We start from the raw sequence: 111,684 nt of genomic DNA on the forward strand, positions 1-111,684 counted from the left end.
CGCGCCCGACTGGAGGCCGCTGGACATCGAGAGCTTCGACTTGGATGTGAGACGAACCGGTTTCGAGCGGCTGGAGTTGGAAGAGGGGGAGGGCGACCTGCGGGTCTACCGGCTCCTCAACGTGATCCAGAGCTAGTTACCCGATGGCGGGGAGGTGGACCCGCAGGCGTTCGGCGGCCTGGGCCAGCTCTTCGGGGGGAACCGAGGCTCGGGCATTGGCAAAGCTCAAATCGCCGATGTCGAACATCGGGATCACGTGCAGATGGGTGTGGGGCACCTCGTGGCCGGCGATGACGAGGCCTACTCGGGGCGCTCCGAACGCGGCCACCTGGGCGGTGCCCACCTCCTGCGCCACCACCATGAGGTGGGCGGCCAGTTCCGGGGGCACGTCTAGCCAGTGGTCGATCTCGGCCCGGGGGATGACTAGGGCGTGGCCGGTTTGGGTGGGGTTGATGGACAAGATGGCTATGCATTCGTCGTCTTCCCATACAAAATGTCCAGGGATGTCGCGGTTGATGATCATGGTGAAGACGCTGGGCATTTGCCAATAGTATGACCTGGCTATGTCCGGGCGGCAGGTACTGACCGTTCCCAACTTGGTGTCGGTGCTGCGGTTGGGGTGTGTGCCGGTTTTTTGTGTGTTGCTCTTGGGGATGGGGAATCGGGCGGGGGCCGCCATCTTGCTCGGGGTGCTGGGGGCCACCGACTGGGTGGACGGCTACATCGCCCGGCGTTTCGACCAGGAGTCCGAGCTGGGCAAGATCTTGGACCCCACCGCCGACCGGCTGATGTTTCTGGCCGCGGTGGTGGCAATGATGGTGGACGGCTCTCTCCATGCGGCATTCGGGGTGACCATGCTGGCCAGAGAGGCGGTGGTATCGCTGGCCACTGTGGTGCTGGGGGCTATGGGGGCCCGCCGGATCGACGTGACCTGGACCGGCAAGACGGCCACATTCGGCCTCATGTTCGCCCTCCCGCTCCTGTTGCTGGGAGATTCGAGCCTGGCTGGGGGAGCAGCCATGAGCGGCGTCGGATGGGGCTTGGGCATTCCGTCGCTGGCGCTCAGCTATTACGCGGCGCTGGAGTACATCCCCCGAGCTCGTCGGGCCCTGGCCGACGGCCGGTCTGACCGAGCCGGAGCCTCAAGCTGTGGTTGAGAGTTTTCGCGATTCCCGGTACGGTGTCGCCAATGAATGTACCGGTTGAACTGCGCTACTCCGAAGACCACGAATGGACCAGGCTCGAGGGCAGTCGGGTTTGCTTGGGCATCACCGACTACGCCCAAGACGCTCTCGGCGATGTCGTCTACATCGAACTACCCTCGGTGGGAGCCGAAGTGGCCTGCGGCGAATCGTTCAGTGAGGTCGAGTCGACCAAGTCGGTGTCAGAGATCTACGCGCCGGTGTCGGGCACTGTTGTCGAGGTGAACGCCGACCTGATCGACCACCCTGAGCGGTTGAACGAGGACCCCTACGGCGAAGGGTGGATCTGCGTGATCGAGGCATCCGACCTCTCCGAGATGGACAGCCTCCTGGACGCGGCGGCCTACACCGAACTGACGGAGAGCGTGAATTGACTTCCTCCTCTTCTGCTGGCGGTGCCGAGGCCTCTTGCCCGAAGTGCGGGTACCACTGCGGGCCGGAGGCGAACTTCTGCGCGGCTTGCGGGCAACGCCTCACCGCACCCGATGACGGCGATGCGGTCCACATCGCCGATGACCCCACCACGGAGATGGCGCTTGAAGCCGATCTGATCCGCCAGCCGGCGGTACTGGTAGTGACCCAGGGGGCAGCCGCGGGCAGCCGCTTCGAGCTGTCCGTAACCCGGGTCACCTTGGGCCGCCACCCCGACTCCGACATCTTCCTCGACGACATCACGGTGTCGCGGAACCACGCGGAGATCTTTCGAGAGGGCCTAGTGCCGCGGGTCAAGGACATGGGCTCTTTGAACGGCACCTACCTCAACAGCCGCCGTGTGGAGGAAGCCGGGCTGAAAGACGGCGACGAGCTCCAAATCGGACGCTTCAAGCTGGTATTCCACGATCGGACCGGTTGGTGAGAGGCCAGCACCGGTCGATCGGACAGGTCTTGGACCTGCTGAAAGGCGACTTCGCCGACATCAGCATCTCCAAGATCCGCTTTCTGGAGAGCCAGGGCTTGATCGATCCCGAGCGGAACCAATCCGGCTACCGGAAGTTCACCGAAGCTGACGTCAACCGCCTGCGGTGGATCTTGGAGCAGCAGCGGGATCACTTCCTGCCTCTCAAGGTGATCAAAGACCGCATCGACCAGCAGGACTTCGACGGGACCGAGGGAAGCAGGGAATCCAACAGCGACGGGGACGGCGCCCGAGGTTCACAGCGGCCCAACCCGCTGGAGTCGGGGGCGGTCTCGGTGTCGCTGAACCTCGACGAGCTGGCGTCGGCTAGCGGGCTGAGCCAATCCGAGATCATGGAGCTTCAGAAATTCGGCCTCATCGAGCCCCTCAACGACGGCGCGCTGCGGCACTATGGCAGCGAAGCGTTGATCGTGGCCAAAGTGGCAGCCGGTTTCTTGGCCCATGGGGTGGAGCCTCGCCACCTGCGGGCTTACAAGTCGGCCGCCGAGCGAGAGGCCGGACTGATGGAGCAGAGGATTATGCCCATGGTGATGCAGCGCACCGCCCAAGCTCGCAAGCAATCCCAGGACACGCTGGCGGAGCTGATCAACCTGGGCTCGGAGTTGCGGCTCTCGCTGCTCCGGTGCGCCTTGGCCAACCACACCGGGTAGTGGACCGCGCCGGCCCCGAGCTGTTCGCGAGCCGGGGAGCCATCGAGAAGGCAGTTGGGCGGGTCGCGGCCCAGATCTCCCAGCAGTGCTCGGACGGGGCGGTGCTGGTATCGGTGTTGAAGGGGAGCCTGCCGTTTCTCGCCGACCTGGTAAGGGCGGTGGACATCGCCGTGGAGGTGGACTTCATGGCCATGTCGCGGTTTGCCCCCGATTCGGGGCGAGTTCGACTGGTGAAGGATCTGGACTGCGACGTGACCGGTCGCGAAGTGGTGCTTGTGGAAGACATTGTGGACACCGGGCTCAGCCTGGGCTACCTGATTGGGGAGCTGGGCCGCCGATCGGCAGCCTCGGTGGCGGTCGCCGCGCTGCTCAACCGCAGTGCTCGGCGCATCCTGCCGGTTGAGCCCGACTTCGTGGGGTTCGAGGCCCCCGATGAGTTCTTCTTGGGCTACGGGCTGGACTGGGCAGGCCGCTATCGCAACCTCGACAGGCTGGTTGTCGGCGATCCCGATCTTTTGGCCGACGATCCCGATACGTACGTCTCGTTCCTCTACTAACGTGGCAGCGATGAAGGAGATGGAGCTGGTGGGGGTGCGGATCGAACTGCCGTCCAACGCCCCGATCGTGCTGCTGCGGGAGACCGACGGCGCGGGTCGGCTGCTGCCCATCTTCATCGGAGGGTCAGAAGCCCAGGCCATCGCCTTGGCCATGGAGGAAGTGGAGACACCCCGTCCGATGACCCACGACCTGTTCAAGGACGTGCTCGATCAACTCGGCGTGCGGCTTGAGCGCATCGTGGTGACCGAGCTGCGGGATCGGACCTTCTATGCCGAGCTGGAGCTGGCGGGGGGCAACGGAAACGGGGCCCGTCGCATCTCCAGCCGCCCGTCCGATGCCGTGGCCTTGGCCGTGCGGACCGGAGCACCCATCTTCGCCGCCGAATCGGTGCTGGACGCCGCCGGACACACCGTTGAACCCGAGGAAAGCGAAGGCGACGAGCCGCCTCCCGAAGAGGTTCTGGACCAGTTCAGAGAGTTCCTAGACCAGGTGACTCCCGAGGATTTCAACGGCTGACGCCCCCTCGGTGTCCTTGACAATCCACAGGGAGACGTTTACCCTGTGGAAATTCATTGGCGTAGTTTCCCCGGTGTAATAAGCCCAAATTGGAGCGCGCCCCGGAACCGGAGAGTGAGATGAACGATCAGGGACAGATAGCGGGTGACTTCAGCTCGCCTCAGACCATAGAGATCATCGGCATCACCTACCGCCAGCTGGACTACTGGACTCGCACCGAGCTGGTGCGCTCGACCGCTCAGGCGGCCGTGGGAAGCGGCAGCCGCCGCCGGTATTCCTACAAAGACTTGCTGGAGTTGAAGCTGATCAAGCGGCTGTTGGACGAGGGCATCGCCCTTCAGCGGGTACGCGAGGTGTTCGACTACCTGCGCGACGAGCTGGGCGAGGATGTGGCCAGCGCCGATTTGGTGATCAACGGCAACCAGTCTCTGCTGGTCCGCACCGACGAGCAGATCCTGGACGCGCTGCGCCAGGGCCAGGGGGCGCTCTACCTCCGGATGGAGGGGCTGGTCGAAGAAGTGGACGCCGCAGTGCGGGAGCTGCCCGTCGAAGAGGACACGCCCGGGGAGGCGTCCTCGCCTCGAGCGCGAACCAGCGCAGCTCAGACCGGTTCTTAGGAGCGACTGAAGGGACTCGAGGCAACGTGTTCGCCCACGATTCGGAGCGGCAGTTCGCCGAACTGCTCGACTTCTACGGCATCGAGTGGCACTACGAGCCCGAGACTTTTGTGCTCTCCCAAAACGATTGCGGCGAGGTGACCGAGGCGTTTACCCCCGACTTCTATCTTCCCCAGTTCGACCGCTATGTGGAGGTCACTACGGCGCGCCAGAAGTACATTTCCCGCAAGAACGGCAAAGTCCGCCGGCTGCGGGAGCTCTACCCCGAGATTGACGTGGTCGTGTTATGCCAGCGGGACTATCGAAACCTGCTGAGCAAGTACGGCTTCGACGATGCCTCCGGGATTGGTGGCGACCTGACTCACGCGGGCGCGGCGGCCGGTTCGGGCTGACCGCCGATAGCCTTCTCGGGGAGATCGATTTCGCGAGTCGGGAGGTCGGTGTGCGTTCTTCTCCTCTGGAAGGCAGGAGTCGGGAGCTGGGGGCCAAGATGGTTCCCTTCGGGGGCTGGGAGATGCCGCTGTCCTACCCGTCGGGCACCCTGGCCGAGCACCGGGCGTGTCGGACCGACGCGGTGGTCTTCGATGTGAGCCATCTGGGCACCCTCCGGGTCACCGGACCCGATGCCTATGACCGGCTTCAGCAGGCGTTTACCAACGATCTGGCCCGAATAGGCCCCGGCCGCACCCAGTACACCCACTTGCTGGACGACGACGGCTCGGTGCTGGACGACATCATCGTGTGGTGGCCCCACGAGGACAGCTTTGATGTGATGCCCAATGCGTCCAATACCGACCGGGTGCGCGACGCCTTGGGCAGCTCTAGCGCTGGCCCGGGGTTCCAGGCAGTGGATGTGACCGGCAGCCGGGCGGTGCTGGCGGTGCAGGGTCCCGAGGCCCGAAGCCGGCTGGCCGCGGTGTCGCTCGACGCGTCGGAGGTGGCCCGCAATCGCGTCGCATCGGTTGAGTGGGAGGGGATCCCGCTGACGGTGGCCGGCACCGGCTACACCGGTGAGGACGGCGTTGAGATCGCGGTGCCGGCCGAGGCCGCCGAGCGGCTGTGGGACGCGGTGACCGCGGCGGGGATCCTCCCTGCCGGTTTGGGCGCTCGAGACACCTTGCGTTTGGAGGCCGGATTGCCGCTGCACGGCCATGAGCTGGGCCCGGGCATTACCCCGCTGCAAGCCGGGCTGGGCTGGGTGGTGCGATGGGACAAGCTGTCGTTTCGTGGTCGGGAGGCGCTGGCCGTCGAGCGGGAGCAGGGCATCCACCGGCGACTTCGGGGACTGCTGGTAGAGGGTCGTCGTCCGCCCCGAGAGGGTCAAGCTGTGCTGCGAGACGGCGAGATTGTGGGGGAGGTGACCTCGGGCAATTTCTCACCCATGCTGGAAAAGGGCATCGCGCTGGCGTTCGTGCCCCCCGATGTGAGCATCGGCAATGAGCTGGCCGTGGACATGCGGGGCACGCCCACGCCGGCCACCGTGGTAAAGCTGCCGTTCGCCTAGGCGCCGATGGCCTCGAGCACTCGGCTTTGGGGGATGCCGCCACGCCACGAGATCTGGTTTGTGCCGTTGCTGTCCAACAGCATTCCGGCAGGCTGGCCGGAGATTCCCAGTTGTCTCCACGACTCGAATGTCGGATCCCAGAGCATGGTGAAGGTGATTCCGGTGGCCTGCACGAAGCCCTCAGCCAACCCGAGGCTGTCTTGGGTTCCGACTCCGATCACTGTGAGCTTGTCGGCGTTATTTCGAGCGAACTGCTCGACGCTGGGGGCTTCCCGGCGGCAGGTGGGTCAATGGGGAGCCCAGAACCACAGAACAAGGGGCCGGTCGGCTTGAGCGAAGCTGGCCAGGTTCACCGTGGCTCCGGTGGCCACGTTCACCACATCGACCGAGGGCAGATCCGAAGCCGGTGCCGGTGCTTCATTGACCGGAGCCTGCTCGGCGGCGGGGGCCTGGATAGGGGGTGTTGTCGCCGGTGTGGAGGTGGTAGGAGCGCCGCTGTCGCCGCAAGCAGCCGCGCCAAGAGCCAACACAACCGCGAGAGCGGCGAGCTTGAACCGATGTCTATTGGTAGCAACCATGTCAGAGGTCCTCAATGGCGTTCAGGACTCGGTCTCGGGGTATGTCGCCTCTCCACTGATCCAGAATCTGCCCGTAGCGATTTAGAAGAATTCCCGCAGGCTGGCCGGTGATGCCCAACTGATTCCAGGATTGGAAGGTCCGGTCCCAAAGCATGGTGAAGGTGGTTCCGGTGGCCTGCACGAATCTCTCGGCAAAGTCGAGGTCGTCTTGGGTGCCCACCCCGACCACGGTGAGCTTGTCGGCGTTTTGTCGAGCGAACTGCTCGACGCCGGGGGCTTCCCGGCGGCAGGTGGGTCAATGGGGAGCCCAGAACCACAGCACGATGGGCCTATCCGACGGGGCGAAGCTGGCTAGATTCACGGTGGCGCCGGTGTCGACGTTCACCAACTCCACCGATGGCAGGTCTGAATCGGGCAGTGGCGTGGGTTCAGGCGTAGGTGGTGGCGTAGGCAGAGGAGTGGGTGCCGGAGTGGGTTCAGGCGTCGGCGCGGGAGTGGGCTGTGGGGTTGAGGCGGGAGTGGGCTGTGGCGCCTGGGTGGGCTGTGGGGTTGAGGCGGGAGTGGGCTGTGGCGCCTGGGTGGGCTGCGGGGTTGAGGCCGGCGTGGGCTGTGGCGCCTGGGTGGGCTGCGGGGTTGAGGCCGGCGTGGGCTGTGGCGCCTGGGTGGGGGCTGGATCGGAGGCAGCGGCAGCCTCGGTTGATTCGGTGGCAGGTGTTTCGTCGGGCTCGGGTAGTCCCGGTGAAGAACCCATGTTGTCTGATTCGGAAGTCGGCTCAGCCGAAGCAGCCACCTCGGTGGAGTCGGGCTCAGATGAAGGCTGGTCGGGGGTTTGGGTGCTGGTGGGCGCGGCGGCGGGGTCCGATTCGGCGGGCGGGTCTTCGAGAACCGAAGTCTCCGAGCCTCCGCAGGCCGCGGCGACCAGAGTGAAGGCCAGGGCCAGGGCCAAGGCGGCACACACCCTCGATTGTCTCCGGGAACGGGATGCCCGAATGCTCACCCCCTGATGCTATAGCTGGGCCTTTGACAAGGCATCAGCGACAGCAATCAGAGGTTCAGAAAATCGCTACCCGATGGGCCGGTAGGGGGCGGTCTGCTGGACGCAGGTGGGAATGTCGGGGTCGCCGGGGCATGGGAAGTTGAACACCAACTCGGTCACCACATCGGGAGCGCCGAACTTGTCGGGGCCGAAGGTGGCGGGAAGCTGGTGCTGGATGTCCACCGGGCCCAGGTTTTGGAAGGCGTGGTAGATGTCCTCTCGGGTGGGGTTGGGCCCGGCGTCGTAGAGGGCCCGGGCCACCATGCGCATCTCGGAACACACCGTGTTGGTCATGCCGTAGGCGCTGTCGTAGCTCCCGTATACGTCTCGGATGTGCTGGGCGCCAATGGCGCTGTTGGCCGCATAAGTCTCGTTGCACATGATGTTGAGCGGTGCGTTGAAGCTGAGCACCGGGTCATCGGAGCGGAAGTTACCGGTGGGGGCATCGTCGATGATGATGGTGCCGTTGTACATCTCTGCGGCGGCGTCTCCGCCGAACTGGGCCACCTTGCCCGACACCAGGTCGCCGGCCTGGCTGTTGAAGTCGGAGTTGTAGAACTGCACCTCGCCGGGGACGAATCCCTGGTTGATCATCTCGTTGATGAACTGGGGCAGGCTGAGCACGTTGAGCCCGGGGAAGACAACGTCGACGCCCTCTTCGAGCATCCGCTCCACCGCGATGTCGTTGCCCTCACGGCAGGTGGTCTGTCCGCCGCAGCCGATCTGCTCGGCCACCGCGATGTCGTAGCCTGCGGCCTCAATCACATCGATGATCCCGGCTTGTACGGTCTCGGGTTGTCCAGGAGTGTCGGGCCAGATCACCGCGATGGTCTTGCCGTCCAGAGCGCCGGTGTCGATGATCGCCTGGGTCATGTTGACCACCGAGTGCTCGGCCACTGGGCTCAGCGAGTACAGCAGGCCATTGGCCTGATCGTGGAATTCGGCAGGGTTGCCCTGGGTGGTGATGAACAGGGTGTCGTGGTCGGCGGTGATGCACAAGATGGCGGTGCCCTGGAAGCCGGTGGAGTTGGTCACGATCACCGCGTTGTGGTCCTCGGTTGCTTCAATACAGGCCTGGTTGCGCAAGGTGTCGATGTCCTCGCCGCCGCCGCCCAATGCGGAAACCTCCACGAGGCGGAGGTCGATCTGGCGGCCCCAGATTCCGTTGCAGTCCTCGTTGATCACATTGGCGAACGTTTGGAACATGTCGACGGTGTCCCCGATTGGAACGGCAAAACCGATGCCCTCCAGCTCCTCCAGCTTGGTGCGCAGGTGGACGATGGTGATGGAGTCCTCGGTGATGCCCGCATCGGTGGCCTGGGGCGGTGAGTCGGGATCAGGCGTAGCCGTGCAGTACACATCCAACGGCTGGAACGGGTGCGACCGGTCGAAGGTCCTGTGGAAGTCGATGAACAAATCGCCCCGGGGCTCGTCGAAGCCGATGTCCACCGGCTCGGCGGGGGCCGGTTCGGATGCCTCGTCTCCATCGCTGGAGTCGGATGGCTCATCGGGGGCCGGCTCGTCAGGAGCATCGGTGGCCGGCTCGTCCCCATCGCCGGTGTTGTCGGGGGCATCGGGCTCGTCAGGGGCTGGGGGGGGGGCGGTCTGCTCCGAGGGAGCGGGCTGGGCACCTCCGTCGTCATCGTCGTTGCCGCCACCGCAGGCTGCGGCCACGAGCACGAGCACTAGGAGTGCTCCCCAGAACTTCAGCATCCTTTGAGACACGGTTACCCCTCTCCGTAGCTTGGCGACGAACAGTAGTCGATGAAATCGTCTTCTGTGAACAGCCGATGTCGTGCGCGACGTAGAACTGATGGCCTAGTGTTTTGCCCCGATGGGGGATCAGTGGACGACCCGGTAGAGCCAGAGGTCGAAGAGTCGCAGTTGGACGACCCCGCCAACCTGGCATCGGCGGTCTTCGAGGAGGAGTCCAAGCGCCTAGCCGAACAAGCGGCCAAGTCGGAGGTGGTGGTGCTGCCCGACGACCTGCTGCCCGGTGTAGGCGAAGCGCCCATGAGCCTGCGCCAGGGAATCCGGGCCGGCGGGGCGAGCATGTTGGTGGTGCTCTTTTTCCTCAACGTGATCGACGAATTCGATCGGGTGGCAATAGCGGTGCTCCTACCCGACCTTCAGGACGCCTTCGGAGTTTCCGACACAGTTATCTTGGGCATCTCTTCATTCGGCGGTGTGGCCTTGGTGCTGGGGGCGGTGCCGCTGGCCTGGTTAGCCGACCGGGTGAAGCGCACCCTGATCGTGCCCGTGGCCACCGCAGGTTGGGCGGTGAGCGTATTCCTCACCGGATTGGTGAGGAACCCATTTCAGTATTTCTGGACCCGGGTTCTCACCGGGGCGGGCCAGGCCAACCGGTTGCCGGTCCACTCATCGCTACTCACCGACACCTATCCCATTCCGGCTCGGGCTCGGATCTTCGCCTTCGAGGGCATGGGCCGGCCCATCGGCCTGCTCATCGGCCCGGTGCTGGCCGGGACCATCGCCTCCACCGCCGGTGGAGCTGACGGATGGCGATGGGCGTTCTACATATTCGCCATCCCGCCGATCATCCTCGCGCTGGTTTCGCTGATCTTGAAGGAGCCCCCCCGGGCGGGCAACGAGCAGCAGGCCATCTTGGGCGAGCAGTACGAGATGCCGCCAATAGGGTCCGACCTGCCGGTGTCGATGTCCACGGCTTTCGCCCGACTCAAGAAGGTTAAGACGTTCTATTTCCTGGCGGTGGGCGTCGGCACTCTCGGATTCGCGCTGGTAACGCTGCCCAGCCAGCTCAACCTAATGCTGAAAGACGAGTACGGCTATGAGGCTTTCCAGCGGGGCTGGGTGACGTCGCTGGTGTGGTTGGCCAGCCTGGTGGCCATTCCGATTTCGGGCTTCAAGTTCGACGGGATGTTCCGGGAGGACCCGTCCAAGATGGTGCGGACTGCGGGCACGCTCATCATCATGTCGGGTGTATTGGTGTTCATCGCCATGCGATTCCACCAGCCCGCCATCATGATCTTCGGCATCAGTCTGGCCAACGCGTGCACGTCGGCCTCTTTCGTGGCCGCGGCGCCAACCATCGGCGCGGTTGCTCCCTACCGGATGCGAGCCCAAGCCTTCGCTTTGTTGCCGGTGTTCATCTTCTTGATGGGCGGGTTCATGGGCAGCATCATCGCCGGGTCTATCAGCGATGCCCACGGCGAGCGCTTGGCCATCAGCATCGTCGCTCCCCCAGCGTCGATTATCGGCGGCCTTCTGGTGGCCTACGGCTCCCGCTACATCAAGCGAGACATCTCCCTGGCGGTGAGCGAGCTGTTAGAGGAGCAGGAGGAGATGCGCCGCATGTCGGAGCATCCCGACGACATTCCGGTGCTCCAAGTGCGGGGGCTCGATTACAGCTACGGGCCGGTGCAGGTGCTGTTTGACTGCGGGCTGGAAGTGCGACGGGGCGAGACTCTGGCCCTGTTGGGCACCAACGGAGCGGGTAAGTCCACCCTGTTGCGGGCGGTCAGCGGACTGGGGGTGCCCGACCGGGGGGCAATTCGGCTGAACGGGCGCACCATCACCTACGCCGATGCCGAGCTGCGCTTCAAGCAGGGGATCGTGCAGGTGCGGGGCGGTGCCGGGGTGTTCCCCGGCCTCACGGTGGAGGAGAACCTCCTGGCCACCATGCTGTCTACCAAAGCGGAAAAGGACGAGGTTTTCCGGCGAGTCGAGCGGGTGTACGGCGTGTTCGGCGCGCTGCGGGAGAAGCGCAACCAGGCGGCCAGCGATCTGTCGGGAGGACAGCAGCAGATGCTGGCCTTCGGAATGGGTTTGATGCACGAACCCGAGGTGTTGCTCATCGACGAGCTGTCGCTGGGACTGGCCCCGGTGGTCGTGCAGGAGCTGTTGGAGGTGGTGGAACAGCTTAAGGAGACCGGGCTGACCATGATCATCGTGGAGCAGTCGCTGAACGTGGCCCTGAGTGTGGCCGAGCGGGCGGTGTTCATGGAGAAGGGGCGGGTTCGCTTCGAGGGCCCAGCCCAGGAGCTGGCCGAGCGGGACGACCTGGTGCGGGCCGTGTTCCTGGGAGCCGAGGGCGGTTGAGCGTGAATTGGGCTGACGCCGTGTTGAGCTGCCATAAGGCGGGCGAGCAGTGATCGACATCGGCTGGGAGATCTCCCAGCAGGACTTGTTCATAGGCAGCGTTCAGGGGCTCATCTTGGCCGCTTTGGCGGCGGGCTTCGTGCTCATCTACCGCTCGACTGGGGTGCTGAACTTCGCCCACGCTGAGATCGGCAGCTTCGGCGTGGCGCTGATGGCCATGCTCACGTCCCGCTACGACGTGCCCTATTGGGTGGCGTTCTTCTTGTCGATCGGAGCCGCAGCCTTTTTCGCTATGGTCACCGAGTTGGTGGTGGTGCGGCGGCTGTTCAACTCGCCGCGGCTGGTGCTGTTCATCGCCACCTTGGGGGTGGCCCAGTTGGCCATATTCGCCTCCATCGAGCTGCCCGACGTGTCTCGGCCAGGCCCGTTCCCCCTGCCTCCGAAGCTCACCGCCCCAGACTTCAGGTGGGTTATCACCGATGATCTCATGATCCGCGGGAGGGAGTTGTTGGTAGTGATTGTGGTGCCGCTGGTGATCATTGCCTTGGCCCTGTTCCTGGGTCGCACCCGCTATGGGCTGGCCATCCGGGCCTCGGCGGAGAACTCCGACACCGGACGGCTGTTCGGCATCAGCGTGCGGAGGGTGTCCACCATGGTGTGGACCATCGGCGGGGCGCTTGCTGGAGTGACCTTGATCCTGTTGGCGCCCTTCCGGTTAAACGCAGCCGACGCGGGAACCGCCAGCCTCGGCCCGGGCCTGCTCCTGCGCGTTCTGCTGGTGGCGCTGATCGCCCGAATGCGCTCACTATGGGTCACGCTTATCGCCGGCATCGGCCTGGGCATTTTCGAACGGCTGTTCCGTGGGAACGTAGATGGGGACATCCGAAATGCGGTGGACGTGATCTTCTTCATCGCTATCTTGGTGATCACGGTGCTGTTCGCCCGCCGGGGCAGCGAGGACGAGGGGGAGTGGTCGCTGTCGCCCAAGGTCAAGGCCGTCCCCGAGCGGCTCCGCAACCTGTGGTACATCCGCAACCTGACCAAGTTCGGCTTCGGGGCCTTGTTTGGCGGCCTGGTGCTGCTTGGACTGTTCCTCACCAAGAACTCCAGCCTCTACACCTGGACCCGGATCCTGGGCTTCGCGTTGATTGCTTTGTCGGTGTCGATGCTGACCGGTTGGGCCGGCCAGCTCTCTTTGGGCCAGTTCGCGTTTGCCGGCGTGGGCGGTCTCACCGTGGTGGCGCTGACCGAGAACGGCGACATCCCCATTCCGTTCGACTGGTGGGACTGGTCGTTCGACCTGCCATGGGGAGTGGCCATGGTGATCGCAGTGGCCGCGGGCATGGTCACTGCCTTCATAATCGGCGTGCCCGCGCTGCGGGTGAAGGGATTGATGCTGGCGGTGACCACGCTGGCATTCGCCATTGCCGCTATGTCGTGGATCTTCGTGCAGGACGTGTTCACCCAGGGGGCCACGAACTCGCCCAAGGTCATTCCGCCGATGTGGGGTCCGTTCGATTTCACCGCTTCCCGCAAGTCTTACTTCTTCCTAGTGTTGGTGTTGCTTGCTTTGGCGGTGTGGATGGTGGCTCACCTGCGAAAGACCGGGATCGGGCGGATGATGATCGCGGTGCGCGACAACGAGGATATGGCGGCGGCGTCCACCGTGTCGGCCAGCCGCATAAAGCTCATCTCGTTCACGCTGGCTGGGGGGCTGGCTGCGCTCGGAGGCGGTTTGATCATCACCGGCGAGCCCACCATCAATCCACAGGTGCTGTTCAACGCCAACGAGTCGATCAACGTCATCGCCATCGCCATCATCGGCGGTTTGGGGTCGATAGCCGGGCCCTTGTTGGGCGTGCTGTGGGTTAAGGGCATCCCCGCCATCTTCGGAGCCAGCGACGAGGTGCGGCTGCTCACCTCGGGTGTGGGGCTTCTGCTATTGCTGATGTACTTCCCCGGCGGGATCATGCAGCTCCTCTACAAGCTGCGCGATTTCTTGCTGGGGCTAGCCGATGAGCGAATGGCGGCCCGGGATATTTCCGTGCCGGTGCCGGCGATGGACAAGCCTGTGCCCATCACCAGCGAGCGCACGGTGATTATGGAGGAGGGGCATCCGTGGCTAGCGGTGCGAGATGTGCATGTGCATTTCGGCGGGAAGGTGGCGGTGGACGACGTTTCCATCGAGGTCTATCAGGGAGAGCTGGTGGGATTGATCGGCTCCAATGGGGCAGGCAAGTCGACCCTCATGAACGCCATCAGCGGCTTCGTACCGTTCCGAGGCGAAGTGGAAGTGCTGGGGCGAGATATCGCCCATCTGCCCTCGTATCGGCGGCACCGCGGCGGCCTGGGTCGGGGATTCCAGCACGCCAAGCTGTATCCCGACCTCACGGTGCGAGAGGCGCTGATGGTTTCGATGGAGGCCCGGGATCGCTCGCTGCTAGTTCCGTCGCTGCTGGGAGTGCCGCCGTCGCCGGGAATGGAGCGGCGCAAGCGGGCCGATGTGGACGGCCTCATGGACTTTGTGGGCCTGGGCCGCTACGCCGACCACTTCATCTCCAACCTGTCCACCGGCACCCGGCGCATCGTGGAGCTGGCCAGCCTGCTGGCGGTGGACGCCAAAGTGCTTCTGCTGGACGAGCCCACCGGCGGGGTGGCCCAGCGGGAGAGCGAGGCGTTCGGGCCGCTCATCCGGCGCATCCAGGCGGAGTTGGGGGCGGCGGTGGTGGTTATCGAGCACGACATGCCGTTGGTCATGAGCATTAGCGACCGGGTCTACTGCTTGGAGGCTGGCTCGGTGATCTCTGAGGGGTCGCCGGAGGAGGTGCGGAACGATCCTTTGGTGATTGCTTCTTATCTGGGGACTGATGTGCGGGCTATCGAGCGTTCGGGAGAGCGTTCTTCGTAGGTTTGCTTCTTACCATCCACCGGCGAGGCTGCGGGTCCTGGGTTTACCTTCCTCCGGCGTGGTGGCGGGGCCTGTCCCGGCCCAGCCCGCCGTCCTCGCAGGGCTGCGGGCGGCGGGCGCCCTGAGCCGGGCCACCCACCACCACGCCTGGGTTGGGCGCTCGCCCTGGTTTGTAGCCCCGGTCTTATTTTTGTGTGGGGGGGGGTTTTACTTTTTTCGTCTTAGGGCGGGGGTTGAGATTGCGGGGGGGATGTAGAAGGCGTCGTCGGGGTTTAGGTCGGTTCCGGGGGGGACTAGGGCGTCGATGCGGTCTAGGACCTCGTTGATGAGGCGCAGGTCGGGGTTTTCTAGGGCGGCGTCTAGTTGTTGGGGGGTGCGGGGGCCGATGATGGTGGAGGTCACCGCGGGGTGGGCCAGGGTAAAGGCGTAGGCCAGGGTGGCCATGGAGCAGCCGATTTCGGCGGCTAGGGCGTCAAGTTCCTCTACGAGGTCGAGCTTGTGGGCTACCACGGGGTTTTCTCGGTCCCAGCGTTTGGCGCTGACCAGGTTGCGGGTTGCTCTGGAGTTCTCCGGCCAGTCGGCGTCTTTGCGGTATTTGCCGGTGAGCCAGCCGCCGTTGAGCGGGCTCCACACGATCACGCCCATGTCGTAAGCCAGACAGGTGGGAAGCACCGACCGCTCGATCTCCCGAGTGAAGATGGAGTACGGGGGCTGCTCGCAGCGGACTCGCTCCAGGCTGCGGCGCTCGGCGGCCCACTGGCCCTCTACGATGAGCTCCGCTGGGAAGGTGGAGGTGCCGATCATGCGGATCTTGCCAGCTCTCACCAAGTCGGTGAGCGCGGCCAGGGTGTCGCCGAAGTCGGTGCGGGGGTCGGGGCGGTGCATCTGGTAGAGGTCGATGTAGTCGGTGTCTAGGCGGCGCAGGCTGTTTTCCACAGCCTGGGTTACCCAGCGGCGGGAGCCGCCCTGCATGTTGATGTCTTCGCCCATCGGGCCGTAGAACTTGGTGGCCAACACCACGTTGTCGCGCCGACCCTTGATGGCCCGCCCGACGATCTCCTCGGAGACACCCATGCTGTAGCGGTCGGCGGTGTCGATGAAGTTGATCCCGGCATCGAGCGCCTTGTGGGTCATGGCCGCGCACTCGGCCTCGTCGTTGTTGCCCGCGGGGCCATACATCATTGCGCCAAGGCACAGGGTGCTCACCTGGACTCCGGATCCTCCCAGGGTGCGGTATTCCATTGCTCGTCCTTTCCGTTGGTCGGTCTGGGCGGCGCTACTGGCCGGCGGCTTGGGCGATCACCGCGGCCAAAGCCTCGGGCTGGGCCAGCATGGGGGAGTGGCTGCCCTCCATCACCACGGATTTGGCGACCAGCCCCGCACATGTCTGCTGGAACTCGGCGGCCAGCGTGCGATCATCGGCGCAAACAATGTAGGTGGACTCCACATCCCGCCATGCCGCCCGGGCGAAGGGGTAAGGCGCTTGGCCCAAAGGCTGGGGGCGGAGTTGCGACTCGGCCCAAGCGATGTCCTCGGGAGAGCAGTCGTGGTAGAAGAGGTCGCCCGCAGCGCCGGGCTTCACCGAGCTGTAGCCGTCCTCGCCGTGCTCGAGGGCGGGAAAGAAGTTCTCAGCGATCACTGCTTCGGCCACGTCTGGCGGCTCCGCCTCGCCGCTCTCATCGCCGGGCAAAATGGCGGCCAGATACACCAGATGGTCGACCGTTTCCGGGTCGAGCCCGGAGATGGACAGGCCGCCGAGCGAATGGCCCACAGCCACCACCGTCCCTTGGTCGCCCAGATGCTCCCGCATCCCGTTGACGTCGGCCTGGAATGCGGCGATGTCCTCCGCTGTGGTCGGTCGGCAGAGATCGGAAGCGTGGACAGCGATGTCCATATCCTGCAAGCACCCCTGCACCCGCTCCCAACACCATGGTCCGTGAAACGCCCCGTGGGCCAAAACAACTCCTGCGGTCATGGGGCCGCACTCTAGTGGTCCGTCTGCAGATTGGTCAGGGCGTCCTGCTAGGCATCGACGCCCCTCGCGGCGTTGCGCCTCCTTGCCGTACGCTCCGGGTATGGCTGCGTCAGTGCGCCTTGCGAGGAACGCCGCTTCCGTCGCAATCCGCTCCTGCCAATTCACAGACGGACCACTAGCGGCCGCTAAGTTGCCGCCATGGTGTCGGCAGAATCGCTGGAGGAGCGGCTGGAGCGGCTCGAGTCGATTGAGGAGATCAGGGGGCTGGCCGCTCGCTACTGCCTGGCGCTGGACATGCGGGCGACAGATGCCTGGGTGGGCCTGTTTCCCGCGGATGTGCAGGTGGGACGGGGGCGCAGCGGGCGGGCGGAGCTGGCTGAGTGGTTTCGCGAGACGATGGGGGACAAGTTCACCGGCACCGCCCATGTGACCGGCAACCACATCATCGAGTTCGACGGGCCCGATCGGGCCCGCGGGGTGGTGTACTCCCGCAACGAGCATGAGACCGGCGATGAGTGGGTGATCATGACCATGATGTACTGGGATGACTACGAGCGGACGGACGGCCGCTGGTACTTCCGGCGGCGGCTGCCTCTGTACTGGTACGCCACCGACCTGAACGCACCGCCACTGGGGGACAACAAGATGCGCTGGCCCGACGAGGAGCCCTACGAGGGGGCATGGCACGAGTTCTGGCCCACCTATCGGGCGTTCTGGGAGTCTCGGCTGGACGAGCTGGCCGATGTGGCCGAGCCTGCCCCGGTCGGTGAGTTCTTGACCTGGCTGCGAGGTGGGGGCGAGGCATTGCCCAGCGTGCGAGTGCGCTGACATGCGGGCCGCCTATCACGAGTCCCAGGGGGGGCTGGATGTGCTACGGGTGGGGGAGCTGCCCGACCCTGAGCCTGGCCCTGGAGATGTGCTGATCCGGGTGAAGGCCACGTCGATGGATCGGGTAGATGTGTACTGGCGAGAGGGGTCGCACGGCATGAAGCTGCGCTGGCCCCAGCATGTGGGTGGGCGGGATATCGCCGGAGTTGTGGAGGCAGTGGGCTCCCAGGTTACGACGGTGGCAGTGGGCGACCGGGTGGTGGCATCGGGGGAGCGGACCCACGCAACGTTGGCGCTGGCGCCCGCGGAATTGACGTTCGCCCTGCCGGAAGGGATCAGCTTTGAGGCAGGGGGGGCCACTCCCACGGCAGGCCGCTCAGCCCATCAAGCCCTCATCGAGAAGGCCCAAATCCAGTCGGGCGAGTCTGTGCTGGTGATGGCTGCCGGGTCGGGGGTGGGAAGCTTCGGGATCCAGATCGCCCGGGCCATGGGCTGTCGGGTGATCGCCACCGCGGGCACTGCTGAGAAACGGGCCCAGGCGGTAGCGTTGGGCGCGGAGCCGGCCATCGACCACTACACCGACGACATCGTCGCAGCCGTTCGGGAGGCCACCGATGGGAGAGGGGTCGACGTGGTGCTAGACCATGTGGGAACCCCGGTGTTCGCAGCCGCGGTGAGATCGCTGGCCCCCGAGGGTCGATTTGTGACCTGTGGAGTCACCGCCGGGCACATGGGCGAGTTGCACTTGGGCCAGTTGTTCGTGAAGGGCATCACGCTCATGGGCGTCGGGCGCCCCGACAATCAGCGGATCGCGGCCACCATGCGGGGGATGCTGGCCATGATCGACCAGGGCCAGGTCACCCCGGTGATCGCCGCCGTGTTACCGCTTGGGGAGATAGCTGAGGCCCACCGGCTGATGGAGAGCTCCTCGTTTTTCGGCAAAATCGTGCTCACTCCGTAAGCCAAAGAAAGAGGAATATGCGCTCATTCGAGTTTCCCATCGAGGCTGGTCATATCCAGGAGTTCAAGCGGGCGGTGGGCGACCATGACGCCTCGTTTGACCCCGACGCGGTGGCCCCGCCCACTTTCATGGTGGCCGCCGACCGTTATGACCCCGACTACGACCGCCGGCTGCGATCTGACAGCCCATGGCCGCCGGTGGCGCCGGAGTCGGGTTCGGGGTTCCACGCCGGAATGGTGTTCGAGTATCACCGGCATCCGAAGGCCGGTGAGGTGCTGACCGCCACGGTGGCCGATGGGGAGGAGTGGTTCAAACAGGGCCGTCGAGGCGGCCAGTTGCGGTTCCGGGAGATTGTGACCACCTTCACCGATGCCGACGGTCAGCCGTGTGTGACCGCCCGTTGGATCAACGTGCGAGCCGCCAACGAGGTGCGGGAATGACCCCCGAGGTCGGTGCTCGTCATCGCCAGGTGGTGGCTGATGGGCTGACCCGCACCCAGCTCGTGGCCTACGCCGGGGCCTCGGGCGACTTTCACCCCTTCCACCACGATGAGACTTATGCCACCACTCACGGCTTTGACCGGATTTTCGCCCACGGCATGCTGACCATGGGCATCACCGGCCAAGCCCTGGTGACGGTGTTCGGAGACGAGGGACTGGACCGCTACGGGGCCGACTTCTTGAAACCGGTGTGGCCCGGCGACACCCTGACCACTGAGGTGACGGTGACCGCGGTCAACTCCGACGGTTCGGTAGACGTGGACATCGCCACCACCGACCAGCACGGCACCCTGGTGCTGCGAGGCAACGCGGCTGGAAGGCTCGCCGCGGGCTAAGCCAGCAATTCTCGGAGCCGCCCTACCGGGTCACCGGAGGTGACCAGGGCCTCGCCTATCAGGGCGGCGTCGTACCCGGCGTCTCGCACCGCGGCCATGGTGGTTCCTCCGGGAACGGCTATGCCAGACTCGGCCACCTTCACCACATGGTCGGGGAACAGCGGTGCCATGCGCTCAGCCCGCTGGTAGTCCATGGTGAACGCTGCGCTCTTGGGCTTCTCCCGTTGGTTGACCCCGATGACATCGGCACCGGCCTCGAGGGCGGCTTCAAGCTCGCTCTCAGACTTGACCTCGGTGAGGACATCCATTCCCAGCGATAAGGCCAGCGCGTGCAGCTCGGCCAGTTGCGCGGTGGCGAGGTCGGCAACGATCAGCAGCAGCGCATCGGCCCCCATCTGGTGGGATTCGTGTACATCGTCGACGCTGACGATGAAGTCTTTGCGGAGCACGGGCAGCGCGGACGCCTTCGACGCGGCAGCCAGATCTTCACCGCTGCCGCCGAACATTTCCTGGTTGGTGAGCACCGACAAGCAGGCCGCCCCGCCGTTGCGATAGGCCACTGCCAGTTCGGCTGGGTCGAGGGAAGCGTTCAGATCGCCGCGAGACGGAGAACGGCGCTTGATCTCGGCGATGATCGCCACCTCATCGCCAGCCAGCAGGGCTTGCTTGAATCGCCCGGCTCGGCTGGCCCGTTTATCGGGTCCCATGCGTCGGCATCATAAGGGGGTGTCCGGCTCCGGGAGAAGGCAGATAGCGCGGCCTAGGTCACCGCGGGCATGACTTCGGCGGCAAACAGTTCGAGAGTCTCCGGGGCGGCGAAGTCGCTGAACTGAAGGACGAACTGCTCGGCACCCATCTCCCGGTCGGCCTGAAGGCCCTCGGCCACCTCGTCGGGAGTTCCAGCCACGAGGGCCCAGTCACCGAACCGGCGCTGGGCGGTGGCCACCACCTCGTCCCGGGCCGCTGACGACCGGGCCAATCCGATGGCTCGCTGGACCGATAAACGGGCGTTGCCGGACAGCGGAAGCAGCTCCTCCAATTCGGCCATGCCGTAGACCGGGCAGTTCCACCAGTCGGCGAAGTCCCGCACCAGCGGCATGGTGAGTTTGCGGCCGGCACCTCCGATCACGATCGGGATATGGCCGTTCACCGGAGTGGGCTGCTGCTGGGCGTTCTCCATCTGAAAGAACCGGCCCTGGTGGTTCACCGGCTCGCCGGTGAGCAGCGCTTGCACCGCCTCCAGAGTCTCCCGCAGGCGGGCAGCCCGCACCGCCGGAGGCTCGTCGCCGAGGCCGAACCGCTCCATCTCATCGGGCACCGAGCCCCAGCCGATGCCCAAGTCGAAACGGCCGCCACTGAAGTGATCCAGGCTCACGATCATCTTGGCCAGCAGCGCCGGATGGCGGAACTGCCCGCATAGCACCATGTGCCCGATCCGCACCCGCTCCGTCCACGCCGCCACCGCGGCGGCGGTCACAAAGGCGTCGTACATGGGCGAGGCGGGCAACAAAGGCGGGTTCAGGTGGTCCATTAGGTCGATCTTGTGAAACCCGCATGCCTCAGCCGCCCTCACCCGCTCTTCGATAGTGGCCATGTCCATCCGCATCTGAGGGAGGAACAGGCTGAACTGCGGAGGGTCGGCGAGAGTGCTCATATCAGTTTCCCTTTCCCAAACCGCGACGCTCCATGTCGTCGGTATCCACCTTCCAGTTCCGCATGAGCTCTTCTTCCAGGGCCTTGGCCTCGGCGAAGCTCATGCCGTCGGCGGCGTCGTAGATTCGCATGGTGGCCGATGTGGCCGGGGTGGAAGCGGCGACGATCTGACCAGCCAGCGCTCGGGCTTGACTCAACAGCTCGTCGTGAGGCACCACATGGTTGACCAGGCCGATGCGCAGGGCCTCTTCGGCTTCTACGAAGCGGGCGGTGGCGGTCATCTCTTTGGCCATGCGCTTGCCCACCGCCCGGGGGAGTAGGGCAGTCATGCCCCAAGCTGGGATAACACCGATTTTGGCGTGGGTGTCGGCAAAACGCGCCCGCTCGGACGCCACGATGAAGTCGCAGCTCAATGCGATCTCCAAGCCTCCTGTAACGCAGGTCCCATTCACTGCACAGATCAATGGCTTGGACGTATCCCGGCACGCCCGGGCGGGATCCTTGGCCTGCCGCTTGTCGTCGCCCGGTTCCGGCGGCCCGTCGGCGGCCACTTCCCGCAGGTCGACGCCGCCGGTGAACACCGGGTCGGCCCCGGTCAAGATGATGGCGTCCACCTCTTGGTTGGCATCGCAGGCCCTCAGCGCGGTGTGGATGTCGTTGCGCATCTGCCTAGACATGGCGTTGCGGGCCTCGGGCCGGTTCAGGGTGATGGTGGCGATGCGTTCGTTGACCTCAACCAGCAGGCGCTGGTCTTGGGGGGTGACGGGTCTGTCGGTGCGGTCGGCCATTTTCGACTGTCAGTCGCCGCAATCAATCACATCGACGGCTCGTTGGCGCAGCCAGTGGTCGGCCAGCACCAACAGCACCTGGGCTTCCACCATGGGCACCGCCCGAGGAAGCACGCAGGGATCATGACGGCCGCGGGCGGCCAGGGTGACGGGATTGTTATCGCGGTCGACGGTGTCTTGGGGCGATGCGATGGTGGCGGTGGGCTTGAACCCCACCCGGATCACGATGTCCTCGCCGTTGCTGATGCCGCCTTGCACTCCACCGGAGCGATTGGAAGTTGTTCGGGGCCGTCCGTCGGTACCGGGAGCGAACGGGTCGTTGTGCTCCCGACCGGTCATGGTCACCCCCGCGAAACCCGAACCGATCTCGAAACCCTTGGCCGCGGGCAACGACAAGGCGGCTTTGGCCAAATCGGCCTCCAGCTTGTCGAACACCGGCTCGCCCAGGCCGGGGGGCACCCTTCGGGCCACGCATTCGACTGTCCCGCCCAGCGAGTTGCCGTCGCGGCGGGCCGCTTCGATGGCCTCGGTCATCGCCTCTGCGTGTTCGGGCGACGGGCATCGGGTGGCGTCGGCCTCCACGTCGGCCAAGGTGACCGCGGCGAGATCGACATCGGCACGGATGGCGCCCACCTGGCGTACCCAGGCCAGCACCTCGATGTTGGCCGCGGTCCGCAAGAGCTGGCGGGCGATGGCCCCGGCGGCTACCCGGCCGATGGTCTCCCGGGCGCTGGCCCGTCCCCCTCCTTGCCAGTTGCGGATGCCGTACTTGGCCTCGGTGGTGTAGTCGGCGTGGGAGGGGCGGTAGACGTCTTTGAAGTCCTCATAGGCGCTGGGTCGGGCATCGGTGTTGCCCACCAGCATGGCAATGGGCGATCCCAGCGTGTGGCCTTCGAACACCCCCGAGAGGATGGCCACCCGGTCGGCCTCGTCCCTCAGGGTGGTGAGCCGGCTCTGACCGGGTCGCCGACGGTCCAAATCGTGCTGGATCATCTCCTCAGTCAGCGGAAGCCGGGGCGGGCATCCGTCCACCACGGCGCCGATGCCGCCGCCATGGGATTCCCCAAACGTCGTAACCCGGAACAACCGCCCCGTCGAACTGCTCATTGCGGCACGATGGCAGGCAGGTCGATCGACGCAATCGGAGCCTCATCGGCGTCGGGATCGCTCACCAAGATCACCTCAGGAGAATCACCGCTCTCCGCAGCAGCTTCCGCAATCAACAGGCTCAGCTCTTCGAGTGTGTCAGCTCCCGCGTAGTAGGAAAAGTCGCACATTTTGCCTTCCGCACACCACGCGGGACCCCTGTCTGGGTTCTCGTAGACCTTTATCCTGGACACATTCGCCTTTCCGCCTTCGCTCAGATTCTATGTCAGCATTGGATGATGGACTTGGGTATTGCGGGGAAGGTGGCGCTGGTTACCGGGAGCTACCGGGGGACGGGAAGCGGGATTGCTCGGGTGCTCGCCGCTGAGGGGGCGGAAGTGGTGGTCCACGGGTTTGAGGAAGGGCAGGCCGACTGGCTGGCTGACGAGTTGGGACCGTCGGCTCGGGCGGTGTGGGGGGACATCTGCACCGACGATGGGGCTGAGGCGGTTGCTGAGCAGAGTGGCCCGGTGGGCATCCTGGTCAACAACTACGGAGTGGCGGTGGGCGGCACCTGGGGTGACGACGACGCCGAAGTGTGGTTCGACGCCTACAACCGCAATGTGCTCAGCGCGGTGCGGATGACCCGACTCATGGTTCCGGCAATGCGGGACCAAGGCTGGGGTCGGGTCGTGTTGGTGTCCACCGTGGGGGCGACTCGGCCCGGCGACCGCATCCCGGGCTACTACGCGGCGAAGGGCGCTCTGCCAGCCATGACGGTGAGCTTGGCTCGAGAGCTGGCCAGCACCGGGATAACAGTGAATTGCGTGAGTCCGGGGGCCATCGCCACCCCCGAATTGGTTGAGATGTGGACCCGCCAGGCTGAACAGGACGGCCGCTCAACCAACTGGGCCGACATCGAGCGCCATGTGACCACGGAGATCATGCCCACCCTGACCGGGCGCATCGCCACCGTGTCTGATGTGGGGGAGTTGGTGGCGTTTGTGTGCAGTGACCGAGCCCGCCAAATCCATGGTGCCCACCTTCGGATTGACGGGGGCGCGGCCGACGTCGTGACGTGAAGCAGCGCCCACGGCATCGGCATAACTAGGCTGCCCGGCGATGCCGACCTTGTATGACGTGGTCCGGGAATTCAGCCACATCTGGCCCGACAAGCTGGCCGTGCTCACCGAGCAGGACGGCCACCGCACATTCGGAGAGCTGGCCGCTCACGGAGGAGCTCTGGCCCATCAGTACCAAACTCGCTTTGGTTTGGGCCTAGGAGATCGGGCCTGTATCTGGATGCAGAACCGGCCCGAATACATCGAGTGCCAGCTGGGAATGCAGGCCATCGGTTTGGCCGGAGTGCCCATCAACCCGGAGTGGACCGACCCCGAGCTGGAGTTCGTGCTCAACCACTCCCGATGCCGCGTGGTGTTCGCGGAGGCCGAGCGGGCCGAGCGGGCGGTGGCCTTGACCGCGGGTATGGACGCAGTGGAGGCCGTAGTGAGCGTGGACGAGCCGGTGGACGGTGCCCTGCTGCTGGCTGACCTGATCGGTGAGGCGCCGGAGGGCGCGGGTCTGGACCTGCCCCCAGTGGACGGGTTCGTAGAGGGCAACGTGCTCTACACCTCGGGTACCACTACCGGGCGGCCCAAGGCGGTGCCCATGAGCCCCGAGCTGTTCGCCGGCGGAGCGGTGCCTTACGAGGAGATGTTCGGCCTGAGCCACACCGACCGCTCGCTGGTGGTGACCCCGCTGTTCCACGGCAACGCCATGGGCGGGGCCATGTCGGCGCTTAGCCGGGGGGCCAGCGTGGTCATGCAGCGCAAGTTCTCCGCGTCGCGCTTTTGGGGCCTGGTCGACCTCTACCGCCCCACTTACTTCCTCACCCTGGTGCCCATCATCAACATCTTGATGGCCCAACCACCCGGTCCCCATGAGAAGTCGCACTCGCTGCGGGTAATGATCCCGCTGGGCTGCGCGCCGATCATCGAACAGATCGAGGAGCGCTACGGCGTGCCGTGCATGGACTGGTACGGCATGACCGAAGCCGGGTCGGGCACCTATACCCGCTTGGACGAGCCCCGACGACCAGGCTCGGTGGGCAAGCCGTTCGAGGGGTCGGTGCTGAGGATCTTTTTGCCCGATGGCTCTGAGGCCCCGACGGGTGAGACGGGGGAGATCTGCTTCCTGCGATCCACCATCGGCTTCAAGGGCTACATCGAAGACCCCGAAGCCACCAAGGCGGCCACCTCGGGTGACTGGTTCCGCACTGGCGACCTGGGATATGTGGACGACAACGGCTACCTCTACTTCGTGGACCGCCAAAAGGACATCGTCCGCCGAGGGGGAGAGAACCTGTCCACCATCGAGGTGGAGACCGCGCTCCGCACCCACCCCGCAGTGGGCGATGTCGCCGTGGTGGCCCGCCCCGACCCGGTTCTGGGAGAGACAGTGGCCGCCTTCATCGTGGTGGCCGAAGGATTTGAGCTTCCCACCGAGGAAGACCTGAGAACCCACACCGACGGCACCCTTGCCCCCTACAAAGTCCCCACCACCATTCAACCCATCGACGAGCTCCCAAGAACCGGCAACGGCAAAGTAGAAAAATTCCGCCTCCGCCAGCGGTTCGATTGAGCCGCCCGTCGATCTCGCCCACGCTGGCTGCCCCGAACTCGTTGCCCTTTGTGCCGGGCTATCGGCTTCAATCACCCGCGGAGGCCATACTCAGCGGCAATAGGATGAAGAAATGGCGACCGCTCTAGGAGCCGCTGGCGACGCTTCCGGCGATGGATCCCCCTCACTCGTGGAGACTGGTTCCCAAGATATCGGTGCAGGACCGGGCCCTCGGGTTCCGGTGACAATCGCCGTCAAAGGCGATCCCACCGCGGATTGGACGGAGGCGCAACGTGCCGTGACCGGCGTGCTGCGAAACCGGCCCCGGGGAACGACCACCCCACAGATCGCTGCTGTAGCGGGCCTGTCCGAACGCCATGTGCAGCGAACTCTGAGGGACTTGGCCGGTCATGGGTTCGCCCGCTTCAGCGAGGAGAAGGTCCCGTGGGGGAACAACCTGCTGGAAGTTCAGCTATGGCGCCTCGACCTCACCGAGCAGTGCGTGCGGGCGCTGGCATTCCTCCCCCGGCTCCCCGGCCCGTCAGACAGCACCTGTCCACAGCGGATCCCACCGGAGTTTTGGCCGATGTTCTGGTCCGGCACCCGGGGAAGCGACATCGAGCTGCCAAGAGACTCCCTCCAAGTTGCCTGTTCCTTACTAGATTGTCCCGACCGGGCAGCCCAAGTGTGGGCACTGCAACACCTGCCCATCGAAACACTCAAGCTATGCCGCACCATGCGCGGCTATGACCAAGGAGAAATCGCTACAGCCCTTGACGCCGCAATCTCCGAAAGACGACAGGCCCGCAGTGGGTGAAATCGACGACTGGGCAGATTGCCTTCCTGCTGGTCTGAGGAGGGTGTGGCCCATACTTGCCAGCGTTGTCAGCGATATCGATGGCTCATTGTTTGGGGGCACCGCAATCGCGATTCACCTCCGGCACCGCCAATCGTTCGACCTCGACTACATGACCTCCGACCCATTCGATGTCGTTGAAGCGGCCAATGCGCTCACTGAAGCATTCGATGGCGATATCCGAGTGCTCCGACAGGACCGGGAGGGCCTACATGCCATGGTTGGCGGGGTGACGGTGGAGATTTTCCGGACACCGGAGCGGGGCTACAACCCGGGTCGTGTAACGATGCTGGAGGCCCCCACCATCATCGATGATTTGAAGGTTGCATCGCTAGCCGACCTTCTCGCATCGAAGCTGGACGTTCTCCTCTACCGTCAGAAGTTGCGCGACTACATCGACTTGGCAGCTATAGACGGCCAGAGCCCGTACAGCCTTGAAGATGGGCTGCTGTTCCACATGACCCGCTACGGACCGGTTCCTGAAGGTCACGAATTGTCCCAGATCATCACCTTGCTAGAAGATCCCGGCCAACTCGACGCCGACCCGGTGTTCGCCCGCGAGAGCGACAGGGTACTGACCCACCTCAGATCAAGGGCCCCAGCACTCCGCCGCTTCCTGCACCACCGGATACTCAGTGACGCGGATACAGCTGGCGAGAAGCCGGTCGACCGCCCCGATGCCGCCGGCTTGACCGCCAAAGGTCAGGAGATTCTCCGGTCGCTACCCCCGATTGAGAACATCTCCGATCCGTAGAACGAGACTCCCGGCCTTTTGGCCTCTGCCCAGACGGGCATCTGCTCACCCATGCCCTCACAGAATCTCACATCGGCAGGCGCACAACCTCCGCGTTGCCGACATGGGCGTATCGGCCCGGTGTACAGGTGAGCACGATGACTTGGCAGTCCCTACCAGCGGCGGCAATGGCCGCACCCATGGACTGAAGGCGAGTTGGATCGCTCCATCCCAACGCATCGTCGATCACAACTGGAGCACCCCCGCCATCAGGACTGACGATGGCGGCACAGGCCAGACGGCAAATCACCGCGAGTTGTTCGCGGGCTCCCACGCTGAGCTGCTCAATGTCGAGGGTCATTCCGAGTTGCCAGTCGGCCGTGTGCAGGAATTTCACCATGAGCGCACCTTACAGAGGGAGTGTGACAGTTTCTATCTGTTACATGGCTGAGCATGACTCTTCCGGGGTTGGAGCAAGTAGCGCGTAGTGAGTCTGCAAGGCGTCAGGGCTCGATGCGGGTGATGGTGGGTACTCGGTCGATGGCGCGGTCGAAAGAGGCGATCTCGGTGATGCCGGCCTTTTCAGCGGAAGCCACCAGGTAGGCCTCGGTGAAGTCGATCTTATGGTCGACGTAGACCTCTAGTGACCGGATAAGCAGCGCCCGGTCTTGGACTTGGAACCGGGCAGAGGAGACCACCGCAGCTACCAGACCTACCACCTGCACGCGGGTCTGCTGATAGAACGATTCCAAGACGTACACGATTTCGGCAACTACCAGATCCGTCAGAACAAGGTCGCGACCGCTCAGCAGGTAGGCAGAAGCCTTTGCCGCCATATCGGGCGGGTCGCCGGTCAGGTGGCGAATAAGGACGTTGGTGTCGAGGAGTGCGGTCACCGAGTCACGTTCTGGGCCCGGGTCTCGCGGATCTGCCGTCTGATCTCTTCCCAAGGCACGCCGCGTTTTTCGGGAGGAACCTCGACTACCCCGGCAAGTTCGGCCATGTCCGGCACCCTGATGATGGCGGCCCCGTAGTCGGTGGTGCGAAACACAAGTTGGTCTCCCTCAGAGAAGCCGCATAGATCGCGGATTGCCTTGGGAATGGTGACTTGACCCTTGCTAGTAATTGTGGCGGTCGCTTCCATTGCATTTCCTTACTTGATAATGAAAGTAAGGATAACAGCCGACATCGTGAACCTGGCTCAGAAAACGTGAAGCCAGGCAAGTCGCTAAACGGCGAACTCGGCTCGGATTTGGGGGCCGTGCTGGTTGAGGGTGGGGAGGGAGGGGGTGGGTTCGGTGGTGGCCTCGTCCCAGTCGGCGGTGGTGGCGGGGGCGGGGAGTTCGACGGTGCCGTCGGCGTGGGTGACGGTGATGCGGTTGAGCTGGGGGTGGGCTGAGAGGCCGGCCACTTCGTTGACGGTGCCGAAGGCCATTCGGCTGTCGGTGAGCTTGCGGTGGAGCTCTTCGGTGCTCAGGCGGGCAAAAACTTCGGTGACGGCATCGTCGGTTGCAGCCCGGTTGGCGACTCGGGCCTTGTTGGTGGCGAAGCGGGGCTCGTGGGCTAGCTCAGGTTTGTCCAGCACTGTCTCGCACAGCGTGACCCACTCCCGGTCGGACTGCACGGCAATCAGCAGGGTGGTGCCGTCGGCGGTGGTGAACCCCCCGTAGGGGGCGATGGACGGGTGGGCTAAGCCCACCCGCTCAGGCCCCTTGCCGAGGTAGTCGTGGTGCAGCAGGGGGACGGTCATCCACTCGGCCATAGTGGAGAACAGCGAGACTTCGATGGCGGCGCCCTCGCCGGTGCGGGCCTGGCGAACCAGGGCTTGGCTGATGGCTCGGGCAGCGGCCTCTCCGGTGGAGATGTCAGCCACCGATACCCCGATTCGGCCGAGCGGGCCGGGCGCACCTGAGACCGACACCAGACCGCTCTCGGCTTGCACCAGCAGGTCGTAGGCCTTCATCTGGGCATAGGGTCCGGTCGGGCCATAGCCCGAGATGTCGCAGGTCACCAGCCGGGGATGCTGCTGGCGCAGTGACTTTGAACCGAACCCCAGCCGTTCGACTGCACCCACGGCCAAGTTCTGGATGAACACGTCGGCCTGAGCGACCAGACGGCCCAGCAGCGCTCGGTCTTCATCGGCTTTGAGGTCGAGGACAATCGACTCCTTGCCCCGGTTCAGCCAGGCGAAATAGCTGGACAACCCGTCGGCAGCGGCATCGTATCCCCGGGAGAAGTCGCCTTCGGCCCGTTCTATTTTGATGACCCTGGCCCCCGCGTCGGCCAGCCGGCACGATGCCAGCGGCGCGGCCACTGCCTGTTCGACAGAGACCACGAGCACGCCATCGAGTGGCTTGGCCGAACTCACGCCAGCAACGTACCCGGCTGCTGGCCTGAGCGGCACACCACTAGTCTGCCGCTATGACCCCACAGGAAATCTTGGATCTGGCCCGCGAGCATGCGGCCGCGGAAGCAGAGAACGACGCCGAGCGGACACTGGCCACGCTGGTGGACGAGCCCACCTATGAGTTCTGGCCCATGGGCAAGGGGTTCACCGGCGGCGACCTGGCCCGCATGTTCTATCTGGAGCAGTATCCGCAGTTTGCCCAGCGGGTGACCGGGTACGGCGTGTTGGGGGAGTGGACCAACGACCAGTGCGCCATCCAGGAGTACTGGATCGAGTTGGACGGAAAGACCCGCCACATGGTCATGTCCATGATGCCCGCATCGGGCGACCTGCTGGACGGGGAGAAACTGTACTGCGACGACGCCTTCGTGGAGGCCCTACTCGGACCGCTGTGTGAGCATCTGAAGCCGCTCTAGGTCAACAGGTGCTTTTGCACTTTGCCCAAGGCGTTGCGGGGGAGGTCGTCTACGAGGTGAAGGAGGCGGGGGTGCTTGAAGGGGGCGCACACTCCTTCCAAGTGGGCGCGCAGATCTTCTAGGTCGGGGGTTTTGCCGGTGGCAGGTACTACCCAGGCGGTGACCAGCTCGCCCCATTCCTCGTTGGGAGTGCCGGTGACGGCTACTTCCTCGATGTCGGGGTGGGTGCGGAGGGCGTCTTCTACCTCACGGGGGTAGACATTCAAGCCGCCGGAGATGACAAGCTCCTTGGCCCGGCCCCGGAGTTGCAAGTAGCCGTGTTCATCGAACTCACCAAGGTCGCCGGTGCGGAACCAGCCGTCTTCGTCGAACGCCTCCTCGGTGGCCTTGGGCTGGCGCCAATAGCCGGCAAACACGTTCGGTCCCTTCACGAGCACCTCGCCGGTGTCGGGGGCAAGCCGTAATTCCACACCAGGCAGGGGGAACCCCACCATACCGGCTCGTCGCTCTTCATCATGGGGGTTGGACACCAACATGATGGTCTCGGTCATGCCGTAGCGCTCGAGCACCCGTATGCCGGCTGCTTCCCCGAGTCGGCGATGCAGGTCGGCGGGCAGGGGAGCGGAGCCGGCCACACACAGCCGCAGCCGGGAGAGCTCGCTGACCCTGTGGGATTGGGCCAGCCGGGTGTACATGGTGGGCACACCAAAAAAGAGGGTGGCGTCGTGGACTTGGGCGGCGTCCAGGACCGCGTCGGGCGAGAACCCTTCGAGCAGTATCGCGGAGGCGCCGGTCAACAGCGTGCCGTGCAGCCCCACGCCCAGCCCGTGCATGTGAAACAAGGGCAGCGCCAGCACCAGCCGATCATCTGGCGTCCACCGCCAGGCAATGCGGACCGACTCGGCACCCGCCAACAGGTTTCCGTGGGTCAACACCGCACCTTTGGGCACACCGGTCGTGCCCGAGGTGTAACCCAGCAGCGCGGGGTCGCGGCTGTCCATCTGGTCCAGGCTGGGGGCTGTGGCGTCGTCAAGCGCGAGCCTGGGGGAGACCACTGTCATCTCAGGGGCAAGCTCAGCCAGCCATCGCACCCATTCAGGCTTATCCACCACCGCGGCCCGGGGTTCGGCGTCGCCGACGATGTGGGCCAGTTCGGCCTTCTGGTAAGCCCCGTTGACCGGTACCACGATTAGCCCCAACCGCAGAGAAGCCACGTGGGCCACCACCAAGTCCACCGAGGCCGCGGCAGAGAGGATGATCCGATCGCCCTTGCGCAGGCCCGCACCAAAGAGCCGTCCAGCCGCCGCCTCGGTACGCCGGGCCAACTCGCGCCTCGAAACCCACCCAGTCTCTGCATCCCACAGTGTGGGCTTGGTGGTCTCAATAGCCCATCGGTTGCTCCACGCCGCCGGCAGGCTCGCCTCAGCGGTGAGATCTACCGATTCAGGATCTACCCCCGCAGGAAAGTGGACGGCGTCGGATCTCACCCATCGATCATGGCATGAGAAGAGTTAGCCAAGTCGGGTTGGCTGGCATGGCCGCGATATCGTCACTCCTCGTGCCCTTGAACCTGGCCACCGCGTGGGAAGCGGCTGCGGAGACGGTGCCTGACGCCGATGCCGTGGTGTGTCACCCGGCCAGCCGGACGTGGCGGGAATTTGAAGATCGGGCGGCTCGGCTGGCGGCTGCACTGGGGGAGTTTGGCATTGGCGCGGGCGACAACGTGGGGCTCTACCTGTACAACGGCAATCCCTATAGCGAAGTCACATTCGGGGCGTTCAAATCCCGGGCGGCCCCTTGCAACGTGAACTACCGGTACTTGGCCGGCGAGCTTCGCCATCTGCTGGACGACGCCGATGCCAAGGCGGTGTTCTTCTCTGGAGACCTGGCCGACCGGGTGGATGAGGCGCGCGTGAACCTGCCTGAGCTGCGGGCAGCCGTCTGCGTGGCCGGACCAGGCGACGAAGTGCCCGACTGGGCGCTGGATTACGAGGCGCTCATCACCGAGCACGATCCGGCCCCACCCATCGAACGCAGTCCTGACGACCTGTGGATCCTCTACACCGGCGGCACCACCGGCAAGCCCAAGGGGGTCATGTGGCCCCACGACTCGCTGCTCGGCACCATGGTCGGGCCGCTTCGAGCCCTTGGGCTGCCGGTTCCCGAGACTGTTGACCTGGTGAAATCCAATATCACGGCCATCTATGACAGCAATCGAGTGTCCCGCCAGCTCGCGGCCTCGCCGCTCATGCACGGCACAGCCAGCATTGTGGCGCTGTCTACCTTCACCCAGGGCGGGGCGGTTATCACCATGCCGGAGCGCAGCTTTGACGCCGACGCGCTGTGGCGCTGCGTGGAGCGGGATCGGGCCACCGTGCTCACCATCGTGGGCGACGCCTTCGGCCAGCCGATGGCCGACGCCCTGGATGCGGCCGCCGCCCGAGGTGAGCCCTATGACCTGTCGTCGGTGTTCATGGTGATGTCGTCGGGCGTGATTTGGAGCCAGCCGGCGAAAGAGGCCCTGCTGGTGCACAAGAACATGAAGCTGGTCGACTCGCTCGGCTCCAGCGAGGGGACCGGCACCGGTATGAGGATCAGCGACCGCAAGGGCGGCTCGGCCACCGCCCGGTTCACGCTGGGTGAGAACGCCGCGGTGTTCGACGAACGCGGCAACCCGGTGGAGCCCGGTTCGGGTGAACAGGGCATGGTGGCGGTAGGCGGCCCCATTCCCATTGGCTACTACAAGGATCCAGAGAAGACGGCGGCCACGTTCCGCACCATCGGTGGTCGGCGCTGGTCGGTGCCGGGCGATTGGGCCATCGTTGAGGCCGACGGCACCATCACGCTGTTGGGTCGGGGATCAGCCTGCATCAACAGTGCGGGGGAGAAGATCTATCCCGAAGAGGTAGAGGAGGCGGTCAAAGTCCACCCCGCAGTGGCCGACTGCCTGGTGGTGGGGGTGCCCGACCCCAAGTGGGGCGAGGCGGTGACCGCGGTGGCCCAGGTGGACGGCGATGCCACCGACGACGAGATCATCGCCGATTCCCGCACCCGGCTGGCGGCCTACAAGCTCCCCAAGGCGATTGTTCGCACCGATGCCGTGCAGAGGGGCGCCAATGGCAAGCCTGACTACCAGTGGGCCAAACAGACCGCTCTCGACTCTCTGTCCCGTTAGGCGCCGATCTGAAAGCATGGTGCCATGAGCATCAAAGTGACTGCGTTGCCGGCGGCTTTGGGGGCCACTGTGGAGGGGCTGGATGCCGATCATCTTGACGATGGTGTCGCGGCAGATCTGCGGGAGGCGTTCTGGGCCCACAAGGTGCTGTTCTTTCCCCGGATTCATCTGACCGACGAGCAACACGTGGCACTGGGCTCGCTGTTCGGCGATCTGGAAGCAGTGAGCAACGACGAAACCGACCACCGCGACCACCACACGGTGGACGACGAGGGCAAGATCCTGGTGCTGGACAGCTCCAATGCCTATTCCCGGGCCAACTTCTGGCACACCGACGTGACCTTCGCCCGCCAGCCACCGCTGGGCTCGCTGCTGTCGATGAAGGAATCCCCGCCCTCCGGCGGTGACACTATGTGGGTCAACACCCAGGCTGCCTACGAGGGGCTGTCCGATCCCATCAAGGCGGCCATCGAGGGGATCACCGCCCGCCACGGCCGAGCCGGGCTGACAGAGTTCACCGACCACCCGGCGGTGACCGTCCACCCCGAGACCGGCAGTCGCCTCCTGTTCGTGAACCGGGGATGGACTTCGTCGCTCAATGGGATGAGCCACTTGGAGAGCAGCCGTCTGCTCGTGCTGCTGTGCGACCACATGGAACGGCCCGAGTACACCGTTAGGTGGCGGTGGAGCGACGGCGACGCCGCCTTGTGGGACAACCGCTGCACCATGCACTACGCCATCGACGACTACGGCGCCGACCACCGGCGCATCCACCGGGTCACCATCTACGACCCGTCTGGTGCCGGGCCGGTTGCGGCCACACCACTAGAGCTCTAACAGCGCCTGTTCCACCACCTCGGTGAGCGCGGGGTGGATGAAGAGCTGGCCGCGGGCCATTTCATCGACGGTGAGGCCGAATTGCATTCCCTGGATGAGCTGCTGGATGAGGGTGGGGGCTTGGGGGCCGATGATGTGGACGCCCAGCAGTAGCCGCGTCTCGGGATCGGCCAGCACCTTGGCGAAGCTAGTGGTGTCCTCCATAGCCCAGCCGTAGGCGGTGTCGCTATAGGGGCGCACTGCCCTCAGATAGGGCCGACCCTCAGCCCGAAGGGCCTGCTCGGTGGCCCCGACCGCGGCCACCTGGGGATAGGCGAACACTGCATGGGGGATGCCGGAGTGGTCGGGCACCCGCAAGTCGTCGGGGTGGGCGATGTTGTGGGCCACCGCCCGGGTGTCCTCGTTGGCGGTGTGCTTGAGCTGGGCGGCGTGACAGATATCCCCCAGCGCCCACACTCCATCGACACCGGTACGGAGGTACTCGTCGGTTACCACGTAGCCGCGGTCGTCTAGTTCGATTCCTGAGCGGGTGACGCCGAGTTGCCCGCCGTTGGGCACCCGGCCGGTGGCCATCAGCAGCACATCTCCGGTTATGTCACGGGCTTCGGTGTGGACTGCGACCTGCGATCCGACCTGGGACACGCCGGTAATCGGAGAGCCCAAAGCGCAGTCCATGCGCCGGCGCACGATCTCGGTAAACGCAGCCGAAACGTCCTCGTCTTCGGCCCGCAGCAGCCGCTCCGAGCGGTTCACGATCGACACCGACACCCCCATGGCATCGAACACATGACCTAGTTCGGCGGCGATGTAGCCCCCGCCCAGGATCACCATCTGCTCGGGCAGGGCTTCCAGGCGCATCACGGTGTCGGAGGTGTGGTAAGACACCTGGTCGAGACCGGGAATCGGGGGGATGAACGGCCGGGCCCCGGCGGCCAGCACGATGTGGTCGCCGGTGATCTGCTGCCCGTTCACCTCCAGCAACTTGTGGCCGACAAAGCGGGCATCGCCGTTGAACACCGTCACGTTGTCGAGGCTTTGGCGGTACTCCTCTCCGCCTTGGGCGATGGGATCTATGCGACCGAACACCCGTTCCATAATCTCGGGCCAGCGCACGCCGTCCAGCGTGCTGTCCACGCCCAGATGTCCGGTGTGCCCTGCTTGGAGGGCCATGTCGGCTGCGTACACGAACATTTTCGAGGGGATGCAGCCCCGGTTGAGGCAGGTGCCGCCGAACACGTCCCGTTCGATCAGCGCCACCCGCCAATCGTCGAAATCGGGGGTCAAGACGCTGTTGCCCGACCCGGTGCCCACCACCACCAGGTCGAAGTGCTCGGGTGACTCAGTCATCAGCCGGCTTGGGGTGGCCCCTTGGCGGTTTGATCCTCGTCAATGAGCTGGCCCCGGAAGCTGGGGTTGCGGCCCAGCTGGATGTCCTCGTGGCGCTGCATGATGGCCGGGGCGTACACGTAGTCGGTCCAGATGTAGAACTGGTTGTCGAGCACGGCGTTGAACACCAGCTCGGCCACTTCGGGCGGTTTCACCGCGTCCTCGTAGATGGCCATCATCATCTGCATCCGCTCCTCGTCTTCGGCAGTGGGGTCGGGCGGGATGATGGGCGAGCGCAAAATCTCGGGGCGGTTGCGCTCGGAGTTGATGATGTTGGTGGTCACCAGCCCTGGGCACAGCACCGATACGCCTACCGTTGAGCCGCTCTCCTGAAGCTCGTGATAGAGCGTCTCGGAGATGGTCACCACCGCGTGCTTGGTGGCGCTGTAGGGGCCGATGTTGGGATACGAGGTGTGCCCGGCGACCGAGCCGGTGTTCACGATGTGGCCGTCGCCGTGCTCCATGAGGTGGGGCAGGAACACTCGGAGACCGTGAATCACGCCCCACAGGTTCACCCCTAGCACCCACTGCCAATCGGCGGTGGTCAGGGTGTGCATCAAGCCGCCTGCGCCCACCCCGGCGTTGTTGCATACCACGTTGACCTGTCCGAACCGGGAGAAGGCGGCCTCGGCCAGCTCGTCCATGTCTTGTTCGGAGCTCACGTCGGTGAGCACGCCCACCGCGTCCACCCCGGCGTCGTTCATCTCGGCCACCGCGGCGTCCATGGCCGGGCCCTCCACATCGGCGATCATGATACGGGCACCGGCTGCGCCGAACCGGTCGGCCATGGCCCGGCCCATGCCGCTGGCCCCGCCGGTGATGACTGCTGCTTTACCCTCAAACGTGTCCATGAGCCGACGCTATCGCCTGCCTGCTGGCCGAGCCGATGTCGACGGCGATGAAACCATGACCACTAGGGTTCCCGCTGTGAGCAAGGTACAAGCGGTTGTGATGTATCCACCGGCTATGGAGGAATCGGATCTCTACGAGCTGCACCGCCGGTTCCCTGGGGTGCAGTTCCACAACATCGGCTACTTCGAACCCCATGGACTGCGGGACGCCAAGGCCAAGGGCCGGGTCACCGAGGAGGTGCTGGCCACCGCCCCGCCGCTGACAGAGCAAGAGCGGGAGACCATCGCCGACGCCGAGTTACTGATGGCCCTCGATCTGCCGCATGGGATCAGGGAGTGGGCGCCGCGGCTGCGATGGGTGCAGGCCATCGGGGCAGGCATCGGGCAACTCGAGCCCGCCAAGCTCAAGGCCGAGGGCATCGCGTTGACCAACGCCGCCGGAGTGGCTTCCACCCCCATTGCCGAGTTCGTGATCGGACGATTGCTGGAAGTATGGAAGGACATCCGGGTGCTGGAGCGCCAGCAGCGCAGCCACATCTGGGAGATGCACCAGGGGCTGTTGGTGAAGGGGAAGACCATGGGCATCGTCGGCCTGGGCGCCATCGGCCGGGATGTGGCCCGCCGGGCCAGGGCATTTGAAATGACCATTTTGGCCAACCGCCGCTCGGCCCAGCCCGGCGACACCGATCCCGATGCCGACGAGTTGTTCGGCCCCGAGGGGTTGGACGAAATGCTGTCCCGCAGCGACGCGGTGGTGCTGTGCGCCCCCCACACCCCTGAGACCATTGATCTATTCGACGCCCAGCGGCTGAGGCGGCTCAAGCCCGGTGCGGTGCTGGTGAATGTGGGCCGGGGGTCGATGATCGACGAGGCCGCGCTGGTGTCGTCGCTTGAATCGGGGCACTTGGGGGCCGCAGTGCTGGATGTGACCCGCGAGGAGCCTCTGCCGGCCGACAGCCCGTTGTGGGATGCGCCCAACATGTATCTGTCGCCCCACTGCTCCACAGCCAGCGAGGGCTATAACGAGGCCCTGATGGAGCTGTTCTGCGACAACTTGGAGCGCTTTCTGGCCGAAGAACCCCTACGCAACGTGGTAGACCCCGACCGGGGCTACTAGGAATAGGTCTAGGACCAGGAACAGATCCCATCGAGGAGGAATCACCCATGCCGTCAGATGCCTACAACGCCGCGGTTGCCGCGCTGAAGCAGCAGATGCAGGAGTCTGCTGGCGGCCCTCCACCTGATTTGGCTACGACCAGGGCCGGTTTTGAGGCGGGTTACAGCTCGATGCCCGTTCCCGACGGAGTGAGCTTCACCTCGGTTGACGCTGGAGGGGTTCCCGCCGAGTGGGTCACACCTCCAGAGGTGGAGGGAAATCGGACCATCTTGTACCTGCATGGCGGCGGCTATGTGGTGGGCAGCCTCAACACCCACCGACATGTGGTGAGCCGTATGGCGCTGGCCGCCAAGGCACGGGTGTTGAACGTTGACTACCGCCTCGCCCCCGAAAATCCCTATCCGGCAGCGCTGGACGACGCCATGGCCGCGTGGCAATGGCACTTGGCCAATGGGGGAGAGGCCGCCCACACCGCCATCTCCGGCGATTCCGCGGGCGGGGGCCTGGCCATCGCGCTGTGCATGAAGCTGCGGGACGAAGACCTGCCGCTTCCAGCATGTGCCGCACCCATCTCGCCGTGGACTGATCTGACTTTCTCAGGCGATTCCATGACCGACCGGGCTGACCGCGATCCCTTGTTGGCGGGAGCCGACGGCCTGTCGGGCATGGTCATGGCCTACGCCCAGAGCACAGACGCCTCCGATCCCTACGTCTCCCCAGTGTTCGGCACCTTCGACAATCTGCCCCCCATGATGATCCAGGTGGGAACCGAAGAGGTGCTCTACGACGACAGCACCCGAGTGGTCAAAGACATCGAGAACGCCAACGGCTCAGTGGAGTTCCGCCCCTGGCAAGACATGATGCACGTCTGGCACCTGCTGGCCGGCGTAGCCCCCGAAGCCGAAGAAGGGATCGCCGAGCTGGCTGCGTATATCGCGGAGCAGACCTAACTAGCAGCCAACTGGGCACCCAGGGTGCGGAGTTGCTGGGTGCCGGCGCCCAGGCTGCACTCGATGTGCTTGTTCCACAGGGTGTAGCGGTGGAGGGGGTAGTCGACGCTGACGCCCATGCCGCCATGGACGTGCTGGGTGGCGTGGGCGACGTCGTGGGCCCAGTGGGAGGCGTACCACTTGGCGATGGGCAGGCGCAGCAAGGCGTCGTTGCCGTGGGCCAAGTCGTAGAGTACGGCGCAAGTACAGAGCCGCACCGCCTCCACATGCATGAACTGGTCGGCAAGGCGTTGGGTGACCGCTTGGAAAGTGGCCACCGGTCGGCCGAACTGCTCTCTTTCCGAGGTGTACTCGGCAGCGAGGCGCAGCGCCCGGTCGACCACCCCTACCTGAGTGGCGCACAATAGGGCCACCGCCCGATCGGCCAGCCACGCCACCGACGCGCCGTCGGCGGCGCCGAGCGGCTTGCACGGGACGCCGTAGAAACTCACCTGGTGGACGGGCTGGAGCCGAGTGGACATGCCCGCCTCCATGGTGACTCCTTCGTCGGACAAGTCCACCAAGAACAGCCCGGTGCCGCTGATGGTGCCGTTGTCGGTGCCGTCATCGAGCCCGGCCACCACCACGATCTTGGACGACTCGGCAGCGAACTCCACCACCTCCTTGGTGCCCACCAGCTTGCCGTCCACCACCCGGGCCATCGGGCTGGCGATGTCGTCGTTGAGGTACTCCTGGAGGCCGACGGTCATCACGTTGGACCCCGACGCGCAGCCAGGCAGTTCCCGTTGGCGCTGCTCATCGCTTCCGAAGGCATCCACCGCCAGCGCGGCTAAAATCCCGCTCCACAGCGGCACCGGGGCCACATGGCGTCCTTGGGCTTCCAGCAACTGGCCGACGGCGATCAGATCCAGGCCTCCACCGCCCACGTCCTCGCCCAAGCCGATACCCACAAGCCCGGCCGCGGCCAGCTCGCCATAGAGATCCCGGTCGAACCACTCGTCGGCGGCCTCGATCTCCATGAGCCGCTCCATGTCGAGCCGGTCGCCCATGATCCGATTGGCCAGTTCGGCTACTGCTTCCTGCTCTTCGCTCAGAGAGAAATCCATTGCTCGACCTCCTACTTGCGGCGCTTCTCGCGGGGCAGGCCGAGGCCGGCCATGCCGATGATGTCGCGCTGGATCTCGTTGGTTCCGCCGCCGAAGGTCAGGATCCAGCAGCTCCTATAGGACTCCTCCATGCGGCTGGAGAATTCGGCGTGAGGCGATCCCTTCTTGAGATGCCCGGTTGCCCCCACTACCTCGGTGAGCCCGGAGTAGATGAGGTGCATGGACTCCGAGCCCCACACCTTGATGGTGGAGGCCAGAGCCGGGCTCACGTTGTTGCCCACGGTGGACTCGTAGGCCACTTTCCAGTTCAACAGATCGAGGAACTCCACTCGGGCCCGGCACTCGGCCAGCTTGACCTGCACCCACTCCTGGTCGATCACCCGGCGGCCGTCGGGCAGCTTGGCCTCTTTGGCCCACTCAACGGCCTGGCTCACCAGGTTGGCGATGCCCCCTGAGGCGCACAGCGACACCCGCTCATGGTTGAGCTGGTTGGTGATGAGGCCCCAGCCCCCGTTCACCTCGCCCACGCGAAGCCAGTCGGGCACCCGCACGTTGTCGTAGAACGTGGACGTGGTGTGGGAATTCCCCATGGTGATGAACGGCTGGATGTCGAAGCCCGGGTCGTCGGCGGGGGCCAAGAACATGGTGATGCCCTTGTGGGCGGGAGCATCGGGGTCGGTGCGAGCCGCCAGCCACACGTAGTCGGCGTCGTAGGCCAGGCTGGTGAACTGCTTTTGACCGTTGACGATCCACTCGTCGCCGTCGCGCACCGCCTTGGTCTTGAGGGCAGCCAGGTCGGTTCCCGCGGTGGGCTCGGAGTAGCCGATGGAAAAGTGCATCTCGCCGGCCAGTATCTTCTTCAAGAAGAAGTCCTTTTGGCGGTCGGTGCCGTACTCCCGGATGGTTGGGCCCACCGTGTTGATGGTGAGGAACGGAACCGGCACCTGGGCGGCCCAGGCCTCATTGAAGAAGATGTACTGCTCGATGGGGGTGAATCCCTTGCCGCCATATTCCACAGGCCAGCCAACACCCAGCCAGCCGTCGCTGCCGATCTGGCGGATCAGCGCCTTGTAGTCCTCGTTGGCCTCGGTCTCGGTGTGGCGGATCTTGGCCCGCACCTCGTCGGTCATGAGGTTGGAGAAGTACCTCCGCAGCTCTTGCTGAAGCTCTAGCTGGTCATCGGTCAACTCGACGCGCATGTGCCTAGTGTGCCAGCCCTGGCCATAGCTGGGCTATCCAAGGTCGGCGGCTGTGCCGGTAGCCTCTCGGCAATGCTGGTCGTGGGCCTCACCGGGGGGATCGGAGCGGGGAAATCTACTGCGGCGGCTCGGTTTGGCGAGCTGGGCGCGGTTGTGGTCGACGTGGATGGCATCGGTCGGGAGGTGCTGGCTCCAGGGGGGCGGGCTGAGTCGGAGGTGGTCGAAGCCTTCGGCCCCGGGATCCTGGACGAGAGCGGCTGCATCGACCGGGGAAAGGTGGCCGCCGAGGTGTTCGGCCAACCCGACCGGCTGGCAGCCCTCGAGGCGATCAGCCATCCGGCCATAAACGCCGAGTTGGACGCCAGGCTCCAGGTTTTGGCCCAAGACAAAGATGCAGAGGTTGTGGTTTTGGACATGGCTGTGTTGGCAGAGAGCCGCCTTGGGCAGCTGGAGTCAGGGCGGGGCTACACCGTTGTGGTGGTGGTGGAGGCTCCTGGGGAGGTGCGCTTGCCCCGGCTCATCCAGCGGGGCCTCACCGAGGAGCAGGCCCGGGCGCGAATGGCCAGCCAGGCCACCGACGCCCAGCGCCGGGCTCTAGCCCATCATGTCATCGTGAACGACGGCAGCCCCGCTGATCTGTCAGCGGCCGTCGACCAGGTGTGGGCCAAGCTGACAAAGCACTAGCCCGAGCCCGTCAGGAGCGGGGGACTTCCTCCCAGGGCTGGCCCTTGAAGGGGTCGGGCTCTTTGGGAAGACCCAGAACCCGCTCGCCGATGATGTTGCGCTGCACCTCGTTGGTGCCCCCGGCGATGGCCATACCCGGTGCGCTGATGACTGCGCTGGCCCATTCGTCGGCACCCTCTTCGGCCCCGTCCCACGCCTGGCCGGACGGCCCGGCCAGCTCCATGGCCACATCAGCAGCCCGGCGGCTCAGCAGGGCGGTGTTCAGCTTGGCTATCGACCCCTCCGGTCCGGGGGCCTTACCCGACGCAGCGGCCTGGCGAATCCGCATTCCGACGAATTTCTGGATGCGCTCGCGGATGTAGAGATCGGCCAGCGCGTCGCGCACCACCGGGTCGCGGTGGCGTCCCCGCCGCCGGGCCTCATTGATCAGCTTGGTGCTGCTCATGGACTGGGACATGGCCCCGCTTCCACCGGCCCCGATGGCCACCCGCTCATACATCAGCATGGCAACGGCCACGTTCCAGCCGTTGCCCTCGTCTCCGACCAGGCACCCGTGGCCCACCCGCACGTCGGTCAGATAGACCTCGTTGAAGTGAGAGCTCCCGTTGATCTGGCGCAGCGGCCTTATGTCCACGCCGGGCAGCGACAGGTCGACGATGAACATGGACAGACCTCGATGCTTGGGCTGGGCTGGGTCGGTGCGGGCCACGCACAAGCCGTAGTCGCAGTACTGGGCGCCTGAAGTCCACACCTTTTGGCCGTTCAGCACCCATTCGTCGCCGTCGCGCACCGCCCTCATGGCCAAAGAGGCCACGTCGGAGCCAGCGCCGGGCTCGGAGAACATCTGGCACCAAATCTCGTCGCACCGGATGATGCGGGCCTGGTGGCGGGCCTTCTGCTCGGGGGTGCCGAAGTCGTTGATTACCGGCAGGCACATGCCGTGGGAAATGGCCGTTGGGACCAGGGGCGCCTGGTACTTGGAAATCTCTTGGTTGAACACCTCCACATACCCCTTGTCCAGCCCCAGCCCGCCGAACTCGACGGGATAGGTGATGCCCCCAAGGCCAGCGTCGGACAGCGCGCCGTGGAATCGGCGGCATTCGGCTACCAGAGAATCTTCGGTCCACTCCACTGGCGGCCCGCTGCGGGGGGCGGCGTTGTCGGCAAGGAACTCTTTGGTTCGCCGCCGAAACTCATCAAGCGCAAGGGTCATGGCCAAAGACTAACTAGTGGTGTGTCACAGGCCTCCATAGAGTGGAAGAACCACGCTAGGCCGCGGGCCGAACGGCTTCGGCTGGGTCCATTCGCGATGCCCGCCATGCCGGATACAGCCCGGCTACCAGTCCCACACCGACCGTTACGGCCAACCCGATGACTATGAACAAAGTCTCAATGGTCAATGGCCAGTCCAGGATTCGGGTAACCGCTGCCACCACTCCGAGTCCGAGAATTATGCCCATCACACCGCCGAGCAGGGTCAACAGCACCGACTCGATGAGGAATTGTGCGGCTATATGGGCCCTCTTGGCCCCCAGGGCTCGGCGCACCCCTATTTCGCCCCGGCGCTCCAGCACCGAGATCAGCATGATGTTGCCCACTCCGATGGCTCCCACCACAATGATGACCACCACCAGCAGGCTGAGCAGCGATTGGAAATTCTCGCTGATGATCTCTCGGGCCTCTAGGTCGAGCGACGACACCGCCACCTCGCCGGGGGCCTCGGGGTTGGCCTGGCGGGGGAGTAGCTCCCGGACCTGTTCGATCACGTCCAGATCAGCCTGCACCCAGATGCGCTCGGGGTTGTCGCCGGCGTCGTAGAGGTTTTCGGCTACGGAGACTCCAATGAGCGCGGCCCGGTTCAAGGTCAGCCCCTGGCTGATGGTGAACGGTTGAAGGACGCCGATCACTGCGAATTCGTGGCCGGAGATGTGGACGGTTGGGTTGGCGTAGAGCTGGTCGAAGCCCAGAACTTCGGCGGTGTCGGATCCGAGGACCACGGTGGGAACTTGCACCGTGGCTGCATCATGGAATCGGCCGTGGGCAATTCCGCCCCGCAGCGGGATGAGAAGGTCCAAATCGTCTTCTTCTACGGCGAACAGCCGGATACCCCCCGTCTCTACTTCGGGTATGTAGTCGGTCTTGCGCATAGTGGCCGGGACCCGGCGAATGGAGGCCACCACATCCACCAGATCCCGCATGTGGGTGTCGATGGCCGCGGCGGCTCCCGGCAGCAGTTCGGGGTCTCCGGCAAAGGAGGTGCCGGGGGTCAGCTCCAACACGTCGATTCCCTGTTCCAGCAGATCGCGCTGGGCGTCGGCCTCACCAGAATTGATGATGCCCACCAGCGCGATGAGAGAGGCCACGCCGATGGCGATGCCGATGGCCGCCATGGCGGTTCGGCCTTTGCGAGTCCGCAGCCCCAGCGTGCCCAGCGACAGGGAGTCGCGGATTCGCAGCCTGCTGCGGGAAGAGCCCGACGGGCCGTCGCGGATTCGCCGCTTTCTGCTAGCCATCTCAGGCTTTCGCCGAATCGTCGCCGCCGGCCTCGGGGTTGGGCTGATGTTCTCCCGTATCGTGGCTGATGAGGCCGTCGAGAATGGCCACCGACCGGGGCATCCGGTCGGCCAAATCCCGATCGTGGGTGATGATCACGATGGTGGAACCGGCCCGGTTCAGCTCCAAGAACAGCTCCACGATCTCCTCGGTGTTCTGCGAGTCGAGGTTGCCGGTGGGCTCATCAGCCAGCACGATGGCCGGGTCGCCCACCAACGCCCGGGCGACGGCCACCCGTTGGCGCTCACCGCCGGAGAGCTTGCCGGGCCGCTGTTTCATTCGGTGGCCAAGTCCGACTCGTTCCAGCACCTCGCGGGCCATCTGTCTCCTCCAGCGGAGACTGAAACCCTGGTAGAGGTTGCCGGTGGCCACGTTGTCGAGGGCAGACAGCCCCTCCAACAGGTGGAACTGCTGGAATACGAACCCGATGCGGTGGCCCCGCACCCCGGCCACCTCGCGGTCGGCCAGGTCGGAGAGCCTTTGACCGTCTACCACCACCTCACCCGAACTGGGGCGGTCCAGTGCCCCCATGATGTTCAACATGGTGCTCTTGCCCGACCCCGAGGGGCCGACCACTGCCACCAGCTCGCCCGCACAAATGGTGACGTCGACGCCGTCCAAAGCCCGGACCGGCGGCGAGCCCGGATAGTGCTTCGCCACCTGGTGTAACTCCAGCACTTTCCGGGGCTCAATCGTCATCAGGACTCGCCTCTAGTTGCTGTACGGCTCGGGGCCGTACCGGCATTAGGGGATGCGCACCAGGTCGCCCACTTCGAGGTCGCCGTCGGTGATCTCGACAAAGGCGTCAACGAACGTTCCCACCTCAACCGGCACCAAGGTCGTCGACCCGTCGACGACCACCTCCACGACGAAGCCGCCGTTGACCGTGGCGATCAGCGCCGAAGCGGGCACCACCAATGCGTTGGGGGTTACCTGCTTGGTGATGGTCCACTTCACCGGAGCAGCGTCGAAGCGGGCAGAAGCCTCCTCGTCGAGCAGGATGATGATGACCTCGATGGTGGGATCAGCCAGCCCGCCAGTCTGCGCGTTGGGCAGCCGCTTGGCCACCCTGGCTACCTCTGAAACAACGCCCGGGCTGACCCGGCCGTCGGGCAGCTCGACTTGCACGTCGTCTAGCTCGTTCACGATCTCGGCATCGCCGGGATCGAGATTGCTGACAATTTCCTGGTACTGGCCGGTGATGGAGAAGGCGGCCGCCTGGGGCCCCAACTGCTGGCCTACCGCGACGTTCACCGACGAGATGCGGAAGGGCTCTTCGATGAACACCACGAAGCCCATGTCGATTATGCCGGTCTCGTCGACTCCCAAGCGGTTCTGCCACTCCTGCACCACATCCTCGGTGACCGGGGTGAAGTTCTCGTTGACGGTCATCTCCTCCCAGCCGGGAATCTCCATGTCGGCCAGCGCCTGCTCGAGCTGCACAACATCGGGCCCGTCTTCCATCTGGCTCTGGAAGGGCCGATACATGGGGCGCTCTCCCCGCAGGAGCACGATCGGATAGCTGTTCACCTCGAAGAGCGTGGCCCCCACATCGAGCACTTCGCCCTCTTCGGGCAGAAGCCCGGTGACGATCCCCGAAGTGTTGGTGTACAGCGGTTCGGGATCGCCGAATCCCAGCGTGCCGTCGAACTCCTCGGTGTCGATCAGGTCGCGCCGCACCACTTCGGCGGTGTTCAGCTCTTCGGTGTCGCGCAGTATCCTCTCGGCGGCCGAAGAAGAGACCGAAGGGGTGGTCACGCCATCGGTCCTCGGCGCGGGGACCTGGGTGCTGGTGGCGCTCTGGGTGGCTGGTGCGGCGGTCGGCGCCGATGGGGTGGGGGTTTCGGGAGACGAAGCGGCGGCCAAATTGGGCTCCGCTCCCCCCATTACCGGCAGACACACCCTCAACGCCGCCTGGATTTCGGAGGTTACGCCGGAGCCGTCGCCTTGTCCGGGGAATCCGCTTTCGGGATATTGGCCGAAGTCGGGATCGGGGAAGTCGTCCACTCCCTGGTCGCGCATGCACTTCGAGAAGCCCACCGCGTTCTCCTCCCGCTGCGCCTGCTGGGCGTTGGTGTCCTGCTGGGGCGCGAGAGCGATCAGCTCGCTGAACACGCTGGCGCAAGCTTGAAGGGCCGGGGCCAAACCCGGCTGGGTGAAGCTCACCCCGGCGTCCTGCATGGCTCTAAGGAACGAGGCCTGGTCGACGATCTGGGAGCTGTCGATATCGGGGAAGTCGGGGAACCCTTCGTCGCGTATGCAACGGGAGAAGTCCACGAAAGCCTCGTCGCGCAATTTCAACAGCTCTTCTTCTGACAGCTCGGTTTCGGCCTCGGTGTCGGCCTGGGCGGGAACCAGGGCTTCCATCGGCTCGACCGGCTGGGTCTCAGCCGGGGTCGGCGCAGCAGTCGGCGCTGCCGGTGGATCGGCCACATTCTCCAGAGCCTCAAACAGGCCTTCGGGCAATACCTCGCTCAGGTCGGTGGTGACGACGCTATTGGAGTCGTCGCCCGGCGCGGTTCCGCATGCCCCGGCTGCCAAGGCCAGAGCTGCCAGGATGCTGAAAATCCATCGGGTTTGTCTTGAGTGATTCATCATTCATCCAGTTCAAATAAGCGACGGGCGTTGCCGCCGGCTACCGCGGCCTTGTCCTCGTCGGACAGGTCGGATTCCAAGAGCTGACCCAGTATGTGGCTGATGCGCTGACCGAGCGGCCAGGAATAGAGGTCGGTGCCGTAGACATAGCGGTGGGCGCCGTGTTGGCGCACGTGGTTGGCAATGAAGTCGAAATTGTACGAAAGACTGCAATCGAACACCAGATTGGGGTAGGTGGCGGCTAGATGGCCGCAGTGTTTGGTGCCCTCGTGGGTGGAGTAGCCGTCTAGCACCAGCATGGTGAGGTCGGGGTGGCGGGAAGCGAGCTGGCCCACTTTCCACAGCGACTCCTCGGCAGTCTCATCCAGCGCATGGATCACTGGCAGCAAGCCCAGCTCGCCCATGGCCCCTATGTAGGTGGATACCCAGTGGTTGTCGATGCTCACCCCCTGAAAACGGGTGTGAAAGCTCATGCCCACCAGGCGCAGCGGGCCGGCAGCCCGCTCCAGTTCGGCCAGGCTGACCTCGCCGTCGCGGGGCTCCACAATGCCGATGGCCACCGGGAAACGATCAGGGGTGGCATCGCGGTAGGCGGCGATCTGGTCGTTCACCGCCTGGGTGTCGGCGTGGCCGTTGGGCCGCAGGTAGCCGTGGCCGGGGATCACCGCGGCCTGGTCGACGCCGCCGGCCTCCATGATCTCGATGCGCTTGGACAGCTCTAGGGCGGCATAGGCATCGGGATCGGGGGCTTGTTCGGGGGGCAGGCCCAACGCTCCTGAGGCATCGCCCACATGGTGGTGGACGTCAAAAACCGAAATGCCCGACGAGCTGACCATGGCTATCGCCGCTTGAACTCTGGCTTTCGCTTTTGGCTGAAGGCCAAGGGGCCCTCTTTGGCGTCGTCGCTCTGGAAAACCGCCCAGCCATACTCGAACTCGTGGGCCAGGGCCTCTTCCTCGGTCATGCCGTCGGTTTCGTGCAGGGTGCGCAAGATGGCCTCCACGGCCAGCGGGCCGTTCTCGCAGATGGTGGCCGCTATCTCCTTGGCCTTGGCCAGGGCTTGGCCGTCGGGCACTACCTGGCCGATGAGACCGATCTGGGCTGCTTCGGCCGCGGTGATGTGCTTGCCGGTGAGGAGGATCTCAGCAGCATGGGTATAGGGGATCTGGCGGCGGAGGCGCACCGCAGATCCGCCCATCGGGTAGAGCGACCAGCGGGCTTCGGAGACCCCGAATCGGGCGCTCTCGCCGGCTACCCGGATGTCCATGCCCTGGAGGATCTCTGTGCCACCGGCGATGGCCACGCCCTCCACTGCGGCGATGATCGGCTTGGTGGGCCGGTAACTGCGCAAAAGCGCCTTCCAGTGGAGTTCGGGGTCGGCGGCCTGGCGGGCGGCCACATCGATTTCCGGGTCGGCGTTGCCGGCGTTACCGCTCATGGCCTTGAGATCGGCACCCGAGCTGAAATTGCCCCCCGCGCCGGTCACGATGATGCAGCGGATGTCGTCGTTGTTGTCCGCCTCCTCGTAGGCGTCCAACATCCGCACCATCATCGCCCCTGACAGGGCGTTGTACCGCTCGGGGCGGTTCATGGTGATGATGATGGACTGACCTTCGCGTTCCACGATTGCATCGGGCACCGGCTGATCTCCTTTGCTAGATCTTGAGCTGCGAAGTGGCGCAGCCCCCGCAAACTAGTGGGCCAGCGGCGAATTGGGCGAAACGACCGGCCTTAGACGGGCTTCAGACGTCGAGGGCTTCAAAGTCCTCGATTGGCGGACAGGCGCAGAACACGTTCTTGTCGCCGTGGGCGCCGTCGATGCGGCCGATCGGAGGCCAGTACTTGCGCTCCATTACGCCAGGAAGGGCGAACGCGGCTTGCTCCCTGCTGTACGCGCGATCCCAGTCGCCGTCGGTGATTGCCGCCGCAGTGTGGGGGGCGCGGCGCAATGGGCTGTCTTCCATGACGATAAGCCCGTCGGCCACCTGGTCGATTTCGGCCCTGATGGCGGTCATTGCGGCCACGAAGCGGTCGAGTTCCGTTTTGGACTCCGACTCGGTGGGCTCGACCATCAAGGTGCCGGCCACGGGGAACGACACGGTGGGGGCATGGAAACCGAAATCGATGAGCCGCTTGGCCACGTCCTCCACGGTGACGCCGGTCTGGGCGTGGAGCGGGCGCAGATCGATGATGCACTCGTGGGCCACGAGCCCGTTCTCACCGGTGTAGAGCACTGGGAACAGGCCGTCGAGATGCTTGGCCAGATAGTTGGCGCTTAGCAGGGCCACTCCGGTGGCCTCGGTCAGCCCCTCTGCGCCCATGGCCGCGATGTAGGCCCAAGAGATGGGCAAGATACCGGCCGACCCCCACGGTGCGGCCGAGACTGCGCCCACACCGGTAGACGGGCCGGCTTCGGCCACCACCGGATGGTTGGGCAAATGGGGGACCAGGTGCGCTCCGACCGCCACCGGGCCCACTCCCGGCCCACCCCCGCCGTGGGGGATGCAAAACGTCTTGTGCAGGTTCAGGTGGGACACATCGGCGCCGAACTGGCCGGGCTGGGCCACTCCCACCAAGGCATTCAGGTTGGCCCCGTCCAGATACACCTGCCCGCCGTGGGCGTGGATCAGATCGCACACCTCGGTCACGGTGGCCTCATACACCCCGTGGGTGGACGGATAGGTGATCATCAGGGCGCTGAGCCTGTCAGCGTGCTCCACCACTTGGGCCTTCAGGTCGTCCATGTCCACGTTGCCGTCGTCGTCGCACTTGACCACTACCACCTTCATCCCGGCCATAACCGCGCTGGCCGCGTTGGTGCCGTGGGCCGAGGCAGGGATCAGGCAGATGTCCCGCTGGGTCTCGCCTCGGGCCGCGTGGTAGCCCCGGATGGCCAGCAGCCCGGCGAGCTCCCCCTGGGAACCGGCGTTGGGCTGGAGCGATACGGCGGCGTAGCCGGTAATGGCCACCAGCATCTGCTCTAGTTCGGCGATCATCGCCCGGTAGCCCTCGGTTTGATCGGCGGGGGCAAACGGATGCATCTGAGCGAACTCGGGCCAGCTCACCGGCTCCATCTGGGTGGTGGCGTTGAGCTTCATGGTGCACGACCCGAGCGGGATCATGGTGCGGTCCAAGGCCAGATCTTTGGAGGCCAGGTGGCGCAGATAGCGCAGCATCTCGGTTTCGCTGTGGTAGCGGTGGAATGTCGGGTGGGTCAGGTAGTCGCTGGCCCGGACGCCGTCGTGGGGGAGGGCATCAGGGGTCTCGGCGTCGAGGACGTCGAAATCCCGGGTGTCGGCCGCGATGCCGAAGGCCCGCCACAGGGCGACCACCGTAGCCCGGGTGGTGGTCTCATCTAGCGAAAAAGCCACGGTGTCGTCGTTTACTGGCCGCAGATTCAGCCCTTCGGCCAATGCGGCCGCTATGACATCGGCGGCTCGACCCGGCACTCGGACGGTGACCGTGTCGAAGAAGTGCTCAGCGGCGATCTCGTAGCCGGACTGACCCAGCCGGTCGGCCGCGATGGCTGTCAGGCGGTGGACCCGCCGGGCGATGCGGGCCAGCCCTACGGGACCGTGGTAGACGGCGTACATGGCGGCCATCACTGCCAACAGCACCTGGGCAGTGCAGATGTTGCTGGTGGCCCGCTCCCGGCGGATGTGCTGCTCCCGAGTTTGCAGGGTCAGCCGGTAGGCCACTGCACCGGCATCGTCGATGGACACGCCGGCCAAGCGGCCGGGCAGCGACCGCATGGCCGACTCCGGCACCGCAATGAACCCGGCGTGGGGGCCGCCGAAGCCCAAGGGCACTCCGAATCTCTGGGACGACCCCACCACCGCGTCGGCCCCCAATTCGCCGGGCGGGGTCAGTAGGCACAGCGCCAAGAGGTCGGTGGCCACCGCCACCAGGGCGTTCACGTTGTGGGCTGCGGCGATGATCCCGCTCAGATCGCCTATGCGCCCCGAGCTGCCGGGATACGACACCAGCATTCCGAACGCTCCATCGGCGAGCTCTTCGATATTGGCCTGCTCCAAATCGGCGACGACTACCTCGATACCCAGCGGTTCCGCCCGGGTGGCCACCACGTCGATGGTCTGGGGGTGGGTGTCGGCGTCGACGATGAACCGGTCGTCGGGGGCCTTGCGATTGAGCCGCCGCAGCAGCGTCATTGCCTCGGCCGCGGCGGTGCCCTCGTCCAGCAGCGAGGCGTTGGCCATGCCCATGGCGCACAGGTCGGTGACCATGGTCTGGAAGTTGACCAGTGCCTCCAGGCGGCCCTGGGAGATCTCCGGCTGGTAGGGGGTGTAGGCGGTGTACCAGGCCGGATTCTCCAACACGTTGCGGCGTATCACTGCCGGTGTGATGGTGTCGTAGTAGCCCATGCCGATCAGCGAGGTGGCCACCGTGTTGCGGTCGGCCAGCGCCCGCAGCGCCTCGGTGGTGGCCGCCTCGGTCATTCCCGGCGGCAGCTCCAGAGGGCCGTTGGAGCGGATGTTGGGAGGAACGGCGGCGTCTACCAGAGCCGAAAGGCTGCGGTACCCCAGTTCGGCCAGCATGGCGGCCTGGTCCTCGGTCCCAGGCCCTATGTGGCGGGCTCGGAACTCGTCGCGGTTCTCCAAAGCCGCGAGGTTTTCCGGAGAGGCAGGAAGAGAAGGCACGATAGTTGGCTGTTTATGGTGCTCCAGCGGCACCGTCAGTCATTCCGTAGCGGTGGAAGGGACCGAAGAAGCCGTGCTCGTACAGGCCGTAGCCCACATTGCCGTCGTAGGTATAGCGGCCAACATGGTCAACCACGCCGTACTGCCCGATGGGCTTGACCTCGGTGTCGACGTCTAGCACCTTGCCCTGAACCACCAATCCGGGACCCTGGTACATGCCGTGCCGCCAGTCTGCGTCCATGCCGTATCCGGTACCCACAGACACAAAGTTTACCAAGAGGGGCTGGCAATCAATCTCGATTCCAGCTTCTGGGAAGGAGATTGTGGAGTGGGTAAGCACCCGAGTACCCGACTCGAAAGTGTGTTCGTGCTCGGAACGGCCGAGATCCTCGTCGGGTCGGCCGTCGACCCACACTCGCTTGCCCTCGACTAGTCGCCGGGTGCCGTCGTCGGCCTCATTGTTCATGTACAAGATGGCGTGGTCGTCGAACATCATCGGGAAGTAGTTCCACATCCCGGACATGACATTGATGCCCTGTCGGATGCCGTCGCCTTCGGGTTCGCCCACCGGGCGGATGCCCCAGGAGCGGTCGCGGGCGCCGCCCCAGCGATCGGGGGTGACCGCAAAGTCTTCGCCGCCCACCGACAGGGTTCCCTCCCACCGGCCGAGCTGGGCGAAGCGCTGGGTGTTGAAAACCACCCGCCCCTCGCTGCGAATGTACTGGTTGGGCTCCTCCATGGCACGGATGGAGGCATCCCAGGTGACGTCCATGGCGATGGAGTGCTCGTTGGGCTCCACGATGTAGCGCACCTTCTTCAGGGGCTCGATGACCTCGATGCGCATGGGGCCGACTGACATGTCCATCCGGTCGGTGAGGGGGCGAGAGCCCCTCACCACATGGTGCTTGTCGCCCCGGCGGATGCAGCAGAAGGCGTCCTGGACGCCCAGATTGGGGTACTGGCCCATACCGAAGATGGCGAACAGCTCGTCGCTGGACCCGTGCATGCAGAAGTAGTTGCGGTCGTAGAAGTTCCGGTCGGTGGTGCCTGCATGGCGGATCCAGTCGGGGGACTGGTGGACCGGGAACTCGTCCCATGAGGAGATGGCCATTGCCGTCCTTTCGGTATTCCGATGTGCTCGCGGCCTACCTTATGTCTTCGTGATGACCGCTATGGAAGGCAGGCAAGCATGAAGGGCAAGGTGGCTTTGGTGACCGGGGGAGGCAGCGGGATCGGCCAAGCGGCCGCGGTGCTGTTCGCTCGCAAGGGGGCGAAGGTGGCAGTGGCCGATCGCAATGCCGAGGGCGGCGCCGAGACAATCGCCATGGTCGAGGCCGAGGGCGGCGAGGGCCGGTTCTTTGCCGTAGACGTGACCGACGAAAATCAGGTGGCCGGCCTAGTGGCATCCACGGTGTCGGAGTTCGGCAGTCTGGACTGCGCATTCAACAATGCGGGTATCACCCATCCCTCCCGGCTCTTCCATGAGCTCACGCTGGACCAGTGGGACGAGATGATAGCGGTGAACCTGACCTCGGTGTTTCTCTGCATGAAGCACGAGATCATCCAGATGCTGGCCCAGGACGACGGCGGGGCCATCGTCAATACCTCATCGGGCGCGGCCATAATCCCCGCACCCGGTCAGCCCCACTACACCGCGGCCAAGCGAGGCGTGCTGGGGCTGACCACCTACGCGGCCGATGAGCTAAATGGCAAGGGCATCCGGGTCAACGCCGTTTGCCCGGGCATGATCGACACTCCGATGGTGGCATCGTGGCGGGAGTCGAGCCCCGAGATGGCCGAAGCAGTCGTCCAGATGATGCCGGGCGGGCGCCTGGGGCTGCCCGAGGAAGTAGCCGCGGCCGCGGTGTGGCTGTGCAGCGACGAAGCCCGCTGGGTATCGGGCGACACCATGGTGGTGGACGGCGGGATGCTCAACCGCTAGCAGGCCGGGGGCATCTGATGCCTAAGCTGCTGGCGTGACGACGACAAGGACGCAAGTGGCCGCGGTTGAGGGGCTGTTTACTTTGGATGTCGACGAGCCCCGGCTGATCGGGGGGCGGGCTCGGAGCCGGGGCTCCTACTTCTTTCCCAAGTCGTTGGCCGGTTCCGATCCGGCTTGTTTGGGCGACGAGATCGACGAGGTGCTGCTCAGCCGCACGGGACGGCTGTGGTCGTTCACCACTGGTGAGTACGCCCCGCCGGCGCCCTACGTGATCCCCGGCGACGAGTTCGTCCCCTATGTGATCGCCGCGGTGGAACTGGCTGAAGAAAATCTGGTGGTGCTGGGGCAGGTAGTGGCCGGCGTGTCGGTGGACGAGTTGTCGGTGGGCATGGATATGGAGCTGGTGATCGACGTGCTCTACTCCGATGACGAGCACGATTATCTGGTGTGGAAGTGGGCCCCGGCGGGCCATATCGAGAACGGAGAAGGCTGATGGATGACATCGCCATTTTGGGTGTGGGTATGCACCCGTGGGGCAAGTGGGGCCGCAATTTCACCGAGTACGGGGTGAAAGCGGCCCGCGACGCCCTGTCCGACGCCGAGGTGGGCTGGGAGGAGATCCAGTTCGTGTCGGGGGCCAACAGCGTGCGGTGCGGCTACCCCGGCTATGTGTCGGGATCCACGTTCGCCAACGCCCTGGGGTTCACCGGCTGCCAGCTGGCCAGCTCCTATGCGGCCTGTGCCTCGGGAGCTACCGCGCTCAGCATCGCCCGGGCCCAGATCTTGTCCGGGGTGTGCGAAGTAGCCTTGGTGGTGGGGGCCGAGACCACCCCCAAGGGGTTCTTCGCCCCCAACGCCGGCGAGCGCCACGAAGACCCCGACTGGCTGCGCTTCCACTTGGTGGGCGCCACCAACCCCACCTACTTCGCGCTGTATGCCCGGCGGCGAATGGAGCTGTACGGCGACACGCCCGAGGACTTCGCGGCGGTGAAGGTAAAGAACTCCCGTCACGGGGTATTCAACCCCAACGCCCGCTACACCAAGGAGTACGACGCCGACGACATCGCCAACTCCCCGATGGTGGCCGACCCGCTGCGCCTGCTGGAGATATGCGCCACCTCCGACGGGGGCGCGGCGCTGGTTGTGTCGAGCATGGAGTGGGCGGCCAGCCGAGGAATGACCGACCCGGTGAGGGTGTCAGGCATATCCACAGTGAGCCCCACCTATCCCAACAGCGTGATCGAACTTCCCTATCTGGCGTCGGACTCGTGGGCCGCGGTGGGCGACGAGACCATGACGTTCAAGGACAACATCGCGGGCCGGGCCTACGAGGAGGCCTCGGTGTCGCCCGAGGATCTGGACTTTGCAGAGGTGTACGACCTGTCGTCGGCCTACGAGCTCGACTGGTACGAGCACATCGGCCTGTGCGAGCGGGGCGACGCCGCCAAGCTGCTGCGAGCGGGCGACACCGCTCTGGGCGGGCGCATCCCGGTGAACCCGTCGGGCGGGCTGGGGGCCTTCGGTGAAGCCGTGCCGGCCCAGGCCATCGCCCAGGTGTGCGAGATGGTATGGCAGCTTCGAGGCGAGGCCGGCCACCGCCAGGTGGAGGGCGCCAAGGTGGGCCTTTCCATCAACCACGGCATGTTCGGCCACGGCTCCTCGGTGATCTGTACCCGGTAGTCGGTTGAGCCTCTCCCCGCCGGTAGCAATTCGCTCTGGCTAGAGTGCCGCCATGGCACCACCTGACCTGCTCAGTTCAGACGAAGACCGCTACGACGTCTACCGGGTGTACCGGGATGACTACCCGTGCTTTCACGACGAGGCGTCGGACACCTGGTTCGTGAGCCGCTACGCCGATGTAGAGCACGTGTTCAAGAACCCGGCGTTCAGCACCGACATGTACGAGTGGATGATCGAGCCGGCCCACGGCCCGACACTGTTGTCCAAGCACGGGGCTGAACACTCACGCTATCGGAACTTGGTGGCGCCGTTCTTCCGAGGGGCAATCCTGGAGAGCGACTTCATGCCCATGATCGAGGCCCAGGCCCGCTCGATGATCGACCAGTGGATCGCCGACGGGAGCTGCGATCTGGTCGAGGGCTTGTCGAGGTACCTGCCCATCAAGGTGATCGTGGCCATGCTGGGGCTGCCCGACGAGGACCACTCCAAGTTCCAAGACTGGTACGAATCAATCAACCGATTCGTGTCCAACATCAACCAAGACCCCGACATCATCGCCGAGGGGGAGCAAACCCGGGAGGAGTTCCAGGAGTACCTGATGCCGGTCATCGCCGAGCGGCGGCGCAACCCCGGCAACGACCTGCTCTCGAACCTGGTCACCGCGGAGATCGACGGCAGCGGCCTCTCGGACATCGAGGTCAAGTCGTTCACCAGCCTGCTGCTGACCGCCGGGGGAGAGACCACCGACAAGGCCATAGCCAGCCTGTTCAAGAACCTGCTGGAGCACCCCGACCAACTTGAGCAGGTGCGCAACGACCGCTCCATGGCAACCATGGCCGTGGCCGAGACCCTGCGCTACAGCCCACCCGCCCACTGGATCCAGCGCCTGCCTCATGAGGAGGCCGAGCTGCCCTCGGGCACGGGCACCATTCCCGCCGGGGCCACGGTGACCGGCATCATCGGGGCGGCCAACCGGGATGAGCGCAAGTACACCCACACCGATCCCGAGCTATTCGACATCAATCGCCAGGACCTCCCGGCGTCCAGCGCATTTGCGGCCAACGCCGAGCACACCACGTTCTGCTTCGGCCGCCATCACTGCGTGGGCTCCTATCTGGCCAAGGCCGAAATCGAGGCCGCGCTCAACATCGTTCTGGACTGCACCGAGAACCTCCGGTTGGCCGACGGGTTCGAGGCCCAAGAGGTCGGCGTGTTTCTGCGGGCCCCCGCCGAGCTCCAAGTGGAGTTCGACCCGGCGTAAAACTAGTGAGGAAAAGGGCGATTGGTGCCCTTTTCACGAGTTTCCTACTATTGGAAGCTCAAGCGTTCGACTTGCGCTCAATCGTCCGGAGAGGGGACAAACATGAAACGATCTTTGTGGAGGGTGCTGGCAGGGCTGCTGGCGTTGACGTTGGTCGCAGGAGCGTGCGGCAACGACGACGACAGCGAAGTAGCTGCCGGTTCCGACATCACCATCGGCTATCTCCAGTGGATCTACGCTGATGAGGCTGGGAAGAGGATTGAAGACGCAGCCAAAGAGGCCGTTGAGTTCTTCGGATGGAGCTACGAGACCTGCGACGCGGCGGGCGATCCAGCCCAGATGCCGGTGTGCGGAAACCAGCTTTTGGACAAGGACATCGACGTGATGCTCACCGACGGCATTCCCGAGGCGTTTATCACCGACGTGTTAGAGCGGGCCGAGGAGGAGGGCATTCCCGTGCTCTCCGCCGGCGGCGAAGTGGAGCCCCGCGACTTCTACATCGCCAGCTTTGCCTCCGATGACACCGACCTGGGTGTGCAGTTGGCCAACTATCTGGTGGACCAGTTCCCCGGCGGCGCCCGCATTATTGTGCAGTCCGTTCCCACTGCGTGGAGCGACAAGCGCATTGAGGGCTTGAATTCGGTCATCCAGGGCAACAACATCGAGATCGTCGACCAGTGGGAGGGCGACTTCGCCGACCTGGTGGCCGGCACCGAAGCCGACGTGACCACCAAGCTCCAGCAATTCGACGACATCGATGCAGTGTGGATCAACTTCTCGGTGGCTTCCATCGGTGCCGCCCAGGCCATCGGCGCTCTCTACGAGGCCGATGATCCGGATCGCCCGCAACTGCTGACCTTCTACGCCAATCCCACCACCGTGAACGACATCCGGACCGGCCGGGTGGATGCCGCGGTGGACGAGAAGCTGGAGTGGCAGAGCTGGGCTCAGGTCGACGCGGTTGCCGCGTGGCTGGAGAACGGCACAGAGCCCAGCCAACAGCGGGCCCCGAACTATGACGGTCGGAACTTCTCGGTCCGCCAAGTGGTCACCATCGACACGGTGAACGCCATGCCGGCCGACAGCACCGAGGTTCCCGCCCCGGACCCACCCGGTGACTACGAGGAGTACTTCCGCAACAAGTGGTGCGACGAGTACGAAGGTCTGCCCAACTGCTGAGGCAGTGATCCCGCACCTTCGGGTGCAGGCTAGAACATGATTGAGCCGGTGACGGAAGCATCCGTCACCGGCTCAATCGCGTCCAGCGACTAGTTTCAACGCAGGGGAGGAAGCGAATGGCTGAAACAACCACTGTCCCGGTGCCGCCAGAGTCGGCCAAGTCAGGATCGGGGGGATCGCGTTCAAGGTTCGATGTGCTGTCGTTCATATCGACGTACGGGGTCTTCATCACCCTGGTGGCATGCATCGTGATCTTCACGGTGCTCGACAGCGACTTCATCGAAATCGACAACCTGCGCACCCAGCTCGGTTTGGCTGCACCGCTGCTCATGCTCTCGCTCGGGCTCACCGTTGTGCTGGCCATGGGCGACTTCGATCTGTCCATCGCCGGGACGCTCTCGGCCAGTGCGGCAGCGATCGTGATTTTGATCGTGAACCACGACTGGCCGTGGGGTCTGGCGGTGCTGGTGGGGGTGGCGTTCGGCCTCGGCATCGGGGCCATCAACGGCCTATTGGTGTCATACGTGGAGATGCCCTCGTTCATCACCACACTGGCCACCTTTTTGATTCTGCTGGGCGTCGAATACATGATCAGCGACGGGCGCAACATCACCGGTGCGGCCGATATGCCGGACCTCTATCGGGACCTCGGCATCGGCAAGCCAGAGCCGCTTACCGAGTTCACCTCGCCGGTGTGGATCGCCGCCGGTCTGGCCATCATCTTGTGGCTGATGATGTCCAAAACCGAGCTGGGGCGGTACATGTACGCCATCGGCGGCAATCCGGAGGCGGCTCGGCTGTCGGGCATCAACGTCAAGGCATTGCGGGCACTGGGATTTGTGGTCGTCGGCTTCGTGGCGGTCATCGCCGCGGTGTCTCAAACGGCTCGGACCGCCTCCTCCATCCCCCGTGTCGGCATCTCTTTGCTTCTGTCGGCCTATGCGGCGGCGTTCTTGGGGGCGGCGGCCTCCCGGCAGGGCCTGTTCAACGTTCCGGGCACCGTGCTCGGGGTGATCTTCTTGCAGGCAGTGCAGTCGGGGCTGACCATCTTGGGATACGACCGTGACATCTTGGATATCTCCCGGGGATCGATCCTGGTCTTGGCCATGCTGCTCACGGCACTGGGAGCAAAGCGGCGATGACCGCTCCAGCACCGGAGGTGAGGGCTCCGCTGCTCGAAGTCTCCGGGGTGACCAAGCGCTACCCCGGTGTGCTGGCCGTGGACGATGTGACCCTGTCTCTGGAGGCCGGAGAGATCGTCGGGCTGGTGGGCAAGAACGGCGCGGGCAAGAGCACGCTGATCAAGATCATCGCTGGGGCTGAAAGGGCGGACGAAGGCCATTTGTCCCTGAGCGGCGAGCCGCTCGATCTGCACCGACCCCATGATGCAACGGTGGCCGGGCTGGCCTTCGTCCACCAAGACCTCCAAGACGTGGGCGACCTGTCAGTGGCCGAGAACGTGAGGATGGGCCTCGGCTACCCCCGAAAGCTGGGCCTGTTCGTGGATTGGGCAGAGTTGCGCCGCCAAGCCGCCGGGTCGATCGCCCGGTTGGAGGCGGAGATCAATCCCCGCCAGCTGGTGGGAAAGCTGAGCGTGGCCCAGCAGCGGCTGGTGATGATCGCCCGGGGGCTGGCCCAGCAGGCCCAGCTCTTGGTGTTGGACGAACCCAGCGCATCGCTCACCGATGAAGAAATCGAGCACCTGTTCGCCGTGGTGCGCCGGTTGCGGGACGATGGAATGGCCGTGGTGTATGTGTCGCACCGCTTGGAGGAGATATTCGAGCTCACCGAGCGGGTCATCGTGATGCGCAACGGGCAGTTGGTTGCCGACGAGCCCACGACATCGTTGGACCGTGGCTCGCTCATCTCGCATATCACCGGACACGAGCACGCCCAGACCGCATCCGAGCGGAGAGCCAGCCGGGGAGTAGGGGGAAGACCTGAGGCTGAGGTGGTGTTGGAAGTGGACGGAGTGAGCGCCGACACCGGCGTGCACGATTGCTCCTTCGACGTGCGCAAGGGAGAGATTCTGGGATTGGGGGGGCTGGTGGGCAGCGGTCGTACTGAGTTGGTGAGGGCAGTATTCGGCGCTGATCATCGTCGAGAGGGCACGATTCGAGTTCACGGCCAGAAGATTAAGGAGAACCATCCATCTGAGTCCATGGCGGCCGGTCTGGCCCTTCTGCCCGAAGACCGCAAGACCCAGGGAAACATCATGGACTTCAGCGTGCGCAACAACATCACGCTGGCTTCTTTGGATCGCCACCGGCTGCGGCCGCGGGTGCCGGCGCCCTCGGTGCGGTCGGAGAAGCAGGCTGCCGACCAGCGGATAAATCGCTTGAGCATCGCCACTCCCCACGACCGCCAGCTTGTGCGGCTGCTGTCGGGAGGCAACCAGCAGAAGGTGGTGATCGCCAAGTGGCTGGAGCAGGGGGCCGACGTATTGATCTTTGATGAGCCGACCATCGGGGTGGATGTGGACGGCAAGGAGGAGATCTACGACATTATGGAAGAGCTGGCCGCTGCGGGGAAGGCAGTGGTGTTCATCTCGTCGGAGTTCTCGGAGCTGGTCGGGGTGTGCCATCGGGTGCTGGTGCTGAGTGAGGGCCGCATCATCGGCGAGCTAGAGGACGACGCGGTCACCGAGCCGGCCATCGTGGAGCTCTGCTACAGCCAGCACTGATGGGCAGCCGTTGGTGTGGGTAGTGTCACTGCTGGTCGGTACTGTGTTCGGCCACGGGCTCTTTTGAGCTGAGAAGTAGACGGACGACCAGAGGCGAGAATGAAGAAGCTCCTCATCCTGTTGTTCAGCGTGGCCTTGATCGCGGCCGCATGTTCGGACAGCGAAACTCACATTCCAGTAACCGGGCAGATCGGCGCCGCCGGAGACACCGACGCTGAAGACGAAGCCGCGACCCCTGAGGCCACCGCTGAACCCACCGCTGAGCCCACCGCTGAGCCCACCGCCATGTCTGAGGCTGCGGAAGACGAGGAAGCCGCAGCTCAGCCTGAGTCACCGCAAGCAGATGATGGATGCCAAGCAGGTGAAGAGGCCGCAGCCGAGGAGGGTCTGCTCCCGGTGGATCCCGAGGTGAAGATCGGCACCTTGGACAACGGGCTCACCTACTACGTTCGCTCCAATGACAGCCCGGGCGGCGCGCTCTCACTGCGGCTCGCGGTTAACGCTGGGTCGCTCAATGAGCCGATCGAGGGGGCCGGGTATGCCCACTTCTTGGAGCACATGCTGTTCAACGGCACCGAGAAGTACCCGGGCAACGAGATCACCGACGCTCTGCAAAGCATCGGAGTGGAGTTCGGACCGGACATAAACGCCTACACCTCCTATGACGAGACCGTCTACATGCTCGATTTGGTCATAGACGAGGAAGAGGGGTCGGTGGACACCGCATTCGAGGTGCTGGCCCAGTGGGCGCACGCCGCCACCATCGCTCCCGTAGATGTGGAAGAGGAGCGGGGCATTATCCGCGATGAGTATCGCCGGAGGGAGGAGACGGGCGAAGGTGTCATCCATCAAGTTTTCGACGGGATGTATGTTCAGGGCACCCCCTACGAGGGCAAGGATCCGATCGGCACGGTGGAAGTGATCGAGGCGACCACCGCTGAGGATCTGCGGGCGTTCTATGAGACGTGGTACGTGCCGTCCAACATGGCAGTGGTGGCGGTGGGCGATTTGCCTGTAGACACGCTGGAGGACCTCGTTGAGGAGTATTTCTGCGACATCTCCGCGGGCGAGACGCCCTCTGTGCCCGACAACGGGTCGGCCCTGAACCCGGAGGCGACCTTCGACATAGCCACGTCGCCTGAGCAGTCGTACCCATACCTCTCTTTGGATATCCGCCTGCCGTCTTGGGATCCCAACACCGTTGAGGGCGACCGCCAGCTATGGATCGAGGAGGTCATCGGCATCATGGTGGGGAACCGCTTGCAGGACGGATACGAGCAGGGCTTTTTGTCGCAGATCGATCCAACCCACTGGTCGACGTTCTCCTACACGCGCGGCCTGCGGTACTACGGCACCAATATGCGGGCCGACGACTATTCCGCCGCCCTCACCGACTACTGGTCTTTGCTGTTGAGTCTCGCCGAGCATGGCTTCAGCGATGTCGACCTTGAGCGGGCGGCCAATGCCATCAGAGCCGACTTGGAGTCGGCAATTGACGCATCCCCCACCATCCAGGATCGCGGACGCGCCGGCCAATACACGGCGCACTTCTTGGAAGGCAGGGACATAGGTCGGATAGAGGACACCGCGGAGCGGGTAGATGCCCTGCTCGATGAGATCCAGGTCGACGACCTCAGCGGCCGCTACCGGGAGATCTTGGCCGAGAGCGGGCTGATCATGATCGCGGTGGGCCCCGATCCCTCTGAAGTTCCCAGCGTCGAAGAGATGCGAGCCGCGCTGGAAGCAGCCGCGCCGGGCGAGTTGCCGGCCCAGGCCGGGGAGGCGACGGAATTGCTGGCCGCGCCCAGCCCGGTTGATCCGGTGTCCGAGGGGCCGATCGAGGCGATTGCCGACGAGCTGGACGATGCTTACGAGTGGACCTTCGACAACGGCGCCCGGGTCATGTACGCCTATTCCGATATTGCTGAGAACCAAGTCAGCTTGGACGCCATCTCTTGGGGCGGCTGGTCGGCGCTCTCCGAAGGCGATCGTCCTCTAGCCCAGTATCTGGTAACCCGGGCAGTGGGCAACAGTGGCCTGGGCGACTTGAGCCCAACGCAGATCTCCCGCTATCTGGACGACCGCAACGCCCAAGTAGGGCCGTATATTGCCGAGACCACTGAGGGAATTTCGGGAGCATCTGACACCGAAGGCGTGGAGACGATGTTCCAGCTCATGCACTTGTACATGACAGAGCCTCGGGTGGACGAGCAGGCCTTTGCCGAAGCGGCCAACATCGGCGAGATCATCTTGTCACTGTCGCAGTCCGACCCCGATTGGCAGGAGGGGGTGGCCTTTGTTGAAGAGCGCTATGGAGATGCTCTCGGTTGGTTCAACCTGATTCCCTCCCAGCAGATACTGGACTCGATAACTGCCGAAGAGCTGTTGGACATCTACCAGCGACGCTTCGACGGGGTGGACGACCTTGTCGTGGTTGTCGTCGGCGATGTTGACCGCGACGTGGTGGAGCAAATGGCCCGAACCTATGTGGGAACGCTTCCCGCCAGGGAGGCCGACAGCTACGTAAACCGGCGCACACCGGAGCCTGATGGGGTCGTGCGCCGTGAGGTTGTGCTCGGCCCCGACAACCAGTCAACGTCGGTGTCGTACAGCTACGAGGCTTCGCTGGATGTGAACCCTTCGACGCAGGTAGCGGTCAGAGTGCTCGACGTGATCATCGACACACGCCTAGTTGAGGATGTCCGGGAAGACCTGGGCGACACCTACGTAGTCAGTTCATTCCTCGGCCAGAGCTTCACGCCAGAGCCCAGGGTCACCGGAGAAGTTGTCGCCACCGGCGCCCCCGACCAAATGGACACCATCGAAGCGGAGATGTCCCGCATTCTGACCGAGGTTCACTCCGGTGAGATCACCGGTGAGGAGTTCGAGCAGGCCCGGGCGGTGGTCGGTGACGACTTCGCGCTGATCGACAACGCCGACTTGGCCAGTGTTCTGATTCGCCGGGCCTACGCCGACGACGATGAGCTGCCAACACCGGAGCGTCTGCTGGAAGAGTTGGAAGCCTTGGAACTGGCAGATGTGCAAGCACTAGCCGCGCTGCTATTCGATCCCGATCAGCACATTCAGATGGTCCGGGTACTGCCCTAGCTGATCAGCGCATTCAGATCATCCGGGTACTGCCGTAGCTGAACAGCGCATTCAGATCATCCGGGTACTGCCCTAGCGGCACCTCGGTTAAACCTGGCGCTCTTGGCCCTCCCAGTGGGGGTCGCGCAGCACTCGCTTGAGGATCTTGCCGGTTGGCGCTTTGGGCAGCTCATCCACGAAGGCCACCGCCCTGGGCTTCTGGTAGGAGGCCAAGTTCTGGCGGGCGGAGTCGATGATCTCGTCCTCGGTGGCGGCCATGCCCGGTTTGAGCACCACATAGGCCATGACCGACTCGCCCCAGGTGTCGTCGGGAACGCCGATCACCGCGGTCTCCAAGACCGCCTCGTGGGTGGCGATGGCCTCCTCCACCTGAACCGAGTAGATGTTCTCGCCGCCGGAGATGATCATGTCCTTGGCCCGGTCGACGATGGACACGTACCGCTCGTCGTCCCAGGTGGCGATATCGCCGGTCCACATCCAGCCGTCCTTGATGGTGTCGGCGGTGAGATCGGGTCGGCGGAAATATCCCAGCATGTTGGCCTCGGACCGCACGATGATCTGCCCCGATGTCTTTCCGTCTTGGGGCACATCAACGCCGTATGGATCAACCACCCGCACCGAGGTGACGAACCCCTCTCGGCCGCATGACCGCAGCCGGTCGGTTCGGTAGCCGTCGCGGATGGCCCGAATGTGGTCCTCCTGCGATAAGAAGCACATGGTGGTGCCCTCGGTCTGGCCGTAGCCCTGGATCAGGGTGCAGGGGAACTTGTCCATGGCCTCGGTGATGACCCGGGACGGCATGGGGCCGCCTCCGTACTGGATGTTGCGCAGGCTGGAGATGTCGTAGTCGTCGAACCCCTCTACTGCCATCATCCAATTCAACATGGTGGTGACTCCCAAAAAGGCCGACACCTTCTCGGTCTGGATCAGCTCAAGGGCCAATTTGGCGTCGAAGTTCATCAGCACCAGTGGGCAGCCGTGAGCCAGGTAGTTCATGGCCAGCACCACCGGGATGTGGAACATCTGCCCGGTGAGCATGTAAACGTCGCTGGGGACGATCCGCTCGGCCACCGTCTGGTTGAGCATCCCGAAGTAGACGCTGCGGTGGCTGTGCAATGCGCCCTTGGACTCCCCGGTGGTGCCTCCGGTGTAGAGGATGAACAGCGGGTCGGTGTCGCCGATCTCATCGGACCCGGCGGGCTCGGCGTCAGATGACGACTCCACCAGCTCCTCGTAGGAGCCGTCGCCCCCCTCGCCGTACTGGAGCCAGTGCTCCACGCAGCTCACCAGCCCTGACAGCTCAGCTGCCTCGGCGGCGTAGGCCCCCTGGGTGATATAGGCCCGGGGCTCGCCGTTGTTCACAATCTTGGCCAGCTCCGGTCCGGAGAGCCGCCAGTTCATGGGCTGGGCCACAAGTCCGGTTCGTCCACAGGCGAAATACAGGGCGGCGTACTCCACCGAGTTCTGGCTCAAGATGCCGACCCGGTCGCCCTTCTCCAAGCCCAAGCCGACCAGCCCATTGGCCAGGCGGCGGACGTGCTCGTCGAAGGCCGCGAACGTGACCCGTTGGCCGGTGGTGGAGTCGATGATGGCCTCGCGGTCCGGCGTCTGCCGGGCCCACTTGGCCGGGATCTGGCCGATGTTCATCTGCGGCTCCTTCCTAGAGGGCGGATGCGATGCTCATGGCCGAATGCCCTAGTAGGGCAGATCGAGGGCGAGGAAGCGCTTCTGGATCTTCCAGTCGTCGCCCACCCGAACGCAGTCGTCGGTGTAGACGCCGCTGGAGAGGACCGAGAGCTGGCCGTTCTCCACAGTGATGAGCACCAGATAGCTGATGGCGGTGATGGAGTCCTCGGACTCGTTCTCGAAGTAGAGGTTGGTCACCACATGGCGGCGCTGGTCGGTCTGCTCCTCCATCGCCCCGCTGAACAGCCCGGCGATGGCCTCTGACCCCTCGAAGGTGATTGGGTCGCCGCCGGCGATGGTCATCGCGAACACCGGGTTGTCGGGGGCGAACATCCCGATGAGGAAGCCGCTGTCGCCTACGTCGTAGGCCACTCCCGCGTGGTTCAAAAGCTCGGTTACCGCTTGTTTGTCTGCCATTGGATCACTCCATTCCCAGTATGTCCACGGTGCCTCGCCAGGCCAGCGAGCCACCATCGATCAATATGTATGCGCCGTTGATGAAGCCGGCCTCCCGGCTGGCCAAAAAGCACACCAGCTCGCCCACCTCGGAGGGGAGGCCCAAGCGGGGGATGAGCGAGGTGTTGATGAGCGCCTTCTCGAATGCCACCGGGTCGTCAGACTGCTTGACGAAGTTGGTGACCATGTCGGTGGCAATGGCGGTGGGGCCGTAGCAGTTGACCCGGATCCCCAGCGGTGCCAGATCCACCGCCAGGTTCTGGGTTTGCAGCCGAATACCGCCCTTGGAGGTTCCGTAGGCCGAGTTGTTCGGATAGGCGGATTGCGCACCGGTTGACGCCGCGTTGACGATCGACGGCCAATCGCTCTCCTTGAGGTAGGGGAGGGCGGCCTTGGAGCAGATCCACGGAGCGACGGCGTTCACCTCCACAACTTTCTTGAACACATCGAGGGGCATTCCCTCCAGGCTGCATTGCTCAGGTGAGGCCAGCGCGGTCTCGTGGATGCCGGCGTTGTTGTGAAGAACGTCGATGCCGCCAAAGGCAGCCGCGGCGGCGGCCATCAGCGCATCCACCTGGTCGGGGTCGGTCACGTCGCAGTGCGTGTACGCCGCGGTGCCGCCGGAGGCGTTGATCTCGTCGGCCACTGCTTGGCCTTGCTCGTCGTTGAGATCGGACACCATCACCTTGGCGCCCTTGTCGGCTGCCACCTGGGCGGTGGCCGCCCCGATTCCGGTGGCCGCCCCGGTGATGACGAATCGCAGTCCTTCGATGCCCATCAATGCCCCCTTGTATGAGATACGGCCCGCAGCGTAGGCCGCAGGGCCAGGGGCTGTAAAACAAAGAGGGCCAACGGGGCCGAATCGCAGGGCAACATGGGTCAGTTGGTACATTTGGCCGGTGCCCAAGCTGTCCACCACGCCACCGGTACGGGCGGGTGCTGACCCCCGCCCAGAGTTGGTATTCAGCGATGGACACGTATTGTTGTCCGGCAGCAGATGCGACTCTTGCCGTTATCCGATGCCGGTGTCGCCGCCTCGGTGTCCGGTTTGCGGCAGCCACTCCATGTCGTCGGCCACCTTCGGTCCCAAGGGCACCGTCTTCAGTTCCACGGTTCTGCGGATTCCGGTGCCGGGTCGAACCCCGCCGTTCACCCTGGCCTACGTGGACGTTGACGACGGCCCCCGCGTCCTCGCCCATGTCGATGGCTCCGACGAAGCCCTGGTTCCCGGCAGCCGAGTTGCGCTGTCGGGATGGAATGAACACGGCGATCCGGTTGTGACGAGGCGTGGGCCGTGAACGGGGCGAACACGTCCATATGGGGTGTGGGAACTTCGGCATTTGGCAAGCAGGCTTCGCTGGGAGGTCCGAGACTGGCCTGGCAGGCCACGGTGGAAGCACTTGACGACGCCGGGTTGAAGGCCTCCGATATCGACGCGGTGTACGCCGGCACGGTGTTCGGCGACCCTGGCACCGTCACCCGCAGCCTCCAGCAGATCGGAATCGTCGAGGTGCCGGTCATCACCATCGAGAACGCCTGTGCCAGCGGCACCTCGGCGTTCCACGAATCCCGCTTGGCAGTGGAGACCGGCCGGTACGAGCGGGTGCTGGCCTTCGGAATCGAGACCATGACCGCCCACTTTGACGGCGCTATCAGCCCTATCGCGTCGGACCCCGACGGGGCCCAGGGCTTCGCCATGCCCAGCATCTACGGCATGTCGGCCACCCGGTACCGCTACGAGTTCGGCGTCACCGATGAGCAGATGGCCGCGGTGGCGGTCAAGAACCGCCAACATGCGCTAGGCAACCCCCGGGCCCAGCACCGCAAGGTCGTGACCTTAGAGCAGGTGCTGGAAAGCCTGATGGTGGCTGATCCCATTACTTTGTTCCAATGCTGCTCGATTGCCGATGCTGCTGCCGCCGCGGTGGTCGGGCCACTGGGGGGCTCAAGGGATCCGGGCCAGGAAGTGGCCATCCGGTCCAGTGAGCTGCGCTCTGGGCGGCTGTGGGACCACACCACCGACAAGGTGTGGGGCTGGGACATCGTGGCCGATACCGCAACCCAGGCCTACGAAGCCGCCGGGGTTGGGGTGGGCGACATCGACGTATTCGAGGTCCACGATGCCTTCACCATCGGCGAGATCGTCACCACCGAGGCTCTGGGAATGTGCGGGTTGGGCGAAGGGGGCAGATTGGTCGAATCGGGTCATACATCGCAGGGAGGGGCGCAGCCGGTAAACCCCTCGGGCGGACTGTTGTCGAGGGGCCATCCGCTGGGGGCAACCGGGCTGGCCCAAATTGCCGAGATCGTCTGGCAGCTGCGGGGCATGGCCGCCGACCGCCAAGTACCGGGGGCCCGTCTCGGCGCGGTGGAGACCATGGGGGGCGGCACGGCGGGAATCGACGGCAACGCGTGTGTGGTGACGGTGTTGGAGCAAGTGGGGTGACATTGTGACCGATAGCTCACCCATGGCAATCGACGATGAGGTCCTCTCACCCGGGCGGATCGCCGATCCCCACTCCTATTTCTCGGTTCTCCGAACCCATGACCCCGTCCACTGGAATGAGAAATACCGGGCGTGGTTCATCCATCGCTACGACGACGTGCTCGACGCCCTGCGGGACCCCCGGTTCTCCTCAGAGCGCATCGGCGCGGCTTATGACCGCCTGACCGACGATCAGAAGGCCCAGCGCCAGCCCACCTATGACATCTTGATGGACTGGCTGGTTTTCCGGGATCCGCCCGACCACACGCGATTGCGCCGGCTGGTGAGCCGGGCGTTCACCCCCCGGGCGGTGGAGGCCTGGCGGGAACGAATCAATGGCGTGGTGGATGAGTTGATCGACGACTTGTCGGGTCGGGAGCAGTTCGACCTGATCGAGGACTTCGCCTATCCCATACCCGCGGTGGTCATCGCCGAGATGATGGGGGTGCCCGCTGAGGACCGCGACCGGTTCAAGGACTGGTCCGACGACGTGATGATCTTGGTGTTCGGCGCTCGGGGAGTGGGGGACCGCCGGGCAAGGGCACAGCAGGGGCTCGTCGAGCTGGCCTCCTATCTGGGCGAATTGGTTACCCATTACCGCCAGAATCCGGCCGACAACATCATCTCCAATCTGGTGGAGGCCTCAGAGGGCGACGACAGCCTGGAAGATCCCGAGATCGTGGCCAACTGCGTGCTTTTTCTGTTCGGGGGCCACGAGACCACCACCAACCTCATCGGCAACGGCATGCGGGTGCTGCTCCAGCACCCCGAACAGCTTGAGCGGCTGAGAGACGATCCGTCTCTGATCAAACCGGGAGTCGAGGAGATCCTGAGATTCGACGGGCCGTCCAAAATGGAGGTCCGCACACTGGCTGATTCGGTGGAAATGCGGGGTAAGACCCTGCCGGCCGGCGACATGGTGTATTTGGTGCAGCACGCCGCGAACCGTGATCCCGAGGCGTTCGATGATCCCGACCGGTTCGATGTGGAGCGCGATCCCAACAACCACATCGGCTTCGGTTTCGGGCTGCACTTCTGCCTGGGGGCATCGGTGGCTCGCCTAGAGGGAACAATTGCCCTAGAAGCTCTGGTCCGACGCCTGCCCAACCTGGAGCTGGGCCCCGAGCCCGAGGTGTGGGTACCCACCATGTTGAGTCGGGGCCTGGAGCACCTGCCGGTGAGCTTGCCATGACCGCCGGTCGACCGCTGGAGGGCGTGGGTGCGGCGGTAACCGGGGCCACCGGCGACATCGGCGGTGCCATCGCCCGGGTTCTGGCCGGCCAGGGAGCACGGGTCGCACTCATGGCCCGTCGAGTCGAGCGTCTAGAGGAGTTGGCCCAAGAACTCCGAGGCGGCGGTGCCGAGGTGTGCGTCGCTCCCTGCGACGTGACCGATGCCGACGCCATATCCGAGGCCGCCGCTCAGGTCGCAGCAGCCCTCGGCCCCATAGATGTCCTCGTCAACAACGCGGGTGGCGCCCGGTTCACCGCCCCGGTGCTCGACATTGCTGAGCCGGGTTGGTCCAAGACAGTGGCGCTCAACCTCACGGGGCCGTTTTTGGTGTCGCAGGCCTTCGGCCGCTCCATGATCGAGCGGGGCCAGGGCTGCATCGTCAACGTGGGCTCATTGTCGGGGTTGCGCCACCTGCCCGGCATGGCGGCCTACTCAGCGGCCAAGGGCGGCCTGTTCCAGCAGACCAAGGCGCTGGCCCGGGAGTGGGCTCCCCACGGCGTTCGGGTGAACGCGGTGGCCCCCGGTTTTGTGGACACCAGCGGCTGGGACAGCTACGACAAAGACGCTGTGGTAGCCGAGGCCGGCATCGCCATCCCTCTGGGACGGTGGGCAACCGCTGAGGAAGTAGCCCTGCCCGTGGCGTTCTTGGCCTCCCCGGCGGCGTCCTATATCACCGGCGCCGTCCTGATCATCGACGGCGGCATGCTGGCGTAGTCGGCCGATGAGCCGTCCTGGGCAACTGGTGGCCGTGGGCAGGACATCAGATGTATATGCGTTCGGGCCCGGCGCGGTAGTGAAGGTGCCCCGGCCTTCGGTTCCCGCCCATTGGGCCGCGGACGAAGCAGAGTTCACCGCGGCGGTGCGTGATCTGGGCGCTCCGGCTCCCGCGGTGCTGGATGTGGTGCAAGTCGAGGGGCGGGATGCCATCGTGTTCGAGAGAGTGTGGGGTCCGTCGATGTGGGAGTTGATCGTGGATGGCCCCCACAACGCCGCGGCGTTCGGGCGAGAACTAGCCGACGTCCACCGGCAGATCCTTCGGGCTGGACTTCCAGTCGCAGTGTCTGGGTCGGTGGGGAGAATGCAGAGAAAGATCATCGAGATCAAACAGTTCTCCGAGGCAGAGCGAGATCGCGCCCTGCATATCTTGGAGGGACTGCCGAGTGGCGCCGCTCTCCTGCACGGCGACCTCCATCCTGGAAACGTCCTCATGGGCCCTGCGGGCCCCGTGGTAATCGACTGGTTCGACGCCGCCATAGGCCACCCCGTTGCCGACGTCGTCCGATCCTCCCTGTTGATTCGGCCCTTCGACTCCTCGGTGCATAGGCCGCACATGCCGGATGGTGCCCAGCCCGTGCTGAGGGAACTGCACGATTCCTATGTTTCTTCGATGCACGATGTGCTGGCGCTTCCCCGCGATGAGCTCGGCCAGTGGGAGGCGGTGGTAGCGGCCAGTCGGCTGGCCGAGGAGGCTGAGACCGACGAATCACCCTTGCTTGCCCTGTGGAAGGCTGACGGAGAAGACGGCCGGGATGCCTCTCCGCTGGAGGCTCTGCGGACGGGGGACGTCAGTCGTTGGGGCTGACCAGGATCGCTCGGAGCGACTCGAATACGCCGCCTGTGGCCGCGATGGCCAGGTTGCAGTTAGCCGTGGAGGGAAGCTCGATCCTGGCCCCGGCCTCGAGGGCGACGAGGGCACCGGCGGCATAGTCGTAAACCTTCAGGTCGCGCTCGAAGTAGGCGTCGAGGCGACCGCATCCGACCCAGCAGAGGTTTAGCGCGGCGGAGCCCATGCACCGGATGTCGCGGCACGCGGGCAGCAATCGAGTCAGCATTTGGGCTTGGGTTGCTCGCAGTCCAGAGTCGTAGGCGAAGCCGGTGGCCACGAGGGCGCCATCGAGGGTGGCCAGCTTTGTGGGGGAGATGGGCTCTCCGGTGCGCCTGGCCCCCAAGTTTCGGGTGGCGGAGAACACCTCATCTCGGTGGATGTCGGCAACGGCTCCGGCTGCGACTTCGCCGTCAATGGTTGCGGCAATGCTGACCGAGACCACCGGCAAGTCGTAGAGAAAGTTGACTGTCCCGTCTATGGGGTCGACGATCCAGCCGACGTTGTTGCCGCCGGCGTCGTCGGCTAGTTCCTCGCCAACGATTGAGGAACCGGGACAGCGGGCAAGCAGTTCTGAGCGGATGAGCTGCTCGCACTCCATGTCGGTGTGGGTGACCACGTCGGTGGGCGAGGTCTTGGTTCGCGCCGCGGTGGCTTTGCCGCTGCGGGCGCGCACATAGCCAGCGGCCGCTGAGGCGACTTCGATGGCTACATCTTCGAGATGGCGGGCACGGGCCGACTCATGGCCTTCGCTCACGCCAGCAACACGGTGGTGCCGAGGGATTCGATTGTGGCCACGATGCCCGGGTCTACCTCGGAATTGGTGACGAGTACGTCCACTTCGGACCAGTCGGCGAATCGGACGAACTGGTCTTGGCCCACCTTGGAGTGGTCGACGAGGGCGACAACTCGGCGCGCCGAGCGAATCATGGCCTGCTTCAGCGCCGCTTCTTCCCGGTAGGGCGTGGTAAGGCCCTTGGTGGCCGACAAGCCGTCGCTGCTGATGAACAGGGTGTCGACTACCAGCGGATCGACGGCGGCAACGGTGTCGGCGTCCACCATGGCCAGGGTGTTCTTGCGGAGCTTTCCGCCGATCACGATCACGTCGACATCCTCGTATTCGGCCAGGATCTGGGCGGTGTGCAGAGAATTGGTCACCACCCGGAGGTTGCAGTGGCGGGGCAGCACTTCGGCGAACCGATTGAGCGTGCTGCCTGAGTCGATGATGATGGCCCCGGTGTCGGGCAGTTCTTGCACTGCCGCCTGGGCCAGGCGGCGCTTCTCAGGATCGTGTTGATCGGCGCGAACCGACAGAAGCGGTTCAAAACCGTCCGTTTCCCATGGAATCGCCCCGCCATGAACTCGGCGAACCACCTGCTGGCGCTGGAGATCTGACAGGTCTCGGCGGATGGTCTCGGTGGTCACTCTGAATCGGTCGGCCAATTCGGCCACTTCGACTCGACCGCTTTGCCGCGTAATTCCCACAATCTCACGCTGGCGCTCGGTCTGAAACAGCGTTGTTGTGGTCGGTTCAGTCAGCTGGTCGGTCACCGAGATCCCTATCCCCCGTCAGTGCTGCGTTGATGGCCGATTCTACTCCCCGCTCCCGCAAGCAGCGGAGAGCCCGGTTGAAGGCATCGGAGAACCGCTGCGACCGCGGCAGATCGTCCCCGAACACTTCGGGGAAGTCGAGGAACGCCGCGGGGTCGTGCTGGGCTCGGCGGGCGTGGTCCGTTGCGAGGCCGAGTATGGGATCGGCGGCCAAGCGCTCCGGCGGCCCTGCGAGGTATTCGCACCAGCCGGCCAGGGCCAATGCGCTGAGACCGATTGGCCCGTCTGCTTCGAGCTGGGCTCTGACCGTCGGCAGCAGGAACTTGGGGAACTTCGCCGACCCGTCTAGGCAAAGACGGCTGATCTGGTCTCCGATGCTGGTGTTGGAGAACCGGGCGATGATCGACGCCACATATTGGTTGAGATCGATCCCGGCAATGGGCGGCAAGACGGGGCGGGCCTCGTGGGCCAGGAAGCTCGCGGTGAAGTCGTGCAACTCGGGACAAGCCATGGCCGCGCCGATGGTCTCCATCTCCTTGAGGGCGGCCAGATAGGCCAAACAGGAGTGACCTGCATTGAGCAGGCGGAGCTTCATGAGCTCGTAGGGCTTGGCATCGGTTGTGGTCAGCACGTCGAGCTGCTCGAAGGGGGGACGAGCGGCGGCGAAGTTGTCCTCGATCACCCACTGCCGAAACGACTCGGCGACTACAGGCCAGTTGTCGTTTACGCCTTTGTGAGCGGCCAGCCAGGCCCGGTCGGAGTCGGTAGTCGCCGGAGTGATGCGGTCGACCATGCTGTTGGGAAAGGCCACCGAGTCGGCGATCCAGTCGGCGAGCCCGTCGCCCAGTGCGCGGGCTTCGCCGAGAGTGGCGGTGCGGGCCACCGAGCCGTTGCTGAGGATGTTGTCGCAGCTGATCACGGTGAGACCGGAGTGGCCGTTCTGGTGTCGCCGCTGGAGACCGGCAGCGAGGATCCCGAAGGCCGATGCCGGCCCCGCGTTAGGCGAGGTGGGGAGATAGTCGCCGGTGATGTCGTCTACCGGGTAGCCGCCCTCTGTGATGGTGAGCGACACGATTTGGGTGGCCGGGTCGGCGATGGAAGCGAGTAGCCGATCGGGGCGGGGGGAGGCGTGAACGAAGTCGACGATGCTGCCTATGACCTCGGTCTCTGTGGACTGGGGACCCCGAATGATGAGGGTATAGAGATAGTCCTGCGGTTTGAGGGCATCGGCCATCGCCTGATCGCTGGGAAGCACGCCAGCCCCGGTGATCGACCAGTCGCGGTGGCCAGACTGGCACAGCTCGTGGATATAGGTGGCCAGGTGCGACCGGTGAAAGCCGCCGACGCCGATGTGGACAATGCTGCGCTGGAGTTGGCTGCGGTCATAGGTGGGAACGGCGACAGATGCCCCCAAACGGTGCAGTGCCCGGCTTCGGAGCAGGGTGTCTGTCGGTTGGGCTGGCACGGCCAGACACCCTACTACCAACACAGACACAGATAAAGTGGCAAGAAGTCAGCCCGATACACACATAAAGCCAACTCTATAGCTTGCAATCCCAAATAAACCCAATTAGGTTTTGGGCAAAATACCGTCAGGGAGGACGTCTCCCACCGGTTCCTACCCAAGGGGGAAAGTGCCAATGACAAGTACCAGCCGACCGAGGTGGAGCATTCGGCTCCTGTTTTTCAGTCTGCTCGCGGTGTTCGCTCTCGTGGCCGCTTCATGCGGCAACGATGACGACAGCGACACTTCGGGTGATGCGCCGGCCACTGCCGCGGCCACTGAAGCTCCCGCTGCGGCCACAGAAGAGCCCGCAGCCCCGGTTGAGAGCCGATCGATCAATGTGGCCATTGTGGGCAACCCCCAGATGGAGGACATCGCCAGCCTCACCCCGAGCTTGTTCACCGCCGAGACCGGTATTGAAGTCAACTACACGTTCCTGGAAGAGCAGACTCTGCGCGAGATCGTCACCCGCGACGTGGGTGCGGGAGGCGAGCAGTTCGACGTGGTCATGATCGGCATGTTCGAGGCGCCGCAGTTCGGGGCCAACGGATGGCTCTACGATCTCAACGGCTTCGCGGTCGACGCGCCCGAGTGGAACGGCGACGACATCATCCACGCAGTGCGCGGCGGCCTCTCCTATGAAGGAGGCCTCTACGCTGCGCCCTTCTACGCGGAGTCCTCGTTCGTCATGTACCGCCAAGACGTCATCGATGCCGCAGGTCTGACGATGCCAGCGGCCCCTACCTGGGATGAACTGGCCGACATCGCCCGCACCATCGACTCCGATGAGATGGCCGGCATCTGCTTGCGGGGCAAGCCCGGATGGGGCGACCTCGGCGCTGCCTTCACCACCGTTCTCAACACGTTCGGCGGCACCTGGTGGCTGGCCAACGCCGACGGCTCGATCGGAGAGGCCCAAGTTGACCAGCCTGAGTTCCGCGAGGCCCTCGAGTTCTATGTGGCGCTCATCAACGACGCCGGCCAGGACGACGCAGCCAACGCCAGCTTCAACGAGTGCTTGAGCCTCTACCAGAACGGCCAGGTGGCCATGTGGTACGACGCCACGGTGGCAGCCGGCATCCTCGAAGCCGACAACAGCCCGGTCAAGGGCCTCAACGGCTTCGCCCTCGCGCCGACCAAGGTCACCGACGCCTCTGGCTGGCTGTGGGCCTGGGCATTGGCCATTCCGCAAAACGCCTCTGATCCCAGCACCGCGTGGGAGTACGTGAGCTGGGCCACCAGCGAGGAGTACATCAACGCTGCCGGCGAGTCGCTGGATGGAGGCTGGGCTGCGGTCCCGCCGGGAACCCGCGAGTCGACCTACGCCAACCCGAACTACCAGGCTGCGGCGCAGGCCTTCGCCCAAAAGACGCTTGACGCCATGCTGGCCGCACCCATCGACAACCCGGGCACCACGCCCCGTCCGGGTCTGCCGGGCGTGCAGTACGTCGGTGTGCCCGAGTTCCAAGATGTCGGCACCCGCTGCACAGAGCAGTTCTCGGCTGCCATTGCCGGGTCGATCAGCGTTGACTCGGCCCTCAGCGCCTGTCAGGACATCGCTTCCGAAGTGAGCAATTAGGAGCACTCCAAGCAAACCCGCTGGCCAAGAATGGGCAAGCTCTCCAAGTGAGATGCGCTGGCTTGGCCTAGGTTGAACACAATTTCAGGAACGGGCTAGGGGGAGCCGTGTCGCAGCAGACCGATCGAGCGGAGCAGGTAAAGAGACTGCAACGCCGAGAAGGTTGGCGACGCCGGCTCCCCCTTGTTCCTGCCCTGGTGTTCACCATCGTCGTCACCCAGGTTCCCTTCATCCTGAGCCTTTGGTACAGCCTGACCGAATGGAAGATCGTCCCGCCTGAGCCGCGGACCTTCATCGGCTTCGGCAACTACGTCGATCTCCTCGACAACCGGTTCTTTCGCGAGGCGGTGTGGACCAGCGTCTGGATGACGGTCTCCGCGGTGCTGCTCTCGTTGCTGCTGGGAACGCTTCTCGCCCTCCTGCTCGACCGGAAGTTCTTCGGACAGGGGTTTGTTCGGACGCTGTTGATAACCCCGTTTCTGATCATGCCCGTTGTAGCGGGGCTGGTGTGGAAGACACAGGTGTTCAACTCGTCGTTCGGGGTGCTGAACTGGCTGCTCGATTCCCTGGGGTTCGAGAGGATCGAGTTCGTGACCCGTTGGCCGTTGTGGTCGATCGTGTCTGTGCTGGTGTGGCAGTGGACGCCGTTCATGATGTTGATCGTGCTGGCCGGATTGCAGGGCCAGGACCAGTCGGTGTTGGAGGCCGCCCGGGTGGACGGCGCGTCGAGCAGGGCGATGTTCTTCCAGATCACATTGCCCCAGCTCCGTCCCTATCTGGAGTTGGGGATCCTGCTGGGTTCCATCTACCTCATCCAGGTCTTCGACTACGTGGATGTCATCACCGGCGGGGGGCCCGACTCCACCAACGTGCCCTACTTCGTCTTCCAGCGTTCCATCGGCGGCGGCTGGCAGTTCGGGCAGGCCTCGGCCTACAGCATCGTGGTGGTGATCGCCTCCATCGTTATCGCCACCTTTGGCCTGCGGGTGCTGTCCAATCTCCTGGAAGGCGAGAAGCCGTGAGGACCGGCGGTACTGGCATGCAAGTCGGCAACAAGCGGGCTGTCTCCTTCTTTTTGGGCCTCTTGAGCTGGGGGGTCGCCCTTGTTTTCTTCTTCCCCATCTTCTGGATGGTTCTGAACGGCTTCAAAGAGGAGATCGATGCCAACACCGACCCGAAGATCATTTTCGACCCCACGTTCGACCGGTTCGACGAGGTGACCTCTCAAACCCAGGGCTTGCTTGGCTTCAGAGAGGCGTTCATGAACTCGGTGTGGGCGGTTTCGATCTCGACGATCTTGGTTCTGGTGCTCGCCGTCCCGGCTGCCTATGCCCTGGCCATTCGGCCCGTGGCCAAGTGGCGGGACGTGTTGTTCTTCTTCATCTCCACCAAGTTCCTGCCGGTGGTGGCGGCGATCCTCCCGCTGTGGATCATCGCCCGGGAGCTGGACCTTCTGAACACCCGGCTGGTGCTCATCATCCTCTACACCGCCATGAACCTTCCGCTGGCGGTGTGGATGCTCCGGTCGTTCTTCAGCGAAGTGCCCAAGGAGCTCATCGAAGCCGCCCAGATCGACGGGGCAAAGCTGCGAGGTCAGATCACCTCGGTGATCCTGCCCATCGTCGCCCCGGGCCTGGCCGCCACCGCTCTTTTGTGCGTGATCTTCGCCTGGAACGAGTTCTTCCTGGCCGTCCAGCTCAACCCGGTGGACGGGTCGACGATTCCCATATGGGTCACCTCCAACGTCAGCACTCGCGGCAACTTCTTGGCCAAGCTGTCGGCGGCGTCCACCCTCGCCACCCTCCCGGTGGTGCTGGCCGGGTGGTTGGCCCAGAAGCGGATGATACGGGGCCTGTCGATGGGAGCGATCAAGTGATTCCGTTCAAGTGCCGAAGGGAGCTGGGACATGGCTGAAGTCCGATACGAGAACGCCAGCCGAATCTATCCGGGAACCGACATTCCCGCGGTGGGGTCGCTCAACCTCGACATTCCCGACGGGGAGCTCTTGGTCCTCGTGGGCCCATCGGGCTCGGGCAAGTCCACTGCGCTGCGGATGCTGGCCGGGCTGGAGTTTGTCGACCAGGGCAGTGTCTACATCGACAACAAAGATGTGACGCTGACTCCGCCCCAAGACCGCGATATCGCCATGGTGTTCCAGAACTACGCCCTCTACCCCAATATGACCGTGCAGGCGAATATGGGCTTCGCGCTCAAACAGCAGGGCGTCCCGAAGGAGGAGAGGGCCGAGCGAGTGCGAGAAGCAGCCCGCATTCTCGATCTGGAGCCCTATCTGGACCGCAAGCCGAAGAACCTGTCCGGGGGACAGCGCCAGCGGGTGGCGATGGGCCGGGCAATAGTGCGCCGGCCGCAGGTCTTCTTGATGGACGAGCCGCTCTCCAACCTCGACGCCAAGCTGAGGGTTCAGACTCGAACTGAGCTCGCCGATCTCCAGGCCAGGTTGGGGGTGACCACCGTGTACGTCACCCACGATCAGGTGGAGGCCATGACCATGGGCCATCGGGTGGCGGTTCTAAAAGACGGGATCCTCCAGCAGGTTGACCGACCGCGAACTCTCTACAGCCATCCGGTCAATCTGTTCGTCGCCGGTTTCATCGGCTCGCCGGCGATGAATCTTGTCGAAGTCTCTTCCGAGGGCACGGACGGTCTGCGCCTTGGCTCCCTCTCCCTGTCCCTTGATGAGCAGACAGCCCATGATCTGGCTGCTCGCAGCCCGGGCGCCTACACGGTCGGAGTCCGCCCCGAGCACTTGCAACTGGCTGGCGAGGGCATCGCGGGGGAGGTCACCGTGGTGGAGGAACTGGGCTCAGAGTCGTACCTCCATGTCACCGTTGAGCATCAGGGTGCTCAGCTCCTTCTTGTTGTGCGCGCCGAGGGGGAAACCATGACCCAGCGCGGCGACAACGTCCAGATCTCGTGTCGAGGCCCGGTTCACGTGTTCGCTCCCAACGGCGAGCGTATCGGCGCCTGAAGCACGAGATCGCAGCTGGCGGCCGAGGCGGAATCCCCTCCTCGCCTCGGCCGCCATTGCTCATCGCGGTCGGATTTTGAGCGAAGGGGCAACCGGCAGTTAGTTGCTGGTCAGGCGCAGTCCGGCGTCCAGCCGCACGACCTCGCCGTTCAAGAAAGTGTTCTCCATGAAGTGGGCCACCAGCGCGCCGACGTCGGCGGGCGCGCCCAAGCGGTGGGGGAATATGTTGTCTTCCACCAGCTTGGCGATGAAGTCCTCGCTGAGGGTGGCCAGCATGGGGGTGTCCATGGTGCCGGGGGCGATGGTCATCACCCGGATGCCCCAGACGGCCAGATCTCGGGCCATGGGCAGGGTCAACCCGATCACCCCGGCCTTGGACGACCCATAGGCCGACTGCCCCACTTGGCCCTCGTAGCCGGCGACGGAGGCGATGTTCACGATGAGGCCCCGCTCGCCGTCGGCATTGGGCTCGTTGGCCGACATGGCCGAGACCGCATGGCGGGCCACATCGAACAACCCGATCAGGTTCACCTCGATGTGGTTGCGGAAGTGGTCCAGGGGATTGGGGGTGCCGTCTCGGGAAACCACCCGTTGGCCCGAGCTGATGCCAGCGCAGCTCACCAGGGCGTCGATGCGGCCGAAAGCCGAGGCCGCGGCAGAAACGGCTTGAGCGACATCATCGGGGTTGGTCACGTCAACGGGGACGAAGGCGGCTGCATCGCCCAGCTCGTTGGCCATAGCCTCCCCGGCTGATGAGGGAAGGTCCAAGATGACCGCCCGGCCGCCCTTGTCCAGGAGTGTCTTGACCACACCGGCGCCCAGCCCGGAGGCACCGCCGGTGACTAGTGCTACAGATCCTGCGACGTCCATTGCTCAGAACTCCCGGAGGCGGGCGCTGGTCGGGTCCACCTCGGTGCGCAAGATATGCAGCTCTTCGGCGGTGGGCCGGGCGGTGGTGGGGACGTCCCCGCCGGGCAACAGCACTTCGAATCCAGTGGCCTCCTGTACCTGCTCTGCGGTCACCTCAGGATGCAGCGAGGCCAGCCGCATCCGCTTGCTGGCTGGTTCGAAGTCGAATACGCACATATTGGTGATGCACAGCTGCGGCCCGCCGGGCATGCCCATGCGCTCGCGGTGGTCGCCGCCGTCGCCCCAGCCGATGCCGGAGCGGAAGTGGAGCCGATCCACGAAGGTGCGGGGGTCGTGGGTGGACGACCACAGGTAAATGCGGGGGATCATGGCGCCGAGGTCGGCCATGCCACCGCCACCGGGCAGGCGCACCTTGGGGGCGTCGTAGGGGCCGATCACCGTGTTGTTCACGTTGCCGTAGGCGTCCATCTGCGCCCCCCGGAAGGCGAACGTGTTGTAGCGGGCGCCTTGGGCGTAGGTCCAGAAGTCGAAGGGGGAGTTGCTCAGCATGGAGGCTCCGCCCCACAGCGAGTCCGACAGGGTGGAGTCGCCGATCTCGTCGGGGTCGGCGTCGACGGCGATGGAGCTGGCCGCCCACACCAGCTCGGGAGCGTGGGTGCGCCGGGCCAGCAGATAGCCGCACACGGGGATGAACGACACCGCGCCGTTGAAGGCCCGGGTGTCGTTGGACATGGCCCGGGAGAAGGTCACCACCATCAACTCGTCAATGGTGCAGTCGTAACCGAGGACTGGAGTGCTCATGCTGATATCCCCGTCGAGACATTGTTGACGGCTAGGAAGTCTTCCCAGGTGTCCGGGCTCACAACTCGCTCTTGGAAGAAGCGGGAGAACTCTTCGGGGTCGCGGGCGGCCATGGAGTACTCGGTGAAGAATCCAGAGTCGTGGCCGTATTCTGGGAAGCACGAGCAGGGGTAGGCCCCCATAGGGGCGGGGGCCACCGTGTCGATCATGAATCGGGGATAGGTGGTCCGCTCCGGTTCCTCAGTGAACGCCGCAGTATCCACCACTCGTTCTACCGAGGCCACCGAGCGGGCAGCCGCGTTCACGATCTCGTTGTCCATCCACACCAGTTTGGGATTCACCCGGGTGGTGCCCCGGTGGTCGGCCTCGTGGGCGTGGACCAGGGCCACGTCCACCGCCAGGCGGGTGCAGGCCACGTAGTGCTCCCCGGTGGGGCCGTCCTTCTCCTCCCGCACCGTGCCGCTTTCGGCGTGCAGGCCGAGCACATCGGTTCCCAGTCCAGCCTTGGTGGGCATGAACGGCAGGTTGTAGCTCTGGGCCTGTAGCCGGCAGATCAGCAGATGCTCGCTGTACTCCTCGATGGCCACTCGGCCCGACTGCACCGCGGCCCGAAAATTGGGGGCCAGGCCCAGGCCCTCGAAGCTGACCAGACCGGACATGACCCTCGCCACGCAGCCTCCGGCCACCAGCCAGTCCACCGCCATGCCGGCCACAATGGCCACCAAGTCCAAGTCTTTTTTCTGCTGGCGTACCAGCTCCCGAACCAGGGCCATGGGGGCGCTGTTCATCGACAACCCGCCGATGGCCACGGTGGAACCGTCGGGTATGGACGCCGCCGCCTCTTCCAGTGTGGTGACTTTGCTCATGGGATTTTTCGCTTCCCCCGTGCTCGCTCTTCTTGAAGTTCTTGCAGCCCGCCGTACTATACGGCCCATGACTGACGCTCCAGACATCCTCTCCCCTGAGTACAACACCAACCCGTACCCCTTCTATGAGGTGCTGCGCGACGAGTATCCGGTGATGTGGCACGAGGGCACCCAGGCCTACGTGATCAGCCGCTACGAGGACGTGGCCGGGGCGTTCCGCAACCCCCAGATATCCAGCCGCAACTACGAGTGGCAGACCGAGCCGGTCCACGGGCGCACCATCTTGCAGATGGAGGGCAAGGAGCATTCTTCCTACCGGGGCATCGTGAACCCGATTTTCCGGGGCAGCTATCTGGAGCAGAGCATCGTTCCGGCCATCACCAAGGCGGCCCGCAGCCAGATTGGCGAGTTCGTGGCCGACGGCGAGGTGGATCTGTGCAAGCGGTTCAGCACCCATTACCCGATCGGGGTGATCGTGCAGCTCCTCGATCTGCCGATGGAGGACGTGCCCCAGTTCTACGAGTGGTACACGATGATCATGGACTTCGTGTCCAACATCACCGGCGACGAGGAGAAGAACCGCCGGGGCATGGCCGCCCGGGTGGAGATGGGGGAGTACCTCATGCCCAAGATCGCCGAGCGGCGGGCCAACCCCGGCGACGACCTGCTCACCGCCATGGTGACCAAGGAGTTCGACGGCGTTCAGATGACCGACGACGACATCCGCGGCTTTTGCAGCCTGCTGCTGACCGCGGGCGGCGAGACCACAGAGAAGGCCATCACGCTGACCATGCGCAACCTGCTGGACAACCCCGACCAGATGGCCGAGGTGCGAGCCGACCGCCAGCTCATCGGTCGGGCCTTCGCCGAGACGCTGCGCTTCACCGGGCCGGTTCAGATGATCATGCGCCAAACGGAAGAGGATGTGGAGTTCTCTGGTGGCACGGTGTCAGCGGGCCACACCCTGGAGCTGCTGCTGGGCGCAGCCAACCGTGATCCGGAGGTGTTCAGCGAGCCCGATCGGTTCAACATCCATCGCACCGACATGGAGTTCGACAAGGCGTTCACCGCCGCAGCCGACCACACTGCGTTCGCGTTGGGCCGCCATTTCTGCGTGGGATCGATGCTGGCCCGGGCCGAGTTGACAGTGGCCCTGGATGCGCTGTTGGACGCCATGGACGACATCGCCTACGCCGACGGCTACGAGCAGGAAGAGACCGGCGTGTACACCCGGGGATTGACTTCGCTGCCGCTGACGTTCACGCCGAATCCAGATTTTGTTGCCGGGTGAGGACGGGTCACCCTTATACTGATTGCGGTCCTCTAGACCAATAAGGTTGGACCGGAGCGAGGGTGGTAGAACCCCTTTTGAGGTGTCCTCGCTCCGGCCCGACTAAGACTCTATCCACCGATGTGGATGAAAGTGATTGAAAATCACTAGAACGCGGTAGAGGCTCCTCTTGTTTGGATAGGCTATTACCGCGGCACCACGTATCCGGCGTCGTCGCGGTCCCAGGTCTCGGGAGTAATGCCTTCTTCGCGCAGCTTGAACTTCTGCACCCGCTCTGAGGGGGTCTTGGGCAGATCGTCGCACCAGCGTACGAATCGGGGGACGGCGAAGTGGGCCATGCGGGGGACGCAGAAGTCGAGCAGATCGGTCTCGGAGAGCTCGTGGTCGGGCTTGAGCACCACCACGGCCATCACCTCCTCTTCGCCTAGCTCGGAGGGCACGCCTATCACCGCTGACTCCAGCACCGCGTCGCAGGTGTTGATCACTGCTTCTACTTCGTAGGAGGAGATGTTCTCGCCCCGGCGGCGCACGCAGTCCTTCATCCGGTCGATAAAGGTCAGGTAGCCGTCCTCGTCTAGGCGGCCCCGGTCGCCGGTGTGGAACCACAGATTGCGGAACGTCTCCACCGTGACGTCGGGCATGTCGAAGTAGCTGTCGATCATGATGTAAGGCTTCTTGGGCCTAACCACGATCTCGCCCGCGGTGTTCGGCGGTACCGGTCGATCCTCGGAATCCACCACGGCTACGTGGTAGAGCGCCGACTCCCGGCCTGCGGTGCCGATCTTGCGCATCCCGCGGCGGTTCTCGGTGGTGATGGCCACCTCGGTCATGCCGTACACCTCCGAGAGGTGGACTCCGAAGCGATCTTCGAAAGGCTCCCAGATCTCCACCGGACAGGGTGCGCCGAAACCATTGCGCACCGGGTTGTGGGCGTCATCGGCACGTTCGGGCTGTTTCCACAGCATCATGATCAGCCCGCCCTGGTAGTTGAAGGCGGTGATTCCCTCGGCCCGGCACCGGTCCCAGAACCGGCTGGCCGAGAACCGCCGGTCCATGATGAGCCGGGCGTCGGCCTCCATGGCGCACATCACACTGGTGTACTTGGCGTTGATGTGGAACAGCGGGAAGGCGGTGTAGAGCACGTCGTCGGCGTCGTAGCCCACCAAGTCGACAGTGTGGCGGGCCAGGTTCAGGTTGGCCTCGTGGCACAGCATCACGCCTTTGGACGGGCCGGTGGTACCGGAGGTGTACAAGATGACTGCGGTATCCCGGTAATCGACCTCGGGTTCCGGGGGCGGAGAGTCGAGGTACAGATCGCTCAACTCGTGGAGGGTGACGTGGCCGGGGAATTCGGGAGTGCCTGCGTCTACAGTGCCCTCGGCTCGGTTGACCACAACGTGCTCTAGGCCGGGAAGGCTCGGAGCCGCCTCGGCGATGCGGTCCAAATAGTCGGCATCGCAAACTACCGCCGAAGAGCGCGACTGGCTGATCAGGTACTCCAGTAGATGGCCTCTATAGGCCTGGTTGATGGGTACTTCCACTACTCCGGCCTTATTCATGGAGAACCAGGCGTCGATGCACTCAAGGGAGTTCTGCATCATCAAACAAGAGCGGTCGCCCGGTCCCAGGCCCAGTGAGGCCAGGCCGGCAGCCAGGCGGTCGGAGTCGGCATGGACCCCGGCATAGGTCTTGTCCCGACCCTCCACGGTGAGGGCCAGACGGTCGCCGTTGACCTCGGCCTTATGGCGGATCCACGTGCCGATGGTGCGCGGGCTGTCTGGGCTAATTGTCCAACTCATAGAAGTTTCCGTTAGTTCAACACTTCGGGGGCCTCGCGCAGCAGTTTTCGCACCGCCCCCTCCCAGAAATATCTGACCGTCATGTGATGGCTGTTGACCGCGGCCTTAAGCGTGGGACGCTGCTCGGGGGGCACTGGAACCGGGGTCTGGCCGGCCTGCATGGCGTCGTAGTTGAGCCGGCAAACCCGCTCGAAGTTGGAGGCCCGGTATACAGCTTGCTCAGTGGTCTCACCGGCGATGAGCACGCCGTGGTTGGCCAGGATCACCGCCGTGGCGCTGCCCACCGAGTCGGCCAGGTGCTGGCCCCCGGCGGCATCGTCCACCCCGCCGGTGTAGGTGCCGAACAAGGCGATGTCGCCGTCGAACATGCAGGCCTGCTGGTCGGTGATGTCAGGCAGCTTGTGCATGGTGGACAGCAGGCTTCCGTAGTAGGGGTGGTTGTGGATCACCACTCGGGCGTCGGGGCGGGCCCGGTGCATCTCGGTGTGGATGTGTACCGCCGGGGTCACGTCCCAGCGTCCTTCCAGCACCTCGCCGTTGGCGTCGATGGCCAAGATGTCGGAGGCGGTGATCTCGTTCCACCACAGTCCATAGGGGGTACACCACATGGAACCGTCGTCGGCGTCGTCTCGCACCACCGTGATGTGACCGGCCACGTCCAGCGCATATCCCTCGGCGTCGAGGATGCGGGCGGCACAGGCGATCTTCTGGGGAACGGTGAGCGGCTGTTCCAAGCCGGGCATCACCCGGGGAAATCCACTTTGTCCGGCGATGGCTTCGTCAAGTTTGCCCATGCCCTGCTAGATAGCACACCGGGGGCGTCCCCAAAGAATGTAAGGACACCGAGAGGAGTCGGCTGTGGGCTGGAGAACAATGGGCAATGCCGGGTATCCGGCCGGTCTCGACTCGAACCCGGCGGTGTCGCCCCGCATTCAGCGGTGGGATCACATCGGCATCGCGGTGCGGTCCATAGAGGCCGCGGTGCCGCTGTTTCGGGATGTGTTCGGCGGGCAGTTCGTGCTGGGCGGCGACGATTCGCCGCTGGAGATCCGCACCGCAATGTTCAAGCTGCCCGACACCGTGAAGGTGGAGTTGATGGAGCCGCTGAACGAGCAGAGTTATCTGAACCGCTTCATCGACAAACACGGGGAGGGGTTCCACCATGTGACCATCTTCGTGGACGATGTGGAGGCGACTATCGCCGACTTGGAGGCCACCGGCTATGAGGTGGTGGACACTGACCTGAGCGAGCCCCATTGGCGGGAGACCTATGTGCGGCCCAGGTCGGGGCACGGTTGCCTGTTCCAGATCGTCGACTCCGAGTTGGAGTGGCTGGAGCCCCACCCGCACTGCACGGTGGAGGATGTGATTGCGGGGAAGTGGCGCTGGTGGAGGAGCCAAATCTGGCACATCGACCAGCTGCCCGACGGCTACGCGGAATAGTTCGTCCGGCGGGGCGGTCGCGCTCAGAAAGCGTCCGGTGGGGCGGTAGCGCTCATCCTTGGTCCGGTGGGCCAGCGGGTCGCGCTGAGCGCTTGTCCGGCGGGGCGGCGGGTCCTGTCCCGGCCCAGCCCGCCGTCCTCGACTAGCTCCGGGCGGCGGGCGCCCTGAGCCGGGCCACCCACCGCCCCACCTATGGATTTGAGGCGCCCACCGGCCCACCTATCGGGTTGCTAGGCCGCCCCACCTAGGTTTGTGTTATCCGCCCCGCCTCGGCTGGTTGTCATGCCCGCCGTCGGACAAATGGTCAGTGCGTGCCATCTCGGCACTTGGCTTAGGGGTTAGAGCCCCAGTTCGGCTTGGAGTTTTTCGGCTAGGCGGAATTTTTGGATTTTGGTGGCGGACATGGGCCATTCGTTGGGGGCGACGAAATGGATGTGGCGGGGGATTTTGAAGCTGGCGATCTGGCCGCGGCAGAACTCGATCAGCTCTTCCTCGCTGGCCTCGGTGCCGGGCTTGAGCTCGACGAAGGCGGCCGGAATCTCCTGGTACTTCTCATCGGGCAACGGGACCACCTGGGCTATGGCCACCGCGGGGTGGGTCTGGAGGTAGCTCTCGATTTCGACGGCGGCCACGTTCTCGCCGCCCACCTTGAGCATGTCCTTGGTGCGGCCCAGGTAGCTGATGCGCCCGTCGGGGTCGAGCGAGCCGATGTCGCCGGTGAAGAACCAGCCCTCGTCGTCGAAGCACTCGGCGTTCTTGTCCGGGTCTTTGTGGTAGCCCTCGAACACGTTGTAGCCCCGAACCCAGATCTCGCCTGCTTGGTGGGGCTCGGCAAGGGTTTCTCTGGTCTCAAGGTCTTTGATCTTGACTTCGATACCTCGGAACGGACGGCCTGACGACACAGCCCATGTCTCGGGCGGATCGTCGGGGCCGGAGAAGGCCACCACGCCGCCGCACTCGGTGAGGCCGTAGGCGTTCATGTGGCGGGCCCAGGGAAGCAGGGCGTGGATGGCCCGCAGGGCGTCGGGGGGCGCCACATTGTTCACCAGCCGGATGCGCTGGAACTCGTCGGAGTCCCAGTCGGGGTGGTTGATCATGGCCTGGGTGACTGGCGGGAAGGTGGAGAAGCAAACCGTGGCCTTCTCATCGCGCATCTGGGCGATGGCCGACGCCGGGTCGAAGTGGGTGATGGTCACATAGGACGACCCCGCGTCGAGGCAGCCGATGAGCGGGAGGATCGAGCTCATGTGGAACAGGGGGAGCGGGTCCCAGAACACGTCGGCGGCAGACAGCTCGAACCGGGTCCGACAGGCGGATATGGCGGTGCGTACCAGGGATTCGTGGTTCAGGGGGCAGCCCTTGGGCTCGGCGGTAGTGCCCGACGTGTAGATCATCAGGGCCTCGTCCCGAAGGGCCACCTGGGAGCGGAGCAGTTCCACCTCGTCATCGGTGGCGCAGTCGGCCAAAGCCCCGAATGCGGCCCGGTCCACCATTCCTGCGGGGGAGGTACTGCCCAACAGCACCACTGCATTGAGCTCGGGGGCAACGTTGAGATCGAGATTGGCCGGGTCGGGAGCGTCGGCCAAGCCGGGCAGGCAATCATGGAGGATCACCACGTAATCGGTGAACTGGTCGATGATGTCGCTGGTCACCAGCACCTTCAGGTCGGCGTTCTCTGTGACATAGGCCAGCTCCCGCCCCTTGAATCGGGCATTGATGGGAACGGGAACGGCACCGATTAGGGAAGCGCCGAACATGACCTCGATGAAGTCCATGCAGTTGGGCATGAGGATCCCCACTCGATCCTGAGGCCGCACCCCCAGCCCCAACAGCGATCGGGCCGACCGTCGGGCTGCTTCCTCCAGCGACGCAAAGCTGTGCCGGGTGTCGGGGAACACCACTGCGTCCTGGCTCCCATACAGCGCCGCCCCCCGTACCACCAGATCCCCATAAGTGGTCACATCAACCCAAGTTCTCATCCCCGTAGCTTCGCGCAGCAACCCTTCCTCCGACGAAAAATGCCCACCTCGCCATCACTTTTCGGCGAAAAGTGTCAAGTAGTAGCGCAGTGTGCAGCAGAGTTCTACCGTTCTGGTAGAATCTGTGCGTGGATCTGAATATCAAAGACCTCGATGATGATGTAGGACGGCGATTGCGGGAGCAGGCGAAGGCGGCAGGGCTTTCAGTGCAGCAACACTTGCGAAATGAACTGACAAGGATTGCGTCCCGACTCTCACCTGCTGAATTGTCCGGCGGATACCCTCCGATTAACCGTTCAGAGTTCGAATCCATCCGCAAGCAATTGCGCGAACTAGATGCCCAGTAGCGTCGTCTGCGACGCCGGGGGAGTATTGGCTGTAGCCGGTGTGCTTAAGGGGACAGTGCCAATTGACGCGGAGTTCTTGGCTCTGGACTGGTCAGCGATGACCGTTGGTCGTTTTGTGGCAGCTCGCCATGAGGGCAATCCTGAACGGATTCAAGTGGAGATTGGGCTTGCTCTGTCTGCTGTGCATGAATGGTTTCCAGTCCGCACCATCGTGGTGGAGACTCTTTCACGTGCCGGACGAGGAGCAGCTGATGCCTTGGACTCTTGGTCTGCTCTCATCCTGGCCGAAACCCTTGATCTCCCTCTGTTCACGGCCTCTGATGAGGTCGGCAGCAACCTCGTCGAGGTACACCGCCCCTGGTAGACGGCTCCCGTTGTCGGCTTATGCCCGGACAGTCAGACCGTAGGCATCACGCCCACCGAGGTATTCGCGGTATCGCTCGCCATGGGTCGCCAGAAGGTCGTCAAGCGCCACGAGGCTGGTATTTGGCACAGAGGTCGAATCGCTTCTGACGGCATGTCGGGCTTCCAGCAGGCCAGCAAGCCCGTAACTGGTATCCGGCATGAATGTCGCTGACCCAGCGAACTGGCCCATTTGCTCGGCTACTGGGAGCACGACTTCAGCAATATCAGCACTGATCGGCTTGTACCCCTGTTCGTTTGCTTCCCGAAATGCTGCGGCTAACAGCGCAAGGCTCATCTTTTCCAAGGTGTCAGGCGTAAACCAGATCATCGCAGTGCACTTGGCCCCCTCCTGCGTTTCCATAGTCGACTGCACTGTGACTTGGACTCCTTCGAATCCGCCTGACCTCGAGAAGAGAGCCGTCGAGTCTTCCTTGGTGGGGTACCAGTAGCCGGGTTCTACCGACTCAAGCCGGAGCCTGGCTGCCTGCTGGGCTAGTTCTTCCGTGTTGTCGGGATCGGCATAGCTCAAGGCTCGCTGGAAGGTGTACTCGGGGAGATTCTCAATCACCGTCATCCAGAAAAAGAAGTGCCCTGACTCGTACATGCGCTCTCCTGAGACACGCCCGACGGGCACACGGGTAATCCCGGACTCCATCACCGTGACAGCGGGGAGCCGGACTGCTGCTTCGGGCATTACCAGGGCTCGTGAGTAATGGGTCGCCAGTGAAGACGTGGTAGTCGCTGGTGTGAAGGTAGGAGCGGGCATCGGCCGATCCTATGGTGCTCTAGGGGTAACGCGCCGGCTGAGCAGGGACTTTGCATGCAATAGATATCCGGCACACAGCATCGTGTGACCACAGAACAATGGCCGGCTACGTTGGCAGCGTGCGATGACAAGGAGCGGTTGGACTTTCGCAACGGCGTAGCGGCGTGCCCGACCCACGACGCTGCTTTCGACACCGGTCTGATTACCGTGAACGGAGGCCTCAGGGTCCACCGAGCCCCCAAGCTGGAGGCAAGCAGTCGTGCTGACGCCGAGCCTTTAGTGCTCTACGACGGTTCGAGGAGCGCTTCGCAGTCGATGAGTTCGGGGTGGGTGGGGGCTAGGCGGCGGGCCATGACTTGGATGGCTTCGGGGTTGTTGTCGATTAGGAGGTAGTCGCGGCCGTGGTTGGCGGCGGCTTCGCCGAGGGAGCCGCTGCCGGCGAAGAAGTCGAGTAGGAGGTCGCCGGGGCGGGAGTGGACTTTGACCAGGCGCTCGAGGATGCCGAGGGGCTTTTGGGTGGCGTAGCCGGTCTTCTCTTTGCCGTTGGGGCTCACGATGGTGTGCCACCAGACGTCGGTGGGTGTTTTGCCCCGGGCAGCTTTCTCTTTGCCGACCAGGCCGGGGGCCATGTAGGGGATCCGGTCCATTTCCTCGAAGCAGAAGGCGTAGTCGGATGGGTCCTTGGCGTACCACAGGATGCTGTCGTGCTTGGCTGGCCACTTCTTCTTGGAGCGGGCCCCGTAGTCGTAGGCCCAGATGATCTCGTTCATGAACGAGTCCCGGCCGAAGATCTGGTCGAGCAGCACCTTGCAGTAGTGGACTTCCCGGTAGTCGATGTGGAGGAAGAAGCTGCCGGTGTGGGCGAGCACGCGGTGGGCTTCCTCGAATCGGGGCGCCAGAAAGCCCATGTAGTCGTCGAAGGTGTCCTCGTAGCCGGATTTGCCCAGGCGGATGGTTTGGTAGCGGCGGCCAGCGAAGCCAGTCCGGTCGCCGTTGGCCTCGTCGTGAACGGTCTTGATCCGCTCGCGCTCTTGGCGCTTGCCGGTGTTGAACGGCGGGTCGACGTAGATGAGATCGATGCTGGCATCGGGAAGGGCCCTTAGCACCGGCAAGTTGTCGCCGAAAACGATCTTTCCCATCAGGACCAAGCCTAGGCAGCGGCCAGTTGAGCCTCGCGCTCTTCACCCTGCTGGAGATGGCGAGCAAGCCGAAAAGCAGTTCAGATAACAGTGGACTCGTGATATACTGAAAAATATGGAAAATAGCTGTATCCACAGATATTTCCACATATCCACAGGAAGGGCAGGGGAGCTGAGGTGCCAGGACCCATCAGATATCCTTCGTTGAAGCCTGAGGAACTGATGTCCAAGCTGCACCGGGCGGGGTTCAGGGTGGAGCGGCAGAAGGGATCTCACAGGAGGCTAAAGCACCCTGATGGCCGTTCATTCACGTTTGCCCACCACAAGGGAGCGACGGTTCGGCCTGCAATGGTTAGGCACATACTGGTGAAAGAGGGCGAGATTGAGCGATGATGAGATCGCTAGATTGCTGTAGCGGCTCTGAGACGGAGGAGCAGTAGATGCACAAGTTCCGTATCCACGTCGAAACTGACGGGGAGGGATCGAGCTGGTGGTGTGAGGACGGCCTTGGCTTCGTGGCGGTGGCGAGCACTTTGCCCGAATTGAAGTCGTTGATCAGCGAGTGGGTAGAAGATGAGGGGATCGGGGAGTTCGACTTGCTGATGCCAAGCGTCCAGGCAGAGGCCGCTGGCCTGTAACTGAAGCGCTTGGATTTGGGGCGGGCACTTTGCCGCCAGGTCCGCTAGCTGGCTGCTGCGATGCCGGCGGCGCGGGCGGCGACTAGAAGGGGGCCGATGGTTCCGCCGGCGCCGGGGTAGGCGGCGCCGAGGGGGCTGGCGGCGGCGTTGCCTGCGGCGTAGAGGCCTTCGATTAGGCCGCCGTCTTGGTGGCGGACCTGGCCGTTCACATTGGTGCGGGGGCCGCCCTTGGTGCCGAGGCAGCCGGGATGGAGGCGGACGGCATAGAACGGGGGCTCTTCGACTGGTCCGAGCGTGGGGTGGGGGGCAGCGGGGTCGCCGACGAAACGGTCGTAGACGGAGCGGCCCCGGCCGAAGTCGGGGTCGTCGCCCGCGGCAGCCAGTTCGTTGAACCGGGCAACCGACGCGGCCAGCTCGTCTCCACTCACTCCGACGGCGTCAGCCAGTTCAGCCAGGCTGTCGGCCTGGTGCAGCCACCCGGGGTCCGGGTCTTCCCGGCGTAGCGGCCCCAAGTGGTATTGGCGCCGGTACCCAGAGTCGAACACCAGCCAGGCGGCGGCTGCTGGAAACTGGAACCCGGTGGGGTCGAAAGCATGCATGGCCCGGCCCACGTCGTTGTAGTTACGGGCCTCGTTGGTGAACCGTCGTCCAAGGGAGTCCACCATCAGCGATCGGGGTCGGGCCCGCTCGGTTAGCACCAGCCGGTGGAATGGCTCTCCGTCAATAGTCTCGCCCGGCACGGTCATGGCCGGGCACCACCAGGCCTCGGCCATGTTGCCCAGTTCAGCCCCCATGCCCAGGGCCAGCCGCAGGGCGGTGCCGTCCATGCCGGGGGCACCCACCGGACCGGTCATCGGTCCTCGCAGAAATGCCTTCACCAATGCGGAATCGCGCTCGAATCCCCCAGAGGCCAAGATCACTCGTCCGGGCAATACCTCGTCGCCGATCCGCACTCCGTTCACGGTGCCGCCTGACTGCGCCAGGCCGTCAACGCTCACTCCGGCATGGATCCTGGCCCCGGCACCCTCGGCGGCTTCCACCAGCGAGGCGATCATCGCCCGGCCCATGGTGATCACCCCCTGGCGGGATCGCGCCGCTATCTCGTCACGGTCGAAGATCCCAGTAGCCAGTTCCCGGTAGGTGATGGGCGCGGACACGTTGGGAGCAGTTTGGATTCGCTGGTCGAGTTCAGCGGGCACCATTCGGGGCTGCGGTTCCAAGGGACGATGGCCAGGTTTCCCGCCAGGAAGCTCCGGGTGGTAGTCGGGATAGGGGACGGTCTGCCACCTGAGCGTAGTGGCCGATTCCAGCCAGTCGGCCACCCCCGACGCCTGCTCGGCGAAGTAGCCCACGAGCTCGTCGTCCACGTCGCCCAGCCGCAGGGCTCGCAGGTATTTCCGGGCCTCGGCGAGGGAGTCGTCCACTCCCTCGGCGGCCATGAGCCGGTTGGCCGGGATCCAAGCCAGCCCGCCCGACAGGGCAGTGGTCCCGCCAAGTACCGGCGCTCGCTCCACAACCGTAACCTCGGCCCCGGCCTGAGCTGCTGCCACCGCCGCGGCCATCCCGGCGGCCCCCGACCCGACTACGACTACTGAGTTCATATCAACTGCGCTATATCAGCTGACCAGCATGGCCGCTGCTCAGCCCCCCAAAGTGGCGGCCAGCGCGGCAGTGTCGAACCACTGGGAGAGGCGGCAGATGCGGCCGTCTTGCACGTCGAAAATGTCCACCGCGTCGAAAGAGAGTTCCTGACCGTCCTGGGTGGCGCCGGTGAAGGTGATCTCCACCACCACGGTGGTGCCGTCGCAGATGAACCGGGTGGGGTCATCGGCATGGACTGGAAAGCGCTCGAAGATCTTCTGGAACATGGCGATGGCCTTGTCGGCGCCGGTGCGGGGCCGCGACCCCGAGGGAACCAGATCGAGCTCAGGGTGCAGGACCGAGGCCATCAGCTCCCAGTCCTCGGTGTTGAGGGCGGTGAAGTACTCCTTCACGGTCTCTAGCGGGGTTCGTCCCGATTGCCCTGCGTTCATCACTGGCTCCTCAAGATGTCTTTGACCTCGCGCATGGCCCTGAACGACCAGCCGGCCAACTCGGGGTCGCCGAAGGCGGTCACGTTCCACATGATCAAATGGCGCAGACCGGCGTTGTAGTAGCTGCGGACCTCCTCGGCGATCTGCTCGGGGGTGCCGCAGAAGCAGTAGTAGTCAACCACTTTGGGGGGGATGCCGGCGATGATGGCTTCGGCCTGCTGGCGGGGCACAGAAGCGGGGATCAGATCGTGGAAGCCCTCGGGTGGTTCCACCCCTAGTTGGCGGAAGATCTGTGGGGGCAGCATCACCATGATGGCCCGCAGCAGCGGTGCCTCCTGCATGCGTCGCAGTGTGGCCTCATCGGGCGCGGCCAGCACATAGGCCAAGAGCCCCGGTGTGACCGCATCGGCGCTGCGACCGGCCTCCACCGACGCCTGGCGGATGGTGGCCAGTGAGTCAGCGTAGACGTCGGGGGCGAGTTTGGTGGGCAGCCAGCCGTCGGCCAGCCGCCCGGTGATGTTCAGCATCCTGGGGCCGTGGGCCGCGGTCCAGATCGGCGGGGGAGTGTCCCCGTAGGGGGACAGGCCCAGAACGGCGTCCTTCAGCTGATGGTACTTGCCCTCGTAGTTGATGGGACCGTCGGCGGCCCACAGTGCCCGGATGATCTCGATGCCCTCTTCGAGACGGCCTACCGGGCGGTCGAAGCCCATGCCGTAGGGGGTCACGTTCATCCGCTCGCCCGAGCCCAATCCCAAGATCGACCGGCCTTGGGTGAGGTGGTCGACGGTGAGAGCCATGTTGGCCACCATGGCGGGGTGGCGGCGGAGCAGGTCGGTCACCACCGATCCCACCTTGATGGTCTCGGTCTGAGCCCCAACCGCGCCCATCATCACCAGCGGGTCGAAATACACATGGGAGCTGGGCTGCACCGCGGCCAGCGGGCTCATGTCCGGGGTCCAAATTGAGTCGGGATGCCAGCCCATTAGGTGGCACGGCCACCACAGGGCGTCGAATCCATCGGCCTCGGCCCTCTGGCCAAGGGTGACCGCCCGACCCGCGGGCGGCATGATCTGGCCCGGTACGCCGATCTCCAGGTCTTTCATCCGCTGATCCTGGCTAGATGACGGGCCGCGTCGCGGCACATGGCTCGGCGTTTCATCCGCCGAACTCCCGGCGGCGCATGTTGTCGGGGTCGATGACATCTCTGATGAGGCGCATCTGCTCACTGGTGGGCACTGGGGTAGTGGGCAACTGCCCTTCAGGGGCGGGCAGCTCGAAGCCGGTGGCCTGTTGCACCTGCTCGAAGGTGACGCCGGGGTGCAGCGATGCCACCTGCATGTGACGGGTTTCCGGGTGGAAGTCCATTACGCACAGGTTGGTGATCACCAGCTCGGGTCCGCCTTCCAGACCGGCGTCGGCCCGCTCCGACCCCCCGCCCAGATAGCCGGCGCAGGAGATGAAGTCCACTCTCTCCACCAGCGAGCGGGGGTTGTGGTTGGGGTTCCAGTAGTACAGCGCCTTGCCGATGGAGCCCATGTCGCCCAGGCCGGCGGTGCCCGGCAGCCGCACTCGAGGAGCGTGATAATCAGTGCCGATCACCGAGTTGTTACCGTTGCCATAGCGGTCGAGCTGGGCGGCGCCCACGCAGAACTTGGTGAGCCACCGGCCATTGAGGGCGAAGTTCCAGAAGTCGCCGAACTGCTCCACATACATAATGGAGTCCCGCCACAGCGGGGCCTCCAGGGTGGATGCGGGAACCCGGTCGGGGCGGGGTTCGAGCCCCACAGCTCCCGCCAGCCACACCAGGTCGGGGGCGTGGGTAAGCCGGGCTAGCCAAAAGGCGCTGACCGGCACGAACGAGGCCATGCCGTTGCAGGCCTGGTCGCCGTCGGCGAAGCACGCGGCCAGCCGGGCGATCATCAGCTCATCGATGGTCCAGTCATCAGCCGGAGGGCTGTTCTGCCAGTCGCTCATTATGCCTCCCACGCTTCCAAGGCAGCCTGCCGCTCGGCACCGCCCATCGCCTCCAAGTAGGCAGCGTGATCGGCAGGGCCAGTCACGTACTTCTCCATAAACGCAGCCACCGCGTCGTCGTCTCGGGTGGCGCCGATCCACTCGAGGTGCATGGCCGTGTCGTAGCCGTAGCGGGGGAAGAACGAGGTGGGGTGGGCGCCGTAGGGGGCCTTCACCACCGCATCCACCATGAAGCCAGGCAGCACCGTGCGGTCGGGGTTGGCCCGCAGCACCTCGGAGTCGACGATCTCCTCAGCGGTGACGATCACCGTGGTGGCCGCCTTGGGCATGATGCCCAGGTCGGGCCACAGGGCGGTGGGCTCATAGCCGATGTTGCCGAAGCGGTCGGCCTTGTGGGCGTGTACTAGCGCCACATCGGGCACTAGCGCCTTGCAGGCCACAACCGACGGACCGCCGAAGGGGTCGTCGAGCATCATCAGGTTGTCGTTCACGTCGATCAGGTCGGTGCCGATCAGGCCCCGGGTGGGCAAGAACGGCAGGTTGCGAGCGCCCGCGCCCAAGCGGGCGTTGAGCGCAGTCTCCGACAGCTCCTCTACCCGTATCGCTCCGGCTTCTACCGCTTTGCGGTAGCGCTGGCACAGTCCGAACTGCTCCATGGACACCGCGGCGCCAATCAGACGGTTCATGGCCCCGGCCGCGGCCAACAAGTCCACGGGGATGCCGCCTACCAAGCACACCACCCCGAGTTCCCGCCGTCCCTGGCGGATCAGCTCCCGCACCAGGGCCATCGGCGCGGCCTGGGTGGCCATGTTCTGGATGGCCACGGTGTCGCCGTCGCGAACCAGAGCGGCTGCCTCAGGCAACGTGGTCAATTTTTCTGCGCTCATAAGAGCTCAACCATCTCTCGTCCTCCATGGAGCTCGATCACCTGACCGGTTGCATAGTCGGAATCGGGGGATGCCAGCCAAGCGCAAGCCCCGGCCACATCCTCGGGCGTTCCGGCCCGTCCGATAGGGATCTGGGCCTCGATGCGCTCGATGATCGACTCGGGAATGCCCAAGCCGGTGTCGTCGTCTCGGGCACCGGTGAGGCGAGTTCCCGCGATATAGCCCGGTGCCACCGCGTTGACGTTGATCCTATGGCGAGCCCACTCCCGGGCCAGCGATTTGGTGAGCGCGATCACCCCGCCCTTGGCGGCCGAGTAGTTGGCGTTGCCGGCAATGCCGTAGATCCCGTTGATGGAGGCCATGTTGACAATCTTGCGGTGATGAGCCGGCGGATTGTCTCGGCTGCCCCGCAGCGTTGGAAAAGCGGCCCGACACAGGTTGAAGGTGCCCTTCAGCGCCACGTCGCACACCAGGTCCCATTGCTCGTCGGTCATGTTGTGGGCCATGGCGTCGGCGGTAATCCCCGCGTTGTTCACCAGGATGTCCAGGCCGCCGTATGTGTCTTGCGCTGTGCCCAGCATGGCGGTGACGTCGCCGTGGTCGACCACCGATCCCGGAGCGGCTACTGCCTGGCCGCCAGCGGCGGTGATTGTCTCTACTGCTTCGCCGGCCACATCGCCGTCAACATCGTTCACCACCACCGCGGCCCCGTCTCGGGCTAGCCGGGCGGCCACCGCCAAACCGATGCCCCGACCGGCTCCGGTGACCAGCGCGACGCGCCCCTCCAAAGCGCTGCCCACTAGAAGCTTCGAGGCAGTCCGAAGGTCTCAGCGATGCTGTTGCGGGCCATCTCGTTGGTGATGGGGCCGATGCGGTACAGACGGCTGTCCCGCCAGTAGCGCTGAGGATGGGTTTCCAGGGCGTAGCCCATGCCGCCCAGTACCTGGATGGCGATGTCGGAGCACTTGCCGGCGTACTCGGAGGCCGTCACCTTGGCCATGTTGGCCTCCCGGCCGCAGTCTTCGCCCGACTCCGACTTCCACGCTGCGTAGTAGGTCATCAGCTCGGCCTGCTTTTGCATCATGGCCATGTCGGCCAGGTTCTGGTGCCACACCTGGAACGAGCCGATCTTCTTGCCGAAGGCCTCGCGCTCCATTAGGTAGCTGAGGGTCTCCTCGATGCAGCCGTCGATGATGCCGGTACACAATGCGGCCACCATGATCCGCTCGTTGTTGAGGGTGGACAGCATTTGGTAGAAGCCCTGGCCAGGTTGGCCCACCACATACTCGTCGGGAACGAACACATCGTCGAGGAAGACCTCGCACGATCCCACCGACTTCATGCCCAACTTGGGTATCTGGCGACACTCGAGCCCTTCAGCCGGGTTCTTTACCAAGAACAGGGTGACCCCTCGGGCCGGCTTGTCGACGATGTCCTCGGTGCGGGCCATCAAGAACAGGTAGTCGGACACATGGGCGGCGGTCGACCAGATCTTCTGGCCGGTGATGCTCCAGCCGCCGTCCACCTTGGTGGCTCGGGTCTTCATGGCCCCCATCAGGTCGGTGCCGCCCGACGGCTCTGTGACTGCGATGGCCACTCGGAGCTTGCCCTCGGCAAGCTGGGGGATGAGCTCTTCGCGGGCCACGTCGGAGGCGAACTTGTTGATCGACTTGGCGCAGAAGGATGAGATGCCGAAGATCCAGGTGAGCCCGGCCAGCGAGCGGGCCAGCTCCCGGGTGAGAATCATCTGGGTGACCACGTCACCACCCTGGCCGCCCAACTCAGGGGGCAGGCCGATGGCGTGGAACCCGGCTTCGGACATCTTGTCCCACAGCTCGAACGGGTACTCGAACTCCTGGGCCTCGTAGTCGCGGGCCGCGTCCTTGGGGCATTCCTTCTCGACCCAGTTGCGGACCATTTCTTGGAACATCTGTTGTTCGTCGGTGAGGGTGAACTCCATGGGCTTGGTTGCTCCTTGTCTATGTCTCAGTCTGAGGTCAGTCAGTCACGGTCAGTAGCGCCAACCGTCGCCGAAGGTGGGGATGCGGCGGGCCAAAATGTCCTCCACACAGGTAAGGGCGGCCCGGGCTGCTCGGTCGGTGCCGATGCCCCGGCTGCGGAAGGTCTCGCTGGCGAAGTACAGCCCGTCAACTGTGGGGGCCCGCCAATGGGGCCGGAACTTGCCCACCAGCATGGGTTTCTGGGCGACACCGAACGCCGGGTCGAAGGCCAGCAGCCGTCTCTTCCACACGTGCTTGGCCAGGCCGGGATACATCACGTACAGGCCCTGTTCGAGGCGGTCGTACATGTCTTCGATAAAGCGCCGGTCCCGCCCACGCGAGCCGGGGACTATGCCGCCGGTGCAGTACAGGTGGAGTCCGTCGGGAACGCCTGTCGGGTCCATCGCCGTCTGGTCATACATGTACCCCGGGGTGGGGCTGTGGGGGGTGGCGAGCCAGGTGGCCAGCTCCCGGGGGTCGAACATGGTCACCGGCTCTTCGGTGGCAAAATAGAGGTTGAGCATGGTCACCCGGTACTGGTCTTGGGCCAGGTAGCGGACCTGTTGGGTGTACCAGTCCGGCAGCTCCCACTCGGGCACCACGTTGAACACGTTCCACACCGGCAGGGTGGAGATGACCGCGTCGCACTCGATCACCTCGCCGATGTCCCAGTCGTTGGGCACGTTGGGGGTGTGGGGGATGGACACGCCGACCACTGACCCGTTCTCTATCAGCACCCGGCCGGCCGGGGTCTGCATTCGCAACTCGCCGCCGTGTTCGGTGAAGCCGTCGGCCAGGTCTTGCCACATGCCATCCCAGCCCTGGCCGGGCCAACAGGAATAGGCGGCCATGTGCCGTTCCTCGTAGTGCATCTTGCGCACCCACAGGTTGTCGCTGGCCGAGTGGTCGTACCATTCGTCGGTCATGCACTCCAGCACGGCAATGAACTCGTATAAGTCATATACGCCCTGGTCGGAGGTGTGCTGGGCCAGCCACTCCCGCATCGGGCGGTCGTCCCACTCCTCCAGCTCGTCCCATGAGGTTTCGGTTAGGGCCTTGATGACCTTCTTCACCTCGGTCTTGTCGGGGTAGCGGTCGCGGATCGACCCCCATTTGCGGGCGTCGTTGTCCCAAATCGGCATGTCATGGGAGACCTCGCCGTGGATCAGCTCTTTGCCGACGTGCTCGAATACCTTGGTCAACCCCGAGCCCGGGTCTTCGATCAGGTGGCCGCCCAGGTTGACCGTGAATCCCTCGTCCTCCACCGCCAGCGCCCGGCCTCCCAGGAATGGGGATCGCTCAACAATGGTCACCGAGCGGCCCTCGGCGGCCAGCAAGGCTCCAGCGCTCAGCCCTGCCGCGCCGGCGCCGATGACGACTACGTCGCGTTTGGTCATGGGGGGATACTAAGAGCGTGGGCCTATGGGCGGCACTTTATGAGGGCGGCCCCGCATGGTTGCCAGCGCTCAGGGCGCGGCAATATTGCTTAGGGCATCTACGGTGGCTTGCGGGCCGATGTCGTCGCCGATGTGGGCGCCGGTGAGCAGCACGATGGGAAGATCAGCTCCTGCGGCGCGGTAGGTGGCAATGCGGTCGGCCAGCATGTCTGGCCCGAGGGCGCATTGGGCCAATACAGCCTCATCGGGCACCAGCGACAATGCCTTGGCCCTGTCGCCGTCCTGCCAAGCCGCGGCAACCTCAGGCAGATTGTCGAAGGTTTCGACGAATGCGGGCTGATGGGTGGGGACCATGGCATAGGCCAGCACTTGGCGGCGCATCCGCTCGAGGGCCTGCTCGGGATCGGGACCGGCGTAGGCCCAAAACGACAACACAGTGGATACGTCCGCGGCGTCTCGCCCTGAATTGGCGGCCGCAGCCTCGACGATCTCTCGCTTGGGTGCGACTTCGGCTGGGGGACACCACGTCATGAACACTGCATCGGCGATCTCGCCGGCTAGGGCCAGCATCCGGGGGTTGATGGCGCCCAGCCAGATGGGCACATCTGCCGGGGGCAAATCAAGACGGAACCCCTTGGACCGGAATCTCGGCCCATCGTGGTTAAGCTTCTCGCCGGCCAGTGCGGCCCGAAGCAGGCTGGTGAACTCCCTCACCGTGGCCAAGGGCTGCTCGAAGTCTCCGCCGTGCCAGCGGCCCACCACGATGGGACTGCTGGCCCCGATGCCAGCCACTATCCGGCCGGGAGCCAGCGAGGCCAGGGTGGCGAAGCCCATGGCAGTGAGGGCGGGGGAGCGGGTGTAGGCGGCCACGATGCCCGAGCCCAGCCGGATGCGCTCGGTGCGGGCGGCCATGGCCCCCAGCGTGGCGAACACCTCGGGGCCGGCCACCTCGCCCACCAGGGCGGTGTCGATCCCTGCCTGCTCGGCATTTACTACTAGGTCGGTCAACCAGCCGATGGGGAGCCCGTCCTCCACCGGCATGGTGATGGCGACCGGGGATTTGGCCATGGCTATTTCAGGCCTAAAGGGTTCTGCCGGAAACTAGCGACTAGCCGACGAAGCGATCGCGGAGTTCTTCGGCCAAGGGCTGGTTCTCAGCGTTGTCGGGATGGGGGAGCCACTCCTCGCCCACCGACAGGTATCGAGTGGCGAGCTCAATTAACGGACCATGAGCCTTGTCGGGGGGGATGAAGTTCCACTTCAGCCAAGGCTGGGTGTCGGGGTTGCTGGGCTGTTTTAGAACCAAGGGAATATCGGCATCGCGCACTTCATCGATCATGGTGTCGAAGTCGTCGGAGCAGAAGGCAATGTGGTGTACGTACTCGCCTTTTTTGGCCAGCACCTTGTCAGGCCAGTGCCCAGGCTCCGACGGCGACCACAGTTGGATGGACACGCCGGTGGGGTCGGGGTTCTGGAAAGTGACCCAGCTCATGGGGGTGCCGTCCATGTCGTCGGCGCCCTCGCCCCGGGTGACCTTCATGGTGTGGCCGGGGGCCAACACTTCCAGGATCTGGTGCCAGTCGGCCTCGGCCTGGTCTAGGTCCTTCACCAGCAGTGAGATGTGGTCTATGTGGATGCCCATAGTCTTCGCTGTCTCCTCGGGGATCTGTCTTGGCTACGCAGCCAGGTTCTCGATGATGGTGGCGTTGGCCAGCCCGCCGCCCTCGCACATGGTCTGGAGGCCGTAACGGCCGCCGGAGCGCTCAAGTTCGTTGAGCAGGGTGGTCATGATCCTGGCGCCGCTGGCCCCCAGGGGATGGCCCAATGCGATGGCCCCGCCGTTCACGTTGACCTTGTCGATGTCCACGCCGGTGTCTTTGGCCCAGGCCAGCACCACCGAGGCGAAGGCCTCGTTGCACTCGAACAGGTCGATGTCGTCCAGTTCCATACCGGCGCGGTCGAGCACCTTGGCGGTGGCCGGGATGGGTCCGGTGAGGATGAGCACCGGGTCGCTGCCCACCACGGCCATGGTGTGGATTCGGGCCCGAGGGGTGAGACCGTGCTCAGATACCGCCTTCTCAGAGGCGATGAGCAGCGCGGCTGATCCGTCGGTGATCTGGCTGGAGTTGGCCGCGGTGAGCGGTCCGTGCTCGGAGAAGGGCCGCAGCTTGGCCATCTTCTCCATGGAGGTGTCGGGGCGGATGCCCTCGTCGCGGTCGCATTCGCCCACCGCCAGTACTTCACCCTCGAAGCGGCCCTCTTCCCATGCTCGGGCGGCGTTCTGGTGGCTGCGAAGGGCGAGGCCGTTCATGTCCTCCAGGGTGACGTCCCACCGCTCGGCGATCAGGTTGCCTCCCCGGAACTGGTGGACTTCCTCGTCGCCGAAGCGGTCGGCCCAACCGTCGCCGTCGAAGGGGTAGCGCATGCCCAGATCAGGCCCCACGTCGCCTTGGCTGTTGAGGGTGATGAGGCTCATCACCTCGACCCCGCCGGCCACTACCAGGTCTTGGGTACCCGACATGATGCCTTGGGCGGCGAAGTGCACCGCCTGCTGCGAGGACCCGCACTGGCGGTCGATGGTCACCGCCGGGACATGCTCAGGCAGCCCGGCTGACAGCCAGGCGTTGCGGGCCACGTTGAAGGCCTGGGCGCCGATTTGGCCCACACAGCCCATGATGCAGTCGTCCACCGCCCCGGGGTCCACCCCGGTGCGCTCGATCAGGCCGCTCAAGATGTTGGCGCCGAGGTCGGCCGGGTGCAGGTGGCTGAGCCCTCCGCCGTAGCGGCCCATGGGGGAGCGGACTGCGTCGATGATGTAGGCGTCGGCCATGTGCGTGCTTTCTGATTGTTGTTGCTGGTTCTTGTTGTTGGGCTGCGGTTTGTCGGCTCGGAGGCTTCAGCCCACCGCCCGTTCAGCAGCGGCCACCGTGTTGGCCATCAGCATGGTACGGGTCATCGGCCCCACCCCGCCGATTCGAGGCGAGAGCCAGCCCGCTACCTCGGCCACGTCGTCGTCCACATCCGACACCAGCTTGCCGTCGGCGAAACTCACTCCGGCAGCCACCACTGCCGCGCCGGGCTTCACCATGTCGGCCTTTACCATCCGGGGTGCCCCGGCGGCGGCGATCAATATGTCGGCCTTGCGGGTATAACGGGAGATGTCGCCCGCCCCGGTATGGACCACGGTGACCGCAGCATTGGCGTTGGGCCGCTTCAGCGACAACAGGTTGGCCAGCGGCCGGCCGATGGTCAGGCCTCGGCCGATGATCACCACATGCTGGCCGGCGATGGGAATGTCGTAGCGCTCGAGCATCAGCTGGATGCCCCTGGGTGTGCAGGCCAGCGGGGCTTCCACCCCCTGCACCAGTCGACCCAGGTTCACCGGATGGAGCCCGTCGGCATCTTTTTCCGGCAGCACCCGCAATAGCGCGGTCTCGTAGTCGAGGTCGCCAGGGAACGGGTACTGCATTATGTAGGCGTCCACCGCCGGGTCGGCGTTGAAGTCGTCCACCACCGCGTCGACCTCGTCTTGGGTCGCGTCAGCAGGCAGATGCACCTCCCGAGAGCCCATCCCCAGCTCCTCGCTGTCGCGGTGCTTCATGGCCACATAATTGGCTGAAGGCCCATCGTCGCCCACCAACAGCGTGCCCAGCCCCGGGGTCTTGCCCTTCTCGGCCAACGCGCCGATCCGCCCCCGCAGGCCGTCCTTTATTTCGGCTGACAGCATTTCGCCGTCCAGTTTGATAGCAGTCATCGTCCGGCATTCTCGCATATCGAGACTGCCTACAACGGCCTGCCTATTTGTATGAGCTAGAGAACTCGTTTGGGCTGTTCAACTCATCGGTATCTCTAAGGAATGGCACTGGCGTACATTGCGTACTTGCGGAACATCCGATCGCACAAATTGTGCAGAGGTTGCCCCTGTAGGGGCACGCACGACGCCATCCTTGGCCATTGCGGGATCCGCGGGGGCTTCAGCTGAAGATGGTGCTGACAGAGCAGGTGAAGCCGGGGAGGACTTCGTGGCCGCTGAGGGAGTCATTCTCGGTAAGGGACGTGGCGTCTTTGCCGGGGCGGTATACGTCGATGGTGCGGGTGTCGGGGTGGACTATCCAGACCTGTGGGGCTCCGTGGTCGAGCCACATTTGTGCTCGGTCGCGGGCCCAGCGGCGGCTGTCGCGAGGTGAGACGATCTCCACCACTAGGTCGGGGACGACTTCGGCGTAGCCGTCGATCTCCGCGTCCAGTGGGATCTTCTCTGCTGAGGTGAATGCCACGTCGGGTTCGCGCACGGTGTCGGGGTCGCGCTCCAGCCACACGCCCGAGTCGGAGGCAACCAGCGTCCCTAGTTTTCTGGGCCTTACAAAGTTGCCCAGCTCCATGACGATATTGACAGCGATCTTGCCGTGCCGGTGTCCTGATGCCATCGTCTCGTGGAGCACTCCCCGCACCAGTTCGCCGCGCACGCCCTGGGCGCTTAGCCGCAGCAGGTCGTCGGCGGTTAGCAGCCTCGTGTCGGCTAGTCCAGTCATTGCCTACACGTAGTTCCAGCCGAAGCGGCCTTTGATGCAGAGGTTGCCTTGGGTTACGTCGTGGTCGTCGGGGGAGGTGCATTTGACGATTTGGTTGTCTTGTACGTGGAGTTCGAGGTTGCAGCCGACGCCGCAGTAGGAGCAGACGGTTTGGGTGACGGTCTGGTCTTCGGGGCGCCAGTCGTCGGCTTGGCGTAGGTCGAACTCGGTCTTGAACTGAAGGGCGTTGGTGGGGCATACGGCCACGCAGTTGCCGCAGTACACGCAGGCGGAGTCGGGCAGGGTTACGTCGAACTCGGTGGAGATGCGGGCGCCGAAGCCCCGGCCGGCCACCGAGATGGCGTAGGTGTGCTGGGCGTCGTCGCCGCAGGCCTCCACGCATCGGTAGCACAGCACGCACTTGTCGTAGTCGCGGATGTAGAGGTTGTCTTGCACCCGAACGGGCTCGTCCATGGTCTCGCCGCCGGGGACGTAGCGGTCGGGGTCGGCTCCGTAGTGCTTGGCCCATTGGCCCATCTCATCGGCCTGGGTTAGGTCGACCCCGGTGGCCAGAAACTCCAGCACCATCTTGCGGCTGTGGCGGACCCGCTCGCTGTCGGTGTGCACCACCATGCCCTCCTCGGCGGGGCGGGAACAGGAGGGGACAAGGGCCCGGCTGCCGTCGAGTTCCACCACACACACCCGGCACACGTTCACCGGGGTGAGGGTGGGGCCGTAGCAGATGGTGGGGGTGTCCACCCCGGCGGCATTGCAGGCATCCAGGATGGTGGCCCCCTCGGGCACGGCGACCTCTTGGTCGTCGACCCGAATGGTGACCGCGGTCTCGGTGGCCACGCCGCTCACGGGCTATTTCCTATCAGGCCCAGCGCCAGAGCGGAGCGAACCGCGGAGGCCGCGGTGTGGCCCAGGCCGCAGATGGAGGCATCGACCATGGCCAGAGCCATGTCGTCGATGAGCTCGGCGCGCTGGGGGGCCAGCGGCTGGCCGGAGCTTTGCAACTCCACCAGCACCTCGTGTTGGCGCTGGGTGCCCACCCGGCAGGGCACGCACTGGCCACACGACTCGTCTCGGAAGAACTCGGCGATGCGAACCACCACCGCCTGCATGTCGACGGTGTCGTCGAACGCGGTCACAACCCCAGACCCTAGGGTGGCACCTGCCTCCCGGGCGTCCTCCAGGGTGAGGGGCATGTCGAGAGCGTCGGAGCCGACGAACACTCCGGCAGCACCGCCCAGCAACACAGCAGCAAGGGCGCCCACCGGCCCGCCAGCCAATGCCAGCAACTCGCCCAGCGTGGTGCCGAACGGCACCTCATAAAGGCCCGGCACGGCCACCCGGCCCGACAGGCAGAACAGCCGGGTGCCAGGGGAGCGCTCGGTACCAACTGAGCGGTAGGCCTCGGGGCCGTCGGTCACGATGTCGAGAACGTTGATGAGGGTCTCGGGGTTGTTGATGGCGGTGGGCTGGGAGAACAGGCCGTGGGTGGTGGGGAAGGGGGGCTTGTTGCGGGGCTCGCCCCGGAAGCCCTCGATGGAGTTGAACAGGGCGGTCTCCTCGCCACAGATATAGGCACCCGCCCCGCGTCGCACCTCAATGTCGAAGCGCAGTCCGCTGCCCGCTACGTCATCGCCCAACAATCCGGCGGCCCGAGCTTGGGCGATGGCACCCTTCAAGCGGGCGGTGGCTCGGGGGTACTCGCCTCGGATGTAGATCCAGCCGTGGGGCGATCCGGTGGCCAAACCGGCAATGGTCATCGACTCGATTAGGGCAAACGGGTCGCGCTCGCACACGATGCGGTCTTTGAAGGTGCCGGGTTCTGATTCGTCGCAGTTGGCCACCACGTGCTTGTCGGGTCCGGGCTCTTGGGCCACGGCCCGCCATTTGATCCCGGTGGGGAAGGCCGCCCCGCCCCGGCCTGAAAGGCCTGACTCCGACACCGCATCGATGACTGCCTCCGGCCCCATATCGACGGCCTGGGCCAGGGCCCGATAGCCGCCGTGTTGCCGGTACGAGTCCAGGGAAGTGGGATCGACTTCGCCCACCCGACGCAGCACCCGCAGACCAGTGTCGCCAGCTTGGGGCAGGCGGAAATCCTCTTCATCGTCGGCAGGTACTCGATCCGGTCGCCCCACTCCCTGAATGAACAGCGCCGGCGCCCGTTCGCATTGCCCCAGACAGGGGCTGGCGTGGACTCTGGCCCCGCTGGCCTCCAACGAAGCCCGCAGATCGTCGTTTCCAGCCAGGGCACACGAGGGATCGACGCACACATGTACGACGTCATCGCGGTGCCCAAGATCAGTGGTACGAAGCAGCTCATAAAACGTAGCCACGCCGTAGGCTTCGGCAGGCGGCACACCCAGCCGCTCTGCCGCGCAATTCAATCCGCCAGGGCTGATCCAGCCGATCTCGTGTTGGAGCGAGTGCAGCACCGGCAGCAGCAGATGGCGAAGTCCATGGCGCCGAGAGCGGCCCCCGCGCACCAAGCGCTCGGTCTCGGCCACGGTGGCGGCATCCGCTGGGGCTAATACAGCATCGACGGCGGCCCTCTCGGCATCGGTGGGCTGGTCGTCGCCGAAGTGCAGGTCAGCCAACGGATGCCCCCGCGGTCTCGATGGCATCGACCAGCTCAACCCTCACCGCCGCCGCTTTGAACTCGGCGGTGCCGGACTTGGGATCCCAGTCGGGGTTGGTGAGCACGTTCACGTCGATCAGCTCAGGATGGTGCATGGTGGTGAAGGCCAGGCCCGGGGGCAGGCTCAAAGCCAGCCGGGCGTTCATCTCCACTGAACCGCGAGGTGAGGACACCCGCACCCGATCTCCTTCGGCAATGCCCAGTGCAGCCGCATCAGCCGGATTCAGATCAAGCCCAGCAAACCGCAGCGGCGAATCATAGTTCCCGCTCTGCACCCCGGTGTTGTACGAGTCCAGCGCCCGTCCCGTGGTGAGCCGCAGCGGGAACTCCTCGCTGAGCTCCTCGGTCGGTCCCTCGTGCTCCAGCGCCGAGAAGGGGGCCGGGTCGTGGCCCTCCAAATCATCTGCCCACAGCCACCCGTGGAGCAAGGGGCTTCCGGGATGGTCCTCATCGGGACACGGCCATTGCAGCCCGCCGGCAGCCTCCAGGCGCTCCCATGCCATCCCCCTGTGCATGGCTGACAACCCGCGCAGTTCGTCCCACGCGGCCTTCGGGTCGCGGGGGCCGAGCTCGGCGCCCATGGCCTCGGCCACATCACACAGGATGTCGATGTCGTGGCGGGCCTGTCCGGGTGGGGACACCGCAGGGCGCACTCGCTGGACCCGGCGCTCGCTGGAGGTGACGGTGCCGTTGCTCTCGGCCCAAGCCACCGACGCGGGAAGCACGACGTCAGCCATCTCTGCGGTGCGGGTCATCAAGATGTCCTGCACCACCAGAATGTCGAGGCCCTCGAGCTGGGCTCGGGCGTGGATCACGTCGGCCTCAGAGTCAGCCGGGTTTTCGCCGATCACATACAGCGCCCGCAGATCGCCCTGCTCCATGGCCTCGAACATGAGGGTGAGGTGCCAGCCGGGCACCGGGTTGAGCTCTCGGCCGTAGGCGGCCTCGAAGCGAGCTCGGTGGTCGGGGTCGTCCACGCTGGCGAAGCCGGGGAACTTGTTGGGGATAGCTCCCATGTCGCCGCCGCCCTGCACGTTGTTCTGGCCCCGCAGCGGAACGAGGCCCGAGCCCCACCGCCCCACATGGCCGGTGAGCAGGGCCAGGTTGCACAGCGACAGCACGTTGTCCACCGCGTTGTGGTGCTCGGTGATGCCCAGGGTCCACAGAATCTGTGCGGTGTCAGCGGTGGCGTAGGCGTGGGCCATTTCCACCACAGCCTCGGCGGGGATACCGCAGATGGCGGCCACTGCCTCGGGAGTGAACGGCTCCACCGAGGCGGCGTAGGCCTCAAATCCCTGGGTGGAGTGGTCGATGAAGTCCTGGTCGGCCAGCCCGGCGTGGATGATCTCGCGTCCGATGCCGTTGGCCAGGGCGATGTCGGTGCCTACGTCGATGCCCACCCACACATCGGCGAAGCGGGCCGAGGATGTGTAACGGGGGTCCACGCAGTACATGCGGGCACCGTTGTCGAGGCCCTTCAGCAGGTGGTGGAAGAAGATGGGATGGGCCTCGCGGGCGTTGGAGCCCCACAGCAGGATCACGTCGGTTTCCTCGATCTCCTGATAGGAGCTAGTGCCCCCTCCCGCTCCGAACACTGTCGCCAGACCGACGACCGAAGGAGCGTGTCAAGTTCGGTTGCAGGAGTCGATGTTGTTGGAGCCCACCACAGTGCGGATGAACTTCTGGGCGATGTAGTTCATCTCGTTGGTGGCCTTCGAGCAACTGAACATCCCGAACGCCTGCGGCCCATGCTGGTCGAGCACCTGGTTGAACCCGGCCGCGGCCCGGCCCAGGGCCTCGTCCCACGTCGCTTCCCGCAGGCTCCCGTCGTCCCGCACCATCGGCACGGTCAAACGCTCCCGCCTCGCCATGTACACCCCCTTAACCCAGGGTCGCTCCCTGGGGCTGGGCCATCCTACTGGCCCGACGTTGAAGTGTCTTTCACTCGTTCCTGACCGCGTTGGGTGCCGAGCAAAATCTGCAAGTCAGCTCAGGCCGACGATCTCGCCGTTCTCGTCGAGGTCGATGCCCATAGCGGCGGGTTGGCGACCGAGGCCGGGCATGGTGCGCATGTCGCCGCATATGGGGTAGACGAACCCGGCGCCCACTGAGGCCCGCACCTCCCGCACTGGCAGGGTCCAGCCGGTGGGGGCGCCCTTGAGAGAGGGGTCTGACGAGATGGACAGGTGGGTTTTGGCTATGCACACTGGGAGGTGGCCGAAACCGGCGGCCTCATAGGTGTTGAGCTGGCGGTTGGCGGTGGCCGAATACTCCACGTCGTCGGCGCCGTACACGGTGGTGGCCACCGCGGCGATCTTGTCTTTGAGCGACAAGTCGTCCTCGTACAGAACCTTGAACGAGCTGGGCTCCTCGCAGGCCTCGGCCACTGCCTCGGCCAGCTCGGCTGCCCCCGCGCCGCCGTCGGAGAAGTGGGTGGTGATCGCGCAGCGGGCGCCGTACTCGTCGGCAATCTCGGCGATGGCGGCCAAATCGGCGTCGTGGTCGCCGGGGAAGGCGTTGATGGCCACTACCGGGGTTACCCCGTGGGCCTTCATATTGGAGAGCTGCTTGCGCAAGTTGTCGCCCCCGGCATGCACCTCATCGGGGTTCTCGGCCAGCAGCGCCTCGGGAAGGGGTCGCCCGGCCACGATCCGGTGGTTGCCGGAGTGGGCCTTGAGCCCCCGCACGGTGGCCACCATCACCGCGGCGTCGGGATCGATACCCGAGTAGCGGCACTTGATGTTGAAGAAACGCTCGGCGCCCATGTCGGCGCCGAACCCGGCCTCGGTTACGAGAAAATCGCCGGTTCGGATGGCGATGCGGTCGGCCACGATGGAGGAGTTGCCGGTGGCGATGTTGCCGAACGGCCCGGTGTGCACCAGCGCGGGACCGCCCTCGAGGGTCTGCATCAGGTTGGGCTTGAGAGCGTCCTTCAACAGCACGGCCATGGCCCCGGCGGCCTTCAGGTCTTCAGCGGTTACTGGGTCGCCGTCTTTGGTGTAGCCCACCACGATCCGTCCCAGCCGGGCCCGCAGGTCCGATAGCGACGTGGCCAGGGCCAGGGTGGCCATCACCTCGGAGGCGGCGGTGATGTCGAATCCGCTCTCCCGGGGGACGCCGTCGAGCCGTCCGCCCAGGCCCACAACGATGTTGCGCAAGGCTCGGTCGTTGATGTCCACCACCCGGCGCCAGGTGATGTTGTGCAGATCTAGGCCCGACTCGTTGCCGTGAAAGATGTGGGCGTCGAGCATGGCCGAACACATGTTGTGGGCTGCGGTCACCGCGTGCATATCGCCGGTGAGATGCAGGTTGAACAGCTCCATGGGCACCACCTGGCTGTAACCTCCGCCAGCCGCGCCGCCCTTGATGCCGAACGTCGGGCCCAGTGAGGGCTGGCGGATGGCAATGGTGGCCTTCTTGTTGATGTGGCCGAACCCTTGGCCCAACCCCACCGTGGTCGTGGTCTTGCCCTCGCCCAGCGGCGTGGGTGTGATGGCGGTTACCACCACATAGCGGGCTCTGGGTCGGTCGGCCAGCGCCTCGATGGCGTCCAGGCTGATCTTGGCCGCCCCCGCCCCGTAGGGCTCCAGCATCTCGGTTGGAATGCCGGCTTCCTCGGCGATCTCATTAAGCGGTCGCAGATTCGCCCCGCGGGCGATCTCAAGATCGGATGGAAAAGTCATGGACCCGCCTCTTGTGCTTGTCGCGTGTTTTCAACCCCGCCAGCGTATGCGCAATCGAGCGGCAATGAGAGGCGATGTCTGAAATCGGCCCTCATTTGAGATCACGCGGCCAACATCGCCGTTGACCGGTTATCCGATTGAGCCAGAGACTCACCACTAGGGCACCCGGGCGATAAACCAGCCTTGCGAGGGAAGCGGATGTTGCGACCACCGCTCCACTAGGGCAAGCACGAACCCGTCCCCTACTGCGAGCTGTATCAATGCCTCGTTGGCCTCAGATGGAGGATCGATCCGAAATGCGTCAGCGGGAGATTGCCACCCCCACTCGACACCGTCGGCCGACCACCCCAGCCATTGTTTCTCTTCAAAGCCGTCAACTGCCAGCCCGGTAATGGCCCACAAGGGGAATGCGGGCAATAGTTCCTCGCGAGTAAACGAAACCAGTTCGCCACCGGTTTGCGGATCATCGAACACGAGGACTACCGCGTCCATTTCAGCGTTGTCAGTCGTCGGATACCGGAACTCGCAAACATCCTCAGCGAAGGCCTCTAACCAAGCCCAAAGAACCTCCCGCCCGCACTCGTAGAGCGCGGCGCCGGTCTCCAGGTGCCAGAGGGAGAAGCCTCCCTCTGGCACGTTGAGCCGCAGTTCGTACCCATCTTTGGCAATTCGCTGGTCGGGGAGGCTGAAGAGCTCGGTTCCGGGGATGGTCATCGCATTGACGGCGAGCCCCGATGGCCCAGCGGCCACCTGGAATGGGAGCGAGTTGTCGAAGGCAACCTCCATTTTCAGAGTCCCCTTTCGATCGATTCGGTGCAGACCGTACCTGGTGCCCAACCAGGATGTCCTCCACAACGATCCGTCGGGACCAGGCGCAGTTGGGGCAAAGGGGTCGGCAGTCTTGCTCTCGTTCCAAATGCGGCCATCAGGGGAAGTAAGTGTCGATAGCTGAGGAGGCCCCTGTTCGTTTTCGGTTTCGCCCCCGGCATATAGCTGGAACGTGAAACCGGCAGGAGTGCTGACGCTGCCCGCGATGACGCCGCGTAAGATCCAGCCGTCGTATTCGGCAACCTGTTGGAATGCCCCGCCTTCGCTGGCCATGATCCAGGATTTGGGAATCTCCCCGCCCTCTTCGTCGCCTTGGAGAACTATCACCATGTGCTCCTTTGAGGTCAACGCCACTGAGATAAAGAAGGGGAATTGCTCGTAGGTGGACGGCATTTCGGTCGAAGTTGTGGAGAAGTCGAACTCCGCTTCGGTCCAACTTGCCCCCCGGTCATCGGAGAAGAATGCCCGAAAACTGGGGAGAATCTGTCCGCTGCCGTCTTCTGCCCCTTCTGCTACAGGGCGGGTTTCCCCGGTGGAGTCGTATCCCGCAACCAGCCAGCGGTCACCCGACAAGTCGTAGGAGGTCGGCGAGATCTCGGTCGGCATCGGCACCTCAGACCAGTCAAGGCCGTTCTCGGTGACCAAGAATCGGTACCTAGAGTCGGCCCCACCGGTGTCGTAGCCGAATGTTCGGACCAGAACGCGCCCATCACCGAAGGGCTCAAGCATGACCAATGAATCGGAGTCGTCCACATCCGGGTCGAACTCGGTCCATTCAAGCACTGGTCCGGTGGAGGGGTGCGCTGGCCCGGCAACGTGAACTTTTTCAACCGACTCGTCGCCGTCAAACAGTTGCCAAGCGCCGTTACCGCCGATGAGCACGGCAACTGCCGCAGCGGCGGCTATAGCCCATCGGCGACTACGGCAAACCTCGGCCTGGTCTTCAGTTTCCTGCTCATCTGAAGACGCTTCCACAACGCGACCCTAACGGTCATACGATGACATGGGTGGTCGGCCCCTTAGAATCTGGCGGCAGATTTCTCGTCTTGACGGAGCAGCACAATGACCGACTTCTTTGACACCGTTCCCGAGCCGGTGGCCTTTGCCGGGAATAGGGCAGAACTCGGCCAGCTTGCCTATCGGGTTTACAACCCCGAAAGGCAGGTGCTGGGGAAGCGCATGGAGGACCACCTTCGGATAGCGGTGTGCTACTGGCACAGCTTCAATTGGCCGGGCAGCGACATCTTCGGCGTAGGCACCTTCGACCGGCCCTGGCTGGCGCCCGGCCAAGACCCAATGGCCGCTGCTCGGGCCAAACAGGATGCCGCATTCGAGTTCTTCGAGAAGCTGGGTACGCCCTTCTACTGCTTCCACGACGTGGACATGGCCCCAGAAGGCGACAGTCTGGCCGCGAGCCGGGCCAACCTCGACGCCATGGTGGAAAGGGCCGGAGCCAAGATGGATGCCACCGGGGTACGGCTTTTGTGGGGCACCGCCAACCTGTTCAGCCATCCACGCTATGCCGCGGGGGCGGCTACCAACCCTGACCCGGAGGTGTTTGTCCACGCCGCGGCCCAGGTTCGCCACATGCTCGAGGCCACC

At 64.7% G+C, this 111,684-nt stretch carries 110 protein-coding genes and 2 pseudogenes (2 of these 112 running past the window's edge); 51 read left to right on the forward strand and 61 right to left on the reverse strand.

The genetic code is table 11. The features are described 5' to 3' along the window. Positions 1-136 carry the end of a DUF2079 domain-containing protein gene (locus ACOOGG_RS04475; RefSeq protein WP_420432704.1) on the forward strand. 1,394 nt of this gene lie to the left of the window's left edge, so the window shows 136 of its 1,530 coding nt (coding positions 1,395-1,530); its start codon lies beyond the left edge, outside the window; the stop codon is at positions 134-136. Here the strand turns inward: ACOOGG_RS04475 and ACOOGG_RS04480 are convergent, their stop codons facing one another. Further along, positions 137-541, reverse strand: a complete 405-nt coding sequence (locus ACOOGG_RS04480) for an HIT family protein (RefSeq protein WP_420432706.1) — start codon at positions 539-541, stop codon at positions 137-139. It abuts the gene before it with no gap. A 22-nt stretch (positions 542-563) separates the two neighbouring features. Here ACOOGG_RS04480 and ACOOGG_RS04485 point away from each other — a divergent pair, with 22 nt between their 5' ends. The 9 genes from ACOOGG_RS04485 (at position 564) to gcvT (ending at position 5,963) form a co-directional block, all read left to right on the forward strand. After that, positions 564-1,157 carry a CDP-alcohol phosphatidyltransferase family protein gene (locus ACOOGG_RS04485; RefSeq protein ID WP_420432708.1) on the forward strand — a complete coding sequence of 198 codons (594 nt, stop codon included), beginning with the start codon at positions 564-566 and terminating at the stop codon, positions 1,155-1,157. Between the two features lie 32 nt (positions 1,158-1,189). Then, positions 1,190-1,576, forward strand: coding sequence for a glycine cleavage system protein GcvH (gene gcvH, locus ACOOGG_RS04490; protein WP_420432710.1), 387 nt, complete (start codon positions 1,190-1,192; stop codon positions 1,574-1,576). Then, the gene (locus ACOOGG_RS04495) at positions 1,573-2,058 is read left to right on the forward strand and encodes an FHA domain-containing protein (protein ID WP_420432712.1); all 486 of its coding nucleotides are present in this window, start codon (positions 1,573-1,575) and stop codon (positions 2,056-2,058) included. Before gcvH ends, ACOOGG_RS04495 begins: the two co-directional genes overlap by 4 nt. Beyond that, positions 2,055-2,768, forward strand: coding sequence for a MerR family transcriptional regulator (locus tag ACOOGG_RS04500; protein ID WP_420432714.1), 714 nt, complete (start codon positions 2,055-2,057; stop codon positions 2,766-2,768). Before ACOOGG_RS04495 ends, ACOOGG_RS04500 begins: the two co-directional genes overlap by 4 nt. Further along, the gene (hpt, locus tag ACOOGG_RS04505; protein WP_420432716.1) at positions 2,768-3,325 is read left to right on the forward strand and encodes a hypoxanthine phosphoribosyltransferase; all 558 of its coding nucleotides are present in this window, start codon (positions 2,768-2,770) and stop codon (positions 3,323-3,325) included. The genes ACOOGG_RS04500 and hpt overlap by 1 nt, the downstream gene beginning before the upstream one ends. Before the next feature lie 10 nt (positions 3,326-3,335). Continuing rightward, on the forward strand, positions 3,336-3,842 hold the full coding sequence (locus ACOOGG_RS04510; RefSeq protein ID WP_420432718.1) for a bifunctional nuclease family protein: 507 nt from the start codon (positions 3,336-3,338) through the stop codon (positions 3,840-3,842). A gap of 119 nt (positions 3,843-3,961) precedes the next feature. Further along, positions 3,962-4,459, forward strand: coding sequence for a MerR family transcriptional regulator (locus ACOOGG_RS04515; RefSeq protein ID WP_420432720.1), 498 nt, complete (start codon positions 3,962-3,964; stop codon positions 4,457-4,459). A 26-nt stretch (positions 4,460-4,485) separates the two neighbouring features. Next, complete coding sequence (locus ACOOGG_RS04520) at positions 4,486-4,851, forward strand: hypothetical protein (protein WP_420432722.1); 366 nt, start codon at positions 4,486-4,488, stop codon at positions 4,849-4,851. A 50-nt stretch (positions 4,852-4,901) separates the two neighbouring features. Further along, entirely contained in the window at positions 4,902-5,963 is a 1,062-nt protein-coding gene (gcvT, locus tag ACOOGG_RS04525) for a glycine cleavage system aminomethyltransferase GcvT (protein WP_420432724.1), read from the forward strand. Here the strand turns inward: gcvT and ACOOGG_RS04530 are convergent. The 3 genes and pseudogenes from ACOOGG_RS04530 to ACOOGG_RS04540 all read right to left on the reverse strand — a co-directional run. Then, positions 5,960-6,238: pseudogene (locus ACOOGG_RS04530) on the reverse strand (TlpA family protein disulfide reductase); the annotation flags it as partial. The gene gcvT and the pseudogene ACOOGG_RS04530 sit on opposite strands and share 4 nt — an antisense overlap. Positions 6,239-6,250: 12 nt before the next feature. Next, positions 6,251-6,541 (reverse strand): hypothetical protein, encoded by a 291-nt coding sequence (locus ACOOGG_RS04535; RefSeq protein WP_420432726.1) that lies wholly within the window; start codon positions 6,539-6,541, stop codon positions 6,251-6,253. A 1-nt stretch (position 6,542) separates the two neighbouring features. Further along, a pseudogene (locus ACOOGG_RS04540) lies at positions 6,543-6,824 on the reverse strand (TlpA family protein disulfide reductase); the annotation flags it as partial. Between the two features lie 40 nt (positions 6,825-6,864). On the opposite strand from ACOOGG_RS04540, the gene ACOOGG_RS04545 reads away from it, so the two are divergent. Beyond that, positions 6,865-7,545 (forward strand): hypothetical protein, encoded by a 681-nt coding sequence (locus ACOOGG_RS04545; protein WP_420432728.1) that lies wholly within the window; start codon positions 6,865-6,867, stop codon positions 7,543-7,545. Positions 7,546-7,604: 59 nt separating this feature from the next. Here the strand turns inward: ACOOGG_RS04545 and ACOOGG_RS04550 are convergent, their stop codons facing one another. Continuing rightward, a complete protein-coding gene (locus tag ACOOGG_RS04550; RefSeq protein ID WP_420432730.1) occupies positions 7,605-9,302 on the reverse strand; it encodes a hypothetical protein in 1,698 nt (565 codons plus the stop codon). A gap of 120 nt (positions 9,303-9,422) precedes the next feature. Between ACOOGG_RS04550 and ACOOGG_RS04555 the strand changes: the two genes are divergently transcribed. Both ACOOGG_RS04555 and ACOOGG_RS04560 read left to right on the forward strand, forming a co-directional pair. Continuing rightward, complete coding sequence (locus ACOOGG_RS04555; RefSeq protein WP_420432732.1) at positions 9,423-11,657, forward strand: ATP-binding protein; 2,235 nt, start codon at positions 9,423-9,425, stop codon at positions 11,655-11,657. A 49-nt stretch (positions 11,658-11,706) separates the two neighbouring features. Further along, positions 11,707-14,565 carry an ABC transporter permease subunit gene (locus ACOOGG_RS04560; protein WP_420432734.1) on the forward strand — a complete coding sequence of 953 codons (2,859 nt, stop codon included), beginning with the start codon at positions 11,707-11,709 and terminating at the stop codon, positions 14,563-14,565. Positions 14,566-14,772: 207 nt separating this feature from the next. On the opposite strand, the gene ACOOGG_RS04565 is transcribed toward ACOOGG_RS04560, so the two are convergent. Further along, a complete protein-coding gene (locus ACOOGG_RS04565; RefSeq protein ID WP_420432736.1) occupies positions 14,773-15,807 on the reverse strand; it encodes an aldo/keto reductase in 1,035 nt (344 codons plus the stop codon). 34 nt (positions 15,808-15,841) lie between these two features. Then, positions 15,842-16,540: an alpha/beta hydrolase gene (locus tag ACOOGG_RS04570; RefSeq protein ID WP_420432738.1), complete on the reverse strand. Its 699-nt coding sequence runs from the start codon at positions 16,538-16,540 to the stop codon at positions 15,842-15,844. 198 nt (positions 16,541-16,738) lie between these two features. Here ACOOGG_RS04570 and ACOOGG_RS04575 point away from each other — a divergent pair, with 198 nt between their 5' ends. Genes ACOOGG_RS04575 through ACOOGG_RS04590 form a run of 4 tightly spaced genes read left to right on the forward strand, consistent with a single transcriptional unit; the run spans position 16,739 to position 19,164 of the window. Continuing rightward, complete coding sequence (locus ACOOGG_RS04575) at positions 16,739-17,368, forward strand: nuclear transport factor 2 family protein (RefSeq protein ID WP_420432740.1); 630 nt, start codon at positions 16,739-16,741, stop codon at positions 17,366-17,368. Between the two features lies 1 nt (position 17,369). Further along, complete coding sequence (locus ACOOGG_RS04580; RefSeq protein ID WP_420432742.1) at positions 17,370-18,329, forward strand: quinone oxidoreductase family protein; 960 nt, start codon at positions 17,370-17,372, stop codon at positions 18,327-18,329. A gap of 17 nt (positions 18,330-18,346) precedes the next feature. Continuing rightward, positions 18,347-18,769 (forward strand): FAS1-like dehydratase domain-containing protein, encoded by a 423-nt coding sequence (locus ACOOGG_RS04585; protein ID WP_420432744.1) that lies wholly within the window; start codon positions 18,347-18,349, stop codon positions 18,767-18,769. Beyond that, on the forward strand, positions 18,766-19,164 hold the full coding sequence (locus ACOOGG_RS04590) for a MaoC family dehydratase (RefSeq protein ID WP_420432746.1): 399 nt from the start codon (positions 18,766-18,768) through the stop codon (positions 19,162-19,164). The genes ACOOGG_RS04585 and ACOOGG_RS04590 overlap by 4 nt, the downstream gene beginning before the upstream one ends. Here the strand turns inward: ACOOGG_RS04590 and ACOOGG_RS04595 are convergent. From ACOOGG_RS04595 to ACOOGG_RS04615, 5 genes are read right to left on the reverse strand one after another with little or no spacing between them, the layout of a single operon-like run. After that, complete coding sequence (locus ACOOGG_RS04595) at positions 19,161-19,871, reverse strand: indole-3-glycerol phosphate synthase TrpC (protein WP_420432748.1); 711 nt, start codon at positions 19,869-19,871, stop codon at positions 19,161-19,163. The genes ACOOGG_RS04590 and ACOOGG_RS04595 overlap by 4 nt on opposite strands. Before the next feature lie 53 nt (positions 19,872-19,924). Next, positions 19,925-20,818, reverse strand: coding sequence for an LLM class flavin-dependent oxidoreductase (locus tag ACOOGG_RS04600; RefSeq protein ID WP_420432750.1), 894 nt, complete (start codon positions 20,816-20,818; stop codon positions 19,925-19,927). A gap of 1 nt (position 20,819) precedes the next feature. Continuing rightward, on the reverse strand, positions 20,820-21,605 hold the full coding sequence (locus tag ACOOGG_RS04605) for an enoyl-CoA hydratase (protein ID WP_420432752.1): 786 nt from the start codon (positions 21,603-21,605) through the stop codon (positions 20,820-20,822). A 9-nt stretch (positions 21,606-21,614) separates the two neighbouring features. After that, positions 21,615-22,712 carry a chorismate synthase gene (gene aroC, locus ACOOGG_RS04610; RefSeq protein WP_420432754.1) on the reverse strand — a complete coding sequence of 366 codons (1,098 nt, stop codon included), beginning with the start codon at positions 22,710-22,712 and terminating at the stop codon, positions 21,615-21,617. Next, complete coding sequence (locus tag ACOOGG_RS04615; protein ID WP_420432756.1) at positions 22,709-22,882, reverse strand: hypothetical protein; 174 nt, start codon at positions 22,880-22,882, stop codon at positions 22,709-22,711. Before ACOOGG_RS04615 ends, aroC begins: the two co-directional genes overlap by 4 nt. 108 nt (positions 22,883-22,990) lie before the next feature. On the opposite strand from ACOOGG_RS04615, the gene ACOOGG_RS04620 reads away from it, so the two are divergent. The 4 genes from ACOOGG_RS04620 to ACOOGG_RS04635 all read left to right on the forward strand — a co-directional run bounded on the left by ACOOGG_RS04620 (position 22,991) and on the right by ACOOGG_RS04635 (position 26,920). After that, entirely contained in the window at positions 22,991-23,773 is a 783-nt protein-coding gene (locus ACOOGG_RS04620; RefSeq protein WP_420432758.1) for an SDR family NAD(P)-dependent oxidoreductase, read from the forward strand. 40 nt (positions 23,774-23,813) lie between these two features. Next, the gene (locus tag ACOOGG_RS04625) at positions 23,814-25,331 is read left to right on the forward strand and encodes a class I adenylate-forming enzyme family protein (protein ID WP_420432760.1); all 1,518 of its coding nucleotides are present in this window, start codon (positions 23,814-23,816) and stop codon (positions 25,329-25,331) included. A 112-nt stretch (positions 25,332-25,443) separates the two neighbouring features. Further along, positions 25,444-26,127: a hypothetical protein gene (locus ACOOGG_RS04630; RefSeq protein ID WP_420432762.1), complete on the forward strand. Its 684-nt coding sequence runs from the start codon at positions 25,444-25,446 to the stop codon at positions 26,125-26,127. Positions 26,128-26,170: 43 nt separating this feature from the next. Beyond that, on the forward strand, positions 26,171-26,920 hold the full coding sequence (locus ACOOGG_RS04635; RefSeq protein ID WP_420432764.1) for a nucleotidyl transferase AbiEii/AbiGii toxin family protein: 750 nt from the start codon (positions 26,171-26,173) through the stop codon (positions 26,918-26,920). A 67-nt stretch (positions 26,921-26,987) separates the two neighbouring features. Here ACOOGG_RS04635 and ACOOGG_RS04640 read toward each other — a convergent pair whose 3' ends face one another. From ACOOGG_RS04640 to ACOOGG_RS04655, 4 genes are all read right to left on the reverse strand, one after another. Beyond that, positions 26,988-27,299, reverse strand: coding sequence for an ATP-binding protein (locus ACOOGG_RS04640; protein ID WP_420432766.1), 312 nt, complete (start codon positions 27,297-27,299; stop codon positions 26,988-26,990). A gap of 103 nt (positions 27,300-27,402) precedes the next feature. Then, positions 27,403-27,795 (reverse strand): PIN domain-containing protein, encoded by a 393-nt coding sequence (locus tag ACOOGG_RS04645; protein ID WP_420432768.1) that lies wholly within the window; start codon positions 27,793-27,795, stop codon positions 27,403-27,405. Continuing rightward, positions 27,792-28,043: an AbrB/MazE/SpoVT family DNA-binding domain-containing protein gene (locus tag ACOOGG_RS04650; RefSeq protein WP_420432770.1), complete on the reverse strand. Its 252-nt coding sequence runs from the start codon at positions 28,041-28,043 to the stop codon at positions 27,792-27,794. Before ACOOGG_RS04650 ends, ACOOGG_RS04645 begins: the two co-directional genes overlap by 4 nt. A gap of 84 nt (positions 28,044-28,127) precedes the next feature. Continuing rightward, a complete protein-coding gene (locus ACOOGG_RS04655; protein WP_420432772.1) occupies positions 28,128-29,267 on the reverse strand; it encodes a CaiB/BaiF CoA transferase family protein in 1,140 nt (379 codons plus the stop codon). A gap of 53 nt (positions 29,268-29,320) precedes the next feature. Between ACOOGG_RS04655 and ACOOGG_RS04660 the strand changes: the two genes are divergently transcribed. Next, positions 29,321-29,722: a hypothetical protein gene (locus ACOOGG_RS04660; RefSeq protein ID WP_420432774.1), complete on the forward strand. Its 402-nt coding sequence runs from the start codon at positions 29,321-29,323 to the stop codon at positions 29,720-29,722. On the opposite strand, the gene ACOOGG_RS04665 is transcribed toward ACOOGG_RS04660, so the two are convergent. Then, positions 29,719-31,209 (reverse strand): AMP-binding protein, encoded by a 1,491-nt coding sequence (locus ACOOGG_RS04665; protein ID WP_420432776.1) that lies wholly within the window; start codon positions 31,207-31,209, stop codon positions 29,719-29,721. The two genes, ACOOGG_RS04660 and ACOOGG_RS04665, sit on opposite strands and share 4 nt — an antisense overlap. Before the next feature lie 71 nt (positions 31,210-31,280). Between ACOOGG_RS04665 and ACOOGG_RS04670 the strand changes: the two genes are divergently transcribed. Together ACOOGG_RS04670 and ACOOGG_RS04675 are read left to right on the forward strand one after the other, a co-directional pair. Then, entirely contained in the window at positions 31,281-32,897 is a 1,617-nt protein-coding gene (locus ACOOGG_RS04670; protein ID WP_420432778.1) for an AMP-binding protein, read from the forward strand. Between the two features lie 24 nt (positions 32,898-32,921). Then, positions 32,922-33,734 (forward strand): TauD/TfdA dioxygenase family protein, encoded by an 813-nt coding sequence (locus tag ACOOGG_RS04675; protein ID WP_420432780.1) that lies wholly within the window; start codon positions 32,922-32,924, stop codon positions 33,732-33,734. Here ACOOGG_RS04675 and ACOOGG_RS04680 read toward each other — a convergent pair. Continuing rightward, the gene (locus ACOOGG_RS04680) at positions 33,723-35,081 is read right to left on the reverse strand and encodes a mycothione reductase (protein ID WP_420432782.1); all 1,359 of its coding nucleotides are present in this window, start codon (positions 35,079-35,081) and stop codon (positions 33,723-33,725) included. The genes ACOOGG_RS04675 and ACOOGG_RS04680 overlap by 12 nt on opposite strands. Continuing rightward, positions 35,081-35,971, reverse strand: coding sequence for an SDR family NAD(P)-dependent oxidoreductase (locus ACOOGG_RS04685; RefSeq protein ID WP_420432784.1), 891 nt, complete (start codon positions 35,969-35,971; stop codon positions 35,081-35,083). Before ACOOGG_RS04685 ends, ACOOGG_RS04680 begins: the two co-directional genes overlap by 1 nt. Here ACOOGG_RS04685 and ACOOGG_RS04690 point away from each other — a divergent pair. Next, positions 35,970-37,088: a D-2-hydroxyacid dehydrogenase gene (locus ACOOGG_RS04690; protein ID WP_420432786.1), complete on the forward strand. Its 1,119-nt coding sequence runs from the start codon at positions 35,970-35,972 to the stop codon at positions 37,086-37,088. The two genes, ACOOGG_RS04685 and ACOOGG_RS04690, sit on opposite strands and share 2 nt — an antisense overlap. Before the next feature lie 47 nt (positions 37,089-37,135). After that, positions 37,136-38,038, forward strand: a complete 903-nt coding sequence (locus ACOOGG_RS04695; protein ID WP_420432788.1) for an alpha/beta hydrolase — start codon at positions 37,136-37,138, stop codon at positions 38,036-38,038. Here ACOOGG_RS04695 and ACOOGG_RS04700 read toward each other — a convergent pair. Both ACOOGG_RS04700 and ACOOGG_RS04705 read right to left on the reverse strand, forming a co-directional pair. Beyond that, a complete protein-coding gene (locus tag ACOOGG_RS04700; RefSeq protein WP_420432790.1) occupies positions 38,035-39,144 on the reverse strand; it encodes an acyl-CoA dehydrogenase family protein in 1,110 nt (369 codons plus the stop codon). The genes ACOOGG_RS04695 and ACOOGG_RS04700 overlap by 4 nt on opposite strands. A gap of 11 nt (positions 39,145-39,155) precedes the next feature. Next, the gene (locus ACOOGG_RS04705) at positions 39,156-40,343 is read right to left on the reverse strand and encodes an acyl-CoA dehydrogenase family protein (protein ID WP_420432792.1); all 1,188 of its coding nucleotides are present in this window, start codon (positions 40,341-40,343) and stop codon (positions 39,156-39,158) included. 72 nt (positions 40,344-40,415) lie between these two features. Here ACOOGG_RS04705 and coaE point away from each other — a divergent pair, with 72 nt between their 5' ends. Further along, positions 40,416-41,027 carry a dephospho-CoA kinase gene (coaE, locus tag ACOOGG_RS04710; RefSeq protein ID WP_420432794.1) on the forward strand — a complete coding sequence of 204 codons (612 nt, stop codon included), beginning with the start codon at positions 40,416-40,418 and terminating at the stop codon, positions 41,025-41,027. A 10-nt stretch (positions 41,028-41,037) separates the two neighbouring features. Here the strand turns inward: coaE and ACOOGG_RS04715 are convergent, their stop codons facing one another. The 8 genes from ACOOGG_RS04715 to ACOOGG_RS04750 form a co-directional block, all read right to left on the reverse strand. Further along, a complete protein-coding gene (locus tag ACOOGG_RS04715; protein WP_420432796.1) occupies positions 41,038-42,240 on the reverse strand; it encodes an acyl-CoA dehydrogenase family protein in 1,203 nt (400 codons plus the stop codon). Between the two features lie 55 nt (positions 42,241-42,295). Further along, a complete protein-coding gene (locus ACOOGG_RS04720) occupies positions 42,296-43,540 on the reverse strand; it encodes an ABC transporter permease (protein WP_420432798.1) in 1,245 nt (414 codons plus the stop codon). A gap of 1 nt (position 43,541) precedes the next feature. Then, the gene (locus ACOOGG_RS04725) at positions 43,542-44,279 is read right to left on the reverse strand and encodes an ABC transporter ATP-binding protein (protein ID WP_420432800.1); all 738 of its coding nucleotides are present in this window, start codon (positions 44,277-44,279) and stop codon (positions 43,542-43,544) included. 45 nt (positions 44,280-44,324) lie between these two features. Then, complete coding sequence (locus ACOOGG_RS04730; protein ID WP_420432802.1) at positions 44,325-46,178, reverse strand: peptidoglycan-binding protein; 1,854 nt, start codon at positions 46,176-46,178, stop codon at positions 44,325-44,327. Beyond that, positions 46,175-47,011, reverse strand: a complete 837-nt coding sequence (locus ACOOGG_RS04735) for an amidohydrolase family protein (protein WP_420432804.1) — start codon at positions 47,009-47,011, stop codon at positions 46,175-46,177. Before ACOOGG_RS04735 ends, ACOOGG_RS04730 begins: the two co-directional genes overlap by 4 nt. A 2-nt stretch (positions 47,012-47,013) precedes the next feature. Beyond that, positions 47,014-47,814: a crotonase/enoyl-CoA hydratase family protein gene (locus tag ACOOGG_RS04740; protein ID WP_420432806.1), complete on the reverse strand. Its 801-nt coding sequence runs from the start codon at positions 47,812-47,814 to the stop codon at positions 47,014-47,016. A gap of 103 nt (positions 47,815-47,917) precedes the next feature. After that, entirely contained in the window at positions 47,918-50,833 is a 2,916-nt protein-coding gene (gcvP, locus tag ACOOGG_RS04745) for an aminomethyl-transferring glycine dehydrogenase (RefSeq protein WP_420432808.1), read from the reverse strand. Positions 50,834-50,846: 13 nt separating this feature from the next. After that, a complete protein-coding gene (locus ACOOGG_RS04750; RefSeq protein WP_420432810.1) occupies positions 50,847-51,944 on the reverse strand; it encodes a hypothetical protein in 1,098 nt (365 codons plus the stop codon). 78 nt (positions 51,945-52,022) lie between these two features. Here ACOOGG_RS04750 and ACOOGG_RS04755 point away from each other — a divergent pair, with 78 nt between their 5' ends. From ACOOGG_RS04755 to ACOOGG_RS04790, 8 genes are all read left to right on the forward strand, one after another. Beyond that, positions 52,023-52,775 (forward strand): SDR family NAD(P)-dependent oxidoreductase, encoded by a 753-nt coding sequence (locus ACOOGG_RS04755; RefSeq protein ID WP_420432812.1) that lies wholly within the window; start codon positions 52,023-52,025, stop codon positions 52,773-52,775. A 34-nt stretch (positions 52,776-52,809) separates the two neighbouring features. Then, positions 52,810-53,268 (forward strand): Zn-ribbon domain-containing OB-fold protein, encoded by a 459-nt coding sequence (locus ACOOGG_RS04760; RefSeq protein WP_420432814.1) that lies wholly within the window; start codon positions 52,810-52,812, stop codon positions 53,266-53,268. Beyond that, on the forward strand, positions 53,268-54,455 hold the full coding sequence (locus ACOOGG_RS04765) for a lipid-transfer protein (RefSeq protein WP_420432816.1): 1,188 nt from the start codon (positions 53,268-53,270) through the stop codon (positions 54,453-54,455). Before ACOOGG_RS04760 ends, ACOOGG_RS04765 begins: the two co-directional genes overlap by 1 nt. Before the next feature lie 52 nt (positions 54,456-54,507). Next, entirely contained in the window at positions 54,508-55,716 is a 1,209-nt protein-coding gene (locus tag ACOOGG_RS04770; protein ID WP_420432818.1) for a cytochrome P450, read from the forward strand. A 102-nt stretch (positions 55,717-55,818) separates the two neighbouring features. Next, positions 55,819-56,895: a sugar ABC transporter substrate-binding protein gene (locus ACOOGG_RS04775; RefSeq protein ID WP_420432820.1), complete on the forward strand. Its 1,077-nt coding sequence runs from the start codon at positions 55,819-55,821 to the stop codon at positions 56,893-56,895. A 116-nt stretch (positions 56,896-57,011) separates the two neighbouring features. Further along, positions 57,012-58,037 carry an ABC transporter permease gene (locus ACOOGG_RS04780; protein ID WP_420432822.1) on the forward strand — a complete coding sequence of 342 codons (1,026 nt, stop codon included), beginning with the start codon at positions 57,012-57,014 and terminating at the stop codon, positions 58,035-58,037. Beyond that, the gene (locus tag ACOOGG_RS04785) at positions 58,034-59,578 is read left to right on the forward strand and encodes a sugar ABC transporter ATP-binding protein (RefSeq protein ID WP_420432824.1); all 1,545 of its coding nucleotides are present in this window, start codon (positions 58,034-58,036) and stop codon (positions 59,576-59,578) included. The genes ACOOGG_RS04780 and ACOOGG_RS04785 overlap by 4 nt, the downstream gene beginning before the upstream one ends. Before the next feature lie 99 nt (positions 59,579-59,677). Continuing rightward, positions 59,678-62,686 (forward strand): M16 family metallopeptidase, encoded by a 3,009-nt coding sequence (locus ACOOGG_RS04790; RefSeq protein ID WP_420432826.1) that lies wholly within the window; start codon positions 59,678-59,680, stop codon positions 62,684-62,686. An 87-nt stretch (positions 62,687-62,773) separates the two neighbouring features. On the opposite strand, the gene ACOOGG_RS04795 is transcribed toward ACOOGG_RS04790, so the two are convergent. The 3 genes from ACOOGG_RS04795 to ACOOGG_RS04805 are packed head-to-tail and all read right to left on the reverse strand — an operon-like array spanning position 62,774 to position 65,606. Continuing rightward, entirely contained in the window at positions 62,774-64,333 is a 1,560-nt protein-coding gene (locus tag ACOOGG_RS04795) for an AMP-binding protein (protein ID WP_420432828.1), read from the reverse strand. A 48-nt stretch (positions 64,334-64,381) separates the two neighbouring features. Next, positions 64,382-64,789 (reverse strand): nuclear transport factor 2 family protein, encoded by a 408-nt coding sequence (locus tag ACOOGG_RS04800; protein WP_420432830.1) that lies wholly within the window; start codon positions 64,787-64,789, stop codon positions 64,382-64,384. 4 nt (positions 64,790-64,793) lie between these two features. Continuing rightward, on the reverse strand, positions 64,794-65,606 hold the full coding sequence (locus ACOOGG_RS04805; RefSeq protein ID WP_420432832.1) for an SDR family NAD(P)-dependent oxidoreductase: 813 nt from the start codon (positions 65,604-65,606) through the stop codon (positions 64,794-64,796). Between the two features lie 241 nt (positions 65,607-65,847). Between ACOOGG_RS04805 and ACOOGG_RS04810 the strand changes: the two genes are divergently transcribed. Genes ACOOGG_RS04810 through ACOOGG_RS04830 form a run of 5 tightly spaced genes read left to right on the forward strand, consistent with a single transcriptional unit; the run spans position 65,848 to position 70,128 of the window. Further along, entirely contained in the window at positions 65,848-66,126 is a 279-nt protein-coding gene (locus ACOOGG_RS04810) for a Zn-ribbon domain-containing OB-fold protein (protein ID WP_420432834.1), read from the forward strand. Further along, on the forward strand, positions 66,123-67,274 hold the full coding sequence (locus ACOOGG_RS04815; RefSeq protein ID WP_420432836.1) for a thiolase family protein: 1,152 nt from the start codon (positions 66,123-66,125) through the stop codon (positions 67,272-67,274). The genes ACOOGG_RS04810 and ACOOGG_RS04815 overlap by 4 nt, the downstream gene beginning before the upstream one ends. Before the next feature lie 4 nt (positions 67,275-67,278). Further along, positions 67,279-68,505: a cytochrome P450 gene (locus ACOOGG_RS04820; protein WP_420432838.1), complete on the forward strand. Its 1,227-nt coding sequence runs from the start codon at positions 67,279-67,281 to the stop codon at positions 68,503-68,505. Continuing rightward, a complete protein-coding gene (locus tag ACOOGG_RS04825; protein WP_420432840.1) occupies positions 68,502-69,260 on the forward strand; it encodes an SDR family NAD(P)-dependent oxidoreductase in 759 nt (252 codons plus the stop codon). Before ACOOGG_RS04820 ends, ACOOGG_RS04825 begins: the two co-directional genes overlap by 4 nt. A gap of 7 nt (positions 69,261-69,267) precedes the next feature. After that, on the forward strand, positions 69,268-70,128 hold the full coding sequence (locus tag ACOOGG_RS04830; protein ID WP_420432842.1) for a phosphotransferase family protein: 861 nt from the start codon (positions 69,268-69,270) through the stop codon (positions 70,126-70,128). Here ACOOGG_RS04830 and ACOOGG_RS04835 read toward each other — a convergent pair. Genes ACOOGG_RS04835 through ACOOGG_RS04845 form a run of 3 tightly spaced genes read right to left on the reverse strand, consistent with a single transcriptional unit; the run spans position 70,112 to position 73,165 of the window. Further along, on the reverse strand, positions 70,112-70,906 hold the full coding sequence (locus tag ACOOGG_RS04835; RefSeq protein WP_420432844.1) for an inositol monophosphatase family protein: 795 nt from the start codon (positions 70,904-70,906) through the stop codon (positions 70,112-70,114). The genes ACOOGG_RS04830 and ACOOGG_RS04835 overlap by 17 nt on opposite strands. Further along, positions 70,903-71,700, reverse strand: a complete 798-nt coding sequence (locus ACOOGG_RS04840) for a DeoR/GlpR family DNA-binding transcription regulator (RefSeq protein ID WP_420432846.1) — start codon at positions 71,698-71,700, stop codon at positions 70,903-70,905. The genes ACOOGG_RS04835 and ACOOGG_RS04840 overlap by 4 nt, the downstream gene beginning before the upstream one ends. Further along, a complete protein-coding gene (locus ACOOGG_RS04845; RefSeq protein WP_420432848.1) occupies positions 71,681-73,165 on the reverse strand; it encodes a mannitol dehydrogenase family protein in 1,485 nt (494 codons plus the stop codon). The genes ACOOGG_RS04840 and ACOOGG_RS04845 overlap by 20 nt, the downstream gene beginning before the upstream one ends. A 235-nt stretch (positions 73,166-73,400) precedes the next feature. Here ACOOGG_RS04845 and ACOOGG_RS04850 point away from each other — a divergent pair, with 235 nt between their 5' ends. The 4 genes from ACOOGG_RS04850 to ACOOGG_RS04865 all read left to right on the forward strand — a co-directional run bounded on the left by ACOOGG_RS04850 (position 73,401) and on the right by ACOOGG_RS04865 (position 77,772). After that, positions 73,401-74,783: an ABC transporter substrate-binding protein gene (locus ACOOGG_RS04850; RefSeq protein ID WP_420432850.1), complete on the forward strand. Its 1,383-nt coding sequence runs from the start codon at positions 73,401-73,403 to the stop codon at positions 74,781-74,783. 107 nt (positions 74,784-74,890) lie between these two features. Next, a complete protein-coding gene (locus ACOOGG_RS04855) occupies positions 74,891-75,805 on the forward strand; it encodes a carbohydrate ABC transporter permease (protein WP_420432852.1) in 915 nt (304 codons plus the stop codon). Between the two features lie 17 nt (positions 75,806-75,822). Further along, positions 75,823-76,659 carry a carbohydrate ABC transporter permease gene (locus ACOOGG_RS04860; protein ID WP_420433384.1) on the forward strand — a complete coding sequence of 279 codons (837 nt, stop codon included), beginning with the start codon at positions 75,823-75,825 and terminating at the stop codon, positions 76,657-76,659. A gap of 30 nt (positions 76,660-76,689) precedes the next feature. Beyond that, positions 76,690-77,772: an ABC transporter ATP-binding protein gene (locus ACOOGG_RS04865; RefSeq protein ID WP_420432854.1), complete on the forward strand. Its 1,083-nt coding sequence runs from the start codon at positions 76,690-76,692 to the stop codon at positions 77,770-77,772. Positions 77,773-77,871: 99 nt separating this feature from the next. On the opposite strand, the gene ACOOGG_RS04870 is transcribed toward ACOOGG_RS04865, so the two are convergent. From ACOOGG_RS04870 to ACOOGG_RS04880, 3 genes are read right to left on the reverse strand one after another with little or no spacing between them, the layout of a single operon-like run. Continuing rightward, on the reverse strand, positions 77,872-78,642 hold the full coding sequence (locus ACOOGG_RS04870) for an SDR family NAD(P)-dependent oxidoreductase (RefSeq protein ID WP_420432856.1): 771 nt from the start codon (positions 78,640-78,642) through the stop codon (positions 77,872-77,874). A gap of 3 nt (positions 78,643-78,645) precedes the next feature. Then, positions 78,646-79,443, reverse strand: coding sequence for a CoA-transferase subunit beta (locus tag ACOOGG_RS04875; RefSeq protein WP_420432858.1), 798 nt, complete (start codon positions 79,441-79,443; stop codon positions 78,646-78,648). Next, positions 79,440-80,309, reverse strand: coding sequence for a CoA transferase subunit A (locus tag ACOOGG_RS04880; RefSeq protein WP_420432860.1), 870 nt, complete (start codon positions 80,307-80,309; stop codon positions 79,440-79,442). Before ACOOGG_RS04880 ends, ACOOGG_RS04875 begins: the two co-directional genes overlap by 4 nt. 67 nt (positions 80,310-80,376) lie before the next feature. On the opposite strand from ACOOGG_RS04880, the gene ACOOGG_RS04885 reads away from it, so the two are divergent. Then, positions 80,377-81,600 carry a cytochrome P450 gene (locus tag ACOOGG_RS04885; RefSeq protein WP_420432862.1) on the forward strand — a complete coding sequence of 408 codons (1,224 nt, stop codon included), beginning with the start codon at positions 80,377-80,379 and terminating at the stop codon, positions 81,598-81,600. A 185-nt stretch (positions 81,601-81,785) separates the two neighbouring features. Here the strand turns inward: ACOOGG_RS04885 and ACOOGG_RS04890 are convergent, their stop codons facing one another. Together ACOOGG_RS04890 and ACOOGG_RS04895 are read right to left on the reverse strand one after the other, a co-directional pair. Beyond that, positions 81,786-83,399, reverse strand: a complete 1,614-nt coding sequence (locus ACOOGG_RS04890; protein WP_420432864.1) for an AMP-binding protein — start codon at positions 83,397-83,399, stop codon at positions 81,786-81,788. A gap of 11 nt (positions 83,400-83,410) precedes the next feature. Further along, positions 83,411-84,193, reverse strand: coding sequence for a class II aldolase/adducin family protein (locus ACOOGG_RS04895; RefSeq protein WP_420432866.1), 783 nt, complete (start codon positions 84,191-84,193; stop codon positions 83,411-83,413). Positions 84,194-84,257: 64 nt separating this feature from the next. Here ACOOGG_RS04895 and ACOOGG_RS04900 point away from each other — a divergent pair, with 64 nt between their 5' ends. Then, on the forward strand, positions 84,258-84,842 hold the full coding sequence (locus ACOOGG_RS04900; RefSeq protein ID WP_420432868.1) for a VOC family protein: 585 nt from the start codon (positions 84,258-84,260) through the stop codon (positions 84,840-84,842). Positions 84,843-85,180: 338 nt separating this feature from the next. Here ACOOGG_RS04900 and ACOOGG_RS04905 read toward each other — a convergent pair whose 3' ends face one another. Beyond that, a complete protein-coding gene (locus ACOOGG_RS04905) occupies positions 85,181-86,821 on the reverse strand; it encodes a class I adenylate-forming enzyme family protein (RefSeq protein ID WP_420432870.1) in 1,641 nt (546 codons plus the stop codon). Positions 86,822-86,949: 128 nt separating this feature from the next. Here ACOOGG_RS04905 and ACOOGG_RS04910 point away from each other — a divergent pair, with 128 nt between their 5' ends. Next, positions 86,950-87,168, forward strand: coding sequence for a FitA-like ribbon-helix-helix domain-containing protein (locus ACOOGG_RS04910; protein WP_420432872.1), 219 nt, complete (start codon positions 86,950-86,952; stop codon positions 87,166-87,168). Then, the gene (locus tag ACOOGG_RS04915) at positions 87,158-87,532 is read left to right on the forward strand and encodes a hypothetical protein (protein WP_420432874.1); all 375 of its coding nucleotides are present in this window, start codon (positions 87,158-87,160) and stop codon (positions 87,530-87,532) included. Before ACOOGG_RS04910 ends, ACOOGG_RS04915 begins: the two co-directional genes overlap by 11 nt. An 18-nt stretch (positions 87,533-87,550) precedes the next feature. On the opposite strand, the gene ACOOGG_RS04920 is transcribed toward ACOOGG_RS04915, so the two are convergent. Both ACOOGG_RS04920 and ACOOGG_RS04925 read right to left on the reverse strand, forming a co-directional pair. Then, entirely contained in the window at positions 87,551-88,177 is a 627-nt protein-coding gene (locus ACOOGG_RS04920) for a hypothetical protein (protein ID WP_420432876.1), read from the reverse strand. Between the two features lie 446 nt (positions 88,178-88,623). Next, positions 88,624-89,478 (reverse strand): DNA-methyltransferase, encoded by an 855-nt coding sequence (locus tag ACOOGG_RS04925; RefSeq protein ID WP_420432878.1) that lies wholly within the window; start codon positions 89,476-89,478, stop codon positions 88,624-88,626. A gap of 222 nt (positions 89,479-89,700) precedes the next feature. Between ACOOGG_RS04925 and ACOOGG_RS04930 the strand changes: the two genes are divergently transcribed. Next, complete coding sequence (locus tag ACOOGG_RS04930) at positions 89,701-89,871, forward strand: type II toxin-antitoxin system HicA family toxin (RefSeq protein ID WP_420432880.1); 171 nt, start codon at positions 89,701-89,703, stop codon at positions 89,869-89,871. 47 nt (positions 89,872-89,918) lie between these two features. Next, positions 89,919-90,116: a hypothetical protein gene (locus tag ACOOGG_RS04935; RefSeq protein WP_420432882.1), complete on the forward strand. Its 198-nt coding sequence runs from the start codon at positions 89,919-89,921 to the stop codon at positions 90,114-90,116. A 44-nt stretch (positions 90,117-90,160) separates the two neighbouring features. Here the strand turns inward: ACOOGG_RS04935 and ACOOGG_RS04940 are convergent, their stop codons facing one another. The 18 genes from ACOOGG_RS04940 to ACOOGG_RS05025 all read right to left on the reverse strand — a co-directional run bounded on the left by ACOOGG_RS04940 (position 90,161) and on the right by ACOOGG_RS05025 (position 111,057). After that, positions 90,161-91,717, reverse strand: coding sequence for an FAD-dependent oxidoreductase (locus ACOOGG_RS04940; RefSeq protein WP_420432884.1), 1,557 nt, complete (start codon positions 91,715-91,717; stop codon positions 90,161-90,163). A gap of 39 nt (positions 91,718-91,756) precedes the next feature. Next, the gene (locus ACOOGG_RS04945) at positions 91,757-92,149 is read right to left on the reverse strand and encodes a nuclear transport factor 2 family protein (protein ID WP_420432886.1); all 393 of its coding nucleotides are present in this window, start codon (positions 92,147-92,149) and stop codon (positions 91,757-91,759) included. Then, entirely contained in the window at positions 92,149-93,252 is a 1,104-nt protein-coding gene (locus ACOOGG_RS04950) for an LLM class flavin-dependent oxidoreductase (protein WP_420432888.1), read from the reverse strand. Before ACOOGG_RS04950 ends, ACOOGG_RS04945 begins: the two co-directional genes overlap by 1 nt. Positions 93,253-93,304: 52 nt before the next feature. Continuing rightward, positions 93,305-94,123, reverse strand: coding sequence for a CoA-transferase subunit beta (locus ACOOGG_RS04955; RefSeq protein ID WP_420432890.1), 819 nt, complete (start codon positions 94,121-94,123; stop codon positions 93,305-93,307). Further along, positions 94,123-95,010, reverse strand: a complete 888-nt coding sequence (locus tag ACOOGG_RS04960; protein WP_420432892.1) for a CoA transferase subunit A — start codon at positions 95,008-95,010, stop codon at positions 94,123-94,125. Before ACOOGG_RS04960 ends, ACOOGG_RS04955 begins: the two co-directional genes overlap by 1 nt. Next, positions 95,007-95,810: an SDR family oxidoreductase gene (locus tag ACOOGG_RS04965; protein WP_420432894.1), complete on the reverse strand. Its 804-nt coding sequence runs from the start codon at positions 95,808-95,810 to the stop codon at positions 95,007-95,009. The genes ACOOGG_RS04960 and ACOOGG_RS04965 overlap by 4 nt, the downstream gene beginning before the upstream one ends. Continuing rightward, the gene (locus tag ACOOGG_RS04970) at positions 95,810-96,970 is read right to left on the reverse strand and encodes an acyl-CoA dehydrogenase family protein (RefSeq protein ID WP_420432896.1); all 1,161 of its coding nucleotides are present in this window, start codon (positions 96,968-96,970) and stop codon (positions 95,810-95,812) included. The genes ACOOGG_RS04965 and ACOOGG_RS04970 overlap by 1 nt, the downstream gene beginning before the upstream one ends. A 51-nt stretch (positions 96,971-97,021) precedes the next feature. Beyond that, positions 97,022-98,407: a phytoene desaturase family protein gene (locus ACOOGG_RS04975; protein WP_420432898.1), complete on the reverse strand. Its 1,386-nt coding sequence runs from the start codon at positions 98,405-98,407 to the stop codon at positions 97,022-97,024. 69 nt (positions 98,408-98,476) lie between these two features. Further along, the gene (locus ACOOGG_RS04980; protein ID WP_420432900.1) at positions 98,477-99,475 is read right to left on the reverse strand and encodes an LLM class flavin-dependent oxidoreductase; all 999 of its coding nucleotides are present in this window, start codon (positions 99,473-99,475) and stop codon (positions 98,477-98,479) included. A 40-nt stretch (positions 99,476-99,515) separates the two neighbouring features. Next, positions 99,516-100,049, reverse strand: coding sequence for a VOC family protein (locus ACOOGG_RS04985; RefSeq protein WP_420432902.1), 534 nt, complete (start codon positions 100,047-100,049; stop codon positions 99,516-99,518). 33 nt (positions 100,050-100,082) lie between these two features. Then, positions 100,083-101,237, reverse strand: coding sequence for an acetyl-CoA C-acetyltransferase (locus tag ACOOGG_RS04990; RefSeq protein ID WP_420432904.1), 1,155 nt, complete (start codon positions 101,235-101,237; stop codon positions 100,083-100,085). A gap of 66 nt (positions 101,238-101,303) precedes the next feature. After that, on the reverse strand, positions 101,304-102,161 hold the full coding sequence (locus ACOOGG_RS04995; protein ID WP_420432906.1) for a bifunctional 5,10-methylenetetrahydrofolate dehydrogenase/5,10-methenyltetrahydrofolate cyclohydrolase: 858 nt from the start codon (positions 102,159-102,161) through the stop codon (positions 101,304-101,306). Positions 102,162-102,381: 220 nt separating this feature from the next. Beyond that, a complete protein-coding gene (locus tag ACOOGG_RS05000; RefSeq protein WP_420432908.1) occupies positions 102,382-102,939 on the reverse strand; it encodes a Uma2 family endonuclease in 558 nt (185 codons plus the stop codon). A 3-nt stretch (positions 102,940-102,942) separates the two neighbouring features. Next, positions 102,943-103,782, reverse strand: coding sequence for a 2Fe-2S iron-sulfur cluster-binding protein (locus ACOOGG_RS05005; RefSeq protein ID WP_420432910.1), 840 nt, complete (start codon positions 103,780-103,782; stop codon positions 102,943-102,945). After that, positions 103,779-105,530, reverse strand: a complete 1,752-nt coding sequence (locus tag ACOOGG_RS05010; RefSeq protein WP_420432912.1) for an NAD(P)H-dependent oxidoreductase subunit E — start codon at positions 105,528-105,530, stop codon at positions 103,779-103,781. Before ACOOGG_RS05010 ends, ACOOGG_RS05005 begins: the two co-directional genes overlap by 4 nt. Further along, entirely contained in the window at positions 105,523-107,442 is a 1,920-nt protein-coding gene (locus ACOOGG_RS05015; RefSeq protein WP_420432914.1) for a molybdopterin oxidoreductase family protein, read from the reverse strand. The genes ACOOGG_RS05010 and ACOOGG_RS05015 overlap by 8 nt, the downstream gene beginning before the upstream one ends. Before the next feature lie 114 nt (positions 107,443-107,556). Beyond that, entirely contained in the window at positions 107,557-109,254 is a 1,698-nt protein-coding gene (locus ACOOGG_RS05020; protein WP_420432916.1) for a formate--tetrahydrofolate ligase, read from the reverse strand. Between the two features lie 156 nt (positions 109,255-109,410). Further along, positions 109,411-111,057: a hypothetical protein gene (locus tag ACOOGG_RS05025; protein WP_420432918.1), complete on the reverse strand. Its 1,647-nt coding sequence runs from the start codon at positions 111,055-111,057 to the stop codon at positions 109,411-109,413. Between the two features lie 87 nt (positions 111,058-111,144). Between ACOOGG_RS05025 and xylA the strand changes: the two genes are divergently transcribed. Continuing rightward, positions 111,145-111,684, forward strand: the beginning of a protein-coding gene (gene xylA / locus ACOOGG_RS05030) for a xylose isomerase (protein WP_420432920.1). Its footprint extends 798 nt past the window's final position; the window shows 540 of its 1,338 coding nt (coding positions 1-540); it begins with the start codon at positions 111,145-111,147; its stop codon lies off the right edge, out of view.

It is taken from the genome of Candidatus Poriferisocius sp. (assembly GCF_965214065.1).
Taxonomy (GTDB): Bacteria; Actinomycetota; Acidimicrobiia; order Acidimicrobiales; family Bin134; genus Poriferisocius.

What these genes read in the sequence shown, in the direction of transcription:
- ACOOGG_RS04480 (WP_420432706.1), bottom strand. Translation starts at nt 541, where the DNA reads ATGCCCAGCGTCTTCACCATGATCATCAACCGCGACATCCCTGGACAT.
- ACOOGG_RS04485 (WP_420432708.1), top strand. Translation starts at nt 564, where the DNA reads ATGTCCGGGCGGCAGGTACTGACCGTTCCCAACTTGGTGTCGGTGCTG.
- gcvH (WP_420432710.1), top strand. Translation starts at nt 1,190, where the DNA reads ATGAATGTACCGGTTGAACTGCGCTACTCCGAAGACCACGAATGGACC.
- ACOOGG_RS04510 (WP_420432718.1), top strand. Translation starts at nt 3,336, where the DNA reads ATGAAGGAGATGGAGCTGGTGGGGGTGCGGATCGAACTGCCGTCCAAC.
- ACOOGG_RS04515 (WP_420432720.1), top strand. Translation starts at nt 3,962, where the DNA reads ATGAACGATCAGGGACAGATAGCGGGTGACTTCAGCTCGCCTCAGACC.
- ACOOGG_RS04535 (WP_420432726.1), bottom strand. Translation starts at nt 6,541, where the DNA reads ATGGTTGCTACCAATAGACATCGGTTCAAGCTCGCCGCTCTCGCGGTT.
- ACOOGG_RS04545 (WP_420432728.1), top strand. Translation starts at nt 6,865, where the DNA reads ATGGGCCTATCCGACGGGGCGAAGCTGGCTAGATTCACGGTGGCGCCG.
- ACOOGG_RS04565 (WP_420432736.1), bottom strand. Translation starts at nt 15,807, where the DNA reads ATGGAATACCGCACCCTGGGAGGATCCGGAGTCCAGGTGAGCACCCTG.
- ACOOGG_RS04570 (WP_420432738.1), bottom strand. Translation starts at nt 16,540, where the DNA reads ATGACCGCAGGAGTTGTTTTGGCCCACGGGGCGTTTCACGGACCATGG.
- ACOOGG_RS04575 (WP_420432740.1), top strand. Translation starts at nt 16,739, where the DNA reads ATGGTGTCGGCAGAATCGCTGGAGGAGCGGCTGGAGCGGCTCGAGTCG.
- ACOOGG_RS04580 (WP_420432742.1), top strand. Translation starts at nt 17,370, where the DNA reads ATGCGGGCCGCCTATCACGAGTCCCAGGGGGGGCTGGATGTGCTACGG.
- ACOOGG_RS04585 (WP_420432744.1), top strand. Translation starts at nt 18,347, where the DNA reads ATGCGCTCATTCGAGTTTCCCATCGAGGCTGGTCATATCCAGGAGTTC.
- ACOOGG_RS04590 (WP_420432746.1), top strand. Translation starts at nt 18,766, where the DNA reads ATGACCCCCGAGGTCGGTGCTCGTCATCGCCAGGTGGTGGCTGATGGG.
- ACOOGG_RS04595 (WP_420432748.1), bottom strand. Translation starts at nt 19,871, where the DNA reads ATGGGACCCGATAAACGGGCCAGCCGAGCCGGGCGATTCAAGCAAGCC.
- ACOOGG_RS04600 (WP_420432750.1), bottom strand. Translation starts at nt 20,818, where the DNA reads ATGAGCACTCTCGCCGACCCTCCGCAGTTCAGCCTGTTCCTCCCTCAG.
- ACOOGG_RS04605 (WP_420432752.1), bottom strand. Translation starts at nt 21,605, where the DNA reads ATGGCCGACCGCACCGACAGACCCGTCACCCCCCAAGACCAGCGCCTG.
- aroC (WP_420432754.1), bottom strand. Translation starts at nt 22,712, where the DNA reads ATGAGCAGTTCGACGGGGCGGTTGTTCCGGGTTACGACGTTTGGGGAA.
- ACOOGG_RS04615 (WP_420432756.1), bottom strand. Translation starts at nt 22,882, where the DNA reads ATGTGCGACTTTTCCTACTACGCGGGAGCTGACACACTCGAAGAGCTG.
- ACOOGG_RS04620 (WP_420432758.1), top strand. Translation starts at nt 22,991, where the DNA reads ATGGACTTGGGTATTGCGGGGAAGGTGGCGCTGGTTACCGGGAGCTAC.
- ACOOGG_RS04625 (WP_420432760.1), top strand. Translation starts at nt 23,814, where the DNA reads ATGCCGACCTTGTATGACGTGGTCCGGGAATTCAGCCACATCTGGCCC.
- ACOOGG_RS04630 (WP_420432762.1), top strand. Translation starts at nt 25,444, where the DNA reads ATGGCGACCGCTCTAGGAGCCGCTGGCGACGCTTCCGGCGATGGATCC.
- ACOOGG_RS04640 (WP_420432766.1), bottom strand. Translation starts at nt 27,299, where the DNA reads ATGGTGAAATTCCTGCACACGGCCGACTGGCAACTCGGAATGACCCTC.
- ACOOGG_RS04650 (WP_420432770.1), bottom strand. Translation starts at nt 28,043, where the DNA reads ATGGAAGCGACCGCCACAATTACTAGCAAGGGTCAAGTCACCATTCCC.
- ACOOGG_RS04660 (WP_420432774.1), top strand. Translation starts at nt 29,321, where the DNA reads ATGACCCCACAGGAAATCTTGGATCTGGCCCGCGAGCATGCGGCCGCG.
- ACOOGG_RS04675 (WP_420432780.1), top strand. Translation starts at nt 32,922, where the DNA reads ATGAGCATCAAAGTGACTGCGTTGCCGGCGGCTTTGGGGGCCACTGTG.
- ACOOGG_RS04680 (WP_420432782.1), bottom strand. Translation starts at nt 35,081, where the DNA reads ATGACTGAGTCACCCGAGCACTTCGACCTGGTGGTGGTGGGCACCGGG.
- ACOOGG_RS04690 (WP_420432786.1), top strand. Translation starts at nt 35,970, where the DNA reads ATGAGCCGACGCTATCGCCTGCCTGCTGGCCGAGCCGATGTCGACGGC.
- ACOOGG_RS04685 (WP_420432784.1), bottom strand. Translation starts at nt 35,971, where the DNA reads ATGGACACGTTTGAGGGTAAAGCAGCAGTCATCACCGGCGGGGCCAGC.
- ACOOGG_RS04695 (WP_420432788.1), top strand. Translation starts at nt 37,136, where the DNA reads ATGCCGTCAGATGCCTACAACGCCGCGGTTGCCGCGCTGAAGCAGCAG.
- ACOOGG_RS04700 (WP_420432790.1), bottom strand. Translation starts at nt 39,144, where the DNA reads ATGGATTTCTCTCTGAGCGAAGAGCAGGAAGCAGTAGCCGAACTGGCC.
- ACOOGG_RS04705 (WP_420432792.1), bottom strand. Translation starts at nt 40,343, where the DNA reads ATGCGCGTCGAGTTGACCGATGACCAGCTAGAGCTTCAGCAAGAGCTG.
- coaE (WP_420432794.1), top strand. Translation starts at nt 40,416, where the DNA reads ATGCTGGTCGTGGGCCTCACCGGGGGGATCGGAGCGGGGAAATCTACT.
- ACOOGG_RS04715 (WP_420432796.1), bottom strand. Translation starts at nt 42,240, where the DNA reads ATGACCCTTGCGCTTGATGAGTTTCGGCGGCGAACCAAAGAGTTCCTT.
- ACOOGG_RS04720 (WP_420432798.1), bottom strand. Translation starts at nt 43,540, where the DNA reads ATGGCTAGCAGAAAGCGGCGAATCCGCGACGGCCCGTCGGGCTCTTCC.
- ACOOGG_RS04725 (WP_420432800.1), bottom strand. Translation starts at nt 44,279, where the DNA reads ATGACGATTGAGCCCCGGAAAGTGCTGGAGTTACACCAGGTGGCGAAG.
- ACOOGG_RS04730 (WP_420432802.1), bottom strand. Translation starts at nt 46,178, where the DNA reads ATGATGAATCACTCAAGACAAACCCGATGGATTTTCAGCATCCTGGCA.
- ACOOGG_RS04735 (WP_420432804.1), bottom strand. Translation starts at nt 47,011, where the DNA reads ATGGTCAGCTCGTCGGGCATTTCGGTTTTTGACGTCCACCACCATGTG.
- ACOOGG_RS04750 (WP_420432810.1), bottom strand. Translation starts at nt 51,944, where the DNA reads ATGGCCATCTCCTCATGGGACGAGTTCCCGGTCCACCAGTCCCCCGAC.
- ACOOGG_RS04755 (WP_420432812.1), top strand. Translation starts at nt 52,023, where the DNA reads ATGAAGGGCAAGGTGGCTTTGGTGACCGGGGGAGGCAGCGGGATCGGC.
- ACOOGG_RS04765 (WP_420432816.1), top strand. Translation starts at nt 53,268, where the DNA reads ATGGATGACATCGCCATTTTGGGTGTGGGTATGCACCCGTGGGGCAAG.
- ACOOGG_RS04770 (WP_420432818.1), top strand. Translation starts at nt 54,508, where the DNA reads ATGGCACCACCTGACCTGCTCAGTTCAGACGAAGACCGCTACGACGTC.
- ACOOGG_RS04775 (WP_420432820.1), top strand. Translation starts at nt 55,819, where the DNA reads ATGAAACGATCTTTGTGGAGGGTGCTGGCAGGGCTGCTGGCGTTGACG.
- ACOOGG_RS04780 (WP_420432822.1), top strand. Translation starts at nt 57,012, where the DNA reads ATGGCTGAAACAACCACTGTCCCGGTGCCGCCAGAGTCGGCCAAGTCA.
- ACOOGG_RS04785 (WP_420432824.1), top strand. Translation starts at nt 58,034, where the DNA reads ATGACCGCTCCAGCACCGGAGGTGAGGGCTCCGCTGCTCGAAGTCTCC.
- ACOOGG_RS04790 (WP_420432826.1), top strand. Translation starts at nt 59,678, where the DNA reads ATGAAGAAGCTCCTCATCCTGTTGTTCAGCGTGGCCTTGATCGCGGCC.
- ACOOGG_RS04795 (WP_420432828.1), bottom strand. Translation starts at nt 64,333, where the DNA reads ATGAACATCGGCCAGATCCCGGCCAAGTGGGCCCGGCAGACGCCGGAC.
- ACOOGG_RS04800 (WP_420432830.1), bottom strand. Translation starts at nt 64,789, where the DNA reads ATGGCAGACAAACAAGCGGTAACCGAGCTTTTGAACCACGCGGGAGTG.
- ACOOGG_RS04805 (WP_420432832.1), bottom strand. Translation starts at nt 65,606, where the DNA reads ATGGGCATCGAAGGACTGCGATTCGTCATCACCGGGGCGGCCACCGGA.
- ACOOGG_RS04810 (WP_420432834.1), top strand. Translation starts at nt 65,848, where the DNA reads ATGCCGGTGTCGCCGCCTCGGTGTCCGGTTTGCGGCAGCCACTCCATG.
- ACOOGG_RS04825 (WP_420432840.1), top strand. Translation starts at nt 68,502, where the DNA reads ATGACCGCCGGTCGACCGCTGGAGGGCGTGGGTGCGGCGGTAACCGGG.
- ACOOGG_RS04830 (WP_420432842.1), top strand. Translation starts at nt 69,268, where the DNA reads ATGAGCCGTCCTGGGCAACTGGTGGCCGTGGGCAGGACATCAGATGTA.
- ACOOGG_RS04860 (WP_420433384.1), top strand. Translation starts at nt 75,823, where the DNA reads ATGCAAGTCGGCAACAAGCGGGCTGTCTCCTTCTTTTTGGGCCTCTTG.
- ACOOGG_RS04865 (WP_420432854.1), top strand. Translation starts at nt 76,690, where the DNA reads ATGGCTGAAGTCCGATACGAGAACGCCAGCCGAATCTATCCGGGAACC.
- ACOOGG_RS04870 (WP_420432856.1), bottom strand. Translation starts at nt 78,642, where the DNA reads ATGGACGTCGCAGGATCTGTAGCACTAGTCACCGGCGGTGCCTCCGGG.
- ACOOGG_RS04875 (WP_420432858.1), bottom strand. Translation starts at nt 79,443, where the DNA reads ATGAGCACTCCAGTCCTCGGTTACGACTGCACCATTGACGAGTTGATG.
- ACOOGG_RS04880 (WP_420432860.1), bottom strand. Translation starts at nt 80,309, where the DNA reads ATGAGCAAAGTCACCACACTGGAAGAGGCGGCGGCGTCCATACCCGAC.
- ACOOGG_RS04885 (WP_420432862.1), top strand. Translation starts at nt 80,377, where the DNA reads ATGACTGACGCTCCAGACATCCTCTCCCCTGAGTACAACACCAACCCG.
- ACOOGG_RS04890 (WP_420432864.1), bottom strand. Translation starts at nt 83,399, where the DNA reads ATGAGTTGGACAATTAGCCCAGACAGCCCGCGCACCATCGGCACGTGG.
- ACOOGG_RS04895 (WP_420432866.1), bottom strand. Translation starts at nt 84,193, where the DNA reads ATGGGCAAACTTGACGAAGCCATCGCCGGACAAAGTGGATTTCCCCGG.
- ACOOGG_RS04905 (WP_420432870.1), bottom strand. Translation starts at nt 86,821, where the DNA reads ATGAGAACTTGGGTTGATGTGACCACTTATGGGGATCTGGTGGTACGG.
- ACOOGG_RS04915 (WP_420432874.1), top strand. Translation starts at nt 87,158, where the DNA reads ATGCCCAGTAGCGTCGTCTGCGACGCCGGGGGAGTATTGGCTGTAGCC.
- ACOOGG_RS04920 (WP_420432876.1), bottom strand. Translation starts at nt 88,177, where the DNA reads ATGTACGAGTCAGGGCACTTCTTTTTCTGGATGACGGTGATTGAGAAT.
- ACOOGG_RS04925 (WP_420432878.1), bottom strand. Translation starts at nt 89,478, where the DNA reads ATGGGAAAGATCGTTTTCGGCGACAACTTGCCGGTGCTAAGGGCCCTT.
- ACOOGG_RS04930 (WP_420432880.1), top strand. Translation starts at nt 89,701, where the DNA reads ATGTCCAAGCTGCACCGGGCGGGGTTCAGGGTGGAGCGGCAGAAGGGA.
- ACOOGG_RS04935 (WP_420432882.1), top strand. Translation starts at nt 89,919, where the DNA reads ATGCACAAGTTCCGTATCCACGTCGAAACTGACGGGGAGGGATCGAGC.
- ACOOGG_RS04940 (WP_420432884.1), bottom strand. Translation starts at nt 91,717, where the DNA reads ATGAACTCAGTAGTCGTAGTCGGGTCGGGGGCCGCCGGGATGGCCGCG.
- ACOOGG_RS04945 (WP_420432886.1), bottom strand. Translation starts at nt 92,149, where the DNA reads ATGAACGCAGGGCAATCGGGACGAACCCCGCTAGAGACCGTGAAGGAG.
- ACOOGG_RS04950 (WP_420432888.1), bottom strand. Translation starts at nt 93,252, where the DNA reads ATGAAAGACCTGGAGATCGGCGTACCGGGCCAGATCATGCCGCCCGCG.
- ACOOGG_RS04955 (WP_420432890.1), bottom strand. Translation starts at nt 94,123, where the DNA reads ATGAGCGACTGGCAGAACAGCCCTCCGGCTGATGACTGGACCATCGAT.
- ACOOGG_RS04960 (WP_420432892.1), bottom strand. Translation starts at nt 95,010, where the DNA reads ATGAGCGCAGAAAAATTGACCACGTTGCCTGAGGCAGCCGCTCTGGTT.
- ACOOGG_RS04970 (WP_420432896.1), bottom strand. Translation starts at nt 96,970, where the DNA reads ATGGAGTTCACCCTCACCGACGAACAACAGATGTTCCAAGAAATGGTC.
- ACOOGG_RS04975 (WP_420432898.1), bottom strand. Translation starts at nt 98,407, where the DNA reads ATGACCAAACGCGACGTAGTCGTCATCGGCGCCGGCGCGGCAGGGCTG.
- ACOOGG_RS04980 (WP_420432900.1), bottom strand. Translation starts at nt 99,475, where the DNA reads ATGGCCAAATCCCCGGTCGCCATCACCATGCCGGTGGAGGACGGGCTC.
- ACOOGG_RS04985 (WP_420432902.1), bottom strand. Translation starts at nt 100,049, where the DNA reads ATGGGCATCCACATAGACCACATCTCACTGCTGGTGAAGGACCTAGAC.
- ACOOGG_RS04990 (WP_420432904.1), bottom strand. Translation starts at nt 101,237, where the DNA reads ATGGCCGACGCCTACATCATCGACGCAGTCCGCTCCCCCATGGGCCGC.
- ACOOGG_RS04995 (WP_420432906.1), bottom strand. Translation starts at nt 102,161, where the DNA reads ATGACTGCTATCAAACTGGACGGCGAAATGCTGTCAGCCGAAATAAAG.
- ACOOGG_RS05000 (WP_420432908.1), bottom strand. Translation starts at nt 102,939, where the DNA reads ATGACTGGACTAGCCGACACGAGGCTGCTAACCGCCGACGACCTGCTG.
- ACOOGG_RS05020 (WP_420432916.1), bottom strand. Translation starts at nt 109,254, where the DNA reads ATGACTTTTCCATCCGATCTTGAGATCGCCCGCGGGGCGAATCTGCGA.